The organism is Sagittula sp. (assembly GCF_052825245.1).
In genome coordinates, this window is record NZ_JBRBWD010000032.1 from 496628 (window position 1) to 608802 (window position 112175).

Below are 112175 nucleotides of genomic sequence, written 5' to 3' on the forward strand. Positions count from 1 at the left end.
ATGATCGCCAGAGCGGTGACGACCACCTTGGTCTGAGTGTAGGACCAGGTGGTTTCCATGTTCAAATGCGCTCCGGGGGTGAGGGATGATGGGGGGCCGGGTCCCGGGGGAACCGGTTTTCGTCTGGTGAAACGGCTTCGGCCACATTGGGCTCGTCCACGCGTGCAGGCATGTCTTCGGGCGCCTCGGGGTCTTCTTCGCCCTCGTGCTCCTGACCGGACATGAAATAGCTTAGCGCGGCGCTGAGGCCGGCAACCGCCACGGCAGAGACCAGCGGATGATGCTTCGGGAACCCTGCCAGTTTGCGGGCCGTGCTCGGCTTTGGGCGGGACGCCTCGATCTCTTCCTGAAGGGCGATGGCGTCCAGCCGCTTGGCGACGACGCGGCGGCGCGCCTGAGGGTCGAGGTGGTCGAGCCCGTCGTACAGCGACAGGCGCAGATACTCGGCGCTGACACCGCCGGGGATATCGTCCTCATCCTTGCCCTTGTCCTTGCCGCTGGGCATCAGCGTATAGGCCAGCCCCGCCCCAATCAGCGCGGCGGCCCAAGGATGACGCTTCGCCGTCTCCAGCGCGCCGGCCGCGGCACCTGCCCCCTCGTCAGAGGTCAAGATGCCGTCGGGGCCGGTCAGGCTCGGCAGTTTGGCGGATTCACGAAGACCGTTCATCGCGTCGGCGAGGTTGGCGCGGTGCTGAGCGGCCTCCCGTTCCAGCTCTTCAATCCGTCGGCGCATTGCGGAACTCCCCTGCCGCGTCGAGATCGGCGCGGATGTTGTTGAGTGTGCGCGTCGGCACGATGGAACCGGGATTGACCCGACGCTTGCCGACAAGCCCGACGATGACGGCGAGGATCAGCAGCACGAGGCCCACGGCCAGCACGGACCACAGCAGCGGAACGCCCGCCTCGTAGAGCGCGATGGTCGCCGCCGCCGCAAGGGTCATGAATGCGACAAGGGCAAGGATCGCGGCCACCACGAGGAAGCCGATCCCTGATCCCATTTTGCTGACGTTGTGACTGATTTCCGCCTTCGCGAGCTGCGCTTCCACATGGATCAGGGCGCGTATTTCGTGCAGCGCCGCAGAAATGTAGGACGGGATCTGGCCAATTCCGGTTTCCCGTTCGCTCATTGAACAGCTCCGGTCATTCGTGTCGAGGCCTGGGGCGTGATCTGGCAGGCACCCTGCGCGGCATTCAATGCCGGATGATTGGAAACGCGGGTCCGGATGTCCGACAGCCCGGGTTCATACCTGCGTCCGGGCAAGTGCGTTGCACCGGCAGATCTGCCGGGCGCTGCCCGCGGACGAAGCTGTTTTGGCCGTGATGACATCGTGTCCCCTGAAATTCTCTTATTGATATGGAAGATAAGGTTGCGGCGGGCACGTTTCGGCGTGCCCGCTGCGCAAGTTGCGTCAGCGACGCGACTTGAGGATCATGCCCAGCACAAGGCCGACACCGGCCGCACCCAGAAGGGCGGTGGTGGGGTTGCTGCGGACGTAGGCTTCGATCTGACCGTGGCGCTCGGCAAGTGCGAGGCGGCCCTCGGCAACAGCCTGACGGCCACGCTCCTGCGCGGTCTCGTAGGCGTGGCGACCCTCGGCGCGGGCGCGATCATATGCGTCGGACGCGGTGTCGCGTGCCTCTGCATAGGCTTCCTCGACAGAAGCACGTGCGTGACGCGCTGCGTCCTTTGCGTGCTGCTGGGCCTTGTCGAATTCCTTCTCCTTGGCCGAGCCGTTCGGGAGATCGGACGAAACAGTATGCGGTGCTGTATTAGCCATGGTTGAAGCTCCTTTCGCCGTACAAACGTGCAGAACGATGGAAGGTTCCTGACTCTATTTGCGGAACCTTCCCGGTTGACAGGGGTTTGATAGGCAGAACCAAGCACATCAAAGGAGTATCAAAATGCTGTACTGGGCTCTGCTCTTTTTTGTTGTTGCGATCATCGCCGGCGTCTTTGGTTTCGGTGGCATCGCATCGGCGTCCGCCGGGATCGCACAGGTCCTTTTCGTCATCTTCCTGATCCTGTTCGTGGTGGCAATGGTCGCCCGGGCGCTTCGCGGCCGCACGCCGTAACAGAGCATTGAATTTATTAATGACAACAACCAGCCCGGGCACGTCCCGGGCTGGTTTCTTTTGTCGCGCGCATCATATATCGTTTTCCAGCAATTGCGCAGCCTCAAGCGCAAGCAAACCTCCGCCTGTATCCCTTTGCACCCCTCATGCCGCTCCAAATCGATTTGTGCATGGTCGGAAATTTGTTAGAGGGGTCCGATGTATTTTCTGCCCGAAGGTCGCGCCACCGAATGGACACCAAAGTAAATTCCGACGTTTCCAGTGCCGTCTCGACGAACGCGTCGACCCACTCTGACCGGCTCTCCGATTCGCGGCGGCTGGATGCGCTGGCGATGACCGATGTCATGTCCCCGGATACCGACGAGGCGCACGAGCGCTGCGTGCGCCTGGCCAGCCGCATCCTGAAGGCCCCGGTCAGCCTCGTGTCCTACGTCGACAGCGAACGCCAGTTCTTCAAGGCGCAATGCGGCCTCAGCGGCCCTTTCGCCGAAGAGCGCGGCACACCCCTGACCCATTCGTTCTGCCAGTACGTCGTGACCTCCGACCAACCGCTGGTGGTCCGCGACAGCCGCGAGGATCCCATTCTCTCCCATAACGCGGCGGTGGAGGATCTGGGCGTGGTCGCCTACCTCGGGGTGCCGGTGCATGCGCCCTCGGGCGAGGTTCTGGGATCGTTCTGCGTCATCGACACCGTGCCGCGCGAATGGACCGCCGAGGACCTCGCCGCTCTCGAAGACCTGGTCGCGATGCTAGAGGCGGAACTCACGCTTCGTCAGGGCGCGCATGAACGCGAGATCCTGCTGCAGGAAATGAGCCACCGCATCAAGAACCTGTTCTCTCTGGTGTCGAGCATGGTGCGGCTGGAACGGCGGCGCTGGGACACGCCGCGCGAACTGGCCGACAGCATAATCGCCCGCGTCGACGCCCTGAGCGTCGCGCATGACATGATCGTGCCCGTGGTCGAGGCCACGAAAACCGGCGACGGGGAGCGCGCGAATTTCGGAGAGCTGCTGTCAAAGGTTCTGGCACCCCATACCTCCGAGGCGCGAATTACCCTCACCGGCGATGCGACCACCATCGGCCCGAAGGCCGTCACCTACGTCACGCTCGCGGTGCATGAGCTTGCGACCAATGCGGCGAAGTACGGCGCGCTGTCAGTGGATGACGGGCGTCTGGATCTGCGCTGGCTTGCGGACGACAAGAATCTGGTGCTTGACTGGCTGGAAACCGGCCACGTCTGGACCGAGGCCGCGCTTGGCGGCGGCGGGTTCGGGTCGCAACTGCTGAAGATCTCGATCGAAGGGCAGCTGAACGGCACGCTCACGACCGAGGTGGCCGACGACAAGTTCACGCACAGGATGACCCTGCCGCTCGAACGATTGGAATTCTGAAGGATGTGTGCGCGACAGGCACGGCCCATGACCGTGCCTGTCCGGCAGGCCGTTTCAGACCCGCAGCGTTTCCGTCGACGAGAAGAACATCGCCTGGCTCACCGCCGAGCGGACCTGTTCTTCCGTGTAGGGCTTTGCGATCAGGAACGCCGGCTCCGGGCTTTCGCCGGTGAGCAGACGCTCCGGGAAAGCGGTGATGAAGATCACCGGGATCGAGGCGTTCTCGCCAAGGATCTTGTTGACCGCGTCGATGCCGCTGGACAGGTCGGCCAGCTGGATATCCGACAGGATCAGGTCCGGCTGCTCTTCGCCGAACAGCTTGAGGGCTTCGGTCTCGGTCTTGGCGATGCCGGTGACCTGGTGGCCCATGTCGCCCACGATGCTTTCGAGGTCCATGGCGATGATCGCCTCGTCCTCGATGATCATGATCTTGCCGGAAACCGACTTCGCCATCTCGGTGTAGGCGATGTCGACCAGTTCCTTCGCCTCTTCCGGCGAGGTGTTGAGAACCTCACCGACTTCGACGAAGTCCATTTCCTCTATGGTGTGCAGCAGCAGAGCCTCGCGCGTGTCGCGCGTCAGCCTCGACAGGTGCTTCTGCGCCTTCGCGGCAAGGCCGGAATCTCCGTCGGACAGCGCGCCGCCGGTGCTGTTCCAGATCGTCTGGAACACCTTGAACAGCGCCACCTTCGGCGAGATCGAACGGTCAAAGCCATCGAAGTCGCTCAGGATCGCCTCAAGAGTGGCAGCCGCGTAATTGTCCCCCTGTTCCTGAGAACCGGTCAGCGCCCGGGCGTAGCGGCGCAGGTAGGGAAGGTTGCTGCCGATCACACTCGTCAGGTCCGAAGGTTGCGAAGTGGTCATCGTCCGATATTCCATCCATTTTTTTTCGTCATCCTGGGAACCAAACGCCGCAAACCGGGTTACGTTCCTGCCATCGACAAAAAAACTGTGTACGCACGCCGACATGAATCAGGAACGGAAAACTTCAAGAGTGCAGCGAGAAATTGATGAAAACCTGAAGCGGGCATACGGAGATATGACCAAGGAAGAGGTGCCCGATCGGTTCACCGACCTCCTTGCGAAGCTCCGTGCGGCGGAGTCTTCCGACACGCCCGCTGGAAAAAGAGGTGACAATGCGCAGTCGTGACCCCCGCGACGAGCTTGTCGAGCATCTCGGAGCTATGCGCGCCTTCGCGATGAGTCTTACCGGAAACTCGGCTCTTGCCGATGACATGGTGCAGGACTCACTCGTAAAGGCGTGGAGCAAGATCGAGACATTCGAGCGCGGCACAAACCTGCGTGCCTGGCTCTTCACCATTTTGCGGAACACGTACTATTCCCACCATCGCAAGGCGCGCCGCGAGGTCAGCGACCCGGATGGCGTGTTCGCCGCAAATCTGGCCCAGAAGCCGGATCACGACGGTCGCCTGCAGATGCGCGACTTCAATACTGCCTTCGCCCTTCTGTCCGACGAACAAAGAGAAGCTCTTGTCCTTGTCGGCGCGGAAGGTTTTTCCTACGAGGAGGCTGCCGAGACCTGTGGCGTCGCTGTCGGCACGGTCAAGAGCCGGGTCAACAGGGCGCGTGCAAGACTGGCCGAGCTCATGGGGCTTGGTGACGAAGAAAATCTGGAGCTGACAGACAGCGTCACGACGGGGATCGTTTCGTCGCAACCCCACGCGGTTTGAAAAGCAACGCAAGGAGCTGCTTTTGGGCATGTTCAAGGCATGGTCGAGGAGCCTCGGCGCGCGCATAGCGTTTCTGATGTCCCTGGCCATGCTGCCGCTGGGGCTCATCTCTGTATACCAAACGCATGTCGTGGTGGAAGAAGCGCAGGCACTGACCCGCGCCGCTCTCCTGTCCGAGACCGTGGCCGCAGCCACCGGAGAACGCGAACTGATCCAGCAGGCGCTGGGTGCAGCGCAGGGCCTTGCCTCCGCGGTGCCGCTTGTCGATTCCCGGGAATGCCAGCGTATCCTGGCCGACTTCATCGACTCCCAGCCGCTCTATATCTTTGCCGCCTACGTTCAGAAGTCGGGCCTCATGGACTGCAGCTCCAGCGGCGAGGTGCGCGATTTCTCCGGCACCTCGACGCTCGAAGGCCTCAGTGGTCCGGCCGTGCGGATGCGCCGCTCGGGTGCCGTCACGAAGCAATCGGTGGTCCTTGCCTCGCATCCGGTCATGGAAGGCGAGATTGAACTCGGCTGGCTGACCATCTCCATCCCGCACTCGGTCGCCAACGCGCTGATGGAGAACACCCTGCCCAACCAGGAACTGAAGCTCGCCTCTATCAACCTCGACGGCGACGTCATTTCCTCGACGAGCGGCGTCGACGCCGCGCCCGGGTTCCTGCCCCGCGACATCCCCCTGAGCGGTCTTCACGACCGGGTCGGCCTTGCGTTCCGCGCCCCTTCCGGCAGCGGCGAAGAACGGTTCTTTGCCGTGGCGCCGATGATCGACGACACGCTCGTCCTTGTGGGAAGCTGGCCCGTTTCGGTGGCAGAGGCCACTGGCAACGGGCCGCGTGCGCTGACCGCAATCATCTTCCCTGCCCTGATGTGGGTGACCGGCATCATCGTTGCGTTCTACGGCCTGCAACGCATGGTCGTCCGCCACATCCGGCAGCTCCGTTCCGCCATGCGCAAGTTCGCGCTCGGCGAGCGGCGCGACAGTTATTTGGAATTGGCGAACCCTCCGGAGGAACTCGAAGAGGCCCAACGTGCGTTTAACCGCATGGCATTGATTATCTCAGAAGCCGAACTGCGGCAGGAACGCGATCTACGGGACAAGGAAGTCCTGTTGAAAGAGGTGCACCACAGGGTGAAGAACAATCTTCAGCTCATCGCCTCGATCATGAACATGCAGTCGCGCAGCGCGCGCTCTGCAGAGGCACGGCACATGCTGGCCGGGCTGCAGCGGCGTGTGCGCGGGCTCGCGATGCTGCACCGTACGCTTTACACCACGCCCGACATGACCACCGTCGACTCAGGCGACCTGATCCGCACGGTCGTGGAGGACGTCTCGTCCCTGTCGCAGGACGGCCAGATCGACCTGCGCGTCGAGATCGAGAACTTCCCGCTGTTCCCCGACCAGGCGGTGCCGCTGTCCATGCTGGTGACCGAGGCGCTGACCAACGCGTACAAGTACGTCGGCACCAGCACCGACGGGAACAAGGAGATCCTGATCTCCCTCACCGAAACGGACGGCAAGGTTCGCCTGAAGATCGAAAACTCGGTCCCCGAAGACACCGATCCGGACGTCATCGCCGAGGAACAGAACGACGGTCTCGGCAACCGTCTGATGACGGCCTTCATCCGCCAGCTGAACGGCGAACTCGACAAGATCCAGAAACCGGGTCATTTCGGGATGCACATCACCTTTATCCGGCGCGACTTCACTCCGCAAAAACGAGCCGGCGATGCAGCCTGAATCCACGCCGGACTTCAACGTCCTCGTCACGGCGGACGAGGCGTGGCCCGTTTTCGAACGCGCTGTTCTTGCGGCCAAGACGGACATCGTCGCGGGCTTCAGGATCTTCGACATGTGCACCAAGCTGCGCAGCCCGGAGGCGCGCGAGATCGGCGACGACTGGTTCGACCTGCTCGCGCACGCCGTGCGCAGGGGTGTGTCGCTGCGGCTGGTCATCAGCGACTTCGACGCAGACATGGCAACGCCCCTGCACGAACTGGCATGGCGCACGGTCCGCCAGGGCAAGGCACTGGAGGAGATCGCGGACGCGCCGATGGGACGGGTGACCGTTCGCGCGGCGCTGCATCCCGCCCAGCCGGGGCTGATCCCGTGGCTGGCCTTCCTGCCTGCCGTTCTGCCCCACCGCCTGCGGGCACTGAAACAGATCCGGGGCATACGCCGCCGGCGTCAGGCCGTGGGCCTCGACAAGGGCAGCCTACCCGAGATGCACACCGTTTCGCACCACCAGAAGCTGGCGGTGATCGACGGCGAGGTCCTCTATGTCGGGGGCCTCGACCTGAACGAGCGGCGCTACGATTCACTGGAACACGATCAGGATGCCTCGCAGACCTGGTCGGACGTGCAACTGGTGCTCCGCGGTCCCGAGGCCGCCGAGGCCCGGCAACACCTGATGGAGTTCGAGGACGTCTGCGCCGGCAAGGCCGAGCCCTCTCACCTGCCGCTGCTGAAACGCACCATGTCTGCGCCCCGCCGGTTCCAGATGCCCTTCCTGTCGCCGCGCACCGTGCTGTCGGAGATCGAGGAGGCGCATCTTGCCGCCTTCCGCAACGCCCGGCACCTCGTCTATCTCGAAACGCAGTTCCTGCGTTCGGGCGTCATATCCGATGCGCTCGCCGCCGCTGCCGTGCAGAACAAGGACCTGACCTCTGTCGTGGTGCTGCCGGGATTGCCGGAGGAGGTCGCCTTCGACGATCACGACGGGCTCGATGCACGGTTTGGCATGGCCCTGCAACGGCAGGCGGTCAAGGAACTGGTCGAAGCCTTCGGCAAGCGCATCACCTTCGCCGTTCCCGTGCGCCCGGTCATGGCCGACCGGGAAGAGCGCGACACGCTCGCCGGGTCGCCGCTGATCCATGTGCACAACAAGGTTCTCGTGCGCGACGACGATTACGGCATCGTCGGCTCCGCCAACCTCAACGGCCGGTCCATGCGCTGGGACACCGAAGTCGCAGTGGAAACCACGCTGCCGGACCGTGTCGCCATGCTGCGCCGCAAGCTGATCGACCACTGGTGGTGGTGCGACCTGCCCGACGAGGCGCGTGCCCCCGAGACCCTGCAGGACTGGTGGCGGGCCGAGATTGCCCGCAACGCTGTCCGCATGCCCGAACATCGCACCGGGTTCCTTGTCCCCTACGACGCGGACAACGAAAAAGAGCTCGAATGGCAGCTTCCGGGTGTCACCGAGAACATAGTGTGACTGTTCGACTCGCGTTCGGGTTCTTTTGCCCTATCCTTAAACGGGTTGCAGGAAAATCCAACGCGCGGAGAGCCACATGAACCGAGGCCGATCGGCACGCCGACCGAGTCAGATTCCCCTCGGGGGTCTTCTTGATGTAGGCGTCCGCGTCTGGCGGGTACAGAACGACGACAACCTCGGTCTTCTGGCTGCGGGCATCGCCTTCTACGCACTCCTGTCGCTTTTCCCGGGCATCACCGCGGCGGTTGCGCTGGCCGGGCTGTTCACCGACCCCAACTTCATGGTCGATACCTCCGATGCCCTTGCGGATGTCGTGCCCTCGGCCGCCGAGGAAATCATGCTCGGCCAGTTGCGCGAGGTCGTCACCGCCAGCAGCAGCAGCCTGGGTTGGGCGGTCCTCTTTTCCATCGGCCTTGCGCTCTTTTCCGCCTCGCGGGCGACGCAGAACTTCATCATCGGGCTGAACGTCATCTATGGCGAAAAGGAACGGCGCGGGTTCTTCAAGCTGCGGGCCCTGAACGTCGCGCTCACGCTCGGGCTGATCGTCTGGCTGGTGGTCGCCATCGGCATCGTCGCGGCCCTGCCCGCCGCCGCGGCCTTCATATCGGACCGGACCTGGGTCACGGACGTCATCCTCTACCTGCGCTGGCCCGTGCTGTTCATCGTGGGTGCCTTCGGGATCGCCTTCGTGTTCCGCGTCGGCCCGTCGCGCCGCTACGCACGCTGGCGCTGGCTGACACCGGGCGCCCTTCTGGCCTGCGCGCTTTGGGTGATCGGCAGCATCGGGTTCAGCCGCTACGTCGCCTCGTTCGGTGCCTACAACGAGACCTTCGGCGCGCTCGGCGGTGTCATCGTGCTGCTGACCTGGCTCTGGCTGTCTGCCTATATCGTCCTGCTGGGCGCCGCGGTCGACGCTGAGCTGGAGGCGCAGACCCGCCACGACACCACCGTCGGGCCCGACCGGCCCATGGGCCAGCGCGGCGCGGTCAAGGCGGATACCATCGGTCCCGCACGAGGCGAACCCCAACGCATCCCCAACATGCGCTGACTGTGTCGCATTGCCCGTGGCCTTCGGATCGTGACGTGGCGAAAAAACTCCGACGCATCGACTTTGCGGGAACCTTTCAGGTCGCAGCCGAGTTCTCCCCTCAGAACATAGAAAGAAGCATCTTTCTGATATCTAAGGAGAAAAATCATGCGTACCGGAGCAATTCTTGCCGCAGTCGTTGCTGTCATCGCAATCGCCTTCGGCATCTACATGATCGACGTCGACCAGACCCAGGAAGCAAAGCTGCCTGAAGTTTCCGTGGAAGGTGGTCAGATGCCCGAATTCGACGCCGAAGTCGGCGATGTCGACGTGACCGAAGAAGAAGTCACGGTCACCGTCCCGAAGGTGGAAGTGAACCCGCCGGAAGACGAAGTCGCCGAGAACGACTAACTCTGGCGTCTTCACCGAAGAATTTCAACGATCAGGAGGCGAACATGGATCGCGATCGTATCGAAGGCAAATGGACTGAAATCAAGGGCATGATCCGCGAGAAGTACGGCGAGATCACCGACGACGAACTCGAGCAGGCACGCGGCGACCGCGAACAGCTCGAAGGCCAGCTTCAGCAGAAGTATGGCAAGTCGAAGGACGACGCCCGTCGCATCGTCGACGAGATGCTCGCAAGCTGATAGCCCCGGAATCGGGTGCCGGGCTTAATTACCTCGGGCACGGCATCCTACAAAGCCGCCGGACGCAAAAACGTCCGGCGGCTTTTCCTTTGCGGTTTCCACGCCTGCAAAGGGCATCGACAGCCGGATACAGGTGTATGTTTCAGGCCACGCGGCGTTCCCCATAACCGTGGCTCCGCTTCGCACCCCGGTCCGGCCATCTACGACGCCCCCTTTCCCGACAGCCAGTTCGAAAAGACGCGCATGGCAGGTGACACGCGCCTGTCGGACGGCCACGCCAGGAAATAGCGCCCTGCCGAAACGGTCACCCCGAACGGCTGCGCTAGGCGGCCCTGCGCGATGTGGCTTTCGAACATCGTCACCGGCAGCAGCGCGGCGCCGGCGCCCGACGCGGCAAGCTCGGCCAGCGCAACGGAGCTGTCGAAAACCGGCCCGGTGACCGGCGGACAGGGCGTGCCCGCCGCCTCGAACCATCCGGGCCACTCCGCGCTGCGGTAACTGCGCAAGAGCGTCACCTGTCCGAGGTCGGTCGGATGCAGCAGGCGTGAGACCAGAGACGGCGCGCAAAGGGGCGTCAGCGGCGCATCCATCAGCGGGATCGCATCGTGACCCGTCCAGCCGCCATTGCCAAAGCGGATCGCCATGTCGAGCCCTTCGCGCAGGATCTCCACCCGGTTGTTGTTGGTCGAAATCCGCAGGTCGATCTCAGGGTACGCGCGGCGGAACTGCTCCAACCGTGGCATCAGCCAGCCAAGCGCGAAGGTCGTGTTCACCCCCACCTTCAGCACCTCGATGTCGCGTCGGTTGCCCAGCCGGTCGAGCACGCGTGCCATGGCATCGAACCCGTGTTCGAGCACCGGGAACAGCAGGCAGCCCTCGTCGGTCGGCACCAGCCCCTGCGAAGTACGCAGGAACAGCGTCGCGCCCAGCAGATCCTCGAGCCGCGCGATCTGGTGACTCACCGCGGCCTGCGTGACGCGCAGCTCGATCGCGGCCTTGGTAAAGCTGCCTTGACGCATCGCGACCTCGAACACGCGCAGAGCGTTGAGCGGCAGGTCTGGGCGATCCACGGCAATACCTCAGCTAATGGCAGGCCATAATATTTATCGTTTGAGGGGTGCCGGCAAGACGAAATATACCTACGCCATGACATCAATTGATGTCACCCCGGGCGCCCCCTACGGCGCATTACCCAGAAAAGGACACCATCATGCGGTTCACCGCCATCGTCCTGTCGCGCGTCGCGGCAGGGCTTACCCTCGGCCTGTCTCTGGCCTCCGCCACCCTTGCCCAGACACCTCTCGAAACCCTGTCGGACACTGTCAGCCAGGTCGAGGAACGGTTGGGCGCGCGCGTCGGCCTGTCGCTTGTCGACACCGGATCAGGTCTGACGTGGGCCCATCGCGAGGACGAACGCTTCCTGATGAACAGCACCGTGAAGGTCCCGCTGTGCGGCGCCGTGCTTGCCCGGCGCGACGCCGGGGAGCTGTCCCTAGCAGAAGCGCTGCCCGTGACGGCAGAGGACATCGTCTCCTATGCGCCGGTCAGCGAACAGAAGGTCGGCCAGACGATGACTCTCGGCGAACTGTGCCTGGCCGCTATCGACATCAGCGACAACACCGCCGCAAACCTGCTGATCGACCGTCTGGGTGGACCAGAGGCCGTGACGCAGACCTTCCGGGACAGTGGCGACGAGGTCAGCCGCCTGGATCGGCTGGAGCCCGGGCTGAACGCCTTTGCGCCCGGCGATCCGCGCGACACGACAACTCCGGCGGCTATGAGCGCGACGCTGAGCCGGCTCCTGCTCGGGGATGTGCTGACGGCGGAATCGCGCGATCAGCTGGCGGACTGGATGAGCTACGGCGGCGTGACCGGCGCCCTGCTGCGCAGGGACGCGCCGGAAAGCTGGCAGATCCTCGACAAGTCCGGCGCCGGAACCCACACGCGCAACATCATCGCCGTGGTCATCCCGGACGACGCGTCGCCATGGATCGTCACGATCTTCGTCTCGGACACGGATGCGGATTTCGACACGCGCAACGCCGCCCTGCAGAAAATCGGCAGCGCCGTGATCGCCGTCATGGCGGACTGAGCGCAACTGCCCCGGTCAAGGCAATCTCAATCCGCATGGATCGGGCACATGAAAGCGCTTCGGCATCGGCGCCGCTGTCAAAACGGTGCCGGTGCCAACTGCACGCAATCCATGCGACCCAGGTGTCGCGGTATTTCCTGAAGTATTGGTCGGAGCGAGAGGATTCGAACCTCCGGCCCCTGCCTCCCGAAGACAGTGCTCTACCAGGCTGAGCTACGCTCCGACCGTGGAGCGCGGGATATATCGCCCGCGCGCCTTTGGCAAGAGACCATTTGCGGTCTTTTGCACGACCGTCGTCACTCGCCCGGAATTGCCGGTTCCGGCCGTTTGCGCGAACTGCGCAGGAACGGAGATATGCGGAACGACGACCCGTACCCGCGGGCCTTCGTCCTCAGCACCGGGGTCTGGGAACCGCTCTTCGCGCTTTCCCGCAGGACGATGTAGATGCCCGACGCGATGATGATGCCGGCGCCGATGACCGTGTAGCGGTCGACGCCCTCGTCGAACAGCAGGTAGCCGTAGGCCGTCGCCCAAAGGATCTGCGAATACTGCATGGGCGCGACGATGGTCGCCTCCCCGCTTTTGTAGGCCGCGATCAGGAAGAGGCCTGCGACGAACCCCATGGCCGAGATCAGCGCCGCCGCGCCCACATCGAGAATCGGCATGGGCTTGTAGACGGCGATCATCAGCGCCCCGACGACGATGTAGTTGGCCGCCATGGGGTAAAGCAGCAGCACGACCGAGCGTTCGTCATTGCCGATCTTGCGCACGATGATCGAGGCCAGCGCCCCGAAGATCGCTGATCCCACCCCCGCGAGGTGGCCCAGCGACATCGGCGTCGATCCGGGCCGCAGCACCACGAGAACGCCCAGCAGCCCGACACCGACCGCAAGTCCCCGGCGCCAGCCAACACGTTCGCCCAGCAGCGGGATCGACAGGAGCGTGATCAGCAGCGGCGTGGCGAAGAGGATCGCATAGGTCTGCGCAAGCGGCAGGACAGAGAAGGCGTAGAACGCGCACATCCCGTTGATCATCGCCGCGGCGGTCCGGATCGCGGTCCACCACGGGTGAACCGGGCGCAGCGTGCCGGGCAGCGGATCGCGCATCAGCATGAAGCTGACCAGAGGGAACGACATCAGCGTCGAAAAGAAGATCACCTGGAACGGAGAGTAGCTCGCCCCGAGATATTTGATGATCACATCGTGCGTCGCGAAAATACCGAAGGCGGTCAGCGCGAGCAGCGCGCCTTTTGCGTTGGGTGACATGTCGGGAGGCCTGTGTTCTTGTTTGTAGCAACGCTAAGCGCAGCCTTCGCGCGGATGCAAGACCACCCCGCCCGCCAAAATCCATAAAGTCTGCGCTTTGCACGCAACTTCACCGGTGCGCCATTGTCACATGCCCTGCAAGGGCCGGTACGGCATGGCGAAACCGCGCTCGCGGTGCATGGGCATAAGGCCGCGCAAGCCCGATGCAGCGGCCGCCCGTCTAGGTCACGACCCGGGCGCGGGACGGAAAAGGGCGGCGCCATGTGGCACCGCCCCGATCATCTCAGGCCAGACGATTCGTCAGAGGCTGGCGTCGAGCGCCGCAACGATGGCATCGCCCATCTCGGTGGTCGACACCGGCGCCTTGCCTTCTTCGCCCAGCAGGTCGGCGGTGCGCAGACCGTCGGCCAGCACCTTCTCCACCGCCTGCTCAAGACGCGTGGCCTCGTCTCCCTGGTCGAACGAGTAGCGCAGGGCCATGGCGAAGCTGAGGATGCAGGCGATCGGGTTGGCCTTGCCCTGACCGGCGATATCCGGCGCGGAGCCGTGCACCGGCTCGTACAGCGCCTTCGGACGGCCGTTCGCCATCGGCGCCCCCAGCGAGGCGGAGGGCAGCATGCCCAGCGACCCGGTCAGCATCGCGGCGAGGTCGGACAAAAGGTCGCCGAACAGGTTGTCGGTAACGATCACGTCGAACTGCTTGGGCCAGCGGGTCAGCTGCATGGCGCCCGCGTCGGCGTACATGTGCGACAGCTCGACTTCCGGGTAATCCTTGCCCACCTCGGTCACGACCTCGCGCCACAGGACGCCGGATTCCATGACGTTGGCCTTCTCCATCGAGCACAGCTTCTTGTTGCGGCGCATCGCGAGTTCGAATGCGGAGCGCGCCACGCGGTCGATCTCCGACTCGGTGTAGCGCTGGGTGTTGATGCCCACCCGCTCGTTGCCTTCCTCGATGATGCCGCGCGGCTCGCCGAAGTAGACACCGGAGGTCAGCTCGCGCACGATCATGATGTCGAGGCCCGCAACCACGTCGGTCTTCAGGGACGAGAAATCCGCCAGCGCGTCAAAGCACTGCGCCGGGCGCAGGTTGGCGTAAAGGTCCATCTCCTTGCGCAGGCGCAGAAGGCCGCGCTCCGGCTTCACCGAGAAGTCCAGCACGTCGTACTTCGGACCGCCCACGGCACCCAGCAGGACAGCGTCGGCTTCCTGCGCCTTGGCCATCGTCTCATCGGTCAGCGGCGTTCCGTGCGCGTCGTAGGCCGCACCGCCCACGAGGTCTTCGGAGACGTCGAAAGCAAGGTCGCGCTTGGCACCGTACCAGTCGATGACCTTGCGCACTTCGGCCATGACTTCGGGGCCGATCCCGTCACCGGGCAGGATGAGAAGCGAGGGATTGCTCATGGAAGGCTGTCCTTTGTTCGTGATTGCGTTGTCGCCTATCGGCTGGGCGACGAAACGTCAAGAAACGCAGGGCCTGAGCCCCTCGGCCAGCGCGTCCCAGACCCGCCTGATCCGGGGCGTGTTGCGCATCGCCTCATGCGCCGCCAGCCAGACCGGCAAGGTCGGCATCGGGATATCGGGAAGAAGGCGTTCCACCTTCGGGTCGGCGTCAGCGAAAAGGCACTGGGCAAAGCCGATCCCGCAGCCCGCACGCACCAGTTCCCAGTAGACGGTCTGGTGATCCGTGCGGGTGGCGAACCAGTCCCGCTGCACCTCCAGCCCGAAGTCGCGCATGCCCTTCAGGATCAGGTCCGACCGGTCATAACCCACCACATCATGTTCGAAGAACCGCGCGATGTCGGTCAGCCGCCCGCGCCGCGCGATGTAATCCTTCGACGCATAGAGGCCCAGCTCGATTTCGCCGATGTACTTCGTCACGATGTCGAGCTGTTCTGTCTGGTACATGCGCACGGCGATGTCGGCCTCGCGGTACAGCAGGTTCTCCGACCGGTCGGTGGGCACGAGGTCGATGCTGATCTCCGGCTCTTCCTGGCGCAGGCGGGCGATGATCGGCGGCAGATGCACCTGCGAGGTAAAGACGCTGGCGGTGATCCTGACCGGACCGGACAGCTTCTCCGACCGTCCCGCGGCGGCAAGGCTCAGCGCGTTCAGCGACTCCGCCATGGTCCGTGCGTACGGCATCAGCGCCGTCCCCGCCTCCGTCAGGCACAGCCCGCGCGCCTGCCGGTGGAACAGCGTGACGTCCAGCGCCTCTTCCATCTGCTTCACCTGCCGGCCCGCCGTCGGCTGCGAGATGTTGAGCCGCCGCGCCGCCTCCGACAGCGATCCGCTCTCGCCGACGGCGAGGAAGGTCTGCACCAGCGACCAGTCGAGCTTGGCAAAGGCATCCATTCACTAATGAATACACGTTCTGCGAAAACCGGCAATTCCGGCATCGCGTTGAATAGATCATCATGACGGCCATCCAGATGCAGGAGCGAGATCATGACGGGACGGGTCCTTATCCTTGGCGCCACCGGGCGTTTCGGGCGCAACGCGGCAGAGGCGTTCTGGAATGCCGGCTGGCGGGTCCACCTGTTCGACCGGACACAGGACGACCTGATGCAGGCGGCAGAGGGCATGGACGTGATCGTTCACGGCTGGAACCCGGCCTACACGGACTGGGCGGCGCAGATCCCCGGCCTGACCGCACGGGTGATCGCGGCGGCGAAGGCTTCCGGCGCGACGATCCTCGTGCCGGGCAATGTCTATGTCTTCGGCGTCGACGCCCAGGCGGAGTTCGGCCCGGGCGTGCCCCACGCCGCCACCAATCCGCTTGGCCGGGTGCGGATCGCGATGGAGGAAAGCCTGCGCGCCTCCGGCGTTCAGGTCATCATCCTGCGCGCGGGCGATTTCCTCGACACCGAGGCGTCCGGCAACTGGTTCGACAAGCAGATCGCCCCCTCGCTTCGGCGGGGTGTCCTGACCTGGCCCGGCGACCCGGATGCGGATCACGCCTGGGCCTTCCTGCCGGACATGGCCCGTGCCGCGGTGCGACTGGCGGACCATCGCAAGGAACTGCCCCGCGTGTCCGACATCAACTTCCCGGGCTACACGCTGACCGGCCGGGACCTGGCCTTGGCCTGCGCCCGCGCGCTGAACCGTCCGGTAAAGCTCCGCCGCATGTCCTGGCTGCCGCTCTGGCTCGCGCGGCCGTTCTGGCCCATGGCCGCGCCCTTGCTGGAAATGCGCTACCTCTGGTCGAAGCCCCACAGGCTGACCCGCGACAGCTTGGACGCCGTTTTGCCGGACTTCCAGGAAACGCCGCTCGACGACGCGATCGCCCGCGCGCTTGCACCGATCATCGGGGCCACGCCAGATCGACCCAGACCAACCCATGCGGGCCCGCGTCAGCCGCAGGCCCAGTGACACCGGCGCCGATGACGGCGAACCGCGCGTCGGGCAGCACGTAGGACACCCGCATCGGCCCCGTTCTGTCCCACCGCACCGTATCCGACCCCGGCATCGGGTCCTGAAGGCGGTCGTGGCCCAGAACCCGCCGGGCCGCCTCGCGCAGGCCGTCGCCCCGCTCCGGATCGACGTTGAGGTTGCCGAGCAGGATCACCGGCATCTGCGGCATCTCACCCATCCGGCCATCGAGGACGTGCAACCACAGCACTGCCTCGTCAAAGTTCCTCCGGCCGTTGCGGTCCTCCGGCCCGTCGAACACCGGCGGCGTCGCGGCCAGCGTCAGCAGCGCCAGCGGGCCATGCGGCGTGTCGACAGTCACCTGCCAGTGCGCAGCGGTCGACAGTCTCTGGACATCATGGCCCGGGTCGTTGGCGGCGATCAGGCTCTCCGGCGTGTCCTTCCACAGCAGTTCCGACAGGTCCCGCTCCAGCGTCAGCGGATAGCGTGCCAGCACGGCCATGCCGCCCTGCCCGTTGAAATACCCGAACCCCTGCGCATCGCGCGGCCCGCCCAGCCGCCCGTCGCCGTCGAGGTCCAGCCCGGTCGGCCGCCCGGTGTTGGGCCGCGCGGCCAGCACATGCGGCAGGTCCAGCCCCGCCTCCCGAAACGCATCGCGCAGGGCGGACAGCGCGGTCAGCCCGCCGTCGTAGTCCATGTCGGTCAGCAACAGCACATCGGGGGAGGCGTCGAGGATCGGGCCAAGGGGCACCTCCCCCGCCGCGATACCCTGAAACAGCAGCCCCGGCCCCTTCCGGCTGAAATCGCCGTGCCATGTTGCGACGCGCAGGCCCTCCGCCCGGGCGGCGACGGCGAAGGACAGGAACAGCAGGAGGGCCGAAAGGAAGGGGACGATCCGCGCGCGCCTGTTCAGGCCGCGCGACGGGCGCGGGGTCAGACCAGTTGCAGTTCGGCCTGTGCGTAGGCGCGGCGGCGCTTTTCCTCGATCAGGTCCGCGATCCGCATCAGGGCGACCCCACGCATGATCAGGCTTGCCGGGAGAAGGGACCATGCCACCATCGTCCAGATTAGGGCCTGGGAATCCAGGATGTTCGGCGCAAGGCCCCAGATCGAGGCCACCTTGAGAAGCGCCGGGAACAAGAATGGCAGCAAAAACCCTAAGGCCACGTTAAAATGGCTGTCCCGCTTTAGGCGCAGCAACACGTCGCCGCCGGTGGTCGGATCGAACAGCGGCAGGTTGACGAAGAAGTTGAACGCGCCCTTGCGCAGCGGCCAGTCCAGCAGCCGCACCAGCGCGACAAAGACCACCAGCGTGCTGATGGAGATCAGGTAGGCAAGCCCGGCAAGGCTGCGGATCAGGTCGCGCGCGGTCTCGGAGGCTTCTGCGGGCGCAGCCAGCACCATCAGGCGTACGGGCGAGAAGGGGAAATCCATGGCGGCGCCAATGCTGTGCCCCATGCCGCGCAGCGGGCCGGTCAGCGGCGTGGGCGCCTCGGCCCCGCGTGCGATCAGGGTCATCAGAACGACCGACATGAAAAGCGCGAAGAACCGGATGCGGTTGAACGGCGGCGCATCCCGGAACTCGATCAGAGAGGGGTAGTCGGAGACGTATTCGACAAACGTCAGCATGGCCGCGACAAGGGCCAGCAAGGCAACGATCTGCGTGGTATCGGGCCGAACCTGCGGCAGCATCATCGCCGGCAGGGCAATGAGCAATGCCACGAGAATCGCGCGCGCCGCGGCCGCCGCCAGACGTGAAATCAAAGATCTGCCCTTTCGTTCCGGACGGGTGCGATCCATGGCCGCGCCCTCGTTCCATCCCGATTCCGCCGATTATGGCGGTCTGCCTCATTGTTGCCCAAGTTTTGCCCCTTTTCCCCCGAGGCCTCAAGACCTGTGGAAAACTTTGAAGCAGTTTCAGGCAGTTTCGCGGATCCACTGGTGCCGGATTGCATCAAATTTCGGGCATTGCGGGGGCGATGTTGAAGGGCGCACAACATCTTGCGGTCGGTCGCGAGGGCACACCGACACATCCGCAAATTTATCGTTAACGTAAATCAATACGCCAAGGTTGAGCGCTTCGGCTTTTCAGTTGGTTACACACCAAGATTTGCGCCGTTCAGCGCGAATCTCCGGACTGATCCGCCCCGATCCGGTCTCGCCGCGGGCGCAGCATCAGGAAAGCCACCCCGGTCGAAATCAGCTCGATCCCCAGCAACACACCCGGCACGGTGGTCGAGGCCTCGACGAGGTTGAAGGCGATCAACACCGCCAGCGCGACGGAAATCGCCCCCGACAGCGCCAGCATCCAGATGCTGTCCGCATCGCGCCGCACCCATGCGAGGGCAAGCTGCATCACGCCGGAGGCGAAGAACAGGACGCCCAGCAGCAGCGTGAGGGAGATCATCCCCGACAGCGGGTTGAAGATGAAGCTTAGGCCCAGAACGATTTCCAGCAGCCCGAAGAGCCCGTTCCACAGCCGGTTTCCACCCTCGCCGAAGGCCGCCGCCACGTGCACGACGCCCGCGATGGCAAAGGCCCAGCCGACGATCAGCGTGACGGCCAACGACGCCGCGAAAGGCAGCAGCAGCGAAAGGATGCCGCCGACGATCAGAACGAGGCCGGACAGGGAAAGGAATGTGCGGGAAGACATGGGCGGCTCCGGAACTTTGATCTTCTGGGATCAAAACGCGGGACAGGCAGGCGCGGTTGCGCGCTGCGTCAAAAGGGCCCGCCGGCTGGGCGGGCCCATGGCAAGGCGGTCAGACCCAGGGACGTTCCTGCGCCATCTTCGCTTCGTAGCTGTCGATGGCCGGGGCCTTTTCAAGCGACAGCCCGATGTCGTCGAGACCTTCGAGCAGGCAGTGCTTCTTGAAGGGGTCGACCTCGAACGAGAAGGTTTCGCCCTCGGAGGACGACACGGTCTGGTTTTCCAGGTCGACGATCATCCGCGCGTTGGAGCCTTTTTCGGCGTCCTTCATCAGGATGTCGACGGCCTCCTGCGGCAGGACGATCGGCAGGATGCCGTTCTTGAAGCAGTTGTTGTAGAAGATGTCGGCGAAGGAGGTCGAAATGATCGACTTGATGCCGAAGTCCTTCAGCGCCCAGGGCGCGTGCTCGCGCGAGGAGCCGCAGCCGAAGTTGTCACCCGCGACGAGGATCTCCGCCTCGCGGTACTGCGGCTGGTTCAGCACGAAATCGGGGACCTCGTTGCCCTGCCGGTCATAGCGCATCTCGTCAAAGAGGTTCACGCCAAGGCCGGAGCGCTTGATCGTCTTCAGGAAGACCTTCGGGATGATCATGTCGGTGTCGATGTTGACCAGCGGCATGGGCGCCGCGATCCCGGTGAGTTTTTCGAACTTTTCCATTCGGGTTAATCCTTGATGGAGGGGCGGACTGCGCCGCCATGTGTCGGGTTGGACCTGCGGCGCGCGCGGGTCAGCACAAGGCCCACCCACGCGATGGCCGCGCCGATGCTGGCGAAGGCCGCGACAAAGCCGATCAGGGCGAAGGGCATGTCGGGCTGTGCAAGGACGAGCCAGAGGATCGTCGCGAAGAAGCACGCCAGCAGCGGCAGAAAGCCGAGAGCGGCCAGGCCGACTGCACGCGGGTCGCGGCTGGAGGCGCTGCGATCGACAGCACCCCCGGCCGACGGCCCGTCGAGCGTGGCCCGGACCATCTTACATCAGCTCCCGCACGTCGGTCAGGCGACCGGTCAGTGCGGCGGCGGCGGCCATGGCGGGCGACACGAGGTGCGTGCGGCCCTTGTAGCCCTGACGGCCCTCGAAGTTGCGGTTCGAGGTCGAGGCGCAGCGCTCACCCTCGGACAGCTGGTCGGGGTTCATCGCGAGGCACATGGAACAGCCCGCAAGGCGCCATTCGAACCCGGCATCGGTGAAGATCTTGTCGAGCCCCTCTTCCTCGGCCTGCGCCCTGACAAGACCGGAGCCCGGAACCACCATCGCGCGGCCGACCTTGATCTTCTTGCCTTCGACGATCTGCGCTGCGGCGCGCAGGTCCTCGATCCGGCCGTTGGTGCAGGACCCGATAAAGACGGTGTCAATCTCGATGTCGGTCAGCTTCTGGCCCGGCGTCAGGCCCATGTAGGCCAGCGCACGTTTCGCCGCCTCGACCTTGCCGCCCTTGAAGTCCTCCGGCGCGGGCACGAAGGCGGAAATCGGCAGCACGTCCTCGGGCGAGGTGCCCCAGGTCACGACCGGCTCGATTTCTTCGCCCTTGATCGTCACGACCTTGTCCCAATGGGCATCGTCGTCCGAGTAGAGCGTCTTCCACCAGTTCAGCGCGGCCTCGTACTGCGCACCCTTCGGCGCGTGGGCACGGCCCTTCACGTATTCGAAGGTCTTCTCGTCCGGCGCGATCAGGCCGGCGCGGGCGCCGCCCTCGATGGCCATGTTGCAGACCGTCATGCGGCCTTCCATCGACAGGTCGCGGATCGCCTCGCCGCAGTACTCGATGACATAGCCGGTGCCGCCCGCGGTGCCGGTGGCGCCGATGACGGAGAGGGTGATGTCCTTCGCGGTCACACCGGGGCGCAGCTTGCCGGTAATCTCGACCTTCATGTTCTTCGACTTCTTCTGGATCAGCGTCTGGGTGGCCAGCACGTGCTCCACCTCGGAGGTGCCGATGCCATGCGCCAGCGCGCCGAAGGCGCCGTGTGTCGCGGTATGGGAGTCACCGCACACGACCGTCATGCCCGGCAGCGTCCAGCCGTTCTCCGGCCCGACGATGTGCACGATGCCCTGGCGGACGTCGCTCACCGGGTAGTAGTGCACGCCGAAGTCCTTGGCGTTCTTGTCCAGCGCGGCGACCTGGATGGCCGAATCCTCGGTCATGTTCTTCGGGTCTTCGCGGCCCGGCGTGGTCGGCACGTTGTGGTCCGGCACGGCGATGGTCTTTTCCGGCGCGCGCACCTTGCGGCCCGCCATGCGGAGACCTTCGAATGCCTGAGGCGACGTCACCTCGTGGACGAGGTGGCGGTCGATATAAAGGAGGCAGGTGCCGTCCGCGTCTTCGCTGACGACATGGGCATCCCAGATCTTGTCATAGAGTGTCTTGGGGGACATCGGTCCTCTCCCGTGATTTTGCATGGGTGTAACAGGATGGCAGGCGCGTGGACGGGGCCACGCGCGAAATCACACGGATAGACGGGCGAGCACCGTGTGGGTCGCGCCGAAGAAACGTTCGCGCAGACGGGCGCGGTCTCCGAGGTTGAGCAGTCTTGCCATGGGCGGGAGATACAGCCTGCGGCCGAGTCTATCAAGGGTAAGCGCATGTCGCGCGGATCACCCTCAGGCTTGCTTGCTGGGCCGGTTGCAATAGACTGTTCTCCCACGAGCGGACGCAGAGGACGAAAAGCCCGCATGGACCCACAAGAGACGCTGCCCATCGACCCCGAGGCCATCCGAGGGATCTGGGAGTTCCTGTCGTCCGAGGGCGCGATCCTCTGGCGGGAGGCGATGCGCCCCTGGACGCTCTACCAGATCGGCATCGTGATCGGGTTGTTCTTCTTGGCATGGGCAATGCGCGCCGCGCTCCAGCCGCGTTACGCCGAATGGCTCCGGGCACGCGACAACTGGCCGAAGTGGCGCCTGCGCATCGGCCTGATCGTCCAGCGCCGGATGCGGATGATCCTCTTCGTGGCGATGATCTGGGTCGTCTACCTCGTGATGAAGGAGCTCACGTGGAACTCCCGCACGGTCCTTCTGCGGGTGGTGGCGAACCTGTCGACCGCCTGGCTCTTCATCGCCTTCGCCACCCGGATGATCGCCAACCCCGCGCTTGGCGTGGTGGTGCGGTACGGCGCCTGGACATGGGCGACGCTGTCGATCCTCGGCTGGACGGACGAGACGCAGGGGACGCTGGAATCCGTCGCGCTGACCATCGGAGAGACCCGGCTGTCCGTCTGGCTGATCCTGAAGGCCATCGTCGTCATGGCCTGCATGCTGGCAATGGCGCGGCTGATGGTGGGCGCCTCCGCCGCCTCGATCCAGCGCAACAAGGACATCAGCCCGTCCATGCAGGTGCTGGCGGTGAAGGTGCTTCAGGTGGTGCTCTTCGGCTCCGCCTTCTTCATCGCGCTGAAATCCGTTGGCGTCGACCTGACCGGGCTTGCCGTGCTGTCCGGTGCCATCGGCGTCGGCCTCGGCTTCGGCCTGCAAAAGGTGGTCTCGAACCTCGTCTCCGGCATCATCATCCTGCTCGACAAGTCGATCAAGCCGGGCGACGTCATCAGCCTTGGCGAGACCTTCGGCTGGATCGAGTCGCTGGGCGCGCGCTATGTCAGCGTCGTCACCCGCGACGGCAAGGAATACCTGATCCCGAACGAGGACCTGATCACCGGACAGGTGGTGAACTGGTCGCACTCGAACGATTTCGTCCGGCTGGATATCTACTTCGGCACCTCCTACCACGACGACCCGCACAAGGTCCGCAAGATCGCCATCGAGGCCGCCAAGGGCGTGGAACGCGTGCTGACCTTCAAGCCGCCGGTCTGCCACGTGGTGGGTTTCGGCGATTCGTCCGTCGACTACATCCTGCGCTTCTGGATCACCGACCCCACGGGCGGCCTGACGAACATCCGCGGCAACGTCTTCCTCGCGCTCTGGGACGCCTTTCAGGAAAACGGCATCTCCATCCCCTTCCCGCAGCGCGAGGTCCGCCTTCTGAAGGACGGCCCGGACGCGGAAAAACCCGCCACGGCGGGCGTGGATTAACGGGACTTTAGGAGCGCGCGCACCATCTCTGGTGCATGTCACAGTACGAAGAACCCGGTCACAGCAGACACACCACGCGCAAGGCGCAGGGCAATCCCTTTGCGTCGGGTGGCGGGCCGAACGTGGCGCCGCGCGGGCTGTGCTCCTCGCGGAAGCTCTCGATCTGGCAGGAACTGGCCCGACTGGTCAGTCGCAAACCGTCCAGCCGCCCCACGCCCCCGTTGTCTCACCGGCGGCACTGAGGAAAACCGAAAGGACGAAACGTCGCGGCTGACATCCTCCCCGTGCCTGCGCATAGTCGCGCAAGAAGAGGGGAGATTTTCATGGACGACATCGTAATCCTCGGCGGTGCCCGCACCGCCATGGGCACCTTCGGCGGCAGCCTGTCCGGCGTGGCACCGATCGACACCGCCACCGCCGCGGCGAAGGCGGCGCTGGAACGATCCGGCGTCGAAGGCGGCCAGATCGGCACCGTGGTGTTCGGGCACGTCATCAACACCGAACCGCGCGACATGTACCTCAGCCGCGTCGCCGCGATGCAGGCGGGCATCCCCGACACCGTTCCGGCGATGAACGTCAACCGGCTGTGCGGATCGGGCGCGCAGGCCATCGTGTCGGGCGTGCAGGCGCTGGCGCTCGGCGATGCGGACTTCGCCCTCGTCGGCGGGGCAGAGGCAATGTCGCGCTCGCCCTACATCGTGCCGGACCAGCGCTGGGGCGCCAAGATGGGCGACATCCGCACGCTGGACATGATGCTGGGCGCGCTGAACTGCCCCTTCGGCACCGGCCACATGGGCGTGACGGCGGAAAACGTATCGGCCGAGCATTCCGTCAGCCGCGAGGAGCAGGACGCCTTCGCCTTTGAGAGCCAGAAACGCGCCGCCGCCGCCATCGAGGCCGGGTATTTCGACAGCCAGATCGTGCCGGTCGAGGTGAAGGTGAAGCGCGACACCGTCAGCTTCAGGACCGACGAACACCCCAAGGCCACCAGCCTCGAGGCGCTGGCCGGCCTGCGCCCCGCCTTCAAGAAGGACGGCACCGTGACGGCGGGCAACGCCTCCGGCATCAACGACGGCGCCGCGGCGCTGGTCGTGGCCCGCGCCGGCGCCGCAGAGAAGGCCGGCCTCAAGCCTCGGGCCCGCGTGCTGGGCTACGCCCACGCCGGTGTCCGTCCGGAGGTCATGGGCATCGGCCCCGTCCCGGCGGTCGAGGCGCTGCTGAAGCGCACCGGACTGACCGCGGACGACTTCGACGTGATCGAGTCGAACGAGGCCTTCGCGGCGCAAGCGCTGGCGGTGAACAAGGCCCTCGGTCTCGACCCGGCGAAGGTGAACCCCAACGGCGGCGCCATCGCCCTTGGCCACCCGGTCGGCGCGACGGGCGCGATCATCACGGTGAAGGCGCTTTATGAGCTTGAACGCATCGGCGGGTCGAAGGCGCTGATCACCATGTGCATCGGCGGCGGACAGGGCATCGCCCTCGCCATCGAGCGGATCTGACACGGAAAGGGGGTGGAGTGAAACTCCACCCTACATCGCCGAGGAGCGAGTTCATGAAGCCAGTGCTCGGAAATGCCCGGTATCTCGTGATGATCGCGGTCGTGGGCGCTCTTATCGCCGCCGTCTGCCTGATGGTCTACGGCTTCCTGGAGGGCGGCAAGCTGGTTTTCTCGCTGATCGAGAAGGCCGAGGTCACACGCAAGGGCGCCAAGGAGATGGCGCTGGAATTCATCGAGATCATCGACCTCTTCCTCATGGGGACGGTGTTCTACATCATCTCCGTCGGGCTTTATTCGCTGTTCATCAACACAGACGTGCGCCTGCCGGAATGGCTGAAGATCCGCACGCTGGACGACCTGAAGAACAAGCTCCTGTCGGTGGTGATCGTGGTGCTTGCGGTGGTCTTCCTCGGGCAGGCCGTGGCCTGGGACGGGGCGCGCGACCTCATGGGGCTGGGCATCGGCATCGCCGCGGTGATCGCCGCGCTGACGTGGTTCATCAGCGTGAAGGCCGGGAACAAGGGCGAGTAGCGCCGCCTCTCAGCGCAGTTCGATCGTCGTCCGCCCGGACTGCCCGCGCGCGTCGATCACCGACAGCGTCGTGAATCCGGGGCCCGAGATCGGCGCCAGCAGTTCAGGCCGCCTCAGTCCCGTCGCCAGCACCGCCCCGTCGGCCAGTACCGTGTAGGGCGGGGTGCCGCCGCGCAGCTTGAGCGGCACGCCGGAGGGCGACACCGCCAGCGTCGCGCCATCGGGCGGAAACGTCACCTGGAGCGCGGCGGTCTCGGCCCGCGGGCCGAAGCGCTGCAGGTTCGCGGGCAGTTGCGCGTTCGAGATCATCAGCGTCTCAGGCGGGGGGGCAGGCAGCGGAACGGGACGCGCGCTGGCCCGTCCGAGCGCCTCGAAAAGCACCGGCGCGGCAAGGTCCGCCCCGAAGGCGCCGGGCACCGGCGTGCCATCGGGCCGCCCGATCCAGACCCCGGCCACGTAGCGCCCGTCCCAGCCAAGCGCCCAGGCGTCCCGGTGCCCGTAGGAGGTGCCGGTCTTCCACGCGATCCGCCCCTTCGGTCCGGCGGCGGAGGGCGGCGTGATCCCGGCAAGGATGTGCCCCACCTGCCAGGCCGACGCGCGCGAAACCAGCCGCCGGGGCGTTGCCTCCTCCGCTGTGGAGGCCTTCCAGCGCAGCGGCCGCGCCTCTCCGCCATGGGCCAGCGCGGCATACAGCTGCACCATCTCCTCCAGCGTCAGGCCAACCCCGCCGAGCGACAGCGCCAGCCCGGGCGCGCCGCCCTGCAGCGCCGGTTTCAGCCCCGCGCCCTGCAGCGCCGCCATCAGGTGCGCCGGTCCCAGCGCCTCCGTCAGGCGGACCACGGGGATGTTCAGCGACAGTTGCAGCGCGCGCCGCACCGTCAGTTCTCCCCTGTACTCCCCGTCGAAGTTCTGCGGCGCGTAGCTCCCGAAATGCACCGGCGTGTCGAGGATCAGCGTCTCCGGATGCGCCAGCCCGCGGTCGAAGGCCAGCGCGTAGACCAGCGGCTTCAGCGTCGAACCGGGCGACCGCTGCGCCGTGGTCATGTCGACGAAGCCCTGGTTCAGCGTGCCCGCGTAATCGGGCGACCCGACAGAGGCCAGCACCTCGCCGCTGTCGTGATCCGCCAGCACGATGGCCATGGACAGGCGCGGGTCGAGTCGCGCCATGTGGTGCCGCGCGAGGTCTTCGAGGCTGCGCTGAAGGTCGGCATCCAGCGTCAGGTCGTGCCGCCCCGGGGCCTCTGCCACCGCGCGGTCGGCCATGTGTGGGGCCAGTTGCGGCATCGGGAAACGCCCCTTGGGCGAGGGATCGAGCGCATCGGACCGGGCCGCCGACATCGGGATCACGCCTGCCTCCGCCATGCGGACCATGACCCTGTTGCGCGCCTCGCGGGCGGCCTCCGGGTGGCGGTCGGGGCGGCGGCTTTCGGGGGCCTGCGGCAGGGCGACCAGCAGCGCGGCCTCGGCGGGTGTCAGGCGGCGCGGCTCCTTCCCCAGCCAGATCAGCGAGGCGGCGCGCAGCCCCTCGACGTTGCCGCCGTAGGGCGCAAGCAGGGTATAGAGCGCGAGGATCTCGTCCTTGGTCAGCCGCCGCTCCAGCGCCAGCGCCAGCCGCATCTGCCGAAGCTTGCCCTGCCACTGGCCGGTGGTCCCATCCTCCAGCAGGCGGGCCACCTGCATCGTCAGGGTCGAGGCACCCGACACCACGCGCCCGTGCCTCAACCCCTGCGCCACGGCCCGCGCCGTCGCCCGCAGGTCGACACCGTTGTGGCTGAAGAAACGCTTGTCCTCGTAGGCGACGAGCATCCGGTAGAACAGCGGATCGACCTGATCCGGCGTCACCGTCATCCGCCACAGCCCGTCCTCGATGGTATAGGCGCGCAGGAGGTCGCCTTCGCGGTCGCGCACCTCGGGCGACGTGGCGCGCACCAGCAGCGGGATCTCCGTCGCGTCGACCCAGCCGGACAGCCGGTCGCCCGCGAAGGCCGCGCACCACAGCGCCACGACCAGCGCGGACAAGCGCCTCAGACCGCGCCGTTCAGGCATCTTCCTCGCGCTCCCAGAGGCCGGGATACAGCGTCACGAAGCCATGCTGATCGACCTGCAACTGCGTCTCGAAATCCGTCTCCTGCGCGGTGTAGCGCACGAGGTGCCCGCGTTCGCGCGTGTAGCTTTGCGTCAGCGGGCCGAGGTTCGGACCGGGCAGGCGCAGCCACGCGGCGGTCACGTCGATGCGCCCCACCTCCGGCAGACGGCGCAGCGGCATAAGGTTGGTCGCGGGGGTAAAGCTGAGGTCCACATCCTCCGCCCCTTCAAGCCCCGCCTGCACCTCTCCGTTGAAGCTCCAGACGCCGTCCTTGCGCAGCAGCTTCCACGCCACGGTTTCGCCCGCATAGGCACCGCTTATGTCGGCGGAGCGGGTGCACCAGTCCTCCCCGATGCGCACGACGTAATCCAGCGCGGCCCAGCCGGTGCCGTCCCGGAACCGCGCGTGGCCCACCAGCATCCAGCCATTGTCCAGCCGGGCGAGGCGGCACTTGTCCTCGCCCTCGCGGTCCAGCGCGCGCCAGTGTGCGGTGGCGACCGTCGTGCCGGTCATTCAGCCACCGACACGCTGCCGGAGGCCGTCGTCGCCCGGTATTCAGGGCGGTACATGTCCTCCACCAGCGCGGCCGGCTGGTGGAAGGTGCCCGGGGACACCGCCCGCAGGATATAGGCCAGCCGGATCGGCGCGGCGTCGTGCTGGTCGACCGACGCGATGAAGCGGTCGGCCCGGAACTCGCTGAACTCCGTGTCGGAGGTCTCCAGCCAGTCGAGTCCACGCACATCGCCGGACCGGATCAGCGACGGGTTGTCGATTTCCAGACCGGCGGGCAGCGGATCGTCGATGATCAGCCGCGCGCGCGTGTCCTCGGCGGGCCGCACCGTGACCACGGCCACCATGCGGTCGCCCACCGCGATGTCCGCGACCGGGTCACCGTCCATGGTGAAATAGGCCCGCTCGATGGCATAGCCGTAGCCCGAGGCCTCCGTCGCGCCTTCGGGCACACCCAGCGTCGTGAGCGTCACGTCGGTCGGGGTGTCGGAGGTGTTGGTCAGCGTGGTCGGCTGCATCCCCTGCGCGGCGATCCGGCGCACGAACGGCCCCGCCAGCGGCGCGCCGTCCAGTTCGAGGCCGGACACGGTCGGGTCCTGCACCATCGCGTGCGCTGCCAGCAGCGCCCAGGCCTGTTCCTGTGTGGACAGGGGCCGGTCGTACGACGCGATGCGTGTCGTCAGGGCGCCCGTGTCGATGCTGTCCGACCGCGCCTCCACTGCCAGCGACAGCACACCCGCCGTATCCCGCAGCCGGGAGCCATAGTCAGCGCGGTACACCTGCCCCTCGGCTGGCGGACGCGAAGCGATCCGTGCCGCGGCCTTCGAGAACAGTGCATCCGCGCGCGGCTGGTCGCCATAGGCCGCCAGCGCCGCGCCAAGCTGCGCCTGCGCCAGCGGTGTGGCGAAGTTGTCGGCGCGCTCGTCGGCGTAGTAGCGCAGGTCGCCCATGGCCGCCTCGCCCTCGCGCGCCAGCACCATCAGCGCATAGGCGATGTCCTCGCCCCCGTCGTCGAAGTCCGCCGCGTAGGCGATCTCGTTCTTCAGGTTGTCCAGCGCGTTGCGGAAGGCGATGTCCGGAACGGTGTAGCCCGCCACCCGCGCCCGGCTGAGGAAGTCGGTCACATAGGCGTCCAGCCACGCGTCGCCCGAATAGGCGCCCCACAGCCCGAACGCCCCGTTGGGCGCCTGCCGTGTCAGGACCCGCGTGATCGACTGCTGGATGCGCAGGTCGATCCGGTCCTTGCTGCCCAGCCCCAGCGGCTCGGCAATCGACGACATGTAAAGCAGCGGCAGCGCCTTCGAGGTCACCTGCTCCGTACAGCCGTAGGGATACTGGTCGAGCGAGGCCAGAAGCCCCGGCGCATCGAACCGCGCCAGCGGCCCGGCGGACACCAGGGCCGAGGCTTTCTCCGGCCTGAGGTTGGCGAAGATCTCGCGGTCCAGCGTAAAGGTCTGCCCGGCGGCAAGCTGAAAACGCCGCGTCGCGCCGACGGCAGGGTCGTTTGCCCGCACCCCCAGCGTCAGCGTCTTGGTCAGCACCGCGCCGTCCGGCGTGGTCAGCGCCACGGTGATCTCGTGGTCGCCCACCTCCACCGCGCCAAGCGCCGCCTCGAAGGTCGTCTTGCCGCCCTCTGCCAGCGTGATCGTCGTCGCGACCGGGCCAAGGGTCAGCCCCTCGCCCGCCGTGATCTCAAGCGGCATCTCGCCCGCGGCACCGCGGGTATGGGTGAACTCAAGCGCCAGCCGCGTCTCGTCGCCCGGCGCAAGGAAACGCGGCATCGCGGCAGAGACCACCACCGGGTCGCGGACGAACACGTCCTTCTCCGCGCTGCCGACGCCGCTCGCCGACCAGGCGACCGCCATCAGCCGCACCGTGCCGTTGAAGTCGGGAATGTCGAAGGAGACCTCGGCCTTGCCGTCCACCACCGTCACCGGGCCGGAGAAGAAGGCCACCAGTTCCTCTGTCGGCGGGGGCGATTGCAGGTCCATGCCCGCCGCCCCGTCGCCGCCCGAGCGCACGGTGCCCATGGCCCCGTCCAGCCCGTCAATCAGACGACCATAGATGTCGCGGATCTCGACGCCCAGACGGCGCTGGCCAAAGTAGTAGCCCGCCGGGTCCGGTGTCTCGAAGGCGGTCAGGTTCAGGATGCCCACGTCGACGGCGGCAACCGTCACGTAGGCCGTCTCTCCGTCCGCGGCATTGGCGATGTTCACCGTGGCCGACAGCGGGCCGCGCGGTGCGATCTCCTCCGGCGCGTCGACCGAAACCTCAAGCTTCATGTCGCCCGGATCGACGGCGGCATGGGTCAGGCCAAGCGCGCGCGCCGGGTTCTGCCCCGCCGCCACATCCATCGGCCGGATCACCTGCGCCGTGACATAGACGCCCGCGCCCCATTCCTCCGTCACCGGCAGGTCGAGCAGGTTCTCGCCTTCCGAGACCTCAACCGCCTGCATGGAGATGACGCGGTCCGACAGCACCGTCACGACCGCCTTGCCCGCATACCGCGGGACCATGCGCAGCTGCGCCGTCTCGCCTTCCCTGTAGGCTTCACTGTCCAGCGACATTTCCAGCATGTCCGGTGTGTCGTCGGCGCTGGCAGCCGCGTACCACCCCGCCGAGAAGTCCATGGAGGCCGCGAGGTAGGCGCCATCGGTGCGCTCCACCACGACCTCGTACTCGCCCCATTCGACGTCCGCCGCAATCTCCAGCGGGTCGGCGCCAAGGCGCCCCTCGCCGCGCGCGACCGTGGTCCGCGTGGTCATCGGCTCCCAGTACCAGGAGCCGTACTGCTGATACCACTGGTAGCGGGTGCGCACGCGGTTGACGGTCCAGGATACGTCCATCTCCGTCCGCTCCAGATCGGGGCCAAGCGCGATCACCTGGAACTTCGCCTCGGCGTTCTCGGGGAAATCCTCCGACGCGGGCCTGATGCCGATCATCGGGGTCGGCGAGGCGACCGGGCGCGTGATCCGGCGTTCCACCGGGCGGCCCGACATCTCCGACATGCGCAGGGTGACGCGCGCCTCCATCGGGCGGCCCGTCGGGTCCATCTCCGGCAGGGGCAGGGCCAGATCCGCCTTGCCCTCGGCGTCGGTTGCCAGGTCCGCCGGGAAGCTGTCGGTCCGGTACTCTGCCTCGTCGTCGTGGCGTCCGAACCGGTATCCCAGAAAGGCGTCGAGCGTGGTGCGTGTCGCCAGCCGCAGTTCGCCCTCGATGGGCAGGTCCGCGCCGGGCGCGCCGAACAGGTAGCGCGCGTCGACCGACAGCCTCGGCGGCGACAGCGGGTTGATCGGCCCCTCCGGCAGCGCCAGGTCGAAGTCGATGCGTTCCGGCACGAAGTCCTCGACCAGTACGGTCTCGGAGGTCAGGGCCGCGCCCTCGGGATCGGCAAAGACCTCGATCCGCCAGGTGCCGCGCGGCACGGCATCGGCCAGCGGCAGGTGGAAGACATGACCGCCCGCGCCGACACCGTCCGAGACATGGCGCGAATATTCCACGCCGTCCGGCCGCAACAACACGGCGGTCAGCGGCACGTCGGGCAGCGCCTCTGCCTCCGGATCGCGGACCAGCGTGGTGACATGGATGACCTCGCCCGCGCGATAGGCGCCGCGGTCGGTCGCAAGGAAGGCGTCGATCGGCCCGGCGGGGGCGCGCCCCTCGACACCGCGATCCGACAGGTCGAAGGCCGGATCGGTCAGCGACAGGAAGGCCAGGTCCTCCTCGCCGCGCCGCGCCATGACCACCGCGGGGGCGGAGCCGTCCGTGCCACGCAGAAGCCCCGGCGCAAAGCGCGCGACGCCCTCCGCATCGGTCGTGGCGACCTCAAGCGGGCGGTTCGCGCGCGCAAGAAGCGTCACCTCCAGCCCTTCGATGGGCTCCGCGTTGCCGAGGTCGCGGGCAAAGACCGTCAACCCGTCGTTGCCCTGCATCGTCGTCAAGCCGATGTCGGACAGCAGGAACCACTGCGTCGCCCGCGCCTCTCCGTCGATGTCGTTGGCCACCTGTGCGGTCAGCGCGTAGATCCCCGCGGGCAGGTCGCCCACCGCATCGCCCATCGGCAGGCGTGTGATCATGTCGCGGTTTAGTTCGTTCTGCACCTCGCCGGTGCCGGTCCATATCTTCTCCGCCAGTTCGCGGGCGAAATAGTCCTCGTCATACTGGCCCAGCGGCTGCCCGAAATAGTCGTTCTGGATCGCGCGGATCAGGTTGCGGTCGGACACGCGGCGCAGCGTCAGTTCCAGTTCCGAGGTGTTCACCGTCTCCACCGGCAGGCCCGCGTCGGCGGTGCGCGGCAGCACGTAGGACCGGCCCGGGAAGGTCACGGCGGGCGAACGGTCGCGCACGTAAGCGGTGATCGGAACGTCGCGCACCAGCTCCTCGCCATCGTCGGAGGGCAGGCCCGCGCGGAAGGTCACGGTGTGGCGCGATCCGTGCTCCACCCCGGTCACACAGACGCGGCTGTCGTCGGCGGTCACCGCCAGCCGGGGATCGGCCAGGCGGACATAGTTGGAATAATCGACGCCCGCGCGCTTCAGCGGGCGGTTGAACTCCGCACAGATGCGGGGCTGCGCGCTGTCGGACTCCACCGTGTGCTCCACGATGCGGAAACCGTACTTGCCGATGGCCACGTCCAGCAGCTCCGTCACCTCTGGCCCGGCCCCCAGCCGTTCCGCAAGGCGCAGCGCCGGGATCATGTCGCGCCCGCGGTCCTGCTGTTCCAGCCGGAGGGCAAGGTCCTTCGCCGCCTCGATCTGCTGCGGGGCGTCCTCTGCCCGCAGGTAGGCGTTGATCGCCGCCAGCCACCCGCGGTTGCGGAAGCGCCGCTCGTCCGATCCGTTCAGCGTCGCGGCAAGGTCGTTTGACCAGCGCCCGTACTGCAGCCACAACTCGGCGGTGTCCGTCTGCGCCAGCGCGGCGCCCGTCCAGTGCACCGCATCGCGCAGGTTCCCCGCCTCGCGTGAGGTCTGCGCGGCGTCCAGCAGCTGTTCGACCGTGTACTTGCCGCCGCCGTGGCGGACGGCCAGCGCCTCTGCCTCGTTGCGGGCCTGCGCGAAATCCGCCGGTCTGAGGAAGGTCAGATCGCCGAACCGTGCCCGCCCACGCTCCAGCACCGCCGGGTCGGCCTCCACCAGCCGGGCCGAGATCGCGCCGTCATAAGGAGAGGTGTTCGTCACCCCGCTTTTCGGAAAACAGGAGTTGTTGCGCGTGTTGAAGGTGAACGCCCGGCAGCCTTCGGTATTGAGACAGGCCCGCTGACAGGCGTCCAGCGTGGTATCAAAGAGCGATTGAAGGTCCGACCCGGCGAAATCCATATCGCGGGAGACCACGAAACGCCGGTCGGGCACCGTGTCCTGCGCTTCGACCATGGGTGCCGCAAGGATGCCCATCATCAGGGCAAGAGCAAAACGACGCATCAAAAGCTCCTTTCATCAATGGTTTCAAACTGCCACGCCAGCGTGGGCGGGGCAAGGATTCTGCGGGTCCGGTTTCCCGCACCCTTCCGTGAAAGCATGGCCTTAAGCCGATCTTCACCACCACCGGGCAAGAGTGCGCGCGGACCTGGAGGGCAGCGGATGGATCTGGCGGATCGTCTGGCCGAGGAAAGGCGCGCGCGTCTGGCTGCGGAACGCCTGCTCGAGCTGAAGCAGAAGGAGCTGTTCGAAGCGAACAAGCGCCTTGGCGATCATGCCCTGAAGCTCAGCCACGAGATCCGCGAAACCCGTCACGAGGTGGCAGAGGTCCGCAGCCAGCACAAGCGCGTCGTGCAGGAACTGGGCCAGGCGACGGAAAAGATCGAGGTCGTCACCGAACAGCTCTGGTCCGCGATGGAGACGATTCGCGACGGTTTCGCCATGTTCGACGAAAACCGGCGGCTGGAGCTGGCGAACCCCGCCTACCTGTCCATGTTCGACGGGCTCGACCACGTCGTGCCGGGCGTGTCCTACGCCGAGATCCTCGCCACCCTCGTCGAGGAAGGGCTGGTCGACCTGCAGGGCGAGGACCCGAAGGGCTGGCAGCTCAGGATGCTGGCCCGGTGGGCGCAGGACCCGATCCCCAACACCACGCTCAGGCTCTGGAACGGGCGCTTCGTGAAGGTCCGCGAACGGCACCTGCCCGACGGCGGCATCGTCTCGCTGTCCGTCGACATCACCGACCTAATGCGCATGTGGTCCGCGGTGGAGGAACTGCCCGACGGCTTCGTGATCTACGATTCCGAGGATCGGCTGCTGATGTGCAACCAGCCCTACCGCGACTACTACAAGGCCAGCGCCCCGGCGATGGTCCGCGGCGCCACCTTCGAGGAGATCCTGCGCTACGGCCTGGCCCACGGGCAATACGCCGAAGCCGTGGGACGGGAGGAGGAGTGGCTGGAGGACCGCCTGATCAAGCACCGCTCCTCCGAGGTCGAGCATGAACAACAACTCGAAGACGGCCGCTGGCTGCGCATCTACGAACGGGAAACCACGGACGGCGGGCGCGTCGGCCTGCGCGTCGACATCACCCAGATCAAGGAAGATCAGCAGCGCCTGAAGGAGGCGACGACCCGGGCAGAGGCCGCCAACCGCGCAAAGTCCGCCTTCCTCGCCAACATGAGCCACGAGATCCGGACCCCGATGAACGGCGTCGTCGGCATGGCCGACCTGCTGCGCGAAACCGACCTCGACGATGAACAAAGGCTTTATGCCGACACCATCCGCTCGTCCGGCGAGGCGCTGCTGGTGATCATCAACGACATCCTCGACTACTCGAAGATCGAGGCGGAAAAGCTCGAACTGCACCCCGAACCCTTCGACCTGGAACGCGCGATCCACGAGGTGGTGATGCTTCTCCAGCCCACCGCGCGCGACAAGGACATCGCGCTTCTGGTCGATTACGACATGTTCCTGCCCACGCACTTCGTCGGCGACCCCGGCCGCATCCGCCAGATCCTGACCAACCTCCTGGGCAACGCGGTCAAGTTCACCGTGCAGGGCTACGTGCTGGTCCGTGTCGTCGGCGTGATGGAGGACGGCGGCCGCACCGCGGTCCACATCACGGTGGAGGACACCGGCATCGGCATCCCGCCCGACAAGGTCGAGCACGTCTTCGGCGAGTTCAACCAGGTCGAGGACGAGCGCAACCGCAAGTTCGAGGGCACCGGCCTCGGCCTCGCCATCACCCGCCGCCTGGTAGAGCTGATGGACGGCGAGGTCTGGGTGGACTCCGAGCTGGGCCGGGGCAGCTTCTTCGGCCTCCGCATCATGCTCCAGACCGACGAAAACCCGGTCTACGAGGCGGCGCAACTGCCGCGCCACCTGAAACGCATCCTCGTCGTCGACGACTACGGCCCCAACCGCGCCATCCTGACCAAGCAACTGGCGATGCTGGGGCTGGAGATCACCTATTGCACCACCGGGTCGGAAGCCATCGACGCGCTGCAGGACGCGCCGGACCTGCTGATGGTGGAATACGACCTGCCCGACATGACTGGGGTCGAACTGGCCCGGCAGCTTCGGCACGGACGCCCGGGCCTGCCGGTGATCCTGTTCGCCGACCAGCCCGCCCACCTGCCCGACGGCACCGTAGACAGCGTCCTTGCGGTGCTGCAGAAACCCGTGCCGCGCCGCACCCTCTTCGACGCGCTCGAAAAGGTGCATGAGACCGCGCCGCTGCCCGCAATGCCGCCCGCGCAGCTCCGCTCCGGGCGAACGCCGGTCGCGCAGCCGCTGCTCGACGTGCTGGTCGCGGAGGACAACAAGACCAACCAGCTTGTCATGCGCAAGATGACAAAGGATTTCCCCGTGGCCCTGCGCTTCGCCAACAACGGGGTGGAGGCGGTCGATGCCTTCCGCTACCGGCGGCCCGACCTGATCTTCATGGACATTTCCATGCCGCGCATGGACGGCAAGCAGGCCACCCGCGAAATCCGCCGGCTGGAGGGCGGCGCGCCCCCCGTGCCCATCGTCGCCGTCACCGCCCACGCGATGGAGGGCGACCGCGAAAGCATCCTCGAGGCCGGGCTGACCGACTACCTCACGAAGCCGCTGCGCAAGTCCGAACTGGCCGCGATGATCGACACCTACGCGCCGCGCCCCGCCACGCGCGACGCCGCCGAATAGGCAGGCGCGCAGGTCAGGCCGCCACCGCCTCCTCGCTGCGCAGGAACACCGGGCGGTCCGGTTCCGACATCCCGGGCTGGAAACGATAGCCGCCAAGGTCGAAATCGACGATCCCCGCCGGATCGGTCAGCCGCCGCTGGATGATGAAACGCGCCATCGCGCCCCGCGCCCGCTTCGCGAAGAAGCTGACGATCTTCGGACCGCCGGGCTTCATCTCCATGAACTGCGGCGTGACGATCCGCAGCCCCAGCGCCTTCTCCGGCACCGCGCCGAAATACTCCTGGCTGGCGCAGTTCACCAGCGTATCGGTGCCCAGGGCCTCCGCCTCGGCGCGCAGGTCCTTCGCGATCTGGTCTCGCCAGTAGTCGTAAAGGCTCGCCCCGCGCCGCGTCTTCAGCCGCGACCCCATTTCCAGCCGGTAGGCCTGTATCCCGTCGAGCGGCCGCAGCACGCCATAAAGCCCCGACAGGATCCGCAGGTGATCCTGCGCCCAGTCCAGCTCTTCCGGGTCGAGCGATCCGGCCTCCAGCCCCATATAGGTGTCGCCCGCAAAGGCCAGCGCGGCGGGCCGCAGGTCTTCCGGCCCGGGCGTGTCGGTGAAGGCGCGGAACCGGTCCCGGTTCAGCTTTGCCAGGTCGTCCGACAGGTCCATCAGCCCCTTCAGGTCCCGCAGGGTCAGGTTGCGCGCGGTCTTCGCCAGCCGCTGCGCATCCGCCTCGAACTTCGGTTCGGTCATCGCGACCGACCGCTCCGTCCAGTCCAGCCGCTTGGCCGGTGAAATCGTCACGAGCATGTCAAATCCCCCAATCGCGCCGTCCGGATGGGCACTTAGTCCACGGCGCGCAGCACGTCCAGAAACGCGGCGCCGAACCGCTCCGCCCGCTTGTCGCCCAGAAGCCGTTCGATCCCGGCCTCGCTGTCGGGCCGCGCCTCGGCCAGCTTTGCCAGCGACGACGCCGTGCAGGACAGCGGCTTCTCCGTCCCGTCCTCGCCCCGCACCAGCCGCGCCTGACATTCCAGCAGCGCGTCATAGACCGATCCCGCCCCGCGCGCCGCGACCCGCAGCCGCACCGGGTGCACCTCCTGGGCCGCGCCGGTCAGCACTTCGAGGAAGGCGCGCCCGTAGCTTTCCAGCTTCTTCGCGCCGACCCCGTTGATTGCCGCCATCTGGTCCAACGTCGCGGGCCGGTTCTCCGCCATCTCGATCAACGTGCGGTCGGGGAAGATCATGTAGGGCGGCACCTGCGCCTCGCGCGCCAGCGCCGTCCGCTTCGCCTTCAGCGCCGAGAACATGGGCGCGTGTTCTTCCGACACCAGTGCCTTCACCGCCGGACGCCGGTCGGCAGCCTTGCTCAGCACGTCCTTGCGCAGCGAAATCCGTTCCTCGCCGCGCAGGATCGGCAAGGCGCGGTCGGTCATCACCAGCGCGCCGTGCCGCTCCGCATCGGGGCGGATCAGGTCGCGCCCCATCATCTGCCGGAACACCGCCTGCCACTGGCCCTTCGACAGGTCCTTGCCGACGCCGAAGGTCGGCAGCGCGTCATGCCCGCGCTGGGTGATCTTGTCGGTGTCCTTGCCCATCAGGATGTCGATCAGGTGGCCCGCGCCGAAACTCTCCTGAGTCCTCAGCGCAGCGGACAGCGCCTTGCGCACCGCCTCCGTCCCGTCGAAGACCTCGGGCGGCGTGTCGCACAGATCGCAGTTGCCGCAGGGCTCCGCCGTCTCGCCGAAATACGCCAGCAGCGCCTGCCGCCGGCATCCCAGCGCCTCCGCCAGCCCCAAAAGCGCGTTCAGCCGGCCGTGGTCCGCCTGCCGCCGCTCCGGCGGGGCCATGCCCTCGTCGATCTGTGTGCGCCGCAGCCGGATGTCCTCCGGCCCGTAAAGCGTCATCGTCTCCGCCGGCGCCCCGTCCCGCCCGGCGCGGCCGATCTCCTGGTAATAGGACTCGATCGACTTCGGCAGGTCCGCATGGGCGACCCAGCGGATGTCCGGCTTGTCGACCCCCATACCGAAGGCCACCGTCGCGCAGACGATCAGGCCGTCCTCGCGGGCAAAGCGCTCCTCGACATGGCGCCGGTCGTCCGCCTCCATCCCGCCGTGATAGTGACAGGCCGAATGGCCGTCCTCGCGCAGCGCCCGCGCGATGCCCTCGGTCTTGGCCCGCGTGCCGCAATAGACGATGCCCGACTGCCCGCGCCGCGCGCCGGCAAAGCCCAGCACCTGCGCCCGCGGCCCGTCCTTCGGCTGGAACGCCAGGTGAATGTTCGGCCGGTCGAAGCCGCGCAGGAAGGTCCGCGGCGCTGCGCCGTCGAACAGGCGGCTGACCATCTCCTCCTGCGTCTCCACGTCCGCCGTGGCGGTGAAGGCCGCCAGCGGCACCCCCAGCGCGCGCCGCAGCTCGCCGATCCGCAGGTAGTCGGGGCGGAAATCGTGGCCCCACTGGCTGACGCAATGCGCCTCGTCCACGGCGATCAGCGACACGCCCGCCTCCGCCAGCATCCGCTGCGTGCCCGCCCCCGCCAGCCGCTCCGGCGCCAGGTACAGAAGCTTCAGCTCGCCCGCATGCAGCATGTCCCAGACCGCGTCGCTCTCTTCCTGCGTGTTGCCGGAGGTCAGCGCCCCCGCGGCAACGCCGGCCTCCCGCAGCCCGCGCACCTGGTCCCGCATCAGCGCGATCAGCGGCGAGATGACCACCGTCACCCCCGGCCGCACCAGCGCAGGCAACTGGAAACACAGGGACTTGCCCCCGCCCGTCGGCATGATGGCCAGCACGTTCTCGCCCGCCGCCACGGCCTCCACGATCTCGCCCTGTCCGGGGCGAAAGGCATCAAAGCCGAAAATGTCCTTCAGAAGCGCCTGAACGGAGGGGCCGTCGGTGTCGCGGGGCATGGGCCAGCCTGTCGGGATTGTCTATATCTGCTCTTATCCCGACATTCTCATACTAAGATTCGATGAATCAACCCCGGATCGCCCTGCCCTTCATCTTGGCACGAAATACCTCGGGGTGAGGCCGCAGGCCGAGGGGCAGAGCCCCTCTTCCCGATACCTCAGTAGAAGGCCATGGCGTTGTTGCGCAGCACGATCTCGATGGCGATCACCGCCACGAAGGCAATCAGCGGCGCAAGATCCAGCCCGCCCATCTGCGGCAGGAAGGACCGGATGCGGCTGTAGACCGGCTCCAACAGACGGTTCAGACCGTCCCAGATCGACGCCACCAGCGGCTGCCGCAGGTTCAGGATCTGGAAGTTGATCAGCCAGCTCATGATGACATGGGCGATGATGATGAACTTCACGATGCCGATGATCAGCAGCAGGATCTGGAAAAGCGACGTCATCTGTTGGGGCCTCTCGAACACTCGGGTTGCGGGACACCTAAGCATGCGGGCCGCAGAGGGCAAGTGTGCCGCGAGGTCTTGGTTGACGCTGGTGCCGCGATGCCCGCACACCCGGTCCTGAAAACGACAGGACTGCCATGTACCCCTTCATCCGACTCTTCAAGGACATGGCCCGCGCGCGCAAGGCGCCGCGCATGGGCCTCTTCGACACCCACATCTCGCACCACCTCTGCATGCCGTGGGACCTCGACATGTGGAACGAACTCAACAACGGCCGCACCCTGACACTCTACGATCTGGGGCGCATCCCGATGGCCGAACGCATGGGCCTGCTCGAGGTGCTCAAGCGCGAGCGCTGGGGCCTGACGGTCGCCGGCTCGGTTGTGCGCTACCGCCGCCGGGTGCGCGGCTTCGACCGGGTCGAGATGCAGACCCGCCTCATAGGCTGGGACCGCCGCTTCACCTACATCGAGCAGAGCATGTGGAACTCGCGCGACGAATGCACCTCGCAACTGGTGGTGCGCACCGCGCTGACCGATCGCAACGGCATCGTGGCGACCGACCGCGTGGCAAAGGCGCTGGGCGTCGACATGTCGGAGGCGCCCGCGCTGCCCGACTGGGTCGCCAGATGGGTGGAGGCAGAGGACATGCGCCCCTGGCCGCCCCACAGGACGTTCCCGGCGTAGGGCAGAGGTCCGCTCCCCCGCCCGGGGGACGGCGCGCGACACACCCGTGTGCGCACCCTCCCGTAGGGCGGAGTTTCACTCCGCCCCCGCTCGGCCCTTGCCACGCCCCCCCGGCCCGGGTTCTATCGCGCCGAAACGGGGAGACGGGCGATGCAGGACACCATCGGCAGGAAACGCATCTGGGGCTGGATGTTCTTCGACTGGGCGCAGCAGCCCTACGCGACGCTCGGCCTGACCTTCGTCTTCGCGCCCTATTTCGCGGCGGTGGCTGCGGGCTGGTACATGGCGCAGGGGCTTGAGGATCAGGCCGCCCGAGCCTCCGCGCAGGGCCTCTGGTCCTCCGCCCAGACCGTGGCCGGGCTGGTCATCGCCATCTCCGCCCCGTTCCTCGGCGCGTGGGCCGACACCTCCGGGCGCAAGATGCCGTGGATCTACGGCTTCACCACGCTGGCCGTGGTCATGGCCTCGATGCTCTGGATCCTCATGCCGGACGGCGGCGGGCTGATCTTCGCGCTGGCCGCCTTCTGGATCGGCTTCGTCGCTTCCGAATCCGCCTTCAACCTGAACAACGCGCTCCTGCCCTCTCTCGGCACGCCGCAGCAGATCGGGCGGATCTCCGGCACGGCCACCGCCTTCGGCTACTGGGGCGGCGTCGCCTCGCTGTTCATCGTCCTGCTGTTCTTCGCCGAGAACGACAGCGGCAAGACCCTGATCGGGCTCGCCCCCGCCTTCGGCCTCGACCCGGAGTGGCGCGAGGGCACACGCTTCACCGGCCCGTTCATCGCGCTCTGGTTCGGGCTCTTCATGATCCCCTACTTCATCTGGAACCGCGAACCGCGCGTGCCGAAAAACCCCGACGCCACCGTGGGGCGGATGCTGAAGGACCTGAAGGCCAGCATCGTCAACATCTCGCGCCGCCGCTCCTGCGCCAGTTTCCTCGTCAGTTCGATGTTCTACCGCGACGCGCTGACCGCGCTCTACAGTTACGGCGGGATCTACGCGACGCTCGTGCTCGACTGGTCGATCATCCAGATCGGCGTCTTCGGCATCATCGCCGCCATCGCCGCCGCGGTCATCAGCTGGCTGGGCGGCATCGCCGACGAACGGGTGGGACCGAAGCCGGTGATCCGCTGGTGCATCTGGTCGCTGATCGTCGTCTGCACGATCATCGTCGGCATGTCGCGCGAACACCTGTTCATGATCCCGCTGCCGCCGGGCAGCGCCGTGCCCGATGTCGTCTTCTTCATCTGCGGCGCGATAATCGGCGGCGCGGGCGGTGCGCTCTATTCCGCTTCCCGCTCGCTCATGGTGCGGCATTCCGATCCGGCCCGCCCGGCCGAGGCCTTCGGCCTGTTCGCGCTGACCGGCAAGGCCACGGCCTTCCTCGCCCCCGCGCTGATCACGGTTTTCACGCTCTGGACGCAGTCCAATCAACTCGGGTTCCTGCCGGTGATCTTCCTCTTTCTTCTGGGGCTGGCTCTGTTAGTCTGGGTGAAACCGGAAGGCGACGTACCCTGAAAACAGCCCCGGAGGGAGTAGCAGTGAAATGATCCGCAAGACCCTTATGTTCGGTCTGCTGGCGCTGGCCGCCTGCGGCAACCCGACACCCCGCGACATCTCGGGCGAGCCCTTGCCGCAGGTCGCGGTCGATCCCGTCCTGTCCTCGAAGCAGGCCAAGCAGCTTTTCGGCGCCAAGCGCGACGCCTCCGGGCAGTCCTCCGCGCCCTATGGCTCCTATTCGAAGGGCTGTCTCGCCGGCGGCGCGCAGCTGCCCGAGACCGGCCCGACCTGGCAGGCCATGCGCCTCAGCCGCAACCGCAACTGGGGCCACCCCGAGCTGGTCGACTACATCCAGGACCTGTCGAAGAAAGCCGCGCAGCAGCCCGGCTGGAAGGGCATCTACGTCGGCGACATGAGCCAGCCGCGCGGCGGCCCGATGCTGACCGGCCACGCCAGCCACCAGATCGGCCTCGACGCCGACATCTGGATGCTGCCCGCCGACGACCTGAACCTCTCCGAACGCGCGCGCGAAAACATCTCGTCGATCTCGCTGCGCCGCTCCTCGGGCGCCTACACCAACAACAACTGGACCAAGGCGCACCACGAGATCATCAAGGCCGCCGCCTCCGATCCCCGCGTGGCGCGGATCTTCGTCTTCCCGGGCGCCAAGGTGAAGATGTGCAACGACGAAAAGGGCGACCGCGCCTGGCTGCGCAAGGTCCGTCCGTGGTGGGGCCATCACTACCACTTCCACGTCCGGCTGAGCTGCCCGAAGGGTGCCGTGGGCTGCGTCGACCAGGCCGCCCCGCCGCCGGGCGACGGCTGCGCCGACGCGCAGCAGTGGGTGAACAACATCCTCAACCCGCCGCCGCCGGACCCGAACGCGAAACCCGCACCGCCGAAGCGTGAACTGACGCTGGGCGACCTGCCCAACGCCTGCGCCGCCGTGCTCGCCTCCAACTGACAGGCCCGCCATGCGCATGACATTCCTGCGCGGCGCGACCGCGGTGGCGGGCCTTGCGCTCGCCATCGGCTGGGCCATGGCGGCAACGCCCACCGCCCACGCGAAATACACGGGCAGCCTGCTCTGGCATGAGCGCGAGCATCACCAGGGCGGCTTCTCCGGCCTCGAGGTGTCCGACGACGGCACCGCCTTCACCACGATCACCGACCGCGGCATGATCCTGCGCGGCACCTTCCGCCGCGCGGACGACGGGCGGCTGGTGGCGGCCACCGTCACCTCCGCCGATCCCCTGCGCGACCTCGAAGGACAGCCCGTGGTCGACGCCATGGCCGATTCCGAGGGGCTCGCCCTTGGACCGGACGGCACCGCCTACGTCTCGTTCGAGGCGCACCACCGCGTCTGGGCCTTCCCGCCCGAGGGTCCGACACAGCCCCTCTCGGACCGCAGGACCTTCCCCAAGATGCAGGCCAATTCCAGCCTCGAAACGCTGGCAATCGACGACGGCGGGCGGCTTTACACCCTGCCCGAACGCTCCGGCAAGCTCACCCGGCCCTTCCCCGTCTTCCGCTACGATCCGCGCACCGGGGACTGGAGCCAGCCCTTCACCATCCTGCGCCGCGGCAACTTCCTGCCCGTGGGCGCCGACTTCGGCCCCGACGGCGCGCTTTACCTGCTGGAACGCGAATTCAGCGGCATCGCCTTCCGGTCCCGCGTACGGCGGCTGACGCTGCAGGGCGACCACGTGACCCACGACGAAACCCTGCTGGCCACGCATTCGCTGGTCCACGGCAACCTCGAAGGTCTCTCCGTCTGGCGCGACACCACCGGCACGATCCGGCTGACGATGGTCTCCGACAACAACTTCAACGGCTTTCAGCGCACCGAGTTCGTGGAGTACCGGGTCGCCCACTGACCCCGGCTTTTCCCTTGCCAGACTCGCCGCGCGGGCCTATACGCCCCCGGTCCGGCCCTGACCGGAACAAGTCCCCGCAACCTTGTCAAAAACGGGTATCACAATGAACCGCGCCTACCTTCCCGGCATCCTTGCCATGGCCGCCATCGTGCTGGCCTCCAACATCCTCGTCCAGTTCCTGTTCGGCCAGTGGCTGACATGGGGGGCCTTCACCTACCCGCTGGCCTTCCTCGTCACCGACCTGATGAACCGCATCTACGGCGCGGGACCCGCCCGCAAGGTGGTCTTCGCGGGCTTCGTCGTGGGCGTGATCTGCTCGCTGATCGGCACGCAGATCATGCTGCAGGGCGACGGCTACACCTACCCGGCGGTGACGCTGCGGATCGCCATCGCCTCCGGCCTCGCCTTCCTGACGGCTCAGCTCATGGACGTGGCGATCTTCGACCGCCTGCGCGAAGGCCGCTGGTGGCGCGCGCCGCTGGCGTCGACGCTGGTGGGCTCCTCGCTCGACACCGCGATCTTCTTCACCGTCGCCTTCTCCGGCGCGCTCACCTTCATCGAGCCGGGCAACGACGTGTCCTGGGCGAACGAGACGCTGCCCCTCCTGGGTGCCGGTCCCGTGGTGCCGCTCTGGGTGTCGCTCGGCGTGGCCGACTGGCTGGTGAAACTGACCCTCGCGCTGATCGCGCTGATCCCCTTCCGGATGATCGTCACCCGGGTCACGCAGCCCGCCTGACACACCCCCGAAGACCCTGTGGATAAAGGGGCCGTGCTGCTTGATGCAGCACGGTCACCAAAAATGCACCGCGATTGCAAAAAAGACTTTGTGGTGAGGATATCCCATGCCACCATCATCTTGCGTGAGGCGGACGAGCAGAGCCTGAACCGCACCACGCCTGAGCAAGCGTTTGAAACAGCTGAAAGGAGGTGATCCAGTGTCTAGAGAAGCATTGGAGAGAGGTGTCGGAACAGTTCGAGGAAAGGCAACCTAGGGCAATCCCTGGGGTAACATTTCCCCGAGTTGGCAAAGCCTAACCGGCCCCGCCTCCGTAATTCTCGAAGGGTCGCCTTAACGCAGGCGGCCCTTTTAGATTGTCACCTCTGCCCTATGCTTCCTGCCATGCTGCGCATCACCGACCAGATCACCATCGAGGACTGGGAACTGACCGAACAGTTCATCCGCTCCTCCGGCCCAGGCGGCCAGAACGTCAACAAGGTCTCGACCGCCGTCGAACTGCGCTTCGAGGCGGACCGTTCCCCCAACCTGCCCGGCCCGGTGAAGGCGCGCCTGCGCCGTCTCGCCGGCCGCCGCTGGACAAAGGAGGGTGCGGTCGTGCTGCAGGTCGACGAGACCCGCAGTCAGGCCCGCAACCGCGAGATCGCTCGCGATCGTCTGGCCGAGCTGATCCTCGAAGCCACGCGCAAACCCAAACGCCGCATCCCGACGAAACCCACGCTGGGCAGCAAGAAACGCCGCCTCGCCGCAAAGAAGCAGCGCGGCGACGTGAAGGCCCTGCGCGGCAGGGTCGATCCCGAGAACTGACGGCATCGCACCGGCCCGGGACCTTTCGCCATCCGGTAATCGCCCGCTGCACCCCGAGGAGAAGGCCGAAGGCCGCCGACGAGACAGGCAGCGCGCGCGTCAGCGCGCACCGCCGGGTCACATCGGATCAGAAGCGGTCCAGCAGCCGTTCGAGGTAGTCGCGTTCCACCTGCGGACGCTCCGTCTCGCCCGACCGCTTGCGCAGCTCGCCCAGCAGTTCCTCGGCGCGGCGATACACGTCCTCGCCCTGCAACAGGCCCTCGTCGGTGCCGACCCGGCCCGTGGTGCCGGAGTTCCGCCCGAGCGGGTCCTGCTGTTCCTGCGGGTCGCCGCCCTCGGCAAAGCCCTGCTCGCCGGACCGCTGGTTCTGCTGTTCGGCCATGGCCTCGCCAAGGCTCCGCAGACCCTCGCGCAGCGCTTCCATCGCCTGGCTCTGCTGGTCGATGGCCTCGCCCAGCTCGCCCTCGCGCAGCGCGCGTTCCGCACCGTCCATGGCGCCTTCGGCCCGCTCCAGCGCGCGTCCGGCCTCTTCACCCGCTTCAGAGCCCTGCCCCGGCAGGTTCGACCGCTGGCGGTTCAGCTCGTCGCGCAGGGCGCGCTGCCGTTCAGCCAGCCCTTCTTCCAGCGACTGCTGGCCGCCCTGGCCGTTCTCGCCCTGCTGCTGGCCCTGGCCCTGCCCTTGCTGCTCTCCGGGCTGGCCCTGACCCTGCTGGCCCTGTTGCCCCTGCTGCTGGCCTTGCTGACCCTGTTGGCCCTGCTGACCCTGGTTCAGTTCGCGGAACGCCTCGTCCGACAGCTCCTGCTGGTCGCGCAGCGTCTCCGACAGGCCCTCCATGGCCTGCTCGCCCGGGGACTGGCCCTGCCCCTGGCCCTGGGTCATCTGCATGTTCTCCAGCATTTCCTGAAGCTGGCGCATGGCTTCCTGCGCCTCGGCCATCCGGCCTTCCTCCATCAGCTCCTGGATCCGGTCCATCATGCGCTGGATGTCATCCTGCGTCATCTCCATCATCTGCGACGGATCCATCTGCTGCTGCTGGCCCTGGTTCCCCTCGCGCGCCTGCTGCTGCGCCAGTTGCCGCATGTAATCTCGGGTCGCCTCGCGCAGCTCCTGCATCAGCTCGGCGATCTCCTGGTCCGAGGCGCCGTTCTTCATCGCCTCTTCCAGCCGCTCCTGCGCCCGCTGCATCCGCTGCCGCGCATCCTCGAGGTCGCCTTCCTCCAGCTCGATCGCCAGATCCCAGAGCGCCTGCGTGATCTCTTCCTGCGCCGTGTCGGTCATGCCGATCATCGCCTGCGCCTCGATCCGGTTCAGGATCTGCTTCAGCTGCTCGGCCTGCACCTGCTTGCGGAACAGATCCTCGGGCCGGTTCAGGATCGCCCGCAGGATCTGCGCCGTGTACCCCGCGTTCTCGCGGTTCCACAGCAGCGCCTGCCGCTCCTCGATCAGCGCCGCCGCAACGGGATCGAAGAACCGCCGCCCCGGCAGGGTGATCGCCTCAGGCTCCGACAGCGCCGTCTGGCCGCGCGCATCCTCGACCTCCAGCTCCAGCCTGACCGGCAGGTTCGCCCAGGGGTGCAGCGAGAAGTTCGCCACCAGCGGCTCGGTAAAGGAGGTCCGGTCGCCCGCAACCGGCATCGGCAGCGGCACCTCGATCTGCTCACGCGCCTCCGGCTCGATCGCGCGGCCATAGCGCCGGTCGACCTCCGCCAGGTCCAGCACGATCCGCGCCCGGCCCATCACGACCCCATGGTCGTCCTCGGCGGTGAAGGGGATCTGCGCCTCGCCCTCGTAGCTCACCTCGATGTCGCCGTCGCGCCGCACCGCGGGCCCCGCGTCGGGGATCATCGCCACCTGCCACTCGCGCCCGCCGGGTCCGTCCAGCGCCACGCGCCCGGAGGTGGCAACCTCGAAATCCTGCGCCGTGTCCTGTGCCTCCTCGTCGGTCAGGGTCCGGCCGGAGACCGTCTCTTCGACGGTCAGCGATCCGACCTCGCCATACATCCTGAGCGTGATCATCGACCCCTCGGGCGCCTGGATCTCCGGGTCGGTGATGTCGTTGAGGTAGACCGACGGCAGGCGGGTGTAGGCGGGCGGCTGCATCCAGCCTTCCCACGCCGGCCCCTGCATCGCCGTGCCGTTGCCGATCCCCATGTTGGTGACCGACTGCACGCGCCCGAAGGACCCGAACAGCAGCGCCACCGACAGGAACAGCACCGCCACGTAGCGCAGCGCGAAGGGATCGGCCCGCGACACGCGCAGGTCCGGCTCCACCGCGCGCGCCTCTGCCAGCCGCGCCCTCATCCGCGCCTGGTGCGCGCGCCACACCGCCAGAGAGGCCGCGTCGCCCGCGCCCACCGCCTGCCGGTCGAGCGAGGCCTGGATCGGGTTGCCCTTCAGCGTCTGGTCCAGCCTCAGCAGCGCCGCCCCCTCGGACGGCCAGCGCATCCGCCGGACCCCGAACACCAGCGCCGCCACGCCGCCAAGGGCCAGCACCGCGCCCCCGGCCCAGACCCATTCCGTCGCCACCTCGTCCTGCAGACCCAGCATCAGCAAGGCCAGCGCGACGAAGACCACGGACCACAGCGGCCAGAACGCACGGGTGATCGCCTCCGCCACCATGCCCAGACGGGTCAGGCGCAGCGGCCAGCGGATCAGTCCTGTGACGGGGGTGTGTTGCGGTTCAGGTCGAGCCATAACGCGCCTCCAAAGGGTCGGCTGCGCGCAGGATAGCTCACAACCATTCAGGAACAGTATCGCGATTTATCATGTCGTCAAAGCTCGGCCGCGCCCGGATGACAGCGAATTGATCGCCCTTTGCCATGATTTCGGGCACCAGCGGACGGGTGTTGTATTCACTCGACATCACCGCGCCATAGGCACCCGCCGACCGGAACGCCACGAGGTCGCCGGACACCAGCGGCGGCATGGTCCGCCCCTTCGCAAAGGTGTCGCCCGTCTCGCAGACCGGCCCGACAACGTCGTAGGCCACCTGCTCCACCCCGGCCTCCGACTCGATCACCGGCACGATGTCGTGATAGGCGTCGTACATGGCGGGCCGGATCAGGTCGTTCATCGCCGCGTCGAGGATCAGGAAATCCCGCCCCTCGCCGTTCTTCACGTAGATCACCCGGCTGACGAGGATACCCGCGTTCCCGGCGATCAGCCGCCCCGGCTCGATCTCCACCTCGACGCCCAGGTGCCCGACCGTGCGCTGCACCATCGCGCCGTAATCCGTGGGAAGCGGCGGCGCCTCGTTCGACCGCGCGTAGGGGATGCCCAGTCCGCCGCCAAGATCCAGCCGCTCGATGGTGTGCCCTTCGGCGCGCAGAACTTCCGTCAGCTCCGCGACCTTGCGATAGGCCATCTCGAACGGTTCGAGCTGCGTCAGCTGCGACCCGATGTGCACGTCGATGCCCACGACCTTCAGCCCCGGCAGGGCCGCCGCCTCGGCATAGACTTCCTTCGCCCGCGCGATGGGGATGCCGAACTTGTTCTCGCTCTTGCCGGTGGCGATCTTCGCATGGGTCTTTGCATCGACGTCCGGGTTCACCCGCACCGCGATGGGCGCCACGACGCCCATCGACGAGGCGACCTCGGAAATCACCTGCATCTCCGGTTCGCTCTCGACGTTGAACTGCCGGATGCCGCCTTCCAGCGCCGCGCGGATCTCGCCACGCGTCTTGCCCACGCCGGAAAACACGATCCGGTCTCCCGGCACGCCGGCGGCCCTGGCCCGCGCGTATTCCCCGCCGGACACCACGTCCATGCCCGCGCCCTCGGCGGCCAGCGCCGTCAGGATCGCCTGGTTCGAGGCCGCCTTCACGGCGTAGCACACCATGTGAGGACCCCAGGACAGCGCCTCGTCGAACAGCCGGAAATGCCGCACCAGCGTCGCGTGGGAGTACAGGTAGAACGGCGTCTCCACCGCCCGCGCGATCTCCGCGACGGGCACGTCCTCGGCAAACAACTCACCGTCGCGATACAGGAAATGATCCAAGGCGCCGCCCTCCATGCAAACGGGGCCGCTTTAGCGCAGCCCGCGGGCAGGAACCAGCCCCCACATGCCGCCAAGGCAAGGACCGGTCCCGGCGCCCCCCTTCAGCTTGGCAGAAATACCTCCGCCGGAGGCAACCCGAGGAGAAGGCCGCAGGCCGCCGACGAGATATCAGGCGCGCGCGCCAGCGCGCCCCTCACGCCTCAGGCCACGGGCCGCGACCGGAACCACAGGTACAGCGGAAAACCGCAGCTCACCCCGATCAGGAAGGTCGCCGGGATCGCCAGAAGCGCCTCCCAGTTGCGCCGCACGGACACCTCCGCCAGCACCCAGACGGTCAGCACCACCGCCGCGATCGTCAGGTCCCAGGTCAGGCCGCGCGTCGAATCGTTCACGTACCATGCGTCGATCATCGCGCCCAGGTCCCAGCCGTTGGCGGCAAGGAAACTGACGAACCAGTACATCGGATGCACCGCACCCCAGACCGCCAGCACCAGCCAGAGCACGCGCAGCATCAGCCCGTGATCCCCATCTCGACCTTGCCGTTGACCTTGAAACTCAGCCCCGGCCCCGCAGGTTCATCCTTCTCCGGCGGGATCGGATCGCCGTCGGCGCCGCAGCCCGCAAGCGCCACCAGCGCCACCACCAGCATCACGCGAAACTTCATGCCAAACGCTCCTTCCATGCCGCCACCTGCGCGCGCACCTGCTCCGGCGCGGTCCCGCCGTAGCTCATCCGCGACCGGACCGAATTGTGCACGCCCAGCACATCGTACACGGATGCGTCGATCTTGCCATGCACCGCCTGCATCTCCTCCAGCGAGAGGTCCGGCAGGTCGCAGCCCTGCGCCTCGGCCTTGGCCACCAGCGCGCCGGTGACGTGATGCGCGTCGCGGAACGGCAGCCCGGTCTCCCGCACCAGCCAGTCCGCCAGGTCCGTCGCGGTCGAGAACCCGCTCGCCGCCGCCGTCTCCAGCGCCGGGACATTCGCGCTCATGTCGCGGACCATGCCCTCCATCGCCGCCAGCGCCAGCATCCAGTTGTCGGCGGCGTCGAAGACCTGCTCCTTGTCCTCCTGCATGTCCTTGGAATAGGCCAAGGGCAGCCCCTTCATCACCATCATCAGCGCCACGTTCGCCCCGAAGATCCGCCCGATCTTCGCACGGATCAGCTCCGCCGCATCGGGGTTCTTCTTCTGCGGCATGATCGACGACCCGGTCGAAAAGCGGTCCGACAGCGTGACAAACCGGAACTGCGCCGACGACCAGATCACCAGCTCCTCGGCAAAGCGCGACAGGTGCATGGCCGAGATCGACGCCACCGACAGGAACTCCAGCGCGAAATCCCGCGCGCTCACCGCGTCCAGCGAATTGGCCATCGGCCGGTCGAACCCCAGCGCCTCTGCCGTCGCGTGCCGGTCGATGGGGAAACCCGTCCCCGCCAGCGCCGCGGCGCCCAAGGGCGACTCGTTCATCCGCGCCCGCGCATCGCGCACCCGGCCCAGGTCCCGCCCGAACATCTCGACATAGGCCATCATGTGATGCCCCCAGGTCACCGGCTGCGCGGTCTGCAGGTGCGTGAACCCCGGCATGACCCAGTCCGCCCCGGCCTCCGCCTGGCCCACCAGCGCCCGCATCAGCGCCAGCAGCCCGCTCTCCGCCGCATCCAGCTGATCGCGCACCCACAGCCGGAAATCCACCGCCACCTGGTCGTTGCGCGAACGCGCCGTGTGCAGCCGCCCCGCCGGTTCGCCCACGATCTCCTTCAGCCGCGCCTCCACGTTCATGTGGATGTCCTCCAGCGCGGTGGAAAACACGAAGCGGCCGGACTCGATCTCTGACAAAACCGTGAGCAATCCTTCCCGGATCGCCTCCGCGTCGCTATCACTTATGATGCCCTGCGCGGCCAACATGGCGGCATGGGCCCTCGAACCGGCGACATCCTGCGCCGCGAGCCGCTGGTCGAACCCGATGGAGGCGTTGATCGCCTCCATGATGGCATCCGGCCCGGCGGCAAAGCGGCCGCCCCACATCTGGTTCGAGGTCTTGTCCGTCATGACATGCCTTTCGGAGGATCTATGAAACGTTTCGCTCTCGCGGCTCTCTATACCGCCCTCACGGCGCTGGCAAATCCGTCGCTGGCCGACGTCGACGCCGCGAAGGCCGCCGCCACCGGCGACATGAAGAAGATGGTCTTCCACGACAGCCCGAAGGACGCGGGCACCGTCGATTTCATGACCTTCGACGAAGCGCCCCTGAACCTCTCCGACTGGCAGGGCAAATGGGTGCTGGTGAACTTCTGGGCCACCTGGTGCGCCCCCTGCCGGCACGAGATGCCGATGCTGAGCCAACTCCAGTCCGAGCTCGGCGGCGACAGCTTCGAGGTCGTGACCATCGCCACCTCCCGCAATCCCCCCGCCAAGATCGAGGGCTTCTTCGAGGAAATCGGCGTCACCAACCTGCCGCTGCACCGCGACCCGCAATCCATGCTGGCCCGCCAGATGGGCGTTCTCGGCCTGCCGGTCACGGTCGTCCTGAACCCCGAAGGACAGGAAGTCGCCCGCCTCACCGGCGACGCCGACTGGTCCGGCGAGGACGCAAAGGCCCTTCTCGCGGCCCTCATGGGCGGCGCAGGCTGAGCGCGGCCCCAATCAGCAGCCCAGTCAGCAACCCATTCACCGGCCGCACAGCCGGCACCCTCGGCGCCGGCCCCTGCCTTCATCTTGGTCCAAATACCTGAAAAACGGCCGCTGCCCGGCAGGGCGGCGGCTGATCCGGCCGCGCGCAGCGCGACCTTCGGATCACCGGACATCCCCGACCCCCTCCCCGCAATCGAAAACCCCGCCCGGAGGTCCGGACGGGGCGCAGGTCTTTCAGAAAGAGAGAGAGAGAGTAACTTCGGATTATTTCAGCGCGACCAGCACCCGCCGCACGCGCAGCTTGCGCTCCTCGTTCGGCGCGTCCGTGGTCCAGCCGGCCTTCGCCGCGCCGTTCCCGTCCAGCTCCAGCGCGCCTTCCGCCATCAGCCCGTCCAGCCCGAACTCCCGGTAGTGCAGGCCCGCGCGGGTGGCCCGGGTGACACGGGTGCGCGGCTCGGCAAAGCCGTCGGGGTGGATCATGGTAAAGCGGCAGGCGCCCTCGGTGCGGTTGCAGCGGTTCGGGACAAAGCGGGTCACGGCGCCGTCGAAGGCCACGGTCTCCACCACGTCGCCGCGCGCCGTGGTCTTGTAGCGCCCGACGAAATCCGCGGAGCCGCCGGTGCCGTCATAAACGTCGAACACGTGGAGGTTGCCTTCGGTGCCACGGGCGACATGGGTCATCGCGCCGCTGCGGTCCTTCATCACCATGACCGACCCGGGGCCGAAGCGGTCGACCTGCCACGCGATATCCGCGTGCACCGTGTTTGCCGTGAAGAACAGGGCGAGGACGAGCGTCAGTGCGCGCATGAGATGCAGCTCCGTGGTCAGCCGGCCCCCACCGACAGAATAAATCTGGGCGAAATCGGGGCGGTCCGCAACTGCCATTAGTCACAATCGACCGATTGAAAACCGAGCCGGAACAATTGCCTACGGCAACACGGCACCGTTTCCGGTTCGCCTTGCAATGACCTCTCAAAAGAGACCCCTCTACCCTTTTGCATCGCCTTTCGTTGCTCGGACAACATGAGATGGTTGTACGAACAAGGACCTGTCGGGTACGGGCTTCGATTCGCGCCGGTCAAATAAGGCAGAATGTGGCAGGCTTTGCCGCATTTCGCGGACGCCTTCGGCGCGTTTACCAATTCTGACGCAACGTCATCCATCCTGGCGCGTCTGCCCGGACGAAGAAGTTAACAACCGGCCGGGAATCGGGGTCCAATCGGCCGGTTCGCACCTTAATGTGCGTTCATCGAACATGAAGATCGGTTAACCTTCGGGCCGGACCACAGAAGGAGACACCGCATACGGGCAACGCACGCTCCGTCAACCACAACGCGCGGCGGGTTAACCCGGTCGTCCGGTCAGCAACGGTTTACTTGCAATAAGGCCCGCTGCGGTAGCCCGCGACGTCGAAATGGAAGTGGTCCCGGTGGAAACGGTCGGACCTCGGACCCAGCACCGTGCCGAACGGACCGCAGGCGGCAGAGTGCATCTTCTCCAGCATCGCGCCGTCCTTGCCATGGCCCCAGTGGTGCAGAACGGAGATCTCGCTGCCGTCCTTCAGCAGCACCGCGGCGATGTCGATGGCATTGCCCTTGGAATGCTCCGACAACTTCGCGCCGCGCTGGTGATTGCGGGTCCGGCAGGCATAGGAGGCCGCGACCTTCAGCTCTGCCACACCGCCGCCGCGCTTGCCCACGGCCTTCCGCGCGCCTGAGTTCACCCATGTCTTCAAGGCCTTGGCGGTCGAGCACTGGATCGTCGCCGGGGTGCTGAGGGCAACGCCGTCGACACCGCGCAAGAGGACTGCATCCTCGATCCCGCAGGCGCCGTTGCCAGAGACCGGGCCGATCTTCTCGCCGATAAGGGCCGGGTCGCCGCAGACCATGTCGCCCTCGATCCCGATTGCGGCGAAGGCCACCCGCGCCGCGCCTGCCGCCTTGTCCAGTCCGCGATCGACCCGGCCACCGCCGCATCCGGCGAGCCCAAGCAGTACGAACAGAACAACGATGCGCTTCAACGCTTCACCTCGATCCGGCCAAAGTCTGGTTTATCAGTATCCTGACCCGCCTGCAGAATGCCACGCCGAATGGCCCGGGTGCGGGTGAAATAGGCGTGAAGCTGCTCACCGTCGCCCGTCCGGATCGCCCGCTGCAACGCAAAGAGCTCCTCGGTAAAGCGTCCGAGGATCTCCAGCGTCGCCCCCTTGTTGGTCAGGAACACGTCCCGCCACATCGTAGGGTCAGAGGCCGCGATCCGCGTGAAATCCCGGAAACCGGCGGCGGAAAACTTGATCACTTCCTGGTCCGACACGCGGCTCAGGTCGTCGGCAACGCCCACCATCGTGTAGGCGATCAGGTGCGGGATGTGGCTGACCACAGCGCACACAAGGTCATGGTGCTCCGGGTCCATGCGTTCGGTGTTAGCACCCAGCGCCTGCCAGTACTGCTCCAGCCGGGCAACCGCGTCTTCCGGCGCCGTTTCCACAGGAACGATCAGGCACCAGCGGTTGTCGAACAGGCTGGCAAAGCCCGCGTCCGGCCCCGAATGCTCCGTCCCGGCCATGGGGTGGCCGGGGACGAAGTGCACGCTGTCGGGCAGATGCGGAGAGACTTCCGCGATCACGGTCCGCTTCACCGATCCCACGTCCGTCACGGTCGCCCCGGGTTTCAGATGGGGGGCGATGGCCTCTGCCACATGGCCCATCACACCCACCGGCGTCGCCAGCACGATCAGGTCGGCGTCCGCGACGGCCTCCTCGGCGCTGTCACACACGACATTGCAGAACCCCAGCCGGCGCGCCGTCTCCCGCGTTTCGGCAGAACGGGCATAGCCCCGGATCTCCGTCGTCATGCCCGCCCGCTTCATCGCCCAGGCCATGGAGCTTGCAATCAGCCCCAGGCCGATCAGCGCGACCTTCCCGTAGTGCTCGCTCATCGCGCGCCGGCCTTGAACTGACCGATGCAGAAGGCGACGCGCCGCACCGAAGGTTCGTCGCCAACGGTGATGCGCAGGCAGTTCGGCAGCTTGTACCCCCCGACCTTGCGCACGATCAGCCCCTGCGATTGCAGGTAGAGATCGCAGGCGTCGGCCTCTTCCTTGTCGGCAAAGCGTGCCAGCACGAAGTTCGCCGTCGAGGTGTCGGACGGCACGCCATGCTCCGCCAGCGCCTCCGACAGGATCATCCGCAGGCGGGTGTTGTCATTGCGGCACTTCTCGGCCCATGCGGTGTCGCGCACGGCGGCCTCGGCCGCGGCCAGCGCGGTGTTCGACAGGTTGAATGGCCCGCGCACCCGGTTCAGCACGTCGATCACGGCCTTCGGCCCATAGCCCCAGCCGACCCGCATCCCGCCCAGCCCGTAGAGCTTCGAGAATGTCCGCGTCATCACCACGTTCTCGCGCTGCTCCACCAGCCGCGCGCCACCGTCATAGCCTTCGACGTAATCGGCATACGCCCCGTCCAGCACCAGAAGGCACTGGTCGGGCAGGCCCTCGGCCAGACGCTCGATCTCGGCCAGGCCGATCATCGTGCCGGTTGGGTTGTTGGGATTGGCAATGAACACCAGCCGCGTGCGGTCGGTGCAGCCGCCAAGGATGGCGTCCACATCGGTCACGCGGTCGCGCTCCGGCACCTCGACGGGGGTCGCCCCGGCGGCCAGCGCGCTGATGCGGTACATGCCGAAGCCGTGAACGGTGTGCAGCACCTCGGTTCCCGGCCCGGCATAGGCCTGGCACAGGAAGTGGATGATCTCGTCAGAACCCACGCCGCAGATCACCCGTTCCGGATCGACGCCGTGCACCTCACCGATGGCGGTCCGGAGAGAGGCATGGTCGGTCGACGGATAACGATGCAGCTCATGCACGGAGCGCACCACCGCGTCCTGAACCGCCGGGCTGGGGCCGAACGGGTTCTCGTTGGAGCTGAGTTTGACGACGTTGGTGATGCCGTCCACCTTCGCCTTGCCGCCTTCGTACAGCGCAATGTCCATGATACCGGGCTGCGGATCTATCGTTGCCATGGTGCTCTCCTTCGCCGCGGCAGCCTTACCCGCGTCGACCGGTCAAGAAAAGTGTTTGTTCAGCAAGGCTGACCAGCGTGACATGGGCGCACAGGCCTGACCCCGCGCGGCCTGACGGGACGGTGGGCGGGGCGCCTTTGCCGTCAGGCAAACAGCGCCGGCCCCGTCCGGTCACACCACGACGTCCATGGCCTCCTGCTGGCCCACGCCGAAGACGCGCTTGTAGCGGGCGATCTCGTCCGCCGGGCCCATCGCCTTCTTCGGGTTGTCCGAGAGTTTCACCGTCGGGTTGCCCTCCGCCGACACCGCCTTGCAGACAAGGCTGAACGGCGCCAGACGGTCGCCCGGCGCCAGTCCGCGGAAGTCGTTGGTCAGCAGAGTGCCCCAGCCGAAGGACACGCGGACCCGGCCGTTGAACTGCTGATACAGCTCGATGATCCGGTCCTCGTCCAGCCCGTCAGAGAAGATCACCAGCTTGTCGCGCGGGTCCTCGCCGCGTTCCTTCCACCAGCGGATCGCCACCTCGGCGCCGGTCGCCGGATCGCCGCTGTCGATGCGGATGCCGGTCCAGCCCGCCAGCCAGTCCGGCGCGCGCTTCAGGAAACCCTCGGTGCCGTAGGTGTCGGGCAGGATGATCCGCAGGTTGCCCTCGTGCTCCTCGTGCCAGTCCGCAAGCACATCGTAGGGCGCCTGCGCCAGTTCCGTGTCGTCCTTCGCCAGCGCCGCGTAGACCATCGGCAGTTCGTGGGCGTTCGTGCCGATCGCTTCAAGGTCGCGGTTCTTGGCGATCAGGCAGTTGGACGTGCCGGTGAAGTTCGACCCCAACCCCTCCAGCATCGCCTGCACGCACCAGTCCTGCCACAGGAAGCTGTGCCGCCGCCGCGTGCCGAAATCGGCGATGCGGATGCCGGGCACCTCGCGCAGCCGCTCCACCTTCTGCCAGAGCTTCGTCATCGCCCGGGCATAGAGGACCTGCAGTTCGAACCGGCCCATGTCGTGCAGCACTGCGCGGCCGCGCAGTTCCATCAGAACCGCCAGCGCCGGGATCTCCCACAGCATGACTTCTGGCCATTGTCCTTCGAAGGTCAGCTCGTACTGATCGCCCACCCGCTCAAGGTGATAGGGCGGCAGTTTCAGGTTCTCGAACCACTCCATGAAGTCGGACCGGAACATCTGCCGCTTGCCGTAGAAGGTGTTGCCGCGCAGCCATGTACTTTCGCCGCGCGTCAGCGAGAGCGAGCGGATGTGGTCAAGCTGTTCGCGCAGTTCCCCCTCGTCGATCAACCGCGCAAGGGGCACATCCTTCGTCCGGTTGATCAGGCTGAAGGTGACATGCGTGTCCGGCCGGTTGCGAAACACCGACTGGCACATCAGCAGCTTGTAGAAGTCCGTGTCGATCAGCGACCTGACGATCGGATCGATTTTCCACTTGTGGTTCCAGACTCTTGTGGCGATGTCCAAGCTTCCGACCCTCCCGTCTCACCCTGCCGTGATATGGCATCGGCGTCGGGTTGTGAACGGGGTTTCTCCCGCCGGGCGGCATCGGCCAGGGCCGCGATCAGCACCGCCTTGCGGATCGGTTTCGTCAGGAAGTCGTTCATGCCCGCCGCCTCGCAGGCCGCCCTGTCCGAGGCAAAGGCGTTGGCGGTCAGCGCAAGGATCAGCGGCTGCGGCATGTCAGTGCTTCGGATGCGGCGGCTGGCCTCTAGCCCGTCGAGTTCGGGCATGGCCATGTCCATCAGGATCACGTCGGGATGGATCCGCCGGGCAATCTCCACCGCTTCCCGCCCGTTCGAAGCCTCGTGAAGGGTCACCGGCTGCTTCTTGAGGAACTGCTCCACCAGCATCCGGTTGGTTTCGTTGTCGTCGGCCAGAAGCACCACCAGCGGCCGCGTGATGCCCTGCGGGACGGGATGCAGACCTGCCGCGACCGAGGGCGTTTCTGCTGCCGCCCGATCCAGGTGCACGGTCAGTTCGAAGGTGGCGCCGGTGCCGCCTGTCTTCGGCAACAGACGCAGGTCGCCGCCCAGCCGTTGTGCCAGCGCGCGGCTGATCGGCAGTCCCAGTCCGGTGCCGCCATAGCGCCGCGTCGTGGCCGCGTCCGCCTGCTGGAACACCTCGAAGATCGCCTCCGCCCGGTCCGCCGGCACGCCGATGCCGGTGTCGCTGACCAGCACAGTCAGCCGCCAGCCGTCGCCGTCCGGCTCCGCCCGTGCCGTCACCCGGACCTCGCCCGCGGCAGTGAACTTTATGGCGTTGCCGATCAGGTTCACGAGGATCTGCCGCAGCCGCCCTTCGTCGGCGCTGGCCCGCAGCGGCAGCGATCCGTCGTCCGCCAGGACGATGGACAACCCCTTTTCCGACGCCAGCGGCGTCAGCAGGCGCGCCGCTGCGGCGATGCTGTCGGACGGCACGAATGGCAGCGACTCGAAGGCCATCTGGTCGGCGTCGAGCCGCGAGAAATCCAGAACGTCATTGATGATCTGCAAGAGCGACGTGGACGCGCCGCGGATGGTGCGCACATACTCCGCGCTTTCCGGATCGAGATCATTGGCCGCCAACAGGTCGCTCATCCCGATCACCGCGTTCAGGGGCGTGCGGATTTCGTGGCTCATGGTCGCGAGGAAGGCGCTCTTGGCCTGTGCCGCCTGCTCCGCCTGCCGCTGGGCAGTCATCAGCTCGGCGTTGGTGGCGTCCTGCCGCGCGGCGCTTTCCATCAGCATATACTCGTTGTTCAGCCGCCGCCGCCAGCTGCGCACCGCGAAGGCCACGAAGGCAAAGGTCAGGTAGGACAGCATCATCACTTCGAGCAGGTGGATGAGCTGGGCCAGGCCGAAGCCGCCCGCGGTCAGCGTGTCCATCGTGAGGTAGATCGGGATGCAGAGCGACAGCACCCCAAGCTTCACCCAGCTTGCCAGCGGATGGTGCGTCATGACGTAACCGGCGTTCACCGCCGCGGCCATCAGGAAGCACAGCGCGATCAACGCCGCCTCATCGTTCGGCGCATAGGCCAGAAGCAGCAGCACGCAGGAGGCGATGGTGGCGGACTGCACCCCGGCGGAAAAGGCTGTCAGGCGCCGTTCAAGCGGCACCGATCCCCCGGCCTGCAACCGGGACAGTGTCCGCCGCAGGACCAGCGTGTCGAGCGCCTCCCCCGCGATGGTGATGAAGAAACAGTAAAGCGCGGCGATCGGCGAAACGATGTACCAGACCGCAACGGTCCCGATCACGGTGGGCACCTGCCGCAGGAAGAACTGCCTGCCCCGCGCCCGGGCGTAGCGCATGAGAAGCGTCGCCTCGCCGTAGCGTGCTTCGAACTGGGCCCTGGCGGCAGACGTGACCTTTGCGGCCTCTGGCATCGGGTGATCTCACTTTCGCGGCGAAGCTATTTCGAACTCATGAACATTGTGCCAACCCAAGAGCAAAGTCACAGTTTAAGGGCGTTTCGCCACGCGCCAGACGGCTATGCCAGCACCACGCCCGCCTGCATCATACCCTGACGCGCGGCCTTCAGCGAACCGTCAAGGTCGATGGCACGGCAAAGGTCTTCGCGCACCGTGACCGAAAAGCCCAGTTTCACGGCATCCACCGCCGAGAAGTTTACGCAGAAGTCGGTGGCCAGCCCCACCATGGTCAGCCTGTCGATACCGCGGGTGCGCAGGTAGCCCTCAAGCCCGGTGGGCGTGGTGTGGTCGTTTTCGAAGAAGGCGGAGTAGCTGTCGATTGCCGACCGGAAACCCTTGCGGATGATCAGGTCCGCGCGGTCCGTTTCCAGCTCCATGTGGAAGTTCGCGCCCGGCGAGGCATGGATACAGTGATCCGGCCAAAGCACCTGCGGCCCGTACGGCATCTCGATCATCTCGAACGGCGCCTTGCCCTCGTGCGTGGAGGCGAAAGAGGAATGTCCCGCCGGATGCCAGTCCTGCGTCAGGACCACCGCGTCGAAGTCCGCCATGAGGGCGTTGATCGGCTGGACGATCTCGTCGCCCTGCGCGACCGCAAGCGCACCGCCGGGGCAGAAATCGTTCTGGACGTCGATCACGATCAGCGCGTGCATGGCCTGTCTCTCCTTCTGGCTGCCGGAATCCACCCTAGGGCGCACATCTGGGAATTGCCATGCCCGGCGGAGGACGCTATGCCGCACGCCTTTCAACGCGGAGGATTCTCATGGCCCGGCTCGGACTGGACTTCGGTACGTCGAACACCGCCGCCGGCACGATGGCCGGGGGCAAGCCTTACGTGATCCCGCTGGAGCAGGGCGCACAGACGCTGCCCACCGCCGTCTTCGTCGATTTCGCGGAACGTCGCTACACCTACGGCACTGCCGCCGCGCGGGCGATGCGCGAAGGGGCAGAGGGCCGTTTCATGCGCGCGCTGAAGTCGATCCTCGGCACTCCGCTGGCCCGGGAACCCCGCCGCCTGCTGAACGAACGCATCACCCTTATCGAGGTCATCGCCCGCTTCCTGACGGAAATCCGCGCCCGGGCGGAGGCGCACACCGGCCTGACCTTCGACACCGCGATGTCGGGCCGCCCGGTGCGGTTCCACTCCGCCTCTGAAGAGCGCAACGCAGCCGCCCTCGAGGACCTGACAGAGGCCTACCGGATGGCCGGTTTCAAGGCGGTGGACTTCCTGCCCGAACCGGAAGCGGCGGCGCTGGCCGCGGATGCCGAAGGCCGCCTGCTGATCGTCGACATCGGTGGCGGCACCTCGGACTTCACGCTGTGCGACCGCAAAGGTGGCAACATGCAGGTGATCGCCTCCACCGGCATCAGGCTGGGCGGCACCGATTTCGACAAGGCGCTGAACCTCGCCTACGCCATGCCGCTTTTCGGCTACGAGGCGGAGATCGGGGCAGAGCTCGGCTCCCGCACCCACGCGGCGCCCAAGGCATTGTTCCACGATCTGGCGTCATGGGAAAAGATCCCCTTCGTGTATGATGCCGCTCTGCTGCGCGAAGTGCAGAAATGGATCCGCCTCGCCCCCGATCCGGAACCGTTCGAGCGTCTGGCCGAGGTTCTGGAAAGCCACCTGGGCCACGATGTCGCCTATGCCGTCGAGGCGGGCAAGATCGCGGCCAACGCCGCACCCGAGGGCCGCATCGACCTGCGGGAGGTGGAGCGCGGGCTGAGCGTGACGCTGCTGCAGGACGCGATGAACCGCACGCTGGCGGAGTTCGCCGAGCAGATCTCGGCGCAGGCGCTGCTGACGCTGTCGGAGGCGGGTGTGGCGACGGCCTCCGTGGACAAGGTGGTCTTTGTCGGCGGCTCCAGCCTCCTGGGCGCGGTGCGTAGCGCGATGGCGCGCGCCCTGCCCGACGCCGAACCCGTGGATACGGAGGTCTTTACCGCCGTGGTCCACGGCCTTGCCATTGCGGCAGATTAGCCGATTGCCTGAAACCCGCCCGGGACGTACCTCAAGCCCATGTTTACCGTCTGCGCCCTGTACCACTTCACCCGCTTCGACGACCCCGCCGCGCTGCGCGGGCCGCTGCTGGACCTCTGCCGCGCCGGGCATGTGACCGGCACGCTGCTGCTGGCACGTGAGGGGATCAACGGCACGGTCGCCGGACCGCGCGCCGGAATCGACGCCGTGCTGGCCCATATCCGCGCCCTGCCCGGCTGTGCCGATCTGGAATGGAAACTGTCGACCGCCGAGGAACGGCCCTTCGCGCGCATGAAGGTGCGGCTGAAGAAAGAGATCGTCACCATGGGCCAGCCGGATGTCGATCCGAAGGCCCGGGTGGGCCATTACGTCGAGCCCGCGGACTGGAACGACCTCATCCGGTCGCCCGACGTGGCGGTGATCGACACGCGCAACGACTACGAGATCGCCATCGGCACCTTCGAAGGGGCGGTGGACCCTGAAACCGCAACCTTCCGCGAGTTCCCGGAATGGTGGGAGAAGAACAAGGACCGCTTCCACAACAAGCGGATCGCCATGTTCTGCACCGGCGGCATCCGCTGCGAGAAGTCGACGAACTTCCTGCTGGGGCAGGGGGTGGAGGACGTCTACCACCTGAAGGGCGGCATCCTGAAGTACCTCGAAGAGGTGCCGGCCGAAGAGAGCACATGGGACGGGGCCTGCTTCGTCTTCGACGGGCGGGTGTCGGTGGAACACGGGCTGAAGGAAGGGCCGCACGTGCTGTGCCACGCCTGCCGCCGCCCGATCCTGCCCGAGGACCGCGCGCGGCCGGAATACGAACATGGCGTTTCCTGCCACCTGTGCGTGGAGGAGACCTCTGCCGAGGACAAGGCCCGGTTCCGCGAGCGGCAGAAGCAGATCGCCCTCGCCCGGTCGCGCGGCGAACGGCACCTGCACGCCGACGAGGACGACCACCCGTACGAAGGCCTGTCCTGACGGCGAAGCGTGCGCTTTGCATTGGCGGTGGCGCTGACGGATGCGGTGCGAGGGTGGCGCAAAGCCCCACCCTACAAGCGGGCGCACCCGGCCCGACCGGACCTGTGACGAAGAAACGGGGTCAAAAATACCCGCGCACGAGGCTGCCCGCCAAAAGGCTCCACCCGTCAGCCACGACGAAGAAGGCGAGCTTGAACGGCAACGACACGATGGCGGGCGGCACCATCATCATGCCCATCGACATCAGCACCGCCGCCACCACGAGGTCGATGATCAGGAACGGCAGGAAGATCAGGAACCCGACCTGGAAGGCGCGGGCCACTTCGGAGAGCATGAAGCTGGGCACAAGGACGGAGAGCGGCGCACTGGGCGCCAGCGAAGTCTCCCGCGCATCCGGGCGCAGGTCGGCCATGGCGCGGTAGGTGTCCGGGTCCGTTCGCCCGGCCATGAACGTGCGGAACGGCGCGAGGGTTCGGACCGCCGCCTCTTCCACCTCGATCTGCTCGTCGATCAGCGGCTGCACGCCGGTGTCCCAGGCCTCGGTAAAGACCGGCTCCATCACGAAATAGGTGAGGAAGAGCGCGAGGCTGACGATCAGCATGTTGGGCGGCGACTGCTGCAGCCCGACCGCCTGCCGCAGGATCGCGAGCACGGTCACCATGAAAGGAAAACAGGTCACCATGACGGCGATCCCCGGCGCGAGGCTGAGGAGCGTGATCAGCAGGATCAACTGCACGGAGGTCGCGGTGACCGAACCGCCGCCGAGGTCGATGGAGATGTCCTGTGCCGCCGCGGGCAGGGTCAGCGCAACCAGCGCCGCCACCGCGATCAGGGCCGTTCTGGCCGTGCGGGTCCACATGGATCAGGCCGGGGTCTGCAGGTCGACCACCTCGGTCAGCCGGACGGCGAGCTGGCCCTGCCCGTCCCCCTCGACCACCTCCAGCACACCGATGCCGATCAGCTTTTCGCCGACGTAGAGCTCGACCGGGTCGTCCAGTTGCTTGTCCAGCGCAAGCACCGAACCTTCGTTCAGCTGCAAGAGCTCCCGCACCAGCGGGCGCGCCTTGCCGACGGACACGGTGATTTCGATCGGAACGGAGGTGAAGGGCGTGGCCCCGCCCTCCCGTCCGGATGTCTGGGCGTTATCCATGGCTCAGTTTCCTTTGCTTGTCGTGGGCGAAGCCCTGCACCGCCTCCGCGACCGATGAGATGAGGTCGCCCAGGTCGATCTGCCGTTCATGCTGGCCGAAGCGGATGTCGGCCTGTTCCTCGCCCAACGTGTCGTCCGCCACGACCCGTACCGGGAAGTTGAAGTCCTCTGCCAAGAGCGGCTCGACCGCGGCGACCTTTTCGGGGGCCACGGCGATCTCGACCTCTGCCATGCCGATTTCAGAAGCCATGCGGCCAAGGGTTTCAGAGATGTGCCGCCCCAGCGTCGCCTTCGCGATCTGCGGCAGGAGCGCGGTGACCATCTCCTCCAGCAGCGGCGTCAGTTCGGCGATCATGTGGCCGTAGGCTTCGTTGTAGGTGAAGGACAGGTCCTGCAGGTGCTGCCCGAAGGTGCTTGAGATCCTGTCGCGGTCCTCCGTATGGGCCTTGACCGCGTCGTCCCAGCCGGCCCGATACCCCTTTTCGAAGGACTCGAGCTTCTGGCCCGCCAGTTCGGCTTCGCTGACCTGCGGTTCGACCGGGCCCGTCATCCCGGCCTGCCCGGTGCGGGAGCCGAAGTCCTCCAGCAATTCCTGCAGGGCGATCAACTTGCACGCTCCTTGTCCTCTTCAAGCCAGCTGCGCAGGATCTCGACCGTTTCGGTCTTGCGCTCCTGGATGAGGTTGCGGAGGCGGTCGACCGGGTCCTCGTCCGGCGAGGCGTCGAAATCCATCATGCCGAGGCCGCTGAAGTCGGGTCCGTCGCCCATGACCGGCAGGTCGCCGAAACCGCCGAGCGGTTCGATCTCGCCGTCGAGGGCGGGGCCGGCATCGCTGGCGCCGGGCGCGGGAAGGGCGCCGGCCATACCGCCTTCGGAACCGCGCGCCAGCACGGGGCGGACGACAAACAGGCCGAGGACGAGCGCGACCAGCGCCAGCACACCCATCTGGATCAGGCGCATCGTGTCGATCACGCCGGTGAACAGGCCGGGTTCGAGAGGCCCGGTGCCCAGACCTTCGGGGCGTTCGAACGACAGGGACTTCAGCGTGATCTGATCGCCGCGTTCCTCGTCGTAGCCGACGGCAGAGGCCACGAGGTCGCGCAGCGCCTGCAACTCCTCCTCCGGCAGGGGCTCGAAGGTCTGTCCGCCATTGCCGTCCTCCGTATACGTGCCGTTGACGAGCACGGCGACGGTCAGCCGCTTGATCGCGCCGGGCACGCGGGTGATTTCGCGCGTCGTCTCCGACACCTCGAAATTCACCCGTTCCCGCGTTTCGGCCTTCTGCGATGACGAGGTGTCGCCGCCGCCCGCGTTGCCGTCCGGCAGGTTGGAGGCCACGGTCACGTTGCCGCCACCCTGGTTTTCCGACCGGTCCGTGCTTTCCTCCGTATCGGTGGAGATCACGACCCGCCCCTCCGGATCGAAGCTGCGCGAGCGGATCAGTTCGCTTTCGGTCACGGTGTCGACGCTGACCTCCACCACGGCGTTGCCTATGCCGACGCGCGCCTCCATCAGCCGCTGCACACGGTCGCGCAGCATGGCGGCCTTGTCGTCCGCCGTGGGCCCGGCGCCATGCTCTGCCTCTGCCCCGATCAGGCCGCCCTTTCCGTCGATCACCGCCACGCCTTCGGGCTCCAGCCCCGGGACAGCGGAGGCGACGAGGTACTTCAGCGCCCGTGCCTGCTGGGCCGACAGCGTGCCTCCCGTGGTGGTGACGGAGATCGAGGCCGTGGGCGTCACGTCGCGCTGGAACGGATTGGCCGAGCTGTTGGCGATATGCACCCGGGCGGAGGCGATCTGCGGGTTCGAAACGATGGTTCGCGCCAGCTCCCCCTCCTTCGCGCGCCAGTAGGCGGCATCGAACATCTGGCTGGTGGTGCCGAAGCCGGACAGCCCGTCGAGCAGTTCGTAGCCCTGCCCGCTGTTCGCCGGGAGCCCTTCGCTCGCCAGCGTCAGGCGGAGCGCATCGCGGTCCGAATCGGGGACGAAGATAGCGCCGCCGCGGATGTCGTACTGCACGCCACGGCCCTCCAGCGCCTTCACGACGTCGCCCGCCGCACCGTTCTCAAGCCCCGCATACAGCAGCGAATAGCTGGGCGCCGAGGCCAGCCGGGCCAGCCCCCACACCGCCAGAACCATCGCCAACGTCGCCCCGAGGACCACCATGCGCTGGCGCCCTCCGAGGGCACCCCAACTGTTCATAATCTGGTTCAACCTGGCCTCCGTCCAAACCTTCTGTTCGGTTGCGCCGAGTTTTGACCCATTCGACTTAACAATCAGTTAGCCCCTTTCAGCCTATAACCGCAGCGAAGCGGAAAAGAGGTTGGGCATGTCTGACGCCACCGTCGACGAGGACGGCCAAGAGAAGAAAAAGCCGTCCAAGCTGCCGATGATCATGGGGGTAGTGCTAGCCCTCGCGGGGGCAGGCGGCGGCTTCTTTGCCGTGCAGTCCGGTCTGCTCGGCGGCGGGTCCGAAGCCCATGCCGAAAGCTCGGCGACCGACGCTCATGCAAATCAGCAGGAACACGTCGAAACGACTGCCCTGCCCAACGTGTCGTTCATCGAGGTGCCGCAGGTCATGGTGTCGCTCGGCCCCGGCGGCCATTCCCAGCATCTGCGGTTCCGCGCGTCGCTCGAGGTGCCACAGCAATATGCCGCCGATGTGGAGGCGATCCTGCCCCGTGTGCAGGACGTGCTGAACAGCTATCTCCGTGCGCTTGAGGCGCGCGATATCGAGGCGCCCGGCGCACTTGTCCGGCTCAGGGGACAGATGCTCCGCCGGGTGCGGCTCGTCGCCGGAGAGGACAGGATCCGCGACCTGCTTGTCCTCGAATTCGTGCTGAATTGAAGGATTGAGAATATGGATATGATTGCCGACATCCTGTTGGTGGCCGGGGCGCTTGGCGCGGGGTTCTACTGTTTCATCCTTGCCCGCCGCCTGACGAAGTTCACCGATCTCGAAAACGGCGTCGGCGGGGCCGTGGCCGTCCTGTCCGCTCAGGTCGACGACCTCACGAAGACGCTGGATGCCGCGCGAGGAAGCGCCGGAGAGTCGTCCCGCTCCCTTCAGGAACTGACGGAACGTGCCGAAGACGTGGCCCGAAGGCTGGAACTGCTGGTGGCGTCGATGCACGACCTGCCGCAGAAAAGCGCGCCGCCCAAGGAGTCGGCGGAACCGGTCTTTGTCCGCCATCCGCGCAACTGAGGGTCCGCCATGTCCAAGGATACCAACGCAAAACCCGCCGCAGCCAAGGCCAAGCGCCCGCGCCGCAAGCAGAAGGGCGCGCTCGCGGCCATCGGCGCGCTGCTCCTCGCCTCGGCCCTTGTGCGTGTCGGCGCCGGTGCGACAGAGGCCCTCGCCCGTGAAGAGGGCAGCGAGGCCGCGCAACATCAGGCGGAACCCGCGCACGGCGAACAGGTGGCTGCCAACACCCGGCAAAGCGCGGAAGCCGCCCAGCCCATGGCCGACTCCGACATCCTGCCGCTGATCAATGCCCTCAAGGCGCGAGAGGATCGGGTCCGCAAACGCGAAGAGGCGATAGACGTGCGGATGCAGGCCCTCTCTGTCGCGGAACAGGAGATCGAGCGCAGGATGACAGCCCTGGTGGAGGCGGAGAACCGGCTGCGGGAAACCCTGACGCTCGCGCGGACCGCGGCAGAGGACGACCTGACCCAGCTCACCGATGTCTACGCCAAGATGAAGCCGAAGCAGGCCGCCGCGCTCTTCCAGCAGATGGACCCGCAGTTCGCCGCCGGGTTCCTGTCGCGCATGCGGCCCGATTCGGCTGCTGCCATCATGGCCGGGATGGAGCCGGAGGCCGCCTATCTGATCAGCGTCATCCTGGCCGGGCGGAACGCGGATGTCCCGAACGAGTGACCCAAGCTGTGGCCGCCGCGCCACAGTTCGCCCCTGACGCACGGCCAAGTGACCGCTGCCTTCCCGGACTCGGGATTGATTTTCCTCAGCCTTTTGGCCACATCAATCAGGTCTCCCGAAAAGTGAGTACCGCCATGATCACCCGCCGTTCCTTTGTCGCCGCCGTTGCGGCGACCGTTGCAACCCCCGCGCTTGCGTTCCAGCTCGATCCGACCCTGCGTCCGCAGCGTGTCAGCATCCGCAAGGATCTCGCACCGGGGCAGATCCTGATCCTGCCGGCTGCGCACTTCCTGTACTACATCGACCAGCCCGGCGCGGCGATGCGCTACGGCGTGGGCTTCGGCAAGGCGGGTCAGGCGATTTCCGGTGAGTTCTACGTCGGCTCCAAGAAGGAATGGCCGACCTGGCGTCCGACCGACGCGATGATCGAACGCGATCCGGGCAGCTACGGCAAGTTCAAGGGCAACGACTACGTCCAGCCGGGCGGTCCCGGCAATCCGCTGGGCGCGCGTGCGCTCTACCTCTACCGGGACGGCCGCTACACCTACAACGCGATCCACGGCACCACAGCGCCGGAGTCCATCGGTCGTTCGGTCTCCAACGGCTGCGTCCGGATGATCAACGAGCACGTGATGGACCTCTATCCGCGCGTGAATGTCGGCGCCAAAGTCACCGTTCTTTGACCACCGGAAAATTCGACCTGATCGTGATCGGCGCCGGCCCAGCCGGCGCCGCTTGTGCGAGAACCGCCGCGAAGGCCGGTCTTGCGGTCGCGCTGGTCGACAAGAAGCGGTTTCCGAGGGACAAGCTGTGCGGCGGCGGCCTGACCGGCCGGGCCGTGGGCCACTACGCCCGCATCTTCGACCGTCCGCTGCCGGACATCCCCCTTACCCGCCGCGACCGCTTTCGCTTTTTCGCGTTCGGCGAGGATCTCGGCGGCGGTGAGGAAGCCCCCCCGATCCACCTGATCATGCGGCGCGACTTCGATGCGGCACTCGTGGCCGATGCGCTGTCCGCCGGGGCGCAGGACTTCACCGGGCAGACCGGGACGCTGGATCCCAAGGAACCAGCCATCGACCTGCCGGGTGGCCGGCTTTCTGCGCCGCTGATCGTCGCCGCGGACGGCGTCAACAGCCCCACCGCGAGGCAGTTGTTCGGAGAGGCCTTCGACCGGGAGCGCATCGGCTTCGCGCTGGAGGTCGAACAGCCCGGCGACGCGTCAGAGGTGCCTTTGCGCATCGACTTCGGGGCGGCAGACTGGGGCTACGGCTGGCAGTTTCCCAAGACGTGCGGCACCACCATCGGCGTCGGCGGCGTCATGGCGCGCAACGCGGACATGAAGGCGGCACTTCAAGGCTATCTCGACACGCTCGGCGTAGACGAGGACCTGCCGGTGAAGGGGCAGTTCCTGCCCTTTGGCGACTTCCGCAGCACACCGGGTGCGGGCCGCATCCTGCTGGCCGGCGATGCCGCGGGCCTGGTCGACCCGATAACCGGCGAAGGCATCGCCCACGCCCTGAACAGTGGTGAGCTGGCCGCGCTGGCCGCGGTTCAGGCGCTGGCGGCATGGCAGCCGGACCAGGCGCTGCGGCACTACCGTCACGCCCTGCGACCGATCCACGCCGGACTGCGCCAGGCCCGCATCCTGCGTCAACTCATGTTCCGGGAGCGTCTGAGGCCCGCCTTCATCTCCGGCTTCCGCCGGTCGCGCAGCCTCAGGGGGGAGTACCTGAGGCTGCTTGCGGGCGAGACGGAGTACGGAGAGATCATGCGCGCGATGGCCCTGCGCATGCCCGGCTTCGCGTGGCGCGCGCTCCGAGGCGGCTAAAAAAAATTTGCCCCCGCCACCAAAACGCCCAAGTGTTTTAGGAACTTATTAACGTCTTGAGGTCTAACTCGAGCGAAAGCGGAGATACCATGGCAGTAGTTGCACTCATCGCAGGAAGTCTGTTCAGCGCAGTGTTCGCCGCATTGGCGTTCGCGCTGACCGACATGACCTTGTTCACGGCGATGTCGGTGCATGTCGTGTCTTCGGCGATCGCGGCAATGCTGCTGCTCTCCACGGTCATCCTGAACGACGAGGACGATGACTTCGACTCGCAGTTCTATTGACGGCCCGGCACTGATTCACGACCCGATCCGCGCGATCAACTCCTCCACTTTCGGCCCAACCACGTCGACGATCCGCTTCACCCCATCCGCGTTGGGATGAATGCCGTCCGCCTGCATGACCGCGGACCGGTCCTCCGGCACCTCACCGTCCTCCATCAGCCCGGCAAAGAAACTGTCGAGGTAAAGCGTGCCGTATTCCTCCGCCAGTTCGGGGTAGAGGGCGTCGAAATCCGCCTTGTAGGTCGCCCCGTAATTGCCCGGCGCCTGCATGCCGATCAGCAGAACTTCGACATCGTTTTCCTCGGCGACCTCAAGGATTCCCTTCACATTCGCGCGAGTCACCGCCGGGTCGATGCCGCGCAGAAGGTCGTTGCCGCCGAAGGTCACGATCATCCCCTCGATCTCGGGCGTCAGGGACCATTCCACCCGCGACAGCCCCCCGGCAGAGGTGTCGCCGGACACGCCACCGTTGACCACACGCACGTCATGCCCGTTCTCCGTCAGCCAGTCGCGCAGTTGCGGAACAAACCCTTCCTCTTCCATCAGGCCATACCCTTGCGTCAGGCTGTCGCCCAAAGCGAGCAGGTGAATCGTCTCTGCGGAGGCTGCAACAGGCTGCGTCCCGGCCCATAGCGCAAGGGCCGCAACCTTGCTGCACCCGCACAGCACACCATATGTCAATTTCGGAAACATCGTGGAGCGCTCCTTATGTCATCACCCGTCCTCTCCCTCCAAGATGTCACCCTGAGCCTCAGGGGCAATGCCGGGATGGTCGAAATCCTGCACGGCATCACGCTCGACATACCGGAGGGCGAGACGCTCGGCCTCGTGGGGCCGTCCGGATCGGGCAAGTCCTCCCTGCTGATGATCATGGGCGGGCTGGAGAAGGCGACCGCCGGTACCGTAACGGCGCTGGGACAGGACCTGACGGCGATGGACGAGGATCAGCTTGCACGTTTCCGGCAGGGCAACCTCGGCGTGGTCTTCCAGCGCTTCCACCTGATCCCCACCATGACCGCGCTCGAGAACGTGGCGACGCCGCTGGAGCTGGCCGGTAACCGGGCGGCCTTCGACAAGGCGGCCGAGATGCTCGACAAGGTCGGTCTCGGCCACCGCGCCGATCACTACCCGGCGCAGATGTCGGGCGGCGAGCAGCAGCGGGTGGCCCTGGCCCGCGCATTGGCGCCGGAGCCGCGCATCCTGCTGGCGGACGAACCCACCGGCAATCTCGACGGCGCGAACGGGCAGGCGATCACCGACCTGCTGTTCGGCCTGTCGCGCGAACACGGGGCGACACTGGTGCTTGTCACCCACGCGCCCGAGCTTGCAGCGCTCTGCGACCGGACGATCCATCTGCGCGACGGACGCATCGACCCTGAACAGGCGGCGAGGGCAGCCGAATGAGCCTGCGCACGGCCGCCCGCTTTGCCCGGCGGGAACTGCGCGGAGGATTGTCGGGCTTCCGGATCTTTCTGGCCTGCCTCGCGCTGGGTGTGGCCGCAATCTCTGGCGTCGGCTCCGTCCGATCCGCCATCGAGGCCGGGCTGACCGACCAGGGGGCGATCCTTCTGGGCGGCGACGCACAGGTAAAGCTGACCTACCGCTTCGCCACCGACGAGGAACTGGCGTGGATGGACAGCGTCGCCGACCGCGTGTCGGAGGTGACGGACTTCCGCTCCATGGCCACGGTGCCGCGCGAGGACGACACCGACCGGGCCCTGACGCAGGTGAAGTCCGTGGACGACGCCTATCCCCTGCTGGGCGAACTGGTGCTGGAGCCCGCCATGCCGGTCGACGCGGCGCTGGCCGACCGCGGCGGCATCATGGCACGGGTTCTGGCCGACCGGCTGGGGCTGGCGCCCGGCGACACCTTCCGGCTGGGCGACGGCGAATTCACCCTGCGCGCCACCATCGTGACCGAACCGGACGACGCGGGCGACGGCTTTGGCCTCGGACCCCGGACAATCGTCGCGACAAGCGACCTCGACGGCAGCGGATTGCTGGCGCCGGGGTCCCTTTATGAAACCGAGTACCGGCTCGATCTGCCCGACGAGGCCGACCTCGACACGGTCGCCGCCGACGCGCTGGGACGTTTCGAGGAAAACGGCATGCGCTGGCGCGATGCGCGGACCGGCGCACCGGGCGTGTCCCGCTTCATCGACAGGCTGGGGCGGTTCCTCGTGCTGGTTGGGTTGTCAGGTCTGGCGGTAGGGGGCATCGGTGTCTCTGCCGCCGTGCGGGCCTACCTTGCGCAGAAGACATCGGTCATCGCGACGCTGAGAACGCTGGGCGCGACCCGGCAGACGATCTTCCTGACCTACTTCCTCCAGATCGGCGCGCTGTCCCTGCTGGGCATCGCCATGGGTCTCGTGCTGGGGGCTGCGGTGCCGCTGCTCTTCGCGCCGATCATCCAGAACGCCCTGCCGATCCCCACGGTCTTCACCCTCTACCCCGCCCCGCTGCTTGAGGCCGCCCTCTATGGCGTTCTGACCGCCGCGCTCTTCACGCTCTGGCCGCTGGCCCGGGCCGAGGAGGTGCGGGCCGCAACCCTGTTCCGCGACGCACTGGGCAGCGCGCGTGTCTTCCCGGCACGCCGCTACGTGATCGCCACGGGCGTGCTGCTGGCGGTGCTGGTTCTGGCGGCGGCGCTGTTCTCCGGCAGTCCGGAACTGACGCTCTGGACGGCGGGCGGCATCCTGGGCTCGCTGATCCTGCTGTCTGGTGCCGCCCTGCTGATCCGCGCCGCCGCGCGCGGCAGCACACGCGCCGCAAGGGGCCGCCCTGCGCTGCGTTGGGCTCTGGGCAGCATCGGCGGGCCGCGCGAAAGCGCGTCGGCCGTGGTGCTGTCGCTGGGCCTCGGGCTGGCGGTGCTGGCCGCCATCGGGCAGATCGACGGCAACCTGCGCACCGCGATCCAGCGGGAACTGCCGGACCGCGCGCCGTCCTACTTCTTCGTCGATATCCAGAAGGACCAGATGCCCGGCTTCCTCGACCGGGTGGAGAACGATCCGGCGGTCAGCCGCGTCGACAGTGCGCCGATGATGCGCGGCGTCATCACGCGGATCAACGGCCGCCCCGCGCGCGAAGTGGCCGGCGGGCACTGGGTGGTGCGCGGCGACCGGGGCATCACCTATGCCGCGCAGCCGGACTCCCGCACGACGGTCACAGCCGGAACGTGGTGGCCGGAGGATTACAGCGGGCCGCCACAGGTCAGCTTTGCCGCCGAAGAGGCCGAGGAGATCGGCCTCAGCCTGGGGGACGCCATCACGATCAACATCCTCGGCCGCGACATCGACGCGACGATCACCTCTTTCCGGGAGGTCGACTTCTCCACCGCCGGGATCGGCTTTGTCCTGACGATGAACCCCGCGGCGGTGGAGTCCGCGCCGCATACCTTCATCTCCACCGTCTACGCGGCGGAAGAGGCCGAAGCGGCGATCCTGCGCGACGTGGCAGACGCCTATCCCAATATCACCGCCATCCGTATCCGTGACGCCATCGCCCGGGTGACGGAACTGCTGGAAAGCGTCGGCGCGGCGATCCGATGGGGAGCCGCTGCGACCTTGCTGACCGGCTTCCTCGTGCTGATCGGCGCGGCGGCGGCGGGAGAGACGGCGCGCACCTACGAAAGCGCCGTGCTGAAGACGCTGGGCGCATCGCGCAGGCGCATCCTCCAAAGCTTTGCCCTGCGCTCCGCGCTGCTGGGCGGGGCCGCGGGGCTTGTGGCACTGGCGGCGGGCATCCTGGGCGGCTGGGCGATCATGACCTTCGTGATGGAGGCGGATTTCGCCGTGGTCTGGCCGAACGCGCTGGCAGTGGTGACGGGCGGCGTGCTGGCGACCTTGGTGGCCGGGCTGATCTTTGCCTGGCGCCCTCTGTCGGTGCGCCCCGCCGCGGTGCTCCGGGCCAGCGAATGAAGGGGTCGCCCCCGCTCTTCCGGAGCGCTCCTTAGGTATTTTGGCCAAGATGAAGCAGGCCTTCCGCCCTTCCGGCACTTGAACCCGGGCACGGGGGCTGGCAGGTCTGAATGCGACCGCAGAAAGAGATGTTGAGATGACCGACACGCTTCCGATGCCCATCACCGCGCCGTTCACCCCGGCGCAGCGTTCCCAGATCATCAACCTGATCCGCCGGGCCGCCCGGACGGAGATCATGCCCAGGTTCCGCAGGCTCTCGGCCCACCAGGTGGCGGAGAAGACGGGCGCGCAGGACCTCGTGACGGAGGCCGACAAGGCCGCCGAGGAGATGATCGCGCGCGGCCTGCAGGGCATGTTTCCGCATGCTCTTGTGGTGGGGGAGGAATACGCCTCCGAGCATCCGGAAATCCTTGACCGGATCAAGGACGCGGAGCTGTGCTTTACCATCGATCCGGTGGACGGGACCTGGAACTATGCCAAGGGCCTGCCGCTTTTCGGAGTGATGCTGTCGGCGCTGCGCTTCGGGGTTCCCGTCTTCGGCCTGCTGTACGACCCGGTGGTCAACGACTTCATCCTCGCCGATTCGGAGAATCCGGCGGTGCTGCAGATGCCGCGCGGCCTGCGGCGGGAAGTGTCGACCTCTGACGGGGGCGCCATCGAGGACCTCGTGGGCTTCGTGCCCCTGTCGCTGATCCCTGCGGAGAAGCGTGGTCAGATGGCGGCGGCCATGACCCGCTTTGCCCGGGTGAATTCTCTGCGCTGCGCCTGTCACGAGGCGCGGATGATCGCGCAGGGGCATGCCGATTTTGTCCTGTTCTCGAAGCTGACGGCATGGGACCAGCCGCCGGGCGCCATCGTCATGAAACAGGCGGGCGCGCATGTGGCGATGCTGGACGGGTCCGAGTATCGCGCCGACGTGAAGACCGGCTATTTCCTCGCGGCCAGCGATGCGGCGACATGGGGCCGGGTGCGGGACCTGTTCGACTTCCTCCTGGATCCGGCGAGCGACGCAGAGGCGTAACGCCCTCCGGCCAGAGGCCATGACGCAGCCGTGAATGTTCCCATCTTGTTCACCTCAAGAGGTGAACGTATGATGAACATCATGGCTGGAAAAACGCTCGATCAGAAACTGGCGATCCTGTCGGACGCTGCGAAATACGATGCCTCCTGCGCGTCGAGCGGGGGGCAGAAGCGCGATTCCCGCGATGGCAAGGGCATCGGCAGCACCACCGGGTCGGGCATCTGCCACGCCTATGCTCCGGACGGGCGGTGCATCAGCCTGCTCAAGATCCTGATGACCAACTTCTGCATCTATGACTGCGCCTATTGCGTGAACCGAGTCAGCAGCAACGTCGAGCGGGCGCGCTTTTCGCCGGAAGAGGTCATCCACCTGACGCTGGAGTTCTACCGCCGCAACTACATAGAGGGCCTGTTCCTGTCGTCCGGGATCATCCGGTCGCCCGATGACACCATGGCGGACATGGTGCGCATTGCGCGCGGGCTGCGGATGGATCACCATTTCCGCGGCTACATCCACCTCAAGACCATTCCCGACGCCGATCCGAAGCTGATCGAGGAGGCCGGGCTTCACGCCGACCGCCTGTCGATCAACGTCGAACTGCCGACCGACCGCGCGGTGAAGGACTACGCGCCGGAGAAGGACCCCGACCAGATCCGCCGCGCCATGGCCGATGTGCGCGTGCTGAAGGAAACCGCCAACGAGCGCACCCACACCGGACGCCGCGCGCCCAGGTTCGCCCCAGCCGGGCAGTCGACCCAGATGATCGTCGGCGCGGACGGGGCAAGCGATGCGACCATCCTGCAAAGCTCCACCCGGCTCTACAGTTCCTACCGGCTGAAGCGGGTCTATTACTCGGCCTTTTCACCGATCCCGGACGCCGCCGCGAAGCTGCCCCTGATCAAACCGCCGCTGATCCGGGAGCACCGCCTGTACCAGGCCGACTGGCTGATGCGGTTCTACGGCTTCGATGTGTCCGAGATCACCGCCAACCGGGTGGACGGCAACCTCGACCTGCAGATCGACCCAAAGCTGGCCTGGGCGTTGGCCAATCGCCATGTCTTCCCGGTGGACGTCAACCGCGCCCCGCGCGAGGTGCTGTTGCGGGTGCCGGGGTTCGGGACAAAGACCGTGGGCCGCATCCTGAACGCGCGCCGCCACCGCACCCTGCGCTACGACGACCTCAGGCGCATGGGGGCCAACCTGAAGAACGCGAAGCCTTTCATCCATGCGCTCGACTGGACGCCGCGCACGCTGACCGACACCGCCGACCTGCGGGCCCGCTTTGCGCCGCCGCCCACGCAGCTATCGCTGTTCTGAGATGCACAGCGTCACCCTGCCCCGGATCGGGACCTTCGACGCGTGGCGCGATGCCGCCCGTGCACTTCTGTCTGCCGGAACTCCGCCGGAGGGCATCCTCTGGTCGCACGGGGCGCAGGAGGGCGACCTGTTCGGCGGCGACACGCCTTTGCCCAAGGCAAAGGGCCAGATCACCGTCCCGAAAGCCTTTCTGCCTCTGGCGAAGCTGGCCGTCTGGCACCGCGACCCCCAGCGGTTCGCGCGGCTCTATGCCATGCTGCTTGCCCTTCAGACCGACAGACACCTGCTGGAGGACCGCGCAGATCCGCGGGTCGAGCGGCTGAACGCCATGGCAAAGGAGGTCTCGCGCGACAAGCACAAGATGACCGCCTTCGTGCGCTTCCGCGAACTGGGCGTCCCGCGCGCCAACCGCCGCGCCTTTGCCGCATGGTTCGAGCCCACGCATTTCATCCTCGAACCCACGGCGCCGTTCTTTGCCAGGCGGTTCGGGGACATGGACTGGTCGATCTACACACCGGATCTGACCGCGCATTTTGACGGTGACCTGACCTATGCGGAGGGCGCGCCGAAACCGCCCTTCCCCGAGGATGCGACCGAGGACCTTTGGCGGACCTACTTCCGGTCGATTTTCAACCCGGCGCGGGTGAAGCCGAAGGCCATGCAGGCGGAGATGCCCAAGAAGTACTGGAAGAACATGCCCGAAGCGCAGCTGATCCCCGAGCTTCTGGCGCAGGCCGACGCCCGCGCGGCAGAGATGGCGGCCAATGCGCCGACGCTGGCCCCGGCACGCGCTGCGCCGATCCTCGACCGGCTGCGCGCCGAACAGGCGGCAAAACTCGCCTCCCAGGACGCGTTTCTCACCGCGCTGAAGGGCTGTCGCCGCTGCCCGCTGTGGGAACATGCCACGCAGCCGGTCGCAGGCGAGGGGCCGGAGGATGCCGCACTGATGTTCGTCGGCGAACAGCCCGGCGATACCGAGGATCTGACCGGGCGTCCGTTCACGGGGCCCGCGGGACAGGTGTTCGACACGGCGCTGCAGGTGAACGGCATCCGGCGGCAGGAGGCGTTTGTCACCAATGCGGTGAAACACTTCAAGTTCCGGCCGCGCGGCAAGCGGCGATTGCACCAGAACCCGGACAGGGACGAGATCGCGCACTGCAAGTGGTGGCTCGACCTGGAAATCCAGCGCGTTGCGCCGCGGCTGATCGTGGCCATGGGCGGCACCGCGCTGGAAAGCCTGACCGGATCGCGCGAGGGCCTGCTGAAGCGCCGCGGCCGGTTCGAACAGACGCCGGAGGGCACGCCGATCCTCGTCACCGTGCATCCAAGCTACATCCTGCGCCTGCCGGACGACAGGCTGCGCGCTGAGGAAACGACCCGGTTCCAGACCGACCTCGCACTTGCGGCCCGCTGGCTGGCCGGGGACGCGCCTGACCGGCTCGCAGGGTCTCCGGCTAGCCGCGCGTGACCTCGTACCCCGGTTCCTCCGGTTCCGTGTCCACCAGTTCGGTCGGGAACCCTTCGGCGAGAATGCTGAGGCCTGTCGCCTCTTCCAGCCGCTCGATGATCCGGTCGGACTGCGCACGCATCCCATAGCGCCGCTGCCCGTCGGACATGATGTCGATGATGAGCGGCGAGATCTCCAGCGGCACACCGCCCTGGTCGGCGAGCTTCTGGAACAGGCCGATGTCCTTCTGCACGAGGTCCATGGTGAAGTTCACATCACGCGACCCTGACAGGATCAGCTGGCTTTCGGTTTCGTGCACGAAGGACGTGCCGGAGCTGATGCGGATCGCCTCGTAGGTCGTGGCGAGGTCGATCCCCGCCGCCTTCATCGTGGTCAGCGCCTCGCACAGCGACAGCAGGTTCACCGTCGCAAGGTAGTTGGTCATCACCTTCAGCTTCGACGCCGATCCCAACGGTCCGGTATGCAGGATGCGCCGCCCGAGGTGCCTGAGCAGCGGCAAAACATGCTCCACCCCCGCGCGCTCTCCTCCCGCGAAGATCGAGATGTTGCCGGTGTCCGCCCGGTGGCAGCCGCCGGAGACCGGGCATTCCACCGCCAGCCCGCCCGTGGCCGCAACCAGCGCGCCAAGGCGGATGACCTCGTCGGCATCGGTGGTCGACATCTCCATCCAGGTCTTGCCCGGCCCCATGTGCGGGATCATCTGCGTGACCACGGCGTCTGACGCGGCGGGCGAAGGCAGGCAGGTGATGACCACGTCGCAGGCGCGCATCATCGCGGCCGGGTCTTCTCCGGCCTCGGCGCCACGCGCCACGAACCCCTCGACAAGGTCCGCGTCCAGATCGTGCACCAAGAGGTCGATGCCGTTGCGCAAAAGGCTGCCCGCCAGCTTGCCGCCGACATTGCCCAGACCGATGAACCCGACTTTCAAGCTGAGACCCCCCATCGAAGAACCGGGCCGGGATGTGTTCCCGACCCGGCCGATTCCCGTGTCTCACTGTGATCCGCCCGGGGCCGGCGCGTAAAGCCGCGCCGACACCGGGCCTGCATTTTCCTGCAGTCTACTCCGCCGCCTCGGCGATCTCTTCCATCGGCGGGCAGGTGCAGATCAGGTGGCGGTCGCCATAGACGTTGTCGACGCGGTTGACCGGCGGCCAGTACTTGTCGACCCGGAAAGCCCCCGGCGGGAAGCAACCCTGTTCGCGCGTGTAAGGCCGGTCCCAGTCGCGGACGAGGTCCTCCATCGTGTGCGGAGCCATCTTCAGCGGGTTCATGTCGCGGTCGATGTCGCCGTTCTCGATGGCGCGGATCTCCTCGCGGATCGCCAGCATCGCGTCGCAGAAGCGGTCGAGCTCGGCCTTGGTCTCCGACTCCGTGGGCTCCACCATCAGCGTCCCGGCCACCGGCCAGCTCATCGTCGGCGCGTGGAACCCGGCATCGACGAGGCGCTTGGCAATATCCTCCACCGTCACGCCGGCGCTCTTCTCGAACGGGCGGACGTCGAGGATGCACTCATGCGCGACCCGACCCTTGTCGCCGCGGTAAAGCACGTCGAAGGCGCCATCCAGCCGTTTGGCGATGTAGTTCGCGTTCAGGATCGCGACGCGCGTCGCCTGCGTCAGGCCCTTGCCGCCCATCATCAGGCAATACGCCCATGAGATCGGCAGCAGCGACGGCGAACCGAAGGCCGCCGCGCTGACCGCGCCATTGCCGCCGTTCGGATCGCCCGGCAGATGCGGCGCGAGGTGCGCCTTCACGCCGATCGGACCCATGCCGGGGCCGCCGCCGCCATGCGGAATGCAGAAGGTCTTGTGCAGGTTCAGGTGGCTCACGTCGCCGCCCAGATCGCCGGGCCGCGACAGGCCGACCATGGCGTTCATGTTCGCCCCGTCGATGTAGACCTGCCCGCCGTGCTCATGGGTGATCGCGCAGACCTCCTTCACCGTGCGCTCGAACACGCCGTGGGTGGAGGGGTAGGTGATCATGCAGGCCGCCAGCGCGTCGGAGTGCTTTTCCGCCTTGGCGCGGAAATCGTCGAGGTCGATGGAGCCCTTGGCGTCGCATTTCACCGCGACGACCTTCCAGCCGACCATCTGGGCCGAGGCCGGGTTGGTGCCATGCGCGTTGACCGGGATCAGGCAGACGTTGCGCTGCCCTTCGCCCCGCGCGCGCTGCCAGTCGCGGATCGTCAGCAGGCCAGCGTATTCCCCCTGCGCGCCGGAGTTCGGCTGCATGGAGATCGCGTCGTAGCCGGTGATCTGGCACAGCTTGTCGCTGAGATCGCCGATCAGTTCCGAATACCCCTTCGCCTGATCCTTGGGCGCATAGGGGTGGATCATCGAGAATTCGCGCCAAGACACCGGCATCATCTCGACCGCCGCGTTCAGCTTCATGGTGCAGGAGCCGAGCGGGATCATCGCGCGGTCCAGAGCGAGGTCGCGGTCGGCAAGACGGCGCATGTAGCGCATCATCTCGGTCTCCGCCCGGTTCATGTGGAAGACCTCGTGCTGAAGGTAGGGCGTCGTGCGCACCAAGTCCTCCGGCAGGCGGTATTCGGATTCTGCAGGGTCATCCTTGCGGACAAGGCCGAAGGCCCGCCAGACGGCTTCGATGGTCTGCGGGCGGGTGCGTTCGTCCAGCGTGATGCCCACCTTGGTCTTGCCGACCCGGCGCAGGTTCAGGCCCTGCTGGACCGCCGCCTGCAGGACGCCGCGCTGCAGGAGACCCACGTCCACCGTCACCGTGTCGAAGTAGACGTCGGGCTCCACCTTGAAGCCCGCGGCTTCCAGGCCTTTCACCATCCGCACCGTCTTGCGGTGGATCCGCTGGGCGATGGCGCGCAGGCCCTTGGGCCCGTGGAAAACCGCGTAGAACGAGGCCATGACCGCCAGCAAGGCCTGCGCGGTGCAGACGTTCGACGTCGCCTTCTCGCGGCGGATGTGCTGTTCCCGGGTCTGCAGCGACAGGCGGTAGGCGCGGTTGCCGTGGCTGTCCACCGACACCCCGACGATCCGACCGGGCATCGCGCGCTTCATGTCGTCCTTGCAGGCCATGTAGGCGGCGTGCGGGCCGCCATAGCCCACGGGCACGCCGAACCGCTGGGTCGACCCCACGGCGATGTCGGCACCCATGGCCGCCGGCTCCTTCAGCAGGCAGAGCGCCATCGGATCGGCGCTGACGATGCCCACGGCCTGCGCCTCATGCAGGGCGGCCATCTGGTCGGTCAGGTCGCGCACGTGGCCAAAGGTGCCCGGGTACTGGAAGATCGCGCCGAACACCTTGTCGGCTTCCAGATCCTCCGGCGCGCCGACGACGACCTCGATGCCCAGCGGTTCGGCCCGGGTCTTCATCACCGCGATGTTCTGCGGGTGGCAGTTCTCGTCGACGAAGAAGGTCTGCGCCTTCGACTTCGCCACGCGCTGCGCCATGGTCATCGCCTCGGCGCAGGCGGTCGCCTCGTCCAGAAGCGAGGCGTTGGCGATCTCGAGCCCGGTCAGGTCGCAGATCATCGTCTGGAAGTTCAGGAGCGCCTCGAGCCGGCCCTGCGATATCTCGGGCTGGTAGGGCGTGTAAGCCGTGTACCACGCCGGGTTCTCCAGGATGTTGCGCTGGATCGCCGGGGGCGTGATCGTGCCGTGGTAACCCTGACCGATCAGCGAGGTCAGCACCTTGTTCTTCTGCGCGACCTCGCGCATGCGGTGGATCAGCTCGCGTTCCGACAGCGCCTTGCCGAAGTCCAGTTCACCATCCCAGCGGATGTCCTCGGGCACCGTCTCGGCGATAAGCTGGTCCAGGTCGTCGATACCCAGGGCCGAGAACATCTGCGCCATCTCTTCCGGCGAAGGGCCGATATGGCGCCGGTTGGCGAAGTCGTAAGGCAGGTAGTCGATCGGATCGTAGGTCATGCGTCGTCTCCATCCGCGTCTTGCGGGACGGCGCGCTCCCTGCGCCCGCCCCATGTGTCGCGACGCCGGAGTCCCGCAGGACTCGGGCGTTTCCGATAGGAAACCTAGCATAGTCGCCGCAGGGACTTACAGGCCCTGCGGCGGAGAAATTCATCCGAAAGTCTTAGCCCGGACGCTTCTGCAAAAGCTGCATCACGTCAGCCATTTCCGGCCCGCGCTCCAGACCCGTGACGGCCTTGCGCAACGGCATGAACAGGCCCTTGCCCTTGCGGCCGGTGGCCTCCTTCACGGCGCCGGTCCACTGGCTCCAGGTCTCGGGACCGTAGGGCGGTTCGCCCAGCATGCCAAAGGCCTGCGCGACGAAGTCCTTGTCCTCGTCGGCCACCAGCGGCGTGGCCCCGTCGCGGAACAGCGCCCACCAGCCCGGCATGTCCTTGCGGGTGGTGATGTTCTCGCGCACGACCTGCCAGAACAGCTCTGCCTTGTCGTCGGGCACACCCAGCGCGCGCACCTCGTCGGCCACCGCCTCGAACGGCAGCGCGTGCATCTTCCTGGCGGTCAGCGGGTACAGGTCCTCGACGTCGAACTTCGTCGGCGCGGAGCCGAACTGTGACAGGTCGAAACCCTCCGCGATCTCGTCCATCGACATGCGCAGCTCAACGGGCTGCGACGACCCGAGGCGCGCCATCAGCGACAGCAGCGCTTCCGGCTCCACGCCCGCCTCGCGCAGGTCGCGCAGCGCCAGCGTGCCCAGCCGCTTGGACAGCGCCTCGCCCTGCGGGCCGGTCAGCAGCGAGTGGTGCGCAAAGGACGGCGGCGTGCCACCGAGCGCCTCGATGATCTGGATCTGCGTCGCGGTGTTGGTGACGTGGTCGTTGCCGCGCACAACGTGGGTGATCCCCATCTCCATGTCATCGACCACGGAGGCGATGGTATACAGCACCTGACCGTCGGCCCGGATCAGCACCGGATCGGACACCGACGCCGCGTCGATGGAGATCGGGCCGAGGATGCCGTCTTCCCACTCGATCCGCTCCTGGATCAGCTTGAAGCGCCAGACACCGTCGCCCCGCTCGGCCCGCATCTTCGCCTTCTCGTCGTCCGACAGCGCCAGGGCCGCGCGGTCGTAGACCGGCGGCTTGCCCATGTTGAGCTGCTTCTTGCGCTTCAGGTCCAGCTCGGTCGGGGTTTCCCATGCCTCGTAGAAACGGCCCATCTCGCGCAGCTTGTCGGCGGCCTCGGCATAGCGGTCCAGCCGCAGCGACTGGCGCTCGATCCGGTCCCAGGTGATCCCCAGCCATTCGAGGTCCTGCTTCAGCGCGTCGACGTAGGCCTCTTTCGAGCGCTCCGGATCGGTGTCGTCGATCCGCAGGACGAAGGTGCCGCCGCTCTTGCGGGCGATCAGAAAGTTGAACAGGGCGGTGCGCAAGTTGCCGACGTGGATGTAGCCGGTGGGCGAGGGCGCGAAACGGGTGACGGTCATGATGGGTGCCTCCTGACGAGGCGCGGTGTTTTCACACAAAGGGCATTTTGTCTAGGTATGGCAGGGTCCGGCGGGACATTTCCGCTTTGCGCCCCCGGACACGGCGCGGCATGGTGGCCGCAAAGGAAAGGCCGTCCATGTCCCAAGTTCTGACCGTCACGCTCAATCCCGCGCTCGACGTCGCCACCTCGGCGCTGAATGTCACGCCCGGGGTCAAGCTGCGCTGCACCGAACCCACGGTCGAACCGGGCGGCGGCGGCGTCAACGTGGCGCGTGCCATCACCCAGCTGGGCGGCAAGGCCCGGGCGCTGGTGGCGCTTGGCGGGCCGACGGGCGCGGCGCTGGAGCGCGAGCTGCACGCCCGTCACCTCGACGTGCTGCGGATCGAAGGCCCCGGCGAGACGCGGCAGAGCTTTGCCGTCACCGACGCCACCAACGGCGACCAGTACCGTTTCGTGCTGCCCGGACCGGCGTGGAGCACGTCGCAACTCGACGCCATGCTCGACACCATCGACACCGAATGCGACCCCGACGCCTTCGTCGTCCTGTCGGGCAGCATGCCGCCCGGGGCGGCGCCCGGATTCGTCACCCGCGCCTGCATCCGGCTGGGCACACGCCGGGTGATCCTCGACACCTCGGGCGAGCATCTCGAACACCAGGCCACCGCGCCGCAGCCCGCGCCCTACGTGCTGCGCATGGACAGTGCGGAGGCCAAGGCGCTCTCCGGTCAGGGGCTGGAGACCCGCGCCGAAAGCGCCGCCTACGCGGAGAACCTGCGCAAGCGCGGTGCGGCCGAGATCGTCATCATCGCGCGCGGCAAGGACGGGTCGGTCATGGCCGGACCGGACGGGCTGTGGCACACCTCTGCCGCCAACGATGTCGTCGTCTCTGCGATTGGTGCCGGTGACAGCTTCGTCGGCGGCTTCACCATGAGCCTCGCGCAGGGCCATCCCGCACCGGAGGCGCTGCGTCGCGGAGCGGCGGCGGCGGCGGCGGCGGTCATGAGCCCCGGAACCCAGCTTTGCCTGCCGGAGGACTACAAGCTCCTCCTGCCGCGGACGACCCTGACCCAGTTCTGACGGACACAGCGTTTCCATTCCGGAATATGGCCATGCGGGAGTCAACGTGGCAGGTAAGGCCTCATGCGCCTGTTTATCGCCCTTTCCCTGCCCCCGGAGGCCCGCGGACCGCTGACTGCCCTTCAGGAACGCCTGCCGGTCGGACGCCCCGTACCCGAAGAGAACCTGCATCTGACGCTGGCCTTCCTAGGTGACCAGCCCGACGAGGCGGTCGAGGCGCTGCATGACGCGCTGTCCACCCTGCGCGCCCCGGCGGTGCCCCTGACCCTGTCCGGTGCCGCGCTGTTCGGCGGCAAGAGCGGGCAGGCCGTGGGCCTCGAGGCGGACGGCGGCAAGGCACTGACGGAGATGTTCAACAGGGTACGCTCCCGCCTGCGCAGCGCCGGGGTGACGGTCGAACGGCGCCGCTTCCGCCCCCACGTGACGCTGGCGCGGTTGAAGGGCGGTGCGGATGCCTCCGGCGCGCTGTCGGTGCTGGCCGGTGCCTCTGTCGGTCCGGTGGTCGCCACTTCCTTCGGGCTGTTCCGGTCACACCTGAACCGCGACGGCGCGATTTACGAGGCGCTGGCCGTCTACCCGCTGGTGGTCTGACGCGCGGATGCCTATCTGCAGGCCATGACCCGCACCGACGCCGACACTTTCTACGAGATCGCCCGCGCCGCACTGAACGATCTGCCCGAGCCGTTTCGCGCCGGCACGGCGGACGTGGTGCTGCGGGTGGAAGACTGGGCGCCCCGCCGCATCCTCGACGAGATGGGCATCGACGACCCGCTGGAGCTGACTGGCCTTTATGAAGGCATCCCGCTGACCGAGAAGTCGGTCACCTACCCCTCCCCCTATCCCGATACCGTCTGGCTGTTCCGCAAGCCCATCCTAGAGGAGTGGCGCGAACGGCAGGTCGACCTGACCGATCTCATCACCCATGTGGTGGTCCATGAGATCGCGCATCACTTCGGGTGGTCCGACGAGGATATCGCGGTGATCGATCCCTGGTGGGAGTAGGGAAACACGGCATTTCGTGCGCAGAATTAGCAAATGGTTCCATGTTTTTCGAAAAAATTTCTTTGAAAACAATGTGGAACGTGTCGCCGTAACAGCCGTTGACCCCCCAGAAGCAAGACAATGGGAGCAACACCATGAAGACTTTTTACGCATCCGCACTCGCCCTGACCGTGGCCGCAACCGGCGCTTTCGCTGAAAGCCACACGAACGCAGAAGGCGACGCCGCGAAGGCGACCGATCAGACGACGATGACGCAGGAAGCAGACGCAACCGCGAACACCGATTCCTCGATGGACACGGGCATGGACTCCGGCGCCAAGCTGATCCGCACCCGCGACATCACCGGCGGTGACATCTACACCATGAACGAAGCCATGGACGAAGGCTCCGCCTGGGACATGCAGTACACCGAGGTTGGCGCCGACTGGAACGACATCGGCGAGATCGAGGACATCGTGCTCGACTCCAACGGCCAGATGATCGGCGTCGTGGCCGAGGTCGGTGGTTTCCTCGACATCGGTGACAAGCACGTGCTGCTTGAAATGACCGACGTGAAACTCGTGCCGGTCGACGACAAGACCTACGCCGTCGTGACCCGCCTGAACGAGGAAGACCTCGAAGCCAAGGAAGGCATCGACGAAGGTTTCTGGGACTGATCCAGTTCCATTCCATGAGAAAGGGGCCCATCGCGGGCCCCTTTTTTCGTGCGCGATCCGCAGGTTGGGCGCGATGCGTCCTAGCCTTCGTCCCGCCAGCGGTTCACAATCGGGTAGCGGCGGTCCAACCAGAAGGCGCGGCTGGTCAGCCGGGCGCCCGGCGCGGACTGGAACCGCTTGTATTCGCTGATGTAGAGCAGATGCTGGACCCGCATGGCGTCCTCGCGGTCGTAGCCCGCTGCCACGCAATCCGACACCGACCCGTCCTGATCCACGAGAATGTCGAGGATCGCGTCAAGCACCGGGTAATCGGGCAGCGAGTCGCTGTCCTTCTGGTCTTCGCGCAGTTCCGCCGAGGGCGGCTTGGTGATGATCCGTTCCGGGATGACCTCGCCCTCCGGGCCCTTCATCCAGCTGCGATGGTTGGCGTTCCGCCAGCGGCAGGTCTCGAACACACGGGTCTTGTAGAGATCCTTGATCGGATTGTAGCCGCCCGCCATGTCGCCGTAGATCGTGGCATAGCCCACCGCGACCTCGGACTTGTTGCCGGTGGTCAGCAGCATTTCCCCGAACTTGTTCGACAGCGCCATCAGCAAGAGCCCGCGGAGGCGCGACTGGATGTTCTCCTCCGTCAGGTCGGGCTCGGTGCCCTCGAACAGTGGCGCCAGCGTCTCGGTGATCGCGTCGCGTCCCTTGCTGATCGGCACGAAATCGTACCGGCACCCCAGCGCATTGGCGCAGGCCTTGGCGTCTTCCAGCGAATGTTCGGAGGTGTATTCGGACGGCAGCATCACGCAGCGCACGTTCTCCGCCCCCAGCGCATCCACGGCGATGGTCGCGACCAGCGCGGAATCGACGCCCCCAGACATACCCAGCAGGACTTTGCCGAATCCCGTCTTGCGGCAATAGTCGCGCAAGGCCAGGACCATGACGTTGTAATCCTGCTCCCACGCGCCGGGATGGGTGACGAATGTGCCTTCCTCCGCCTTCCAGCCTTCGTCGCCACGGACGAAATCGACGGTGGTCGTGACCTCCTCGAACACCGGCAGCTGCACGGCAAGCCGTGCGTGCGGGTTCAACACGAAGGAGCCGCCGTCGAACACCTGGTCGTCCTGCCCGCCCACCATGTTCAGGTAGGCCAGCGGCAGCCCGGATTCGATCACCCGGGCGATCATCTTGTTCAGGCGGGTCTCGTACTTGTTGCGGAAATAGGGCGAGCCGTTCGGCACCACGAGGATCTCCGCACCAGATTCCTCCATCGCCTCGACCACGTCCGGATACCACGCATCCTCGCAGACCGGCATGCCGACGCGCACGCCGTTGATGCTGACCGGCCCCTGCAACTGATCGCGCGAGAACAGCCGCACCTCGTCGAACACGTTGAAGTTGGGCAGGAAATACTTGTGCGTCACGGCAGCGATCTTGCCGCCCTGAAGGACGTAGTAGGAATTGTGCAGCTTCGCGCCTTCGGGACAGGGCCCGCCGATGGCCAGCGCGGGGCCGTCCGCGCAGGCCTCTGCCAGCGCCTCGATCTCGCGCACGGCCGCATTGACGAAGGCCGGCTTCACGATCAGGTCCTGCGCCTGGTAGCCGGTGATGAACATCTCGGGCAGCGCCACGAGGTCGGCGCCCTGCGCGCGTCCCTCCTCCCACGCGGCACGCGCCTTCGCGGCATTTCCGGCAAGATCCCCCACGGTGGGATTGAGCTGTGCCATCGTCAGGCGGAACCGGTCGGTCATCGCGCATCCTTTCGTCGTCGTCCTCCACATAGCGGCAGCTTGCGGTGGTGAAAAGCGCACCATGGCAAAAGACATTGCCCCGGGGCATCGCGTCCTTTACCACTCGGGGGACCTCAATCACCCGCTGGGAGGGGGCGGCAAGGCCATGAAAACCGTTCGCATTCTGTCTGTTCTGGGCGCCCTCGCACTGGGCTCTGCCGCCATGTCCCAAGAGGACGTGGTGACGAAGGAATACGACGACGGCGGGGTGTACGAAGGCACCTTCCTCGACGGGCTCCAGCACGGGCGCGGCACCTACCGCCTGCCCAACGGCTACGAATACACCGGCGAATGGGTGGAGGGCGAGATCCGCGGCGAGGGCGTCGCCCGCTTTCCCAACGGCTCGATCTACGAAGGCCAGTTCGCCAAGGGCAAACCCGAGGGCATGGGCAAGATCACCTTCGCCGACGGCGGCACCTACGAAGGCTCGTGGCTCGACGGCAAGATCACCGGGCAGGGCGTGGCAACCTACGCCAACGGCGTCCGCTACGAGGGCGCCTTCCGGAACGCGCTGCACCACGGCAAGGGCGTTATGACCGCGCCCAACGGCTACGTCTACGACGGTCAGTGGGTGAACGGCGTCAAGGAAGGCACCGCAAAGATCACCTACCCCGACGGCTCGGTCTACGAAGGCCGCGTGGCCAACGGCGAACGCGACGGCATGGGCAAGCTCGAGATGCCCGACGGCCTGATCTACGAAGGCACCTGGCGCGACGGCCAGATCGACGGCAACGGCAAGCTCACCCAGCCCAACGGCGACGTCTACGAAGGTGCACTGGTCGACGGCCGCCGCGAAGGCCAAGGCAAGGTCACCTACGTGTCCGGCGACGTCTACGACGGCGAGTTCAACAACGACCAGCGCCACGGCATCGGCACCTTCATCGGCAAGGACGGCTACCGCTACGAGGGCAACTGGATCACCGGCCAGATCGAGGGGCAGGGCAAGGTCACTTACCCCGACGGCTCGGTCTATGAAGGCGAGTTCACCGGCGATCTCGCCAACGGCACCGGCAAGATCACCTACCCCGACGGCGCCACCTACGAAGGCACCTGGGTCGACGGCGTGATCGACGGCAAGGGCATCGCCACCTATCCGAACGGCCTGCGCTACGAGGGCGGCTTCGTGAACGCCCGCAACGACGGCTTCGGCATCATGACCTATCCCGACGGCTACCGTTACGAGGGCGAATGGCAGGACGGCGAACGCCACGGCGCGGGCACCGCCACCTACCCGGACGGCACGGTCTACGAGGGACAGTTCCGCGACGGGCTGCGCCACGGCCAGGGCACGATCACCATGCCCACCGGCTTCCGCTACGTCGGCGCCTGGGCCAACGGCGAGATCAACGGCGAGGGTGTCGCCACCTACACCAACGGCGATGTCTACGAAGGCTCGTTCCGCAATGGCAAGCGCGAGGGCGAAGGCACCATGCGCTACGCCACGGGCGAACAGGCCACCGGCGAATGGATCGGCGGCGCGCTGACCCGCAACAGCACCACCACGCCCGCCCCCGGCACCGCCGGGACAGGGGATGCCCCCGGGTCCGAAGACACCGCCACCACCCCCGAAGATCCGCCCGCCAGCGAGTAATCCCCGACCGGCACGGACAACGGACCGACGCCCTCATCAGGCGCGGCCCGCCCCTTCATCTTGGCGAAAATACCTCCGCCGGAGGCGTCCCCACCTGCATCACGCAGCCCGGCGATCCCAATTCAAGCGCCCCTGAAACCAAACGAAAACGCCCCGCACGAAGGCGGGGCGTTCCTTGGTTCCGGTAAAGACTGTCGGCACGGGTGACGGCTCAGGCCATCCACCACCGCTCTGCCATGCGGGCGTTGTCCATCTGCCAGAGGTTGCCGACCTTGTCCGGGCTCGCGACCTTGTTGGAGATCGCCTGGACATAGTTCGCGAACATCGGCACCAGCACGCCGCCCTCGTTGCGCAGGATCATCTGCATCTCGCCGTACATGTCGCGGCGCTTCGCCGAATCGAGCTCGGCACGGGCGTTCACGAGCAGCTCCTGGAAACGGGCGCTGTCTTCCGAACCCCACTGGCTGTCGTTCCACGGCGCACCTTCCGCGTAGGCGGTCGAGAACATCCAGTCCTCGGTCGCGCGGCCCGACCAGTAGGAAGCGCAGAACGGCTTCTTCAGCCAGACGTTCGACCAGTAGCCGTCCGCCGGTTCCTGCACCACGTTGATGTTGATGCCGCCCGCCTTGGCCGAGGCCTGGAACAGCTGGGCCGCATCCACCGCACCCTCGAACGCCGCCGACGACGCCGAGAGGTCGATGTCGATGGACTCCATCCCGGCTTCCTTGAGGTAGAACTTCGCCTTGTCGGGATCGTAGGCCAGCTGCTCCATCTCGAGGTAGTACTGGTTGGCGGGGCCGATGGGGCTGTCGTTGCCCACCTGGCCGTGGCCCAGCAGGATCTTGTCCACCATCTCCTGGCGGTTGATGCCGTGCTTCAGCGCCTTGCGGACGTTGACGTCGCTGTAGGGCGCCAGGTTGGTCAGCATCGGGAAGATGTAGTGCTGGTTGCCCGTCACTTCCTGGATCCGGATCATCGGGTTCGCCTTCAGGAGCGCCTCGGTCTTGAAGTCGATCCGGTTGATGGCGTCCACCTGGCCGGTCATCAGGGCGTTCATGCGGGCGGTGTTGTCGTTGATCGCGATGTACTCGATCTCGTCGAAGAAGCCCGCCTCGTCACCCTTGTAGTGGTCGGGATAACGGGTGCCGACAAAGCGCACGCCCGGCTCGAACGACTGCACCTGGTAGAGGCCGGTGCCGATGCCCTTGGCGATGGCCTCCTCGATCATGCCCGCCGGGTAGATCAGGATGTGGTAGTCGGACAGCAGGTAGGGCAGGTCGGCGTTGCCTTCGGCCAGCGTCAGCTGCACCTGCAGGTCGCCGGTCTTCTTCATCTCGACGATGGGCTCGACGATGGGCTTCGCGGCGGACTTCGCGCCTTCCGCGATGTGCATCTGCAGCGACTCGATCACGTCGTCCGCGCCAAAGGCCTTGCCGTTGTGGAAGGTCACGCCCGATCGCAGGTTGAACGTCCAGGTCTTCGCGTCCGGCGTCGCTTCCCAGTCGGTCGCCAGCTCGCCGCGCAGCGAGCCGTCCGGCGCGATCTCGGTCAGGCTGTCGAACACCGCGCCCTGCGCGGAGGCGATCATGAACAGGTCGGAGTGTGTCCGCCCGTCCCAGTTGTCCGAGGTGTTGGCCCCGGACAGGCCGGCCCGCAGGCGGCCGCCCTTCTTGGCCTGGGCGCGCAGGGGCAGGCCGGAGGCCGCCAGCACACCGGCAGCGGCACCCGTGGTCAGTAGTCCGCGTCTGCTGATACGTGTCATTGTTTCGTCTCCCTGTTTTTATCTCCCCGCAGCCCGGAGGCCGTTGGGAACTTAATGATTCTTCGTGCAGTTTAAACGCAATTTCCCGCGAGCGATGCCCGCCTTCCGTCAGTCCATCCTGGTCACGGCGGCGTCGCCGATGTTGTCCACGCCACGCTCCGTCAGCAGGTTCGTCAGCCAGTCCGGGTCCATCTCCGGAACCGACGACAGCAGGAGGTCGGTGTAGGGATGGTGCGGCGGCCTGAACATCTCGGCCTTGGGGCCCTGTTCGACCACCTCGCCGTCCTTCATCACCACCACCTCGTCGGCGATGGAGCGCACGGTCGCAAGGTCGTGGGTGATGAACATGTAGGACAGGCCCAGTTCGTCCTGCAACCGCGCCAGCAGACGCAGGATGCCCTCTGCCACAAGCTGGTCGAGCGCGCTCGTCACCTCGTCGCAGATGATGAACTTCGGCTCGGCGGCCAGCGCGCGGGCGATCCCGATCCGCTGTTTCTGCCCGCCTGACAGCTCGGACGGCAGGCGGTGCAGGTACTGCTTAGCGGGCAGCTCGATCTGCTCCATCAGCTCCGCCACCCGGTCGCGCTTTGCCCGGCCGCGCAGGCCCATGTAGAACTCCACCGGACGCCCGATGATCTCGCCGATGGTCTGGCGCGGGTTCAGTGCCGTGTCCGCCATCTGGTAGATCATCTGGATCTGCCGCAACTGGTCGCGCGACCGCTTGCGATAGTCCGGGGGCAGCACGTCTCCGTCCAGCTCGATCCGCCCGATGCGCGGCGGCAGAAGCCCGGTGATGCAGCGCGCGGTGGTCGACTTGCCCGACCCGCTTTCGCCCACGACCGCCACCGTCCGGCCCGCGTGGATGTCAAAGCTCACATCGTGCAGCACGTCGATCTGGCCATAGGCCGCCGTCACGCCCTGCACCGAGATCACCGGCGTCGCATCCAGCGCGGGCGCGGGCTTGGCCGGGCGCACGAACTCCCGCACGGCCCAGAGGCTCTTGGTGTAGTCTTCCTTGGGGTGGGACAGCATCTCGCGGGTTTCGTTCTCTTCGACCTCGTCACCCTTCAGCAGAACCTTGATGCGGTCGGCCATCTGCGCCACCACCGCCAGGTCGTGCGTGATGTAGATCGCCGCCGTGTCGAACTGCTCGACGATGTCCCGGATGGAGGCCAGCACCTCGATCTGCGTCGTCACGTCCAGCGCCGTCGTCGGCTCGTCGAAGATGATGAGGTCGGGACGGCAGGCCATGGCCATCGCCGTCATTGCCCGCTGCAACTGGCCGCCAGACACCTGGTGCGGATAGCGAAAGCCGATCTCTTCGGGATTGGGCAGACGCAGGCGGCGGTACAGCTCCACCCCGTCCTCGGCGCTTTCGGACTTCGACGCGACGCCGTGCTGCACGGGCGCCTCGGTGTGCTGGTCGATCAGCTTGTGTGCCGGGTTGAAGGACGCCGCGGCCGATTGCGCCACGTAGGCGATGCGCTTGCCCAGTAGCTGGCGCTTGGTCTCCGCGCTCGCGGCCAGCAGGTCGATCCCGTCGAAGGTCACCGATCCGCCGGAAATCCGCACGCCGTCGCGGCAGAACCCCATGGCGGCAAGGCCCAGCGTCGACTTGCCCGCCCCCGATTCGCCGATCAGGCCAAGGACCTCGCCCTTCTTCAGGGTCAGGTCCACGCCCTTGATGATCGGGGTCCAGGTGTCGTCGGATCGCCCCTCGATCCGCACATCGCGCATTTCGACAAGCAGATCGGACATTCCTTACTCCTTAAGACCCGAGCTTCGGTGCAGCATCCAGTCCACCACGAAGTTCACCGCAACGGTCAGCAGGGCAATGGCACCCGCGGCCAGCAGCGGCGCGGCGGCGATCTGCGGCGCGAAACCCGCGTAGTTTATGAAGGCCGACAGGTCCTTCACCATCGTCCCCCAGTCGGCCAGCGGCGGCTGGATGCCGAGGCCAAGGAACGACAGCGCGGAAATCGTCAGGAAGACGAAGCAGAACCGCAGGCCGAACTCCGCCAGAAGCGGCGCGGTGGCGTTGGGCAGGATCTCTCTGAAGATGAGGTACAGCAGGCCCTCGCCGCGCAGCTTGGCCGCTTCGATATAGTCCATGACGACGATGTTCATCCCCACGGCGCGCGCCAGACGGAACACCCGCGTCGAATCGATCACCGCGATGATGAGGATCATGGCCATCGTCAGCCCGGTGCCAGACACCCACGCGCTCGCCACCGTGATGAGCAGGAGCGAGAAGATCAGCGACGGAATCGCCATCAGCACATCGACGCCCCGGCTCAGCACCTGGTCCATCCAGCCCTGCAGCGTCGCGGCAAGGAAGCCCAGCGTACCGCCCAGCAGGAAGGCCAGGACCGTCGTGGCAAAGGCGATGCCCACCGTGTTCTGTGCACCGTAGATCAGACGGGACAGGATATCGCGGCCGATCTGGTCGGTGCCCAGCGGGAAATCCGGGTTGCCGCCCACCGCCGGATTGCCGCCCGGCACGATGTTGGCCTGGCCAAAGACCTGCTCCTGCCCGTGCGGCGCCAGAACCCCGGCAAAGATCGCGAGGAAGGCGTAGATCAGGATCACGAGGATGCCGAAGGCCGCGGTCAGCGGCATGTGCTGGAACAGCTTCCGCGTGCCGGCCGTGCCCACGTGCCGCCCGACCAGCCGGAACAGGAAGGCCCCGGCGGCCGCGATGCCCACCCCCTGCACCGTCCAGCGGAAATAAAGGACAGAGGCGACGGGCGCCCCCGCTTCGTTCGCCTTGGGCTGGAAGTACAGCCAGATGCCGCCGATGATCACCGCGACGCCCAGCGCGTAACCGAAGGCCACGGCATAGTTCATGTCGCGGAAGTAGGGTTTGTTGCCGGTCGCCTTCTGCCCGACGAAGCGGAAAAGCCAGCCGGCCGCCGCCACGAGGGCAAGCGCGATGAGGACCTTGATCCAGATGCTCATTTCGGGTGCCTCAGACGGGGGTTGGTCAGGATCGACATGATATCCGCCGTCAGGTTCAGCAGGATGTAGGCCCCGGCAAAGATCAGGCAGCAGGCCTGCACAACCGGGATGTCACGGATCTTCACGCTGTCGACGAACAGCTGGCCGATGCCCGGGTAGACGAACACCACTTCGACGACCACCACGCCGGTGATGAGATAGGCGAGGTTCAGGGCGATGACGTTGATGATCGGTGCCAGCGCGTTGGGCAGCGCATGGCGGACGATCACCCGCATCGGCTTGATCCCCTTGAGGCGCGCCATCTCGATATACGGAGAGGCCAGCAGGTTGATGATCGCCGCCCGCGTCATGCGCATCATCTGCGCCGTGACCACCAGCGTCAGCGTCAGCGCCGCCAGCACACCCAGCGTCACCGCGAAGGGCACGGCAATCGCCGCCGTGACGCCCGCAAGGAACATGGTGTTGGCAAAACGCGGCGCGATCTGCGCCGCCACCGTTGTCCGCACGCCGCTGTCCGTTCCCACGAAAGAGGAGAAGTTCGCCTGCGCGAAGGAATTGCCCAGATCGCCCCTCAGCGCGTCGAACAACCATTCGAAGTACCGCACCACCGGGGACTGGTCCAGTCCGAGATCCCGCCGGATCGCCTCGACCGCTTCCGGGGTCGCGCCCTGGCCAAGGATGGCCTGGGCAAAGTCGCCGGGCAGCATGTTGACCGCCGCGAAGATCACGATGGAGACGATGAACAGAGTCAGGATGCCAAGGGCCAGACGCTGCAGGATGATGGTTAGGACCGGATTCACGTTCCCTGCGGTTCTTTTTTTATTGACTGTGGAGTCAACATTAACTGCCGCTCATTGTATGTAAACCCTCTTGGCGGGATATTTCGTCCATTGCTCTGACCAATTCCGCACTGATGCCCGGTTCCGACAGCGCATGTCCGGCATTGCGCACCATGCGAAGGTCCGCCTCGGGCCAGGCCTGCGCCAGCTCCCATGCCCGGCGTGGCGGGCAGATCATGTCGTAACGCCCCTGCACGATCACCCCCGGTGTGCCCTTCAGCCGGTCGATGTTGGCCAGGATCCAGCCGTCATGCTCGAGGAAGCCGTCGTTGGCGAAATAGTGGTTCTCCAGTCGGGCGAAAGCGCGGGCGTAGTGCCCCGGCGACTCGCCCCCGTTGCCGTTGGAATAGACCGTGGCCAGCGCGTTCTCCCACGCGCACCAGGCCTGCGCGTGCCGCGTCTCGGTCGGCAGGTCGCCGCAGAACAGCCGCTTGGCGTAGGCGCCGATCATGTCGCCGCGCTCTTCCTCGGGGATCAGGTGCGTGAACCGCGCCCAGGGTTCCGGCCAGAACTGCCCGGCGCCGCCGCCGTAGAACCATTCCAGCTCCGCCTTGGTCATCATGAAGACGCCGCGCAAAATCAGGTGGCTGACCCGGTCCGGATGGGTGATGCCGTAAACCAGCGCCAGCGTCGCGCCCCAGCTTCCACCGAACACCGCCCAGCGGTCGATGCCCAGCGTCTCGCGGATCATCTCGATGTCGGCCACCAGGTGCCAGGTCGTGTTGTTCACCACGCTGGCGTGCGGCTTCGACCGGCCGCAGCCGCGCTGGTCGAACAGCACCACGCGGTAAACCTGCGGGTCGAAGTAGCGCCGCATCGCCGGGCTGCAGCCGCCGCCCGGGCCACCGTGCAACACCACCACCGGCAACCCGTCGGGGTTGCCACACTGCTCGACATAGATCTGATGCCCGTCACCCGTATCGAGCGTACGCTGATCGAACGGGTCAACCGGAGGATATAGATACTGCGCTGCGCGCTTTTGGCCCGGGATTTTGTCCATGTCCTACCTATATTGGCCAAGCATAGGGAAAGACCATGGGGAATGTCATGACGACAACCGTCGACGCATCCGAGATCGCTAAATTCGAGGCAATGGCCGCCGAGTGGTGGGATCCGAACGGCAAGTTCAAGCCTCTGCACATGATGAACCCGGTGCGGCTCGATTACATCACCACCCAGATCGCCGGGGAATTCGACCGCCAACTCGGCACCGGAAAACCCTTCGCGGGCCTGCGCATCCTTGACATCGGCTGCGGCGGCGGGCTGCTCTGCGAACCCATGGCACGCCTCGGTGCCGAGGTCGTGGGCGTCGACGCCGCCCCCCGCAACATTCCCGTGGCCGAGGCGCACGCCGCGCAGTCCGGCCTCGACATCGACTACCGCCACACCACCGCCGAAGACCTCGCCGAGGCGGGCGAGCGATTCGATGTCGTGCTGAACATGGAAGTGGTCGAACACGTGGCCGACCCGCTGGCCTACCTGACCGCCTGCCGCCGCCTGCTGAAACCCGGCGGCCTGCACCTCTGCTCGACCATCAACCGCAACCCGAAGAGCTTCGCCATGGCGATCGTCGGCGCGGAATACGTGATGCGCTGGCTGCCGAAGGGCACCCACGAATGGTCGAAGTTCATCACCCCGGACGAGCTTTACGACCTCATGCGCCGCGCCGGGCTCGAGCCGGTGGACCGCAAGGGCTACGTGTTCAACCCGGTCTCCTGGCGCTGGTCGATCTCCGACCGCGACCTCTCCGTCAACTACGTGACCGCCGCGCTCGCCCCCGCGTCCTGAACCGCACCCGGCCCCACCCTTCATCTTGGCGGAAAATACCTCGGGGGAGCCGCTCCGCAGGAGCGGCGGGGGCAGCGCCCCCTCTCCCGCACGGCCGCGGGCGCTACCCCTCCAGCTTGCCGCGCAACTCCCGCAACACCGGGATCGCCGCGCGCACCTTCTCGTCGCCAAGGTCGGTCATCACCTCGTCGATCAGCGGCGTGATCGCCGCCAGCGCCGCATCGCGCGCCGAACGCCCCGCGGGCGAGATCGACACCATCTTGCGCCGCGCGTCGTCCCAGTCGGGCCGGATGTGCACGTAGCCGGCGATCTCCAGCTTCGACAGCGTGTTGGTCATGGCACCCCGCGTCACGTGAAACGACCGGGCCAGTTGCGCCGGGCTCTTCTCGCCGCCGCGCGCAAGCTGGTTCAGCACCGAGAAGTGCGAGATCTCCATCCGGTTCGGCAGCACCTTGGTCAGCCGCGCCCGCAACAGCTGGTCCGCGACCAGCAGCTCGCTGAACAGCGAGATGGCAAGCGCGCTGCCGTCGCTCATGTCTCCGGACCCGTGAATGCGCGGTCGTGGGTCAGGGCGGGCACCTTGCGCCGCGCCTCGGCCACTTCCGACAGGTCGATGTCGACCACGTGGACCCCGGGCTTCGTCCCGGCGTCGAGGATCACCTCGCCCCAGGGCGAGACCACCAGCGAATGGCCCCAGGTCTTGCGTGCCCGGCCATGGCGCGCCGGATGTGTGCCGCATTGCGCCGGCGCGAGGACGAAACAGCCGGTCTCGATCGCCCGCGCCTGCAACAGCGGCATCCAGTGCGCGGGTCCCGTCCCGGGTGAAAAGGCCGCCGGCACGGTCAGGATCTCCGCGCCCGCCTGCGCCAGTGCGCGGTAGAGGTAGGCGAACCGCAGGTCGTAGCAGACCGTCAGGCCGATGACACCGACATCGGTCCGCGCGACCACCGCCTGCAACCCCGGCACGTAGCCCGACGATTCCCTGTAGGTCTCCGTCTCCGATACCTGCACGTCGAACATGTGCATCTTGTCGTAGCGCGCCACGATGCCGCCCGAGGGGTCGATCAGGAACGACCGGTTGACGAAGCGGTCCTCCGGCGGCTCGGCCTTCAGCGCCAGCGACCCCGCCAGCACCCAGAGGCCGCTCGCCGCCGCCTGCGCGCACAGCCCGGCCAGCACCCTGTCGTCGCCCTCCTGCCGCAGGACCTCCGTCTGGTGCGCGCGATCCATCGAGACGCAGTTGCACACCTCCGGCATCAGCACGATCTCCGCGCCGTCGGCCTTCGCCTCCTTCAGCATCCTGCGCATGGTGGCGAGGTTGTCCCCCGGATCGTCCGAGGAGGTCATCTGCAGCAGGGCAACCCGCATCAGCCCGCCAGCAACGGGTCGAGCTTGCCCTCCCGCTCCAGCGCCGCCAGGTCGTCGTAGCCGCCGACGTGGGTCTCGCCGATGAAGATCTGCGGCACGGTGTGGCGGCCGTGGGCGCGGTCCATCATCTCCGACCGGCGCGCGGGTTCGCGCATGACATCGATCTCGTGAAACTTGACCCCCTTGGAGGTCAGGAGCCTTTTGGCCGCGTGGCAGTAGCCGCAGATCGGGGTGGAATAGATTTCGACGTTTTGCATGGTGCGTTTCCTTTCGGTCCATGGACCTTTGACGGAAACTTAGGGGTCTTTGGCGACGCGCGCCAGAACGGAGACGCATACCTCCTGTGCGCCCGCAGACAGACAGGCCTCGGCCGAGGCGGCGAGCGTCGCCCCCGTGGTCATCACGTCGTCCACCAGCAGCACCCGCCGGCCCGCCATCAGCCCTTCCCGCCCGGCGCGGACGGCGATCCGGCCCGACAGCACCTCGAACCTCTGGGCGCGCGTCTTTCCGTCCAGCAGAGGCGTCGCCTGCCGCCGCACCAGCGCGTCGGGGCACCAGTCGATCCCCAGCCTGCGCGCCAAGGCCCGGGCCAGCAGCGCCGACTGGTTGTAGCGCCGCGAAAGGTGGCGGTGCAGGTGCAGCGGCACGGGCACCACCAGCGTCTCCGGCGTCACCATGTCGCGGCTGACCCGGGCCATCCACGCCGCCGCGGGTGCCGCGATGTCCTGCCGGTCGCCATGCTTCAGCGCCAGCACCAGCCGCCGCCCCACGTCCGCATAGACCAGCGCCGCCCGTCCCTTCACCCACGGACGCGCAACCGTCAGGCAGTCGTCGCAATGCTCCACCGTCCCGGACTCCCCCGGCAGCGGCACCCCGCACAGGTCGCATGTCAGCCCGGTGATGAACCGCGTCTCGCGCCAGCAGGCGCCGCAAAGGCCGAAGTCCGTCTCCACCAGCCCGCCGCAGGACAGGCAGCGCGGCGGATAAACAAGCTGCAGGAGGGTTTGCATCCGCGCGGTCCAGAAATTATCTGCTCTCATATGGACACCCCTCCCCGCCTGACCGACCGGGCCGCCCTGACCCGCAATCGCCGCCGCGCCGACAAGGGCGCGCTGTTCCTGCACGACATTGCGCGGGACGAGGCGGAGGATCGGCTGGCCATGGTTAACAGGACCTTTACCGCCCCCGCCGTGGTGACGCCCTTTCCCGACGTCTGGCGGCAGACCTTCCTGGAGGCGCGCCTTGTCGAGGATACGGAGATCCTCGACCTGACCCCCGGCGCCCATGACCTCGTGATCCACGCGCTCTGCCTGCACTGGGCCGACGATCCGGTGGGCCAGCTCATCCAGGTGCGCCACGCGCTGAGACCCGATGGCCTTGCCCTCGTGCTGGCCTTCGGCGGCCAGACGCTGCACGAGTTGCGCGCAGCTCTTGGCCAGGCCGAGGCCGAAGTGACCGGCGGGCTCTCGCCCCGCGTCCTGCCCATGGCCGAGATCCGCGATCTGGGCGCCCTGATGCAGCGTGCCGGTCTGGCCCTGCCGGTGGCCGACAGCGCGCCACTCGACGTCAGCTACCGCAACGCGCTGCACCTGATGCAGGAACTCCGCGCCATGGGCGAGGGCAACGCGCTCGACGCGCGGATCAGGCGCTTCACCCGCCGCCGCGTCCTCATGCGCGCCGCCGAGATCTACGCCGAAAGCTACCCGGCAAAGGACGACCGCGTCCGCGCCACCTTCGAGATCCTGACCCTGACCGGCTGGGCGCCCGACGCCAGCCAGCCGCAGCCCCTCCGCCCCGGCAGCGCGGCAAAGCGTCTGGCCGACGCCCTTGGTACGCAGGAAACGCCGTTGAAAGATTGACCTGCCAGCATGACGCGATACCTAGCTGGCGAAACATTCCAAAAAGGGGACATAACCGATGCTGGATGGCACGACGACCGGGACGCGACCCGCGCACGCCCCCTCTGACCACCCGAAGGTCGCAACCGGGAAGGTGGGCGTCCTGCTCGCCAACCTCGGCACGCCGGACGGCCACGATTACTGGTCCATGCGGCGCTACCTGAACGAGTTCCTGTCGGACCGCCGCGTGATCGACTACGCGCCGTGGAAATGGCAGCCGCTCCTGCAACTGGTGATCCTGTCCAAGCGGCCCTTCACCTCCGGCGCCGCCTACCGCTCCATCTGGAACAACGAGGCGAACGAGTCGCCGCTGATGACGATCACCAAGGCGAAGACCGCCAAGATCGCCGCCCGCATGGCCGAAGAATACGGCGACCAGGTGGAGGTCGCCTTCTGCATGCGCTACGGCAACCCCTCGACCCAGTCGAAGGTCCGCGAGCTGGTGGAAAAGGGCTGCCGCAAGATCCTGTTCTTCCCGCTCTACCCCCAATACGCGGGCGCCACCTCCGGCACCGCGAACGACCAGTTCTTCCGCGCCCTCATGGCCGAGAAATGGCAGCCCACCGCGCGGATCGTCGACCCCTACTTCGAGCATCCGAAATACGTGGAGGCGCTGGCCCAGTCGGTCGAACGCGCCTATGCCGCGGCCGAGCAGAAGCCCGAGCTTCTGATCTGTTCCTATCACGGCCTGCCGCAGCGCTACCTGATGGAAGGCGACCCCTATCACTGCCAGTGCCAGAAGACGACGCGCCTGTTGAAAGAGCGGCTCGGATGGGACGATTCGCAGATCAAGACCACGTTCCAGAGCCAGTTCGGCCCCGAGGACTGGCTGCGTCCCTACACCGTCGAAGAGGTCGCCCGGCTGGCGAAGGAAGACGGAGTGAAGCGCATCGCCATCTGCGCCCCGGCCTTCTCGGCGGACTGCATCGAAACGCTGGAAGAGATCAACGAGGAGATCAAGGAGAGCTTCGAACACGCCGGCGGCGAGAGCTTCACCTACATCCCCTGCCTGAACGACGACGACGCCCACATCGAGGCGCTCAGCACGGTGATCGGCGAAAACCTGTCAGGCTGGGTCCGCTGAAAAAGAAGGCAGGTCTTGGGGCAGGCGCCCCCGGACCCGCCACACCTTGACCCGGAAATGAAAAAGGCGGTGCCGTTGCACCGCCTTTTCTATTCTCAAAGCCCGCACGGTTGCGGGTGCTTCTGACGATTAGTCAGCAGCAGCAGCCGCAACGATTGCGATCAGCAGCAGCGGGATCAGCAGAGCTGCGGAAGAAGAAGACGCCTGGGTCTCTTCAACAACAACAACCGGCTCGACTTCCATGACAACGTCGTCCTTAGCGTAGGAACCGGCCATTGCGGAAGTTGCAGCAGCTGCAAATGCGGCGGCGAGTGCGAGTTTCTTCATGTTATCCTCCAGATATTCGCCTGCCGCGGCCATAGTGGTCCGTACGACAGGCACCCAAGACTTACCTCGTGACTCGTTCTAAGCAGCATTTCGAAGGCTTTGCAATTGCTTCTTAACGCGCGAAATTCGCCGCTCGCCCGAGTGTCGTCAAATTAGCAACACCTGAGTGCCCACGGACGCCATCTCGTACAGGGCCTCGATATGCTCGTTGTAAAGACCGATGCAGCCGTTCGAGGAGCGGCGGCCGATCTTGCGCGTGTCGTGGGTGCCGTGGATGCGGTAATACTGCCAGCTCAGGTGCATCGCGCGGGTGCCCAGCGGGTTGTCCGGGCCGGGGCCGACATAGTCCGGCCACTCCGGGTTGCGGATCTTCATCGCCGGGGTCGGGCGCCAGTCCGGGTTCGGGTCCTTCAGCGTGATCGAGGTGCGGCCGCGGCGCGTCAGGTCCTCGGTCAGCGGAACCGAGCACGGGTACAGGTGATACTGCCCGCTTTCCTGCCAGTAATGCAGCGCGCGCGAGGAAATATCGACGAGAATCGCACCTTTCGAAAGGTTCGAGAAGTACGGCTGCCAGTTCAGCGTCCGGAAGCTGGAGATGTTGCGGCGCACCGAGGAATTCAGTTCGCGCTCGATCTCCGTCGTGCCTGCTCCGTTCACCTGTGCCAGTGCCGGTGTCGCAAGGGTAGCGGCTGTCGCGGCAAGAAATGCACGGCGGCCAATGGTAAAGCGTGGCGTGTCAGCCATGATTCAAGCTCCTGATCAGGGGATGTCCTGCCTGTGGGTATAATATGGCCTGAATGCCTCAGTCGCAATTCAAAGGCTTGTCATCACGCAGCTTCACGCCGATGTGCGTTTGATCCGCAACGCACGGCGCGGTAAGGCAGTCGAAACGCCTTAAATGCGAGAGCAGTCCCTATGAACCGTCGCGCCTTCCTGATCCTGTCCTCCTTCGCAGCGCTTGCAGCCTGCACCACGTCGCCTGCACCGACCGGTGGCGGAGGGGTCGGACCGGACGGCAGACCCCTGCCCCGCGTCTACCGGATCGGACCCGGCCAGCGCGGCCAGATCGAATACCGGATGCTCGATGCGGTGAACGCGCTGCGCCAGGCCTCCGGCGCCCCGGCCCTGACGCTCGACAACAAGCTGCAGGCCGCCGCCGCCACCCATGCCCGCGACATGTCGGTCCAGAACCGCCCGTGGCACTTCGGCTCCGACGGCTCCTCGCCGATCGACCGGGTGCAGCGCGTGGGCTACACCGGCCGGCTCGTGGGCGAAGCGATCTCGGAAACCTACGAGACCGAGCTGGAAACCCTTTCGGCCTGGATGGAAGAGACGCCGACCCGCAACGTCATCCTCGATTCCTCCGCGACGGAGATGGGCTTTGCCTGGTATCAGGAAAACAACGGCAAGATCTGGTGGTGCCTAGTGACCGGCGCGTCCGGCATGGCCTCGACGCCCGGTCTGCAGACCTGAGGTTTCGCCGCGAAACCTCCAACCTTTACAAAAGGTTAACGCGCGCCGGATCCCGAAGGTCCGGCGCGTTTTCGGTCAGGGATTGATCTGGATCGGCGTGCCGTCCTGCACCATCGCATAGATGTCGCGCATCTGCTTGTCGGTCACGGCAATGCAGCCGGCAGTCCAGTCGCGCGGACTGCCCTTGCGATAGCTCGGCCCCTGCCCGTGGATGAAGATATCGCCGCCCGGGCTCTTGCCCAGTTCCTGCGCGGTCATCCGGTCCACCGGGTTGGGATAGCTGATGCCGATCGACAGGTAGAACTTGCTGTTCGGATTGCGGCGGTCGATGAAGTAGTTGCCTTCCGGCGTCTTGCCGTCGCCCTCGATGAACTTGTGCCCCTGCGGCGCAAAGCCCAGACCCACGTCGTAGGACTTCAGCACCTTGTCATGGTGCAACAGGTGAAGCCGACGCTCGCCCTTGTTGACCACGACCTGGGTCACTTCCGGCCCGCGGTACGTGTAGAACTTGCTGGAACACGCCGAGGCGCCCAGTACGGCCAGCAGAAGAAGGCCGAGTTTCAGAAATCGCATTGTTCACTGCCCCTGAACATTTTTTGCGACCATACACCAATTATCCACGGCTGGACATCTCACGATTTCGCCAGCGTGAACTGCGAAACCAGCTCTACGTGGGTCGACCAGCGGAACTGATCCACCACCCGCACCCAGTCGAGGCTGTATCCCGCCGAGATCAGCCGCGCCGCGTCCCGGGCGTAGCTGACCGGGTTGCAGGACACGTAAGCGATTCGCGGGACACGGGCGCTTGCCAGCTCTGCCACCTGGGCTTCGGCCCCGGCGCGGGGCGGGTCGATCACCACCCCGTCGAAGCGCGCGAGCTCGTCCGGCAGAAGCGGGTTGCGGAACAGGTCGCGCGCCTCGTGCGTGACGTGTCGCAGCCCCTTGCCCTGCCGCCAGCCCTTGTCCAGCGCACGCGCCATGGCGGCGTCGCCTTCCACCGCATGGACCTTCCCGCGGGAGGCCAGCGGCAGCGCAAAGGTCCCGCAGCCCGCAAAAAGGTCGGCCATGTGGGAACAGCCCTCGAGCGCCTCTTCCACGCCCGCCAGCAGCGCGGCCTCGCCCTCGGCCGTGGCCTGCAGGAAGGCACCCGGGGGCGGCACGACCTCCGCATCGCCGAAACGGTGCGCGGGCGGATGCAGGGTCAGGACCTCGTCGTCCCAGGCCAGCCGCGCCAGGTTATGCTTCTGCGCCATGCCCGCAAGCGTCACGCGAAAGGCGTCGTCCACCGCCTTGCCGCCGGTCACGACCACGTCCAGACCGCCCAGCGTCTCCGTCACCTGCACCGACAGCTCGCCCTTGCGGGAGGCGCCGGCGACCGCCAGTTCCTCTACCATCGGCAGGGCCGCCGCCAGTGCGGGGCGGACAAGCTGGCAATCGGGAACCGCGATCACCACGTCGGAGGCCTTGGCATGGAAACCGGCCAGTGCGCCCTTCTTGGTCCGGCGGGCCGAGAAACCCGCCCGCCGCCGCGACCGGGGCGGAGAAGTCACGATGGGCCGCATCTCCGTCTCGATCCCCTGCGCCGACAGGGCCCGCGCCACCACGTCAACCTTCCAGCCTTCGACGAAGGGATCGGCGGCGTGCTGCAACTGGCAGCCGCCGCAGGCCTTCGCGTGGCGGCAGGGCGGCGAGACACGCTCTGGTACGGGGGTCACGATCCGCGGGGACAGCATGACGCCGCTGGTCACCGCGCCCTCGACCACCTCGCCGGGCAGCGCGCCGCGCACGTAGACCGGGCCCGCGGCGATCCCGTCGCCGTGGTGCCCGAGACGCTCCACCGTCACACGCATGTCTTCGGTCATGGAGACCCACCCCCTGCTTCGTCTTTGCACAATTGTCCTGAAACGGCGTCTTCCTTACGCCAGCGCTGCCGCCGGGGTAAAGGCCCCTACTCTGCCGCCTCGGCCCCGATGAAACCGCCGGACTGCCGCGCCCAGTAGCGCGCATAAAGCCCGTCCTGCGCCAGAAGCTGGTCGTGGGTGCCCTGTTCGACGATGCGGCCCTGGTCCATGACCACGATGCGGTCCATCTGGGCGATGGTCGACAGCCGGTGCGCGATTGCCAGCACGGTCTTGCCGCGCATGACCTCGTCCAGCGCCTGCTGGATCTCTGCCTCGACCTCGGAATCGAGCGCGGAGGTCGCCTCGTCCAGAACCAGCACCGGCGCGTCCTTCAGGATGGCGCGGGCCAGGGCGATCCGCTGGCGCTGGCCGCCAGAGAGCTTCACGCCCCGTTCGCCGAGCCGCGCGTCGTAGCCGGTGCGGCCCTTGAAGTCCTTCAGTTCGAGGATGAAATCGTGGGCGGAGGCGCGGCGCGCCGCCTCGAAGACTTCCTCGTCCGTGGCCCCCGGACGGCCGTAGCGGATGTTCTCCATGGCGGAGCGGTTGAACATCGAGGTGTCCTGACGGACCACGGCGATGGCATCGCGCAGGGCGATCTGGGTCAGGTCGCGGATGTCGGTGCCGCCCAGCAGGATTCGACCTTGTTCCACGTCATGCAGCCTGAGAAGCAGCGACACGGCGGTGGATTTCCCCGCCCCGGAGGCGCCGACCAGCGCAATCTTCTCGCCCTCGGCAATGGTCAGGTCGAAGTTGTCGAGCGCGGCGCTTTCGCCGCCATAGGCAAAACCCACGTGGTCGAAGCGCAGCGGCCCATGCGGCGCGATGCGTTTGGCGCCCGGGCGGTCGGTGATCCCGTGGGAGGGGGTCAGCGTGCCGATGCCGTCCTCGATCTCTCCGACCTGGGTGAAGATGGTGATCGCCACGCGGCCCAGCCGGTTGGTCAGCATCGACAAGCGCGTGGTGATGAGCGCGGTCATGGCGATGTCCCCCGCCGAGGCGGTGCCGACACTGTAGAGGTAGAGCGCGCCGAGGATCGACGCGACCGGAAGGATGCCGCCCAGCGTCATCAGAACCATGCGGAAGACGGCGGACAGTTCGCCGAATTCCAGCGAGCGCTGGCGCAGGGTTTCGAGCGCGTCCTGCGTGGCGCGGTCCTCGTCGTGGTCGCGGGCGAACAGCTTGACGGTCGAGATGTTCGACAGCGTGTCGACGATCTGCCCGGTGACCTGCGTGCGCGCCCCGGCCCGGCTGGCAGAGCGGCGCTGCACGCGGGGGATGAAGTACCGCAGCGTCGCGGCATAGAGCACGGCCCAGACCACGAAGACGGTCAGCAGCCGCCAGTCGACGGACCCCAGCAGTATGAAGGAGCCGAGGAACATGGCGAGGGAGAAGACGATGACGTCGGAAACCTCGATCACGAGGTCGGTCAGCGCGCGGGCCACCTGCAGCGCCTTCTGGCTGATACGCCCGGCAAAGTCGTTCTCGAAGAAGGCCATGGAGTGGCCCAATGTGTAACGATTCAACCTGAACAGCACGAGCGGGAAGAGGTTCGGCCCCAGCAGCACACCCGAGACGGCCGCGTCGAAGACGAAGAGGATCGGACGCAGGATCATGAAGAACGCGACGCCAAAAAGGATGAGCGGCCAGTAGGTGTCCCAGAAGGCGCCCGCACCCGCCGCGCCGGCGCTGTCGATCACCCAGCCGGTGAAGCGGGCGGCCACCAGTTCGGAGGCGCCCGCCAGGAAGGTGACGAAGAAGGTCAGGCCGATGGCGCGTTCGGTGCCGCGCAGGGCCCAGCGCGCAAAGGCCCACATCCCGCGCGGCGGCGGGCCCTCCGCCGCGGCGAAGGTGTCGATCTCCGGCAGCAGGCGTCGGATCATTCGGCGGCCTCCTGCGTGCCGCTGCCGATGAACCCGCCGGACTGGCGTTCCCAGAAGCGGGCGTAGAGGCCGTTCTGCTCCAGCAGCTCGTCGTGGCTGCCCTGCTCTGCAATGCGACCCTGATCCAGCACGATGATGCGGTCCATGCTGGAGATCGTGGACAGGCGGTGGGCGATGGCCATGACGGTCTTGCCCTCCATCACGCGGTCCAGCGCCTCCTGGATGGAGGCTTCGACCTCGGAATCGAGGGCCGACGTCGCCTCGTCTAGGATCAGGATCGGCGCGTCCTTCAGGATGGCGCGGGCCAGAGCGATGCGTTGCCGCTGGCCGCCCGACAATTTCACGCCGCGTTCGCCCAGGAAGGCGCCGTAGCCCTGCCGTCCCTTGTGGTCGCGCAGCGCAAGGATGAACTCATGCGCCTCGGCCTTCTCGGCGGCGGCGATGACCTCTTCCTCCGTCGCGTCGGGGCGGCCGTAGCGGATGTTGTCCAGCGCCGTGCGGTTGAACATGGCGGTTTCCTGCGTGACCATGCCGATCTGGCGGCGAAGGCTTTGCTGCGTGACCTTCGCGACGTTCTGGCCGTCGATCAGGACGGCGCCTTCCTCGGTGTCGTAGAGACGCAGGATCAGCGACATCAGGGTCGATTTCCCCGCACCGGAGGCCCCGACGATGCCGACCTTCTCGCCCGGGGCGATGGTGATGTCGACGTCCTGAACGCCGCCCTCGCGCCGCCCGTATGCAAAGCTGACGTGGTCGAAATGCACCTCGCCCTGCGACACGTGCAGCGGCATGGCGTCGGGCGTGTCTTCGATCCGCTGGGCGGGGGCGAGCGTGCGCATGCCGTCCTCCACCTCGCCGATGTGCGACGAGATCACCATAAGCGTGTAGCTGATCCAGCCGGTCATCTGGCTGAGCCGGATCGACAGCGCGCCCACGGCAGCCACGTCACCCGGCGTCACGCCGTTGCCCATCAGCGCGACCGACAGGCCGACCAGCAGCACCGGCAGGAACCCGGCGATGAAGATCAGCCCGAGGCGGAAGAAGGTCTGCGCCTCACCGAACCGCAGCCAGGTCTGGCGCAGCGATTCCATGGAGTTCAGCGCCTTGCCGTCCTCGTGGCTGTCCCCGGCGAACAGCTTTACCGTCTTGATGTTGGTGATCGAGTCGACGACCTGCCCGGTGACCATGGAGCGTGCCTCGGCCCGCGCGGCGGCGCGCCCGCGGACGACCGGCAGCATGACCTTCAGGAACAGCGCGTAGGCCACGAACCAGCCCGCCAGCGCGGCGACCATCCACAGGCTGATGCCGCCGACGAGGAAGCCGGTGGAGATCACGGTCGACAGGCCGAAGGTCACGGCGTTCACCGTCTCCACCACGATTTCCGTCATGGAGTTGGCGACCTGGTTCTTCTTCTGCGCCAACCGCCCGGCAAAGTCGTTGTCGAAGTAGGTGACGGACTGGCCCAGCGTCCAGCGGAAGGTGCGCGCCATGACCTGCACGAAGATGTTCGGGCCGATCATCACCGACTGGGTCAGGGCAAGGCCGCCAAACAGCAGCGGACGCGCCACGAGGAAGACCGCGACGCAGGCCAGCGCCAGCCCGAGGTGCAGCGACAGGAACTGGTCGGGCGGCGTGGTCGACACCGCGTCCACCACGGAGCCGAGCAGCTTCATCGACACCACCTCGATGATGCCGGCGAGAACAGAGACCATCACGCCGAGCCAGATCACCCGCCAGCCACCGGCCAGCGTCCAGCCCATGAAGGCGCGCAGCGTCGTCGGCGGCGCGTCCCCGACGGGGGCGTCGGGGGTGATCTGGTTGCCGGCGCGGTGGATGAAGTTGGTGAACGCGCGTTGCATCACTCTGCTGCCTTTTCGTCGGTATCGAGATCGAGGAACCCGCCGCTTTGCCGGGCCCAGAAGGAGGCATATAGACCGCCCCCCGCCAAAAGCGCGTCATGGGTGCCGTCCTCGACGATGTGACCGTCTTCGATCACGAGGATTCGATCCATTCGCGCGATGGTGGACAGGCGGTGCGCGATGGCGATCACCGTCTTGCCCTCCATCATGCCGTAGAGCGTGTCCTGAATGGCCGCCTCGACCTCGGAATCGAGGGCGGAGGTCGCCTCGTCCAGGATCAGGATCGGCGCGTCCTTCAGGATCACCCGGGCAAGGGTCACCCGCTGGCGCTGGCCGCCGGACAGCTTCACGCCGCGCTCGCCCACATGGGCGTCATAGCCGGTCAGACCGTTCGGGTCCTGCAGGTCGAGGATGAAGTCATGCGCCTGCGCCTGCTTTGCCGCGGCGATCACCTCCTCTTCGGTCGCGTCGGGGCGGCCGTAAAGGATGTTGTCGCGGACGGAGCGGTGCAACAGGCTCGAATCCTGCTGAACCATGCCGATGTTGAGCCGGAGGCTGTCCTGCGTGACCTGAGAGATGTCCTGCCCGTCGATGCGGATCGTGCCGCTCTCGGCGTCGTAGAACCGCAGCAGCAGCTTCACCAGCGTCGACTTGCCCGCGCCGGAGCGCCCGACAAGACCGACCTTCTCCCCCGGACGGATCGTCAGGGAAATCCGGTCGAGCCCGCCTGCCCCGCGGCCGTAATGGTGCGACAGTTCCTGCACCTCGATCCGGCCTTCGGTCAGCTGCAGCGGCTTGGCGCCCGGCGCATCGGTCAGGTCGATGGGCTGTGCGATGGTTTCCATCCCTTCCGCCACGACGCCGAGCTGGCGGAAGAGCGTGGTCAGCGCCCACATGATCCAGCCGGTCATGGCGTTCAGCCGGAGGGTCAGCGCGGTCGCAGCCGCCACCGCGCCCGCGGTGGCCGAGCCCTGCATCCAGAGCGCCACGGCCCAGCCGACGACACCGACGATCAAAAGGCCGTTCAGCACCACGAGGGACACATCCATGATGGTATAGAGACGCATTTCGCGCTGGAACGTCTCGCGCGTGGTGTCGATGGCTTCCTTGGCATAGGCCAGTTCGCGGTCGTGATGGGCGAACATCTTGACGGAGTGGATGTTGGTGTAGGCGTCCACCACCCGCCCGGTGACAAGGCTGCGCGCGTCGGAGGCGGCCTTGGAGGCGGGTCCGACCCGGTGGATCGTCCAGCGCATCAGCAGGGCGTACAGCCCCAGCCACAGCACCAGCGGCACCATCAGGCGCGGGTCGCTGTCGCCCAGCAGGACCATGGCGCCGATGACGTAGGCCATGGAGAAGGACACGGCATCGAACACCTGGAAGACGACCTCGCCCGCGGCGGGCGGGGTCTGCATGATCCGGTTGGAGATGCGCCCGGCAAAGTCGTTCTCGAACCAGCCGACGGACTGGCGCAGGACATGCGCGTGCGACCGCCAGCGGATCAGCGTGCCGAAGTTGGGCATGATGCCGTTGTTCAGCACCAGCACGTCCAGCATCTGCAGCGCGGGCCGGACGAAGAGGATGAACAGCGCCAGCAGGATCAGCGTGGTGCCGTGTTCGGCCCAGACCTGCGCGGGATCGCCGGACAGCACGTCGACCACCCATCCCATCACCCAGATCAGCGCGATCTCGACGAAGGCGGTCAGGCAGGAGAGCAGCGTCGCCCAGACGAAGATGCGCTTGAACGGCTGGGCGTAATCCCAGAGGAACGGCCAGAGGCGGGTCGGCGGGCGGTCGGTTCGCGGGTAGTCGCAGTACGGATCGACAAGGTTTTCAAAGAAGCGGAACATTCGGAGGCGCCTTTGTTCGTGGCGTTAAACGGGCATGATGAAACAGCGTGGGGGCCGGAGGCAGACCCACGCGCGCAGGGTCACTCAGGCAAAGCTGGGTAGGGACCGTGCAATTTCCATCAAGCAGCCTCCGATAGGGTTCGAAGGTCTCTTAGCCCAGATGAATGCTGTTGTCACGCATTTCTGGAGCGGTCGAGAAGAGTAGCCTTGTCGAGCGTGAAACCGGAGGCGATCCAGTCGGATTCGAGCTGCCGGAGCGCCTCGCCCAGTGCGGGTCCCTCGTAGCGGTCCTTGAGGTCCCTGGCGGCGACCGGGAACCGTGCTTTCGCGGCCTTTTCGATGGGGCGCAGGGCGGAGGTGTCGAGCGGCGCGCCGAAGGTCACGGCCCGCAGGACAAGCACGTCGCGCGCCATGTCTGCGCCATGGCGATAGGCGACCTCGGGCAGGGGCATCGGTTCGGATATCAGGCTCTGATACTGCTCAAGACGCTTCTTCTGGGCTTTGGAGAACCGCAGCGCCCCGCCGTCGAAAACGCCAATGGCCGCCAGTCGGCGCAGTGGGTCCGGCGGCAGGTTCAGCGTGGATTCGTGTTCGAGAAGCGGGCCGAGAGGGGTCTCGCTGGCGCCGGGAAGGGCGGTGTTCAGGACGCCGGTGCGCGCCATGACGGCGACCGCGGCGAAAGGGTCGGGGGCGGCGAAGAGCTTCAGCAATTCCTGCCCGACCCGTTCGCGCGACAGGTGTTGCAGACCGTCGAGATTGGCGGCAATGGCGGCCAGCGCATCGGCGTCCATCCCGGTCTGCGGGTCGCCGTACCAGGCATAGAACCGGAAGAATCGCAGGATGCGGAGATAGTCCTCGCGAATCCGCCGGTCGGCGTCCTCGATGAAGCGCAGGTACCGCGCCTCGATGTCGGGCAGGCCGCCGAGGGGATCGGTGATCTGCCCGTGCCGGTCGGCGTAGAGCGCGTTCATGGTGAAGTCGCGGCGCACCGCATCCTCGGCCACGTCATCGGCGAAACGGACCACGGCGCGGCGGCCATCGGTCTCTACATCGGCGCGAAAGGTGGTGACTTCGAAACCCGTGCCATTGGCGACGACCGTCACGGTGCCGTGGTCGATGCCGGTGGGGACCGCCCTGAGGCCCGCCGCCTTCGCCAGGTCAATCACCCGTTCGGGACGCGCGTCGGTGGAGATGTCGACATCCGCGACGGGTTCGCCGAGCAGCGCGTTGCGGACACAGCCCCCCACGGCATAGGCGCGGTGGCCGCCATCCTCCAGCATCTTCAGCACGGCCTGCGCGCCCGGCGCGGTCAGCCAGTCGCCGGTGACGCGGGTCACGCCTGCACCCGCTCCGCCAGGCCGCGCAGCATCCGCGCGGTGGCGCCCCAGATGTAATAGGGACCGTAAGGCGCGGTGTAATAGAGACGCCTTTCCCCCCGCCAGCGCCGCCATTGCACGCTGTAGCGGGCCGGGTCGGTGATGTGGTCGAAGGGGACATAGAACGCCTCTTCGACCTCGCCGGGTTCCGGCACCAGCGTGAAGGGCGCCCGGATCAGTGCCAGCACCGGCGTCACGAGGAAGCCGGTCACCGTCTCATGCGCGGGCAGGGTGCCCAGCACCTCGACGTTGGAGGGGTCGAGGCCGACCTCTTCATGCGCTTCCCGCAGCGCGGCGGCGACCTCGTCCGCGTCACCCGGATCGACCTTGCCGCCGGGAAAGGCGATCTGGCCGGGGTGGTGTTTCAACCGGCTGGAGCGCTTGGTCAGCAGCAGTTGCAGCCCCTGCGGCGTGGCGAGGAAGGCCGCCAGCACGCCCGCGGGGCGCAGCTTGCGCTCCGGAGGCAGCGCGATCCTGGGGTTCAGGTCGAAATCCGACGACTGCCCGGCCGGGACGCCCAGCGCCCGGCGCAGGGCATCGGCCTGGTCACGCGTTGTCATCCGCCTCGAACCCCACCGTCTTCGGGTCGAGCTCGTAATGCGCCCCGCAGAACTGGCAGTCGGCGGTCACGAGCCCATCGTCCGTGGTCATCCGCGAGATGTCCTTCGCGGAGTAGATCGACAGAGACTGGCGCACACGGTCTTCCGAGCAGGTGCAGCCGAAGCGTACCGGCTGGCTGTCGTAGACGCGCGGCCGCTCTTCGTGGAACAGGCGCACAAGCAGGTCGGTCGGCGGCACGGAGGGGCCGATCAGCTCGAACTCTTCCAGAGTCTGGAGGTGGGCGTTCACCCGGTTCCAGTTCTCCTGCTCGTCGCCGGACACGAGGTCGTCAGCCTGCAACAGGCCTTCTTCGCCGGACCCGCCGTCCTGCGCCGCGAAGGGCGAGGGCTTCGGCATGTGCTGCAGCATGAGCCCGCCGGCGCGCCAGTGCTCTTCCTGCCCCGGCTCCTTCGAGCGGCCGAAGGTCAGCGCGAAGGTCGTCGGCAACTGTTCCGACTGGGCGAAGTAGGCGGCGGCGCAATCCGACAGGCTGTTGCCCGCGACCGGGGTGATGCCCTGGTACGGCTGCATTCCTTCGCCCTGGTCGATCAGGATCGCGAAGTAGCCCGCGCCAAGCTGCTGGAACGGCGTCGCATCGGTGATGCGGTCGCGGTCGAAGCTGGCGTAGGCCCGGATGCGCGCCGGGTGGCCTTCCTTGTCGGGGCCG

General features: G+C 66.8%; 106 protein-coding genes and 1 tRNA gene (2 of these 107 running past the window's edge). 45 read left to right on the forward strand and 62 right to left on the reverse strand.

Going from position 1 to position 112175, the window contains the following annotated elements; translation table 11 throughout:
* From ACU0DV_RS13420 to ACU0DV_RS13435, 4 genes are all read right to left on the reverse strand, one after another.
* Window positions 1–59, reverse strand: partial view of an AI-2E family transporter gene (locus ACU0DV_RS13420; RefSeq protein ID WP_100928570.1) — the 5' portion only. It extends 964 nt beyond the left edge of the window; 59 of the gene's 1023 nt are visible here — the first part of the coding sequence; the start codon lies at window positions 57–59; its stop codon lies off the left edge, out of view.
* Between the two features lie 2 nt (window positions 60–61).
* Entirely contained in the window at window positions 62–733 is a 672-nt protein-coding gene (locus ACU0DV_RS13425) for a hypothetical protein (RefSeq protein WP_446241610.1), read from the reverse strand.
* On the reverse strand, window positions 717–1127 hold the full coding sequence (locus ACU0DV_RS13430; protein ID WP_100928572.1) for a phage holin family protein: 411 nt from the start codon (window positions 1125–1127) through the stop codon (window positions 717–719). Before ACU0DV_RS13430 ends, ACU0DV_RS13425 begins: the two co-directional genes overlap by 17 nt.
* A gap of 282 nt (window positions 1128–1409) precedes the next feature.
* The gene (locus ACU0DV_RS13435; RefSeq protein ID WP_100928573.1) at window positions 1410–1778 is read right to left on the reverse strand and encodes a DUF883 family protein; all 369 of its coding nucleotides are present in this window, start codon (window positions 1776–1778) and stop codon (window positions 1410–1412) included.
* Window positions 1779–1902: 124 nt separating this feature from the next.
* Here ACU0DV_RS13435 and ACU0DV_RS13440 point away from each other — a divergent pair, with 124 nt between their 5' ends.
* Window positions 1903–2073, forward strand: a complete 171-nt coding sequence (locus ACU0DV_RS13440; RefSeq protein WP_005858327.1) for a DUF1328 domain-containing protein — start codon at window positions 1903–1905, stop codon at window positions 2071–2073.
* A 230-nt stretch (window positions 2074–2303) separates the two neighbouring features.
* On the forward strand, window positions 2304–3464 hold the full coding sequence (locus ACU0DV_RS13445) for a GAF domain-containing protein (RefSeq protein ID WP_446241611.1): 1161 nt from the start codon (window positions 2304–2306) through the stop codon (window positions 3462–3464).
* Between the two features lie 54 nt (window positions 3465–3518).
* Here ACU0DV_RS13445 and ACU0DV_RS13450 read toward each other — a convergent pair whose 3' ends face one another.
* A complete protein-coding gene (locus ACU0DV_RS13450; RefSeq protein WP_100930907.1) occupies window positions 3519–4328 on the reverse strand; it encodes a response regulator in 810 nt (269 codons plus the stop codon).
* A 103-nt stretch (window positions 4329–4431) separates the two neighbouring features.
* Between ACU0DV_RS13450 and ACU0DV_RS13455 the strand changes: the two genes are divergently transcribed.
* The 7 genes from ACU0DV_RS13455 to ACU0DV_RS13485 all read left to right on the forward strand — a co-directional run bounded on the left by ACU0DV_RS13455 (window position 4432) and on the right by ACU0DV_RS13485 (window position 10050).
* Window positions 4432–4614, forward strand: coding sequence for a NepR family anti-sigma factor (locus ACU0DV_RS13455; protein ID WP_100928575.1), 183 nt, complete (start codon window positions 4432–4434; stop codon window positions 4612–4614).
* The gene (locus ACU0DV_RS13460) at window positions 4601–5155 is read left to right on the forward strand and encodes an RNA polymerase sigma factor (protein WP_446241612.1); all 555 of its coding nucleotides are present in this window, start codon (window positions 4601–4603) and stop codon (window positions 5153–5155) included. The genes ACU0DV_RS13455 and ACU0DV_RS13460 overlap by 14 nt, the downstream gene beginning before the upstream one ends.
* Before the next feature lie 28 nt (window positions 5156–5183).
* Window positions 5184–6896 (forward strand): sensor histidine kinase, encoded by a 1713-nt coding sequence (locus ACU0DV_RS13465; protein ID WP_283981594.1) that lies wholly within the window; start codon window positions 5184–5186, stop codon window positions 6894–6896.
* Window positions 6886–8373: a phospholipase D family protein gene (locus ACU0DV_RS13470; protein ID WP_100928578.1), complete on the forward strand. Its 1488-nt coding sequence runs from the start codon at window positions 6886–6888 to the stop codon at window positions 8371–8373. The genes ACU0DV_RS13465 and ACU0DV_RS13470 overlap by 11 nt, the downstream gene beginning before the upstream one ends.
* A gap of 76 nt (window positions 8374–8449) precedes the next feature.
* On the forward strand, window positions 8450–9421 hold the full coding sequence (locus ACU0DV_RS13475) for a YihY/virulence factor BrkB family protein (protein WP_446241613.1): 972 nt from the start codon (window positions 8450–8452) through the stop codon (window positions 9419–9421).
* Between the two features lie 147 nt (window positions 9422–9568).
* Window positions 9569–9811: a hypothetical protein gene (locus tag ACU0DV_RS13480; RefSeq protein WP_100928580.1), complete on the forward strand. Its 243-nt coding sequence runs from the start codon at window positions 9569–9571 to the stop codon at window positions 9809–9811.
* A 44-nt stretch (window positions 9812–9855) separates the two neighbouring features.
* The gene (locus ACU0DV_RS13485; protein WP_100928581.1) at window positions 9856–10050 is read left to right on the forward strand and encodes a CsbD family protein; all 195 of its coding nucleotides are present in this window, start codon (window positions 9856–9858) and stop codon (window positions 10048–10050) included.
* Between the two features lie 200 nt (window positions 10051–10250).
* On the opposite strand, the gene ACU0DV_RS13490 is transcribed toward ACU0DV_RS13485, so the two are convergent.
* The gene (locus ACU0DV_RS13490) at window positions 10251–11120 is read right to left on the reverse strand and encodes a LysR family transcriptional regulator (protein ID WP_100928582.1); all 870 of its coding nucleotides are present in this window, start codon (window positions 11118–11120) and stop codon (window positions 10251–10253) included.
* Window positions 11121–11260: 140 nt separating this feature from the next.
* Here ACU0DV_RS13490 and bla point away from each other — a divergent pair, with 140 nt between their 5' ends.
* Window positions 11261–12142, forward strand: coding sequence for a class A beta-lactamase (gene bla, locus ACU0DV_RS13495; protein WP_446241614.1), 882 nt, complete (start codon window positions 11261–11263; stop codon window positions 12140–12142).
* Window positions 12143–12288: 146 nt separating this feature from the next.
* On the opposite strand, the gene ACU0DV_RS13500 is transcribed toward bla, so the two are convergent.
* The 4 genes from ACU0DV_RS13500 to ACU0DV_RS13515 all read right to left on the reverse strand — a co-directional run bounded on the left by ACU0DV_RS13500 (window position 12289) and on the right by ACU0DV_RS13515 (window position 15762).
* Window positions 12289–12365 (reverse strand) — tRNA-Pro (locus ACU0DV_RS13500).
* Window positions 12366–12438: 73 nt separating this feature from the next.
* Window positions 12439–13407: a DMT family transporter gene (locus ACU0DV_RS13505; RefSeq protein ID WP_100928584.1), complete on the reverse strand. Its 969-nt coding sequence runs from the start codon at window positions 13405–13407 to the stop codon at window positions 12439–12441.
* 300 nt (window positions 13408–13707) lie between these two features.
* A complete protein-coding gene (gene leuB, locus ACU0DV_RS13510; RefSeq protein ID WP_100928585.1) occupies window positions 13708–14811 on the reverse strand; it encodes a 3-isopropylmalate dehydrogenase in 1104 nt (367 codons plus the stop codon).
* Window positions 14812–14868: 57 nt separating this feature from the next.
* Window positions 14869–15762 carry a LysR family transcriptional regulator gene (locus tag ACU0DV_RS13515; RefSeq protein ID WP_446241615.1) on the reverse strand — a complete coding sequence of 298 codons (894 nt, stop codon included), beginning with the start codon at window positions 15760–15762 and terminating at the stop codon, window positions 14869–14871.
* Window positions 15763–15855: 93 nt separating this feature from the next.
* On the opposite strand from ACU0DV_RS13515, the gene ACU0DV_RS13520 reads away from it, so the two are divergent.
* Window positions 15856–16779 (forward strand): NAD-dependent epimerase/dehydratase family protein, encoded by a 924-nt coding sequence (locus tag ACU0DV_RS13520; RefSeq protein WP_446241616.1) that lies wholly within the window; start codon window positions 15856–15858, stop codon window positions 16777–16779.
* Here ACU0DV_RS13520 and ACU0DV_RS13525 read toward each other — a convergent pair.
* The 6 genes from ACU0DV_RS13525 to leuC all read right to left on the reverse strand — a co-directional run bounded on the left by ACU0DV_RS13525 (window position 16712) and on the right by leuC (window position 21863).
* Window positions 16712–17530, reverse strand: coding sequence for an endonuclease/exonuclease/phosphatase family protein (locus ACU0DV_RS13525; RefSeq protein ID WP_446241617.1), 819 nt, complete (start codon window positions 17528–17530; stop codon window positions 16712–16714). The two genes, ACU0DV_RS13520 and ACU0DV_RS13525, sit on opposite strands and share 68 nt — an antisense overlap.
* 182 nt (window positions 17531–17712) lie before the next feature.
* The gene (locus ACU0DV_RS13530) at window positions 17713–18543 is read right to left on the reverse strand and encodes a hypothetical protein (RefSeq protein WP_370311452.1); all 831 of its coding nucleotides are present in this window, start codon (window positions 18541–18543) and stop codon (window positions 17713–17715) included.
* A 355-nt stretch (window positions 18544–18898) separates the two neighbouring features.
* A complete protein-coding gene (locus ACU0DV_RS13535; RefSeq protein ID WP_283981604.1) occupies window positions 18899–19432 on the reverse strand; it encodes an HdeD family acid-resistance protein in 534 nt (177 codons plus the stop codon).
* A 109-nt stretch (window positions 19433–19541) separates the two neighbouring features.
* Window positions 19542–20147 carry a 3-isopropylmalate dehydratase small subunit gene (leuD, locus tag ACU0DV_RS13540; RefSeq protein ID WP_100928589.1) on the reverse strand — a complete coding sequence of 202 codons (606 nt, stop codon included), beginning with the start codon at window positions 20145–20147 and terminating at the stop codon, window positions 19542–19544.
* Window positions 20148–20152: 5 nt separating this feature from the next.
* Window positions 20153–20458, reverse strand: a complete 306-nt coding sequence (locus tag ACU0DV_RS13545; protein WP_283981606.1) for a hypothetical protein — start codon at window positions 20456–20458, stop codon at window positions 20153–20155.
* 1 nt (window position 20459) lies between these two features.
* Window positions 20460–21863 (reverse strand): 3-isopropylmalate dehydratase large subunit, encoded by a 1404-nt coding sequence (gene leuC, locus ACU0DV_RS13550; protein ID WP_100928591.1) that lies wholly within the window; start codon window positions 21861–21863, stop codon window positions 20460–20462.
* A gap of 297 nt (window positions 21864–22160) precedes the next feature.
* Between leuC and ACU0DV_RS13555 the strand changes: the two genes are divergently transcribed.
* The 3 genes from ACU0DV_RS13555 to ACU0DV_RS13565 all read left to right on the forward strand — a co-directional run bounded on the left by ACU0DV_RS13555 (window position 22161) and on the right by ACU0DV_RS13565 (window position 25542).
* Entirely contained in the window at window positions 22161–23513 is a 1353-nt protein-coding gene (locus ACU0DV_RS13555) for a mechanosensitive ion channel family protein (RefSeq protein ID WP_446241618.1), read from the forward strand.
* A gap of 323 nt (window positions 23514–23836) precedes the next feature.
* On the forward strand, window positions 23837–25012 hold the full coding sequence (locus ACU0DV_RS13560) for an acetyl-CoA C-acyltransferase family protein (RefSeq protein WP_446241619.1): 1176 nt from the start codon (window positions 23837–23839) through the stop codon (window positions 25010–25012).
* A gap of 53 nt (window positions 25013–25065) precedes the next feature.
* A complete protein-coding gene (locus tag ACU0DV_RS13565) occupies window positions 25066–25542 on the forward strand; it encodes a YqhA family protein (RefSeq protein ID WP_283981609.1) in 477 nt (158 codons plus the stop codon).
* A 9-nt stretch (window positions 25543–25551) separates the two neighbouring features.
* Here the strand turns inward: ACU0DV_RS13565 and pbpC are convergent, their stop codons facing one another.
* Genes pbpC through ACU0DV_RS13580 form a run of 3 tightly spaced genes read right to left on the reverse strand, consistent with a single transcriptional unit; the run spans window position 25552 to window position 33555 of the window.
* A complete protein-coding gene (pbpC, locus tag ACU0DV_RS13570) occupies window positions 25552–27588 on the reverse strand; it encodes a penicillin-binding protein 1C (RefSeq protein WP_446241620.1) in 2037 nt (678 codons plus the stop codon).
* Window positions 27581–28141 (reverse strand): putative glycolipid-binding domain-containing protein, encoded by a 561-nt coding sequence (locus tag ACU0DV_RS13575; RefSeq protein WP_446241621.1) that lies wholly within the window; start codon window positions 28139–28141, stop codon window positions 27581–27583. Before ACU0DV_RS13575 ends, pbpC begins: the two co-directional genes overlap by 8 nt.
* Window positions 28138–33555 carry an alpha-2-macroglobulin family protein gene (locus ACU0DV_RS13580; RefSeq protein WP_446241622.1) on the reverse strand — a complete coding sequence of 1806 codons (5418 nt, stop codon included), beginning with the start codon at window positions 33553–33555 and terminating at the stop codon, window positions 28138–28140. The genes ACU0DV_RS13575 and ACU0DV_RS13580 overlap by 4 nt, the downstream gene beginning before the upstream one ends.
* Before the next feature lie 159 nt (window positions 33556–33714).
* On the opposite strand from ACU0DV_RS13580, the gene ACU0DV_RS13585 reads away from it, so the two are divergent.
* A complete protein-coding gene (locus ACU0DV_RS13585) occupies window positions 33715–36240 on the forward strand; it encodes a response regulator (RefSeq protein ID WP_446241623.1) in 2526 nt (841 codons plus the stop codon).
* Between the two features lie 13 nt (window positions 36241–36253).
* Here ACU0DV_RS13585 and yaaA read toward each other — a convergent pair whose 3' ends face one another.
* From yaaA to ACU0DV_RS13600, 3 genes are all read right to left on the reverse strand, one after another.
* The gene (gene yaaA / locus ACU0DV_RS13590; protein ID WP_446241624.1) at window positions 36254–37033 is read right to left on the reverse strand and encodes a peroxide stress protein YaaA; all 780 of its coding nucleotides are present in this window, start codon (window positions 37031–37033) and stop codon (window positions 36254–36256) included.
* A 35-nt stretch (window positions 37034–37068) separates the two neighbouring features.
* Window positions 37069–39129 (reverse strand): DNA helicase RecQ, encoded by a 2061-nt coding sequence (gene recQ / locus ACU0DV_RS13595; protein WP_446241625.1) that lies wholly within the window; start codon window positions 39127–39129, stop codon window positions 37069–37071.
* Between the two features lie 158 nt (window positions 39130–39287).
* Window positions 39288–39575 carry a YggT family protein gene (locus ACU0DV_RS13600; RefSeq protein ID WP_100928601.1) on the reverse strand — a complete coding sequence of 96 codons (288 nt, stop codon included), beginning with the start codon at window positions 39573–39575 and terminating at the stop codon, window positions 39288–39290.
* Window positions 39576–39712: 137 nt separating this feature from the next.
* Between ACU0DV_RS13600 and ACU0DV_RS13605 the strand changes: the two genes are divergently transcribed.
* The 7 genes from ACU0DV_RS13605 (at window position 39713) to arfB (ending at window position 45181) form a co-directional block, all read left to right on the forward strand.
* The gene (locus ACU0DV_RS13605; RefSeq protein ID WP_446241626.1) at window positions 39713–40261 is read left to right on the forward strand and encodes an acyl-CoA thioesterase; all 549 of its coding nucleotides are present in this window, start codon (window positions 39713–39715) and stop codon (window positions 40259–40261) included.
* Window positions 40262–40411: 150 nt separating this feature from the next.
* Complete coding sequence (locus ACU0DV_RS13610; protein ID WP_283981615.1) at window positions 40412–41779, forward strand: MFS transporter; 1368 nt, start codon at window positions 40412–40414, stop codon at window positions 41777–41779.
* A gap of 28 nt (window positions 41780–41807) precedes the next feature.
* Window positions 41808–42725 (forward strand): penicillin-insensitive murein endopeptidase, encoded by a 918-nt coding sequence (gene mepA, locus ACU0DV_RS13615; RefSeq protein WP_283981616.1) that lies wholly within the window; start codon window positions 41808–41810, stop codon window positions 42723–42725.
* 10 nt (window positions 42726–42735) lie between these two features.
* Window positions 42736–43638: an esterase-like activity of phytase family protein gene (locus ACU0DV_RS13620; protein WP_446241627.1), complete on the forward strand. Its 903-nt coding sequence runs from the start codon at window positions 42736–42738 to the stop codon at window positions 43636–43638.
* Window positions 43639–43741: 103 nt separating this feature from the next.
* Complete coding sequence (locus tag ACU0DV_RS13625) at window positions 43742–44374, forward strand: queuosine precursor transporter (protein ID WP_100928606.1); 633 nt, start codon at window positions 43742–43744, stop codon at window positions 44372–44374.
* A gap of 33 nt (window positions 44375–44407) precedes the next feature.
* Window positions 44408–44569 (forward strand): hypothetical protein, encoded by a 162-nt coding sequence (locus tag ACU0DV_RS13630; RefSeq protein ID WP_157814961.1) that lies wholly within the window; start codon window positions 44408–44410, stop codon window positions 44567–44569.
* Window positions 44570–44758: 189 nt separating this feature from the next.
* Entirely contained in the window at window positions 44759–45181 is a 423-nt protein-coding gene (gene arfB, locus ACU0DV_RS13635; RefSeq protein ID WP_100930911.1) for an alternative ribosome rescue aminoacyl-tRNA hydrolase ArfB, read from the forward strand.
* Between the two features lie 127 nt (window positions 45182–45308).
* Here arfB and ACU0DV_RS13640 read toward each other — a convergent pair whose 3' ends face one another.
* From ACU0DV_RS13640 to argH, 5 genes are all read right to left on the reverse strand, one after another.
* On the reverse strand, window positions 45309–47876 hold the full coding sequence (locus tag ACU0DV_RS13640) for a TIGR02302 family protein (RefSeq protein WP_446241628.1): 2568 nt from the start codon (window positions 47874–47876) through the stop codon (window positions 45309–45311).
* 37 nt (window positions 47877–47913) lie between these two features.
* Window positions 47914–49179: a diaminopimelate decarboxylase gene (gene lysA, locus ACU0DV_RS13645; RefSeq protein WP_446269784.1), complete on the reverse strand. Its 1266-nt coding sequence runs from the start codon at window positions 49177–49179 to the stop codon at window positions 47914–47916.
* A 200-nt stretch (window positions 49180–49379) separates the two neighbouring features.
* Window positions 49380–49691, reverse strand: coding sequence for a DUF2834 domain-containing protein (locus ACU0DV_RS13650; RefSeq protein ID WP_100928608.1), 312 nt, complete (start codon window positions 49689–49691; stop codon window positions 49380–49382).
* Window positions 49691–49843 carry an argininosuccinate lyase gene (locus ACU0DV_RS13655; protein WP_100928609.1) on the reverse strand — a complete coding sequence of 51 codons (153 nt, stop codon included), beginning with the start codon at window positions 49841–49843 and terminating at the stop codon, window positions 49691–49693. The genes ACU0DV_RS13650 and ACU0DV_RS13655 overlap by 1 nt, the downstream gene beginning before the upstream one ends.
* Window positions 49840–51231, reverse strand: a complete 1392-nt coding sequence (gene argH / locus ACU0DV_RS13660; RefSeq protein ID WP_446241630.1) for an argininosuccinate lyase — start codon at window positions 51229–51231, stop codon at window positions 49840–49842. The genes ACU0DV_RS13655 and argH overlap by 4 nt, the downstream gene beginning before the upstream one ends.
* 21 nt (window positions 51232–51252) lie before the next feature.
* On the opposite strand from argH, the gene ACU0DV_RS13665 reads away from it, so the two are divergent.
* Entirely contained in the window at window positions 51253–51813 is a 561-nt protein-coding gene (locus tag ACU0DV_RS13665; RefSeq protein WP_446241631.1) for a TlpA family protein disulfide reductase, read from the forward strand.
* Between the two features lie 264 nt (window positions 51814–52077).
* Here ACU0DV_RS13665 and ACU0DV_RS13670 read toward each other — a convergent pair whose 3' ends face one another.
* From ACU0DV_RS13670 to pncA, 7 genes are all read right to left on the reverse strand, one after another.
* Entirely contained in the window at window positions 52078–52620 is a 543-nt protein-coding gene (locus ACU0DV_RS13670; protein ID WP_446241632.1) for a hypothetical protein, read from the reverse strand.
* 565 nt (window positions 52621–53185) lie between these two features.
* Window positions 53186–53833 (reverse strand): extensin-like domain-containing protein, encoded by a 648-nt coding sequence (locus ACU0DV_RS13675; RefSeq protein WP_100928613.1) that lies wholly within the window; start codon window positions 53831–53833, stop codon window positions 53186–53188.
* Entirely contained in the window at window positions 53830–54750 is a 921-nt protein-coding gene (locus tag ACU0DV_RS13680; RefSeq protein WP_100928614.1) for a prephenate/arogenate dehydrogenase family protein, read from the reverse strand. The genes ACU0DV_RS13675 and ACU0DV_RS13680 overlap by 4 nt, the downstream gene beginning before the upstream one ends.
* Window positions 54747–55832 (reverse strand): histidinol-phosphate transaminase, encoded by a 1086-nt coding sequence (gene hisC, locus ACU0DV_RS13685; RefSeq protein ID WP_100928615.1) that lies wholly within the window; start codon window positions 55830–55832, stop codon window positions 54747–54749. Before hisC ends, ACU0DV_RS13680 begins: the two co-directional genes overlap by 4 nt.
* A 171-nt stretch (window positions 55833–56003) precedes the next feature.
* On the reverse strand, window positions 56004–57293 hold the full coding sequence (gene pncB, locus ACU0DV_RS13690) for a nicotinate phosphoribosyltransferase (protein WP_100928616.1): 1290 nt from the start codon (window positions 57291–57293) through the stop codon (window positions 56004–56006).
* The gene (locus ACU0DV_RS13695) at window positions 57230–59191 is read right to left on the reverse strand and encodes a response regulator (protein ID WP_446241633.1); all 1962 of its coding nucleotides are present in this window, start codon (window positions 59189–59191) and stop codon (window positions 57230–57232) included. Before ACU0DV_RS13695 ends, pncB begins: the two co-directional genes overlap by 64 nt.
* Before the next feature lie 104 nt (window positions 59192–59295).
* Window positions 59296–59889 (reverse strand): bifunctional nicotinamidase/pyrazinamidase, encoded by a 594-nt coding sequence (gene pncA, locus ACU0DV_RS13700; RefSeq protein ID WP_446241634.1) that lies wholly within the window; start codon window positions 59887–59889, stop codon window positions 59296–59298.
* A 110-nt stretch (window positions 59890–59999) separates the two neighbouring features.
* On the opposite strand from pncA, the gene ACU0DV_RS13705 reads away from it, so the two are divergent.
* Both ACU0DV_RS13705 and trhO read left to right on the forward strand, forming a co-directional pair.
* Entirely contained in the window at window positions 60000–61217 is a 1218-nt protein-coding gene (locus ACU0DV_RS13705; RefSeq protein WP_446241635.1) for an Hsp70 family protein, read from the forward strand.
* 39 nt (window positions 61218–61256) lie between these two features.
* Window positions 61257–62192, forward strand: a complete 936-nt coding sequence (gene trhO, locus ACU0DV_RS13710; RefSeq protein ID WP_446241636.1) for an oxygen-dependent tRNA uridine(34) hydroxylase TrhO — start codon at window positions 61257–61259, stop codon at window positions 62190–62192.
* 121 nt (window positions 62193–62313) lie between these two features.
* On the opposite strand, the gene fliP is transcribed toward trhO, so the two are convergent.
* From fliP to fliF, 4 genes are read right to left on the reverse strand one after another with little or no spacing between them, the layout of a single operon-like run.
* A complete protein-coding gene (fliP, locus tag ACU0DV_RS13715) occupies window positions 62314–63051 on the reverse strand; it encodes a flagellar type III secretion system pore protein FliP (protein ID WP_446241637.1) in 738 nt (245 codons plus the stop codon).
* A 3-nt stretch (window positions 63052–63054) separates the two neighbouring features.
* The gene (locus ACU0DV_RS13720) at window positions 63055–63342 is read right to left on the reverse strand and encodes a FliM/FliN family flagellar motor switch protein (RefSeq protein WP_100928622.1); all 288 of its coding nucleotides are present in this window, start codon (window positions 63340–63342) and stop codon (window positions 63055–63057) included.
* A complete protein-coding gene (locus tag ACU0DV_RS13725; RefSeq protein WP_283981634.1) occupies window positions 63335–63949 on the reverse strand; it encodes an ABC transporter ATP-binding protein in 615 nt (204 codons plus the stop codon). Before ACU0DV_RS13725 ends, ACU0DV_RS13720 begins: the two co-directional genes overlap by 8 nt.
* Window positions 63946–65556, reverse strand: a complete 1611-nt coding sequence (gene fliF, locus ACU0DV_RS13730; protein WP_446273552.1) for a flagellar basal-body MS-ring/collar protein FliF — start codon at window positions 65554–65556, stop codon at window positions 63946–63948. Before fliF ends, ACU0DV_RS13725 begins: the two co-directional genes overlap by 4 nt.
* Window positions 65557–65671: 115 nt before the next feature.
* Here fliF and ACU0DV_RS13735 point away from each other — a divergent pair, with 115 nt between their 5' ends.
* The 6 genes from ACU0DV_RS13735 (at window position 65672) to ACU0DV_RS13760 (ending at window position 69331) form a co-directional block, all read left to right on the forward strand.
* Complete coding sequence (locus ACU0DV_RS13735) at window positions 65672–66190, forward strand: flagellar basal body-associated FliL family protein (protein ID WP_446241638.1); 519 nt, start codon at window positions 65672–65674, stop codon at window positions 66188–66190.
* Between the two features lie 12 nt (window positions 66191–66202).
* Complete coding sequence (locus tag ACU0DV_RS13740; protein ID WP_283981636.1) at window positions 66203–66547, forward strand: DUF6468 domain-containing protein; 345 nt, start codon at window positions 66203–66205, stop codon at window positions 66545–66547.
* A 9-nt stretch (window positions 66548–66556) separates the two neighbouring features.
* Entirely contained in the window at window positions 66557–67219 is a 663-nt protein-coding gene (locus tag ACU0DV_RS13745) for a MotE family protein (protein WP_446241639.1), read from the forward strand.
* Between the two features lie 134 nt (window positions 67220–67353).
* Window positions 67354–67902: a L,D-transpeptidase gene (locus ACU0DV_RS13750; protein ID WP_100928628.1), complete on the forward strand. Its 549-nt coding sequence runs from the start codon at window positions 67354–67356 to the stop codon at window positions 67900–67902.
* Window positions 67899–69047 carry a geranylgeranyl reductase family protein gene (locus ACU0DV_RS13755; RefSeq protein WP_446241640.1) on the forward strand — a complete coding sequence of 383 codons (1149 nt, stop codon included), beginning with the start codon at window positions 67899–67901 and terminating at the stop codon, window positions 69045–69047. Before ACU0DV_RS13750 ends, ACU0DV_RS13755 begins: the two co-directional genes overlap by 4 nt.
* Before the next feature lie 89 nt (window positions 69048–69136).
* The gene (locus tag ACU0DV_RS13760; protein WP_283981639.1) at window positions 69137–69331 is read left to right on the forward strand and encodes a hypothetical protein; all 195 of its coding nucleotides are present in this window, start codon (window positions 69137–69139) and stop codon (window positions 69329–69331) included.
* A 15-nt stretch (window positions 69332–69346) separates the two neighbouring features.
* Here ACU0DV_RS13760 and ACU0DV_RS13765 read toward each other — a convergent pair whose 3' ends face one another.
* Window positions 69347–70024: an arylesterase gene (locus ACU0DV_RS13765; RefSeq protein ID WP_370311484.1), complete on the reverse strand. Its 678-nt coding sequence runs from the start codon at window positions 70022–70024 to the stop codon at window positions 69347–69349.
* Window positions 70025–70039: 15 nt separating this feature from the next.
* On the opposite strand from ACU0DV_RS13765, the gene ACU0DV_RS13770 reads away from it, so the two are divergent.
* From ACU0DV_RS13770 to ACU0DV_RS13790, 5 genes are all read left to right on the forward strand, one after another.
* Window positions 70040–70735 carry an ABC transporter ATP-binding protein gene (locus ACU0DV_RS13770; protein ID WP_100928631.1) on the forward strand — a complete coding sequence of 232 codons (696 nt, stop codon included), beginning with the start codon at window positions 70040–70042 and terminating at the stop codon, window positions 70733–70735.
* Window positions 70732–73248: an ABC transporter permease gene (locus tag ACU0DV_RS13775; protein ID WP_446241641.1), complete on the forward strand. Its 2517-nt coding sequence runs from the start codon at window positions 70732–70734 to the stop codon at window positions 73246–73248. Before ACU0DV_RS13770 ends, ACU0DV_RS13775 begins: the two co-directional genes overlap by 4 nt.
* Before the next feature lie 136 nt (window positions 73249–73384).
* Window positions 73385–74269, forward strand: a complete 885-nt coding sequence (locus ACU0DV_RS13780; RefSeq protein WP_446241642.1) for an inositol monophosphatase family protein — start codon at window positions 73385–73387, stop codon at window positions 74267–74269.
* A gap of 81 nt (window positions 74270–74350) precedes the next feature.
* Window positions 74351–75586, forward strand: coding sequence for a putative DNA modification/repair radical SAM protein (locus tag ACU0DV_RS13785; protein ID WP_446241643.1), 1236 nt, complete (start codon window positions 74351–74353; stop codon window positions 75584–75586).
* A gap of 1 nt (window position 75587) precedes the next feature.
* Entirely contained in the window at window positions 75588–77054 is a 1467-nt protein-coding gene (locus ACU0DV_RS13790; RefSeq protein ID WP_446241644.1) for a UdgX family uracil-DNA binding protein, read from the forward strand.
* On the opposite strand, the gene ACU0DV_RS13795 is transcribed toward ACU0DV_RS13790, so the two are convergent.
* From ACU0DV_RS13795 to gltX, 3 genes are all read right to left on the reverse strand, one after another.
* Window positions 77041–77982, reverse strand: coding sequence for an NAD(P)-dependent oxidoreductase (locus ACU0DV_RS13795; RefSeq protein ID WP_446241645.1), 942 nt, complete (start codon window positions 77980–77982; stop codon window positions 77041–77043). The genes ACU0DV_RS13790 and ACU0DV_RS13795 overlap by 14 nt on opposite strands.
* 130 nt (window positions 77983–78112) lie before the next feature.
* Window positions 78113–80956, reverse strand: a complete 2844-nt coding sequence (gene gcvP / locus ACU0DV_RS13800; protein WP_446241646.1) for an aminomethyl-transferring glycine dehydrogenase — start codon at window positions 80954–80956, stop codon at window positions 78113–78115.
* 163 nt (window positions 80957–81119) lie between these two features.
* Window positions 81120–82439 (reverse strand): glutamate--tRNA ligase, encoded by a 1320-nt coding sequence (gene gltX / locus ACU0DV_RS13805; RefSeq protein ID WP_446241647.1) that lies wholly within the window; start codon window positions 82437–82439, stop codon window positions 81120–81122.
* 137 nt (window positions 82440–82576) lie between these two features.
* Between gltX and ACU0DV_RS13810 the strand changes: the two genes are divergently transcribed.
* The 4 genes from ACU0DV_RS13810 to ACU0DV_RS13825 all read left to right on the forward strand — a co-directional run bounded on the left by ACU0DV_RS13810 (window position 82577) and on the right by ACU0DV_RS13825 (window position 85176).
* Window positions 82577–83518, forward strand: coding sequence for a 1-phosphofructokinase family hexose kinase (locus ACU0DV_RS13810; protein ID WP_254698402.1), 942 nt, complete (start codon window positions 82577–82579; stop codon window positions 83516–83518).
* 63 nt (window positions 83519–83581) lie between these two features.
* Window positions 83582–84109: an RNA 2',3'-cyclic phosphodiesterase gene (thpR, locus tag ACU0DV_RS13815; protein ID WP_446241648.1), complete on the forward strand. Its 528-nt coding sequence runs from the start codon at window positions 83582–83584 to the stop codon at window positions 84107–84109.
* Between the two features lie 24 nt (window positions 84110–84133).
* The gene (locus tag ACU0DV_RS13820; RefSeq protein ID WP_100928640.1) at window positions 84134–84520 is read left to right on the forward strand and encodes a metallopeptidase family protein; all 387 of its coding nucleotides are present in this window, start codon (window positions 84134–84136) and stop codon (window positions 84518–84520) included.
* Window positions 84521–84654: 134 nt separating this feature from the next.
* The gene (locus ACU0DV_RS13825; RefSeq protein ID WP_100928641.1) at window positions 84655–85176 is read left to right on the forward strand and encodes a PRC-barrel domain-containing protein; all 522 of its coding nucleotides are present in this window, start codon (window positions 84655–84657) and stop codon (window positions 85174–85176) included.
* Window positions 85177–85256: 80 nt separating this feature from the next.
* Here ACU0DV_RS13825 and ACU0DV_RS13830 read toward each other — a convergent pair whose 3' ends face one another.
* Window positions 85257–86915: an NAD+ synthase gene (locus ACU0DV_RS13830; RefSeq protein ID WP_446241649.1), complete on the reverse strand. Its 1659-nt coding sequence runs from the start codon at window positions 86913–86915 to the stop codon at window positions 85257–85259.
* Window positions 86916–87060: 145 nt separating this feature from the next.
* Here ACU0DV_RS13830 and ACU0DV_RS13835 point away from each other — a divergent pair, with 145 nt between their 5' ends.
* Entirely contained in the window at window positions 87061–88545 is a 1485-nt protein-coding gene (locus ACU0DV_RS13835) for an MORN repeat-containing protein (protein ID WP_446241650.1), read from the forward strand.
* A gap of 211 nt (window positions 88546–88756) precedes the next feature.
* On the opposite strand, the gene ACU0DV_RS13840 is transcribed toward ACU0DV_RS13835, so the two are convergent.
* From ACU0DV_RS13840 to pip, 5 genes are all read right to left on the reverse strand, one after another.
* Window positions 88757–90307, reverse strand: coding sequence for an ABC transporter substrate-binding protein (locus ACU0DV_RS13840; protein WP_100928643.1), 1551 nt, complete (start codon window positions 90305–90307; stop codon window positions 88757–88759).
* 108 nt (window positions 90308–90415) lie between these two features.
* On the reverse strand, window positions 90416–92065 hold the full coding sequence (locus ACU0DV_RS13845) for an ABC transporter ATP-binding protein (RefSeq protein WP_283981654.1): 1650 nt from the start codon (window positions 92063–92065) through the stop codon (window positions 90416–90418).
* A gap of 3 nt (window positions 92066–92068) precedes the next feature.
* Entirely contained in the window at window positions 92069–93265 is a 1197-nt protein-coding gene (locus ACU0DV_RS13850; protein WP_446241651.1) for an ABC transporter permease, read from the reverse strand.
* Window positions 93262–94065, reverse strand: coding sequence for an ABC transporter permease (locus tag ACU0DV_RS13855; RefSeq protein WP_446241652.1), 804 nt, complete (start codon window positions 94063–94065; stop codon window positions 93262–93264). Before ACU0DV_RS13855 ends, ACU0DV_RS13850 begins: the two co-directional genes overlap by 4 nt.
* A 40-nt stretch (window positions 94066–94105) precedes the next feature.
* A complete protein-coding gene (gene pip / locus ACU0DV_RS13860; protein WP_283981656.1) occupies window positions 94106–95104 on the reverse strand; it encodes a prolyl aminopeptidase in 999 nt (332 codons plus the stop codon).
* A gap of 47 nt (window positions 95105–95151) precedes the next feature.
* Between pip and ubiG the strand changes: the two genes are divergently transcribed.
* Complete coding sequence (ubiG, locus tag ACU0DV_RS13865; protein WP_370311497.1) at window positions 95152–95892, forward strand: bifunctional 2-polyprenyl-6-hydroxyphenol methylase/3-demethylubiquinol 3-O-methyltransferase UbiG; 741 nt, start codon at window positions 95152–95154, stop codon at window positions 95890–95892.
* Between the two features lie 103 nt (window positions 95893–95995).
* Here ubiG and ACU0DV_RS13870 read toward each other — a convergent pair whose 3' ends face one another.
* From ACU0DV_RS13870 to ACU0DV_RS13885, 4 genes are read right to left on the reverse strand one after another with little or no spacing between them, the layout of a single operon-like run.
* The gene (locus tag ACU0DV_RS13870) at window positions 95996–96427 is read right to left on the reverse strand and encodes a MarR family winged helix-turn-helix transcriptional regulator (protein ID WP_100928649.1); all 432 of its coding nucleotides are present in this window, start codon (window positions 96425–96427) and stop codon (window positions 95996–95998) included.
* The gene (locus ACU0DV_RS13875; RefSeq protein WP_446241653.1) at window positions 96424–97260 is read right to left on the reverse strand and encodes a carbon-nitrogen hydrolase family protein; all 837 of its coding nucleotides are present in this window, start codon (window positions 97258–97260) and stop codon (window positions 96424–96426) included. The genes ACU0DV_RS13870 and ACU0DV_RS13875 overlap by 4 nt, the downstream gene beginning before the upstream one ends.
* On the reverse strand, window positions 97260–97517 hold the full coding sequence (gene grxC, locus ACU0DV_RS13880) for a glutaredoxin 3 (RefSeq protein ID WP_446241654.1): 258 nt from the start codon (window positions 97515–97517) through the stop codon (window positions 97260–97262). Before grxC ends, ACU0DV_RS13875 begins: the two co-directional genes overlap by 1 nt.
* Window positions 97518–97556: 39 nt before the next feature.
* On the reverse strand, window positions 97557–98300 hold the full coding sequence (locus tag ACU0DV_RS13885) for a ComF family protein (protein WP_446273553.1): 744 nt from the start codon (window positions 98298–98300) through the stop codon (window positions 97557–97559).
* Here ACU0DV_RS13885 and ACU0DV_RS13890 point away from each other — a divergent pair, their 5' ends adjacent.
* Window positions 98301–99119, forward strand: coding sequence for an SAM-dependent methyltransferase (locus tag ACU0DV_RS13890; protein ID WP_446241656.1), 819 nt, complete (start codon window positions 98301–98303; stop codon window positions 99117–99119).
* A 58-nt stretch (window positions 99120–99177) separates the two neighbouring features.
* Entirely contained in the window at window positions 99178–100242 is a 1065-nt protein-coding gene (gene hemH / locus ACU0DV_RS13895) for a ferrochelatase (RefSeq protein ID WP_100928654.1), read from the forward strand.
* Window positions 100243–100371: 129 nt separating this feature from the next.
* Here hemH and ACU0DV_RS13900 read toward each other — a convergent pair whose 3' ends face one another.
* A complete protein-coding gene (locus tag ACU0DV_RS13900; RefSeq protein ID WP_040604523.1) occupies window positions 100372–100569 on the reverse strand; it encodes a hypothetical protein in 198 nt (65 codons plus the stop codon).
* Between the two features lie 147 nt (window positions 100570–100716).
* Complete coding sequence (locus ACU0DV_RS13905) at window positions 100717–101313, reverse strand: L,D-transpeptidase (protein WP_100928655.1); 597 nt, start codon at window positions 101311–101313, stop codon at window positions 100717–100719.
* Window positions 101314–101484: 171 nt separating this feature from the next.
* Here ACU0DV_RS13905 and ACU0DV_RS13910 point away from each other — a divergent pair, with 171 nt between their 5' ends.
* On the forward strand, window positions 101485–102042 hold the full coding sequence (locus ACU0DV_RS13910; protein WP_100928656.1) for a CAP domain-containing protein: 558 nt from the start codon (window positions 101485–101487) through the stop codon (window positions 102040–102042).
* Window positions 102043–102117: 75 nt separating this feature from the next.
* Here the strand turns inward: ACU0DV_RS13910 and ACU0DV_RS13915 are convergent, their stop codons facing one another.
* The 8 genes from ACU0DV_RS13915 to hslO form a co-directional block, all read right to left on the reverse strand.
* Window positions 102118–102615, reverse strand: a complete 498-nt coding sequence (locus tag ACU0DV_RS13915; RefSeq protein WP_100928657.1) for a L,D-transpeptidase family protein — start codon at window positions 102613–102615, stop codon at window positions 102118–102120.
* Between the two features lie 59 nt (window positions 102616–102674).
* Window positions 102675–103904: a class I SAM-dependent RNA methyltransferase gene (locus tag ACU0DV_RS13920; protein ID WP_446241657.1), complete on the reverse strand. Its 1230-nt coding sequence runs from the start codon at window positions 103902–103904 to the stop codon at window positions 102675–102677.
* An 86-nt stretch (window positions 103905–103990) separates the two neighbouring features.
* Window positions 103991–105823 carry an ABC transporter ATP-binding protein gene (locus ACU0DV_RS13925; protein ID WP_446241658.1) on the reverse strand — a complete coding sequence of 611 codons (1833 nt, stop codon included), beginning with the start codon at window positions 105821–105823 and terminating at the stop codon, window positions 103991–103993.
* Entirely contained in the window at window positions 105820–107682 is a 1863-nt protein-coding gene (locus ACU0DV_RS13930; protein ID WP_283981665.1) for an ABC transporter ATP-binding protein, read from the reverse strand. The genes ACU0DV_RS13925 and ACU0DV_RS13930 overlap by 4 nt, the downstream gene beginning before the upstream one ends.
* The gene (locus ACU0DV_RS13935; protein ID WP_446241659.1) at window positions 107682–109532 is read right to left on the reverse strand and encodes an ABC transporter ATP-binding protein; all 1851 of its coding nucleotides are present in this window, start codon (window positions 109530–109532) and stop codon (window positions 107682–107684) included. Before ACU0DV_RS13935 ends, ACU0DV_RS13930 begins: the two co-directional genes overlap by 1 nt.
* 173 nt (window positions 109533–109705) lie before the next feature.
* A complete protein-coding gene (locus tag ACU0DV_RS13940) occupies window positions 109706–110869 on the reverse strand; it encodes a CCA tRNA nucleotidyltransferase (protein WP_446241660.1) in 1164 nt (387 codons plus the stop codon).
* Window positions 110866–111468 (reverse strand): CoA pyrophosphatase, encoded by a 603-nt coding sequence (locus tag ACU0DV_RS13945; RefSeq protein WP_283981668.1) that lies wholly within the window; start codon window positions 111466–111468, stop codon window positions 110866–110868. Before ACU0DV_RS13945 ends, ACU0DV_RS13940 begins: the two co-directional genes overlap by 4 nt.
* Window positions 111455–112175: the 3' portion of an Hsp33 family molecular chaperone HslO gene (gene hslO / locus ACU0DV_RS13950; RefSeq protein ID WP_446241661.1), read on the reverse strand. 266 nt of this gene lie beyond the right edge of the window; the window shows 721 of its 987 coding nt (coding positions 267–987); its start codon lies beyond the right edge, outside the window; it ends in the stop codon at window positions 111455–111457. Before hslO ends, ACU0DV_RS13945 begins: the two co-directional genes overlap by 14 nt.

Excerpts from the sequence above, each read along its gene's own strand:
- ACU0DV_RS13575 (WP_446241621.1), bottom strand. The coding sequence starts at position 28,141 with ATGACCGGCACGACGGTCGCCACCGCACACTGGCGCGCGCTGGACCGC.
- ACU0DV_RS13780 (WP_446241642.1), top strand. The coding sequence starts at position 73,385 with ATGACCGACACGCTTCCGATGCCCATCACCGCGCCGTTCACCCCGGCG.
- ACU0DV_RS13625 (WP_100928606.1), top strand. The coding sequence starts at position 43,742 with ATGAACCGCGCCTACCTTCCCGGCATCCTTGCCATGGCCGCCATCGTG.
- ACU0DV_RS13845 (WP_283981654.1), bottom strand. The coding sequence starts at position 92,065 with ATGTCCGATCTGCTTGTCGAAATGCGCGATGTGCGGATCGAGGGGCGA.
- pncA (WP_446241634.1), bottom strand. The coding sequence starts at position 59,889 with ATGCACGCGCTGATCGTGATCGACGTCCAGAACGATTTCTGCCCCGGC.
- pip (WP_283981656.1), bottom strand. The coding sequence starts at position 95,104 with ATGGACAAAATCCCGGGCCAAAAGCGCGCAGCGCAGTATCTATATCCT.
- thpR (WP_446241648.1), top strand. The coding sequence starts at position 83,582 with ATGCGCCTGTTTATCGCCCTTTCCCTGCCCCCGGAGGCCCGCGGACCG.
- ACU0DV_RS13695 (WP_446241633.1), bottom strand. The coding sequence starts at position 59,191 with ATGCCAGAGGCCGCAAAGGTCACGTCTGCCGCCAGGGCCCAGTTCGAA.
- ACU0DV_RS13750 (WP_100928628.1), top strand. The coding sequence starts at position 67,354 with ATGATCACCCGCCGTTCCTTTGTCGCCGCCGTTGCGGCGACCGTTGCA.
- yaaA (WP_446241624.1), bottom strand. The coding sequence starts at position 37,033 with ATGCTCGTGACGATTTCACCGGCCAAGCGGCTGGACTGGACGGAGCGG.
- leuB (WP_100928585.1), bottom strand. The coding sequence starts at position 14,811 with ATGAGCAATCCCTCGCTTCTCATCCTGCCCGGTGACGGGATCGGCCCC.
- ACU0DV_RS13535 (WP_283981604.1), bottom strand. The coding sequence starts at position 19,432 with ATGTCTTCCCGCACATTCCTTTCCCTGTCCGGCCTCGTTCTGATCGTC.
- ACU0DV_RS13835 (WP_446241650.1), top strand. The coding sequence starts at position 87,061 with ATGAAAACCGTTCGCATTCTGTCTGTTCTGGGCGCCCTCGCACTGGGC.
- ACU0DV_RS13900 (WP_040604523.1), bottom strand. The coding sequence starts at position 100,569 with ATGAAGAAACTCGCACTCGCCGCCGCATTTGCAGCTGCTGCAACTTCC.
- argH (WP_446241630.1), bottom strand. The coding sequence starts at position 51,231 with ATGACGGACAAGACCTCGAACCAGATGTGGGGCGGCCGCTTTGCCGCC.
- ubiG (WP_370311497.1), top strand. The coding sequence starts at position 95,152 with ATGACGACAACCGTCGACGCATCCGAGATCGCTAAATTCGAGGCAATG.
- ACU0DV_RS13600 (WP_100928601.1), bottom strand. The coding sequence starts at position 39,575 with ATGACGTCGCTTTTCCAGATCCTGCTGCTGATCATCGGCATCGTGAAG.
- ACU0DV_RS13435 (WP_100928573.1), bottom strand. The coding sequence starts at position 1,778 with ATGGCTAATACAGCACCGCATACTGTTTCGTCCGATCTCCCGAACGGC.
- ACU0DV_RS13650 (WP_100928608.1), bottom strand. The coding sequence starts at position 49,691 with ATGCTGCGCGTGCTCTGGCTGGTGCTGGCGGTCTGGGGTGCGGTGCAT.
- ACU0DV_RS13945 (WP_283981668.1), bottom strand. The coding sequence starts at position 111,468 with ATGACAACGCGTGACCAGGCCGATGCCCTGCGCCGGGCGCTGGGCGTC.
- ACU0DV_RS13885 (WP_446273553.1), bottom strand. The coding sequence starts at position 98,300 with ATGAGAGCAGATAATTTCTGGACCGCGCGGATGCAAACCCTCCTGCAG.
- mepA (WP_283981616.1), top strand. The coding sequence starts at position 41,808 with ATGATCCGCAAGACCCTTATGTTCGGTCTGCTGGCGCTGGCCGCCTGC.
- ACU0DV_RS13785 (WP_446241643.1), top strand. The coding sequence starts at position 74,351 with ATGGCTGGAAAAACGCTCGATCAGAAACTGGCGATCCTGTCGGACGCT.
- ACU0DV_RS13425 (WP_446241610.1), bottom strand. The coding sequence starts at position 733 with ATGCGCCGACGGATTGAAGAGCTGGAACGGGAGGCCGCTCAGCACCGC.
- ACU0DV_RS13465 (WP_283981594.1), top strand. The coding sequence starts at position 5,184 with ATGTTCAAGGCATGGTCGAGGAGCCTCGGCGCGCGCATAGCGTTTCTG.
- ACU0DV_RS13915 (WP_100928657.1), bottom strand. The coding sequence starts at position 102,615 with ATGCGATTTCTGAAACTCGGCCTTCTTCTGCTGGCCGTACTGGGCGCC.
- ACU0DV_RS13560 (WP_446241619.1), top strand. The coding sequence starts at position 23,837 with ATGGACGACATCGTAATCCTCGGCGGTGCCCGCACCGCCATGGGCACC.
- ACU0DV_RS13830 (WP_446241649.1), bottom strand. The coding sequence starts at position 86,915 with ATGACCGACCGGTTCCGCCTGACGATGGCACAGCTCAATCCCACCGTG.
- ACU0DV_RS13850 (WP_446241651.1), bottom strand. The coding sequence starts at position 93,265 with ATGAGCATCTGGATCAAGGTCCTCATCGCGCTTGCCCTCGTGGCGGCG.
- ACU0DV_RS13820 (WP_100928640.1), top strand. The coding sequence starts at position 84,134 with ATGACCCGCACCGACGCCGACACTTTCTACGAGATCGCCCGCGCCGCA.
- ACU0DV_RS13920 (WP_446241657.1), bottom strand. The coding sequence starts at position 103,904 with ATGACCGAAGACATGCGTGTGACGGTGGAGCGTCTCGGGCACCACGGC.
- ACU0DV_RS13775 (WP_446241641.1), top strand. The coding sequence starts at position 70,732 with ATGAGCCTGCGCACGGCCGCCCGCTTTGCCCGGCGGGAACTGCGCGGA.
- trhO (WP_446241636.1), top strand. The coding sequence starts at position 61,257 with ATGTTTACCGTCTGCGCCCTGTACCACTTCACCCGCTTCGACGACCCC.
- fliP (WP_446241637.1), bottom strand. The coding sequence starts at position 63,051 with ATGTGGACCCGCACGGCCAGAACGGCCCTGATCGCGGTGGCGGCGCTG.
- ACU0DV_RS13445 (WP_446241611.1), top strand. The coding sequence starts at position 2,304 with ATGGACACCAAAGTAAATTCCGACGTTTCCAGTGCCGTCTCGACGAAC.
- ACU0DV_RS13670 (WP_446241632.1), bottom strand. The coding sequence starts at position 52,620 with ATGCGCGCACTGACGCTCGTCCTCGCCCTGTTCTTCACGGCAAACACG.
- bla (WP_446241614.1), top strand. The coding sequence starts at position 11,261 with ATGCGGTTCACCGCCATCGTCCTGTCGCGCGTCGCGGCAGGGCTTACC.
- leuC (WP_100928591.1), bottom strand. The coding sequence starts at position 21,863 with ATGTCCCCCAAGACACTCTATGACAAGATCTGGGATGCCCATGTCGTC.
- ACU0DV_RS13450 (WP_100930907.1), bottom strand. The coding sequence starts at position 4,328 with ATGACCACTTCGCAACCTTCGGACCTGACGAGTGTGATCGGCAGCAAC.
- hemH (WP_100928654.1), top strand. The coding sequence starts at position 99,178 with ATGCTGGATGGCACGACGACCGGGACGCGACCCGCGCACGCCCCCTCT.
- ACU0DV_RS13745 (WP_446241639.1), top strand. The coding sequence starts at position 66,557 with ATGTCCAAGGATACCAACGCAAAACCCGCCGCAGCCAAGGCCAAGCGC.
- ACU0DV_RS13720 (WP_100928622.1), bottom strand. The coding sequence starts at position 63,342 with ATGGATAACGCCCAGACATCCGGACGGGAGGGCGGGGCCACGCCCTTC.
- ACU0DV_RS13520 (WP_446241616.1), top strand. The coding sequence starts at position 15,856 with ATGACGGGACGGGTCCTTATCCTTGGCGCCACCGGGCGTTTCGGGCGC.
- ACU0DV_RS13475 (WP_446241613.1), top strand. The coding sequence starts at position 8,450 with ATGAACCGAGGCCGATCGGCACGCCGACCGAGTCAGATTCCCCTCGGG.
- ACU0DV_RS13430 (WP_100928572.1), bottom strand. The coding sequence starts at position 1,127 with ATGAGCGAACGGGAAACCGGAATTGGCCAGATCCCGTCCTACATTTCT.
- ACU0DV_RS13925 (WP_446241658.1), bottom strand. The coding sequence starts at position 105,823 with ATGATCCGACGCCTGCTGCCGGAGATCGACACCTTCGCCGCGGCGGAG.
- arfB (WP_100930911.1), top strand. The coding sequence starts at position 44,759 with ATGCTGCGCATCACCGACCAGATCACCATCGAGGACTGGGAACTGACC.
- hisC (WP_100928615.1), bottom strand. The coding sequence starts at position 55,832 with ATGGCAACGATAGATCCGCAGCCCGGTATCATGGACATTGCGCTGTAC.
- ACU0DV_RS13545 (WP_283981606.1), bottom strand. The coding sequence starts at position 20,458 with ATGGTCCGGGCCACGCTCGACGGGCCGTCGGCCGGGGGTGCTGTCGAT.
- ACU0DV_RS13605 (WP_446241626.1), top strand. The coding sequence starts at position 39,713 with ATGTACCCCTTCATCCGACTCTTCAAGGACATGGCCCGCGCGCGCAAG.
- ACU0DV_RS13760 (WP_283981639.1), top strand. The coding sequence starts at position 69,137 with ATGGCAGTAGTTGCACTCATCGCAGGAAGTCTGTTCAGCGCAGTGTTC.
- ACU0DV_RS13705 (WP_446241635.1), top strand. The coding sequence starts at position 60,000 with ATGGCCCGGCTCGGACTGGACTTCGGTACGTCGAACACCGCCGCCGGC.
- ACU0DV_RS13665 (WP_446241631.1), top strand. The coding sequence starts at position 51,253 with ATGAAACGTTTCGCTCTCGCGGCTCTCTATACCGCCCTCACGGCGCTG.
- ACU0DV_RS13655 (WP_100928609.1), bottom strand. The coding sequence starts at position 49,843 with ATGAAGTTTCGCGTGATGCTGGTGGTGGCGCTGGTGGCGCTTGCGGGC.
- ACU0DV_RS13910 (WP_100928656.1), top strand. The coding sequence starts at position 101,485 with ATGAACCGTCGCGCCTTCCTGATCCTGTCCTCCTTCGCAGCGCTTGCA.
- ACU0DV_RS13515 (WP_446241615.1), bottom strand. The coding sequence starts at position 15,762 with ATGGATGCCTTTGCCAAGCTCGACTGGTCGCTGGTGCAGACCTTCCTC.
- grxC (WP_446241654.1), bottom strand. The coding sequence starts at position 97,517 with ATGCAAAACGTCGAAATCTATTCCACCCCGATCTGCGGCTACTGCCAC.
- ACU0DV_RS13565 (WP_283981609.1), top strand. The coding sequence starts at position 25,066 with ATGAAGCCAGTGCTCGGAAATGCCCGGTATCTCGTGATGATCGCGGTC.
- ACU0DV_RS13620 (WP_446241627.1), top strand. The coding sequence starts at position 42,736 with ATGCGCATGACATTCCTGCGCGGCGCGACCGCGGTGGCGGGCCTTGCG.
- ACU0DV_RS13870 (WP_100928649.1), bottom strand. The coding sequence starts at position 96,427 with ATGAGCGACGGCAGCGCGCTTGCCATCTCGCTGTTCAGCGAGCTGCTG.
- ACU0DV_RS13680 (WP_100928614.1), bottom strand. The coding sequence starts at position 54,750 with ATGAGCGAGCACTACGGGAAGGTCGCGCTGATCGGCCTGGGGCTGATT.
- ACU0DV_RS13480 (WP_100928580.1), top strand. The coding sequence starts at position 9,569 with ATGCGTACCGGAGCAATTCTTGCCGCAGTCGTTGCTGTCATCGCAATC.
- ACU0DV_RS13455 (WP_100928575.1), top strand. The coding sequence starts at position 4,432 with ATGAATCAGGAACGGAAAACTTCAAGAGTGCAGCGAGAAATTGATGAA.
- pbpC (WP_446241620.1), bottom strand. The coding sequence starts at position 27,588 with ATGCCTGAACGGCGCGGTCTGAGGCGCTTGTCCGCGCTGGTCGTGGCG.
- ACU0DV_RS13935 (WP_446241659.1), bottom strand. The coding sequence starts at position 109,532 with ATGTTCCGCTTCTTTGAAAACCTTGTCGATCCGTACTGCGACTACCCG.
- ACU0DV_RS13555 (WP_446241618.1), top strand. The coding sequence starts at position 22,161 with ATGGACCCACAAGAGACGCTGCCCATCGACCCCGAGGCCATCCGAGGG.
- ACU0DV_RS13890 (WP_446241656.1), top strand. The coding sequence starts at position 98,301 with ATGGACACCCCTCCCCGCCTGACCGACCGGGCCGCCCTGACCCGCAAT.
- ACU0DV_RS13505 (WP_100928584.1), bottom strand. The coding sequence starts at position 13,407 with ATGTCACCCAACGCAAAAGGCGCGCTGCTCGCGCTGACCGCCTTCGGT.
- ACU0DV_RS13840 (WP_100928643.1), bottom strand. The coding sequence starts at position 90,307 with ATGACACGTATCAGCAGACGCGGACTACTGACCACGGGTGCCGCTGCC.
- recQ (WP_446241625.1), bottom strand. The coding sequence starts at position 39,129 with ATGCCCCGCGACACCGACGGCCCCTCCGTTCAGGCGCTTCTGAAGGAC.
- ACU0DV_RS13875 (WP_446241653.1), bottom strand. The coding sequence starts at position 97,260 with ATGCGGGTTGCCCTGCTGCAGATGACCTCCTCGGACGATCCGGGGGAC.
- ACU0DV_RS13735 (WP_446241638.1), top strand. The coding sequence starts at position 65,672 with ATGTCTGACGCCACCGTCGACGAGGACGGCCAAGAGAAGAAAAAGCCG.
- ACU0DV_RS13790 (WP_446241644.1), top strand. The coding sequence starts at position 75,588 with ATGCACAGCGTCACCCTGCCCCGGATCGGGACCTTCGACGCGTGGCGC.
- ACU0DV_RS13825 (WP_100928641.1), top strand. The coding sequence starts at position 84,655 with ATGAAGACTTTTTACGCATCCGCACTCGCCCTGACCGTGGCCGCAACC.
- ACU0DV_RS13440 (WP_005858327.1), top strand. The coding sequence starts at position 1,903 with ATGCTGTACTGGGCTCTGCTCTTTTTTGTTGTTGCGATCATCGCCGGC.
- ACU0DV_RS13585 (WP_446241623.1), top strand. The coding sequence starts at position 33,715 with ATGGATCTGGCGGATCGTCTGGCCGAGGAAAGGCGCGCGCGTCTGGCT.
- ACU0DV_RS13640 (WP_446241628.1), bottom strand. The coding sequence starts at position 47,876 with ATGGCTCGACCTGAACCGCAACACACCCCCGTCACAGGACTGATCCGC.
- gltX (WP_446241647.1), bottom strand. The coding sequence starts at position 82,439 with ATGACCGTCACCCGTTTCGCGCCCTCGCCCACCGGCTACATCCACGTC.
- ACU0DV_RS13470 (WP_100928578.1), top strand. The coding sequence starts at position 6,886 with ATGCAGCCTGAATCCACGCCGGACTTCAACGTCCTCGTCACGGCGGAC.
- ACU0DV_RS13810 (WP_254698402.1), top strand. The coding sequence starts at position 82,577 with ATGTCCCAAGTTCTGACCGTCACGCTCAATCCCGCGCTCGACGTCGCC.
- ACU0DV_RS13930 (WP_283981665.1), bottom strand. The coding sequence starts at position 107,682 with ATGCAACGCGCGTTCACCAACTTCATCCACCGCGCCGGCAACCAGATC.
- ACU0DV_RS13580 (WP_446241622.1), bottom strand. The coding sequence starts at position 33,555 with ATGCGTCGTTTTGCTCTTGCCCTGATGATGGGCATCCTTGCGGCACCC.
- ACU0DV_RS13905 (WP_100928655.1), bottom strand. The coding sequence starts at position 101,313 with ATGGCTGACACGCCACGCTTTACCATTGGCCGCCGTGCATTTCTTGCC.
- gcvP (WP_446241646.1), bottom strand. The coding sequence starts at position 80,956 with ATGACCTACGATCCGATCGACTACCTGCCTTACGACTTCGCCAACCGG.
- leuD (WP_100928589.1), bottom strand. The coding sequence starts at position 20,147 with ATGGAAAAGTTCGAAAAACTCACCGGGATCGCGGCGCCCATGCCGCTG.
- ACU0DV_RS13765 (WP_370311484.1), bottom strand. The coding sequence starts at position 70,024 with ATGTTTCCGAAATTGACATATGGTGTGCTGTGCGGGTGCAGCAAGGTT.
- ACU0DV_RS13460 (WP_446241612.1), top strand. The coding sequence starts at position 4,601 with ATGCGCAGTCGTGACCCCCGCGACGAGCTTGTCGAGCATCTCGGAGCT.
- ACU0DV_RS13740 (WP_283981636.1), top strand. The coding sequence starts at position 66,203 with ATGGATATGATTGCCGACATCCTGTTGGTGGCCGGGGCGCTTGGCGCG.
- ACU0DV_RS13610 (WP_283981615.1), top strand. The coding sequence starts at position 40,412 with ATGCAGGACACCATCGGCAGGAAACGCATCTGGGGCTGGATGTTCTTC.
- ACU0DV_RS13770 (WP_100928631.1), top strand. The coding sequence starts at position 70,040 with ATGTCATCACCCGTCCTCTCCCTCCAAGATGTCACCCTGAGCCTCAGG.
- ACU0DV_RS13485 (WP_100928581.1), top strand. The coding sequence starts at position 9,856 with ATGGATCGCGATCGTATCGAAGGCAAATGGACTGAAATCAAGGGCATG.